Source organism: Flavobacterium sp. ov086, assembly GCF_900187965.1.
Taxonomy (GTDB): domain Bacteria; phylum Bacteroidota; class Bacteroidia; order Flavobacteriales; family Flavobacteriaceae; genus Flavobacterium.
The window spans coordinates 68,251-183,593 of record NZ_FZNL01000004.1; the positions used below are offsets into that span (position 1 = coordinate 68,251).

104 protein-coding genes (1 of these 104 running past the window's edge) are annotated in these 115,343 nt (G+C 33.1%); 73 read left to right on the plus strand and 31 right to left on the minus strand.

Annotated features, from left to right (window positions below; all coding sequences use genetic code 11):
- The 5 genes from CHB81_RS05805 to CHB81_RS05825 all read left to right on the plus strand — a co-directional run.
- Positions 1 to 1,681 (plus strand): gliding motility-associated C-terminal domain-containing protein (locus tag CHB81_RS05805; RefSeq protein ID WP_141130369.1); only part of this gene is annotated, 1,681 nt, incomplete at its 5' end.
- Positions 1,682 to 1,726: 45 nt separating this feature from the next.
- A complete protein-coding gene (locus tag CHB81_RS05810) occupies positions 1,727 to 2,659 on the plus strand; it encodes a type IX secretion system membrane protein PorP/SprF (RefSeq protein ID WP_089350949.1) in 933 nt (310 codons plus the stop codon).
- 11 nt (positions 2,660 to 2,670) lie between these two features.
- A complete protein-coding gene (locus tag CHB81_RS05815) occupies positions 2,671 to 4,605 on the plus strand; it encodes an OmpA family protein (RefSeq protein WP_089350950.1) in 1,935 nt (644 codons plus the stop codon).
- Between the two features lie 245 nt (positions 4,606 to 4,850).
- Positions 4,851 to 6,857, plus strand: a complete 2,007-nt coding sequence (ligA, locus tag CHB81_RS05820; RefSeq protein ID WP_089350951.1) for an NAD-dependent DNA ligase LigA — start codon at positions 4,851 to 4,853, stop codon at positions 6,855 to 6,857.
- Positions 6,844 to 7,539 carry a lysoplasmalogenase family protein gene (locus tag CHB81_RS05825; RefSeq protein ID WP_089350952.1) on the plus strand — a complete coding sequence of 232 codons (696 nt, stop codon included), beginning with the start codon at positions 6,844 to 6,846 and terminating at the stop codon, positions 7,537 to 7,539. Before ligA ends, CHB81_RS05825 begins: the two co-directional genes overlap by 14 nt.
- On the opposite strand, the gene CHB81_RS05830 is transcribed toward CHB81_RS05825, so the two are convergent.
- The gene (locus tag CHB81_RS05830) at positions 7,525 to 8,436 is read right to left on the minus strand and encodes a bifunctional UDP-sugar hydrolase/5'-nucleotidase (RefSeq protein ID WP_089350953.1); all 912 of its coding nucleotides are present in this window, start codon (positions 8,434 to 8,436) and stop codon (positions 7,525 to 7,527) included. The genes CHB81_RS05825 and CHB81_RS05830 overlap by 15 nt on opposite strands.
- A 129-nt stretch (positions 8,437 to 8,565) precedes the next feature.
- Positions 8,566 to 9,345, minus strand: a complete 780-nt coding sequence (locus CHB81_RS05835; RefSeq protein ID WP_089350954.1) for a 5'-nucleotidase C-terminal domain-containing protein — start codon at positions 9,343 to 9,345, stop codon at positions 8,566 to 8,568.
- 47 nt (positions 9,346 to 9,392) lie between these two features.
- On the opposite strand from CHB81_RS05835, the gene CHB81_RS05840 reads away from it, so the two are divergent.
- The 16 genes from CHB81_RS05840 (at position 9,393) to CHB81_RS05915 (ending at position 25,415) form a co-directional block, all read left to right on the plus strand.
- A complete protein-coding gene (locus CHB81_RS05840) occupies positions 9,393 to 9,905 on the plus strand; it encodes a hypothetical protein (RefSeq protein WP_089350955.1) in 513 nt (170 codons plus the stop codon).
- 15 nt (positions 9,906 to 9,920) lie between these two features.
- The gene (dapA, locus tag CHB81_RS05845; protein WP_089350956.1) at positions 9,921 to 10,802 is read left to right on the plus strand and encodes a 4-hydroxy-tetrahydrodipicolinate synthase; all 882 of its coding nucleotides are present in this window, start codon (positions 9,921 to 9,923) and stop codon (positions 10,800 to 10,802) included.
- A gap of 136 nt (positions 10,803 to 10,938) precedes the next feature.
- Positions 10,939 to 11,739 carry an outer membrane protein assembly factor BamD gene (locus CHB81_RS05850; protein WP_089350957.1) on the plus strand — a complete coding sequence of 267 codons (801 nt, stop codon included), beginning with the start codon at positions 10,939 to 10,941 and terminating at the stop codon, positions 11,737 to 11,739.
- Positions 11,740 to 11,743: 4 nt separating this feature from the next.
- Entirely contained in the window at positions 11,744 to 12,064 is a 321-nt protein-coding gene (locus CHB81_RS05855; RefSeq protein WP_089350958.1) for a DNA-directed RNA polymerase subunit omega, read from the plus strand.
- A gap of 18 nt (positions 12,065 to 12,082) precedes the next feature.
- Positions 12,083 to 13,297, plus strand: coding sequence for a bifunctional phosphopantothenoylcysteine decarboxylase/phosphopantothenate--cysteine ligase CoaBC (gene coaBC / locus CHB81_RS05860; protein ID WP_089350959.1), 1,215 nt, complete (start codon positions 12,083 to 12,085; stop codon positions 13,295 to 13,297).
- A gap of 67 nt (positions 13,298 to 13,364) precedes the next feature.
- A complete protein-coding gene (locus tag CHB81_RS05865) occupies positions 13,365 to 14,249 on the plus strand; it encodes a DUF4835 family protein (RefSeq protein WP_089350960.1) in 885 nt (294 codons plus the stop codon).
- A 50-nt stretch (positions 14,250 to 14,299) separates the two neighbouring features.
- A complete protein-coding gene (gene recN, locus CHB81_RS05870; RefSeq protein WP_089350961.1) occupies positions 14,300 to 15,952 on the plus strand; it encodes a DNA repair protein RecN in 1,653 nt (550 codons plus the stop codon).
- A gap of 108 nt (positions 15,953 to 16,060) precedes the next feature.
- Positions 16,061 to 17,251 carry an enoyl-ACP reductase FabV gene (fabV, locus tag CHB81_RS05875; RefSeq protein WP_089350962.1) on the plus strand — a complete coding sequence of 397 codons (1,191 nt, stop codon included), beginning with the start codon at positions 16,061 to 16,063 and terminating at the stop codon, positions 17,249 to 17,251.
- 126 nt (positions 17,252 to 17,377) lie between these two features.
- Positions 17,378 to 18,376: a glycosyltransferase family 2 protein gene (locus CHB81_RS05880; protein ID WP_089350963.1), complete on the plus strand. Its 999-nt coding sequence runs from the start codon at positions 17,378 to 17,380 to the stop codon at positions 18,374 to 18,376.
- Between the two features lie 2 nt (positions 18,377 to 18,378).
- A complete protein-coding gene (gene coaE / locus CHB81_RS05885; protein ID WP_089350964.1) occupies positions 18,379 to 18,975 on the plus strand; it encodes a dephospho-CoA kinase in 597 nt (198 codons plus the stop codon).
- Between the two features lie 59 nt (positions 18,976 to 19,034).
- Positions 19,035 to 20,621: a sensor histidine kinase KdpD gene (locus CHB81_RS05890; protein WP_089350965.1), complete on the plus strand. Its 1,587-nt coding sequence runs from the start codon at positions 19,035 to 19,037 to the stop codon at positions 20,619 to 20,621.
- 3 nt (positions 20,622 to 20,624) lie between these two features.
- Positions 20,625 to 21,341: a response regulator transcription factor gene (locus CHB81_RS05895; RefSeq protein ID WP_026985497.1), complete on the plus strand. Its 717-nt coding sequence runs from the start codon at positions 20,625 to 20,627 to the stop codon at positions 21,339 to 21,341.
- Positions 21,342 to 22,048: 707 nt separating this feature from the next.
- A complete protein-coding gene (locus CHB81_RS05900; RefSeq protein WP_089350966.1) occupies positions 22,049 to 22,795 on the plus strand; it encodes a hypothetical protein in 747 nt (248 codons plus the stop codon).
- Positions 22,796 to 22,798: 3 nt separating this feature from the next.
- Positions 22,799 to 24,190 (plus strand): RtcB family protein, encoded by a 1,392-nt coding sequence (locus CHB81_RS05905; protein WP_089350967.1) that lies wholly within the window; start codon positions 22,799 to 22,801, stop codon positions 24,188 to 24,190.
- Between the two features lie 12 nt (positions 24,191 to 24,202).
- Positions 24,203 to 24,892, plus strand: coding sequence for a peptide chain release factor H (prfH, locus tag CHB81_RS05910; protein ID WP_089350968.1), 690 nt, complete (start codon positions 24,203 to 24,205; stop codon positions 24,890 to 24,892).
- The gene (locus CHB81_RS05915; protein WP_089350969.1) at positions 24,879 to 25,415 is read left to right on the plus strand and encodes a hypothetical protein; all 537 of its coding nucleotides are present in this window, start codon (positions 24,879 to 24,881) and stop codon (positions 25,413 to 25,415) included. The genes prfH and CHB81_RS05915 overlap by 14 nt, the downstream gene beginning before the upstream one ends.
- Positions 25,416 to 25,644: 229 nt before the next feature.
- Here the strand turns inward: CHB81_RS05915 and CHB81_RS05920 are convergent, their stop codons facing one another.
- From CHB81_RS05920 to CHB81_RS05965, 10 genes are all read right to left on the minus strand, one after another.
- The gene (locus CHB81_RS05920; RefSeq protein WP_089350970.1) at positions 25,645 to 26,391 is read right to left on the minus strand and encodes an acyl-[acyl-carrier-protein] thioesterase; all 747 of its coding nucleotides are present in this window, start codon (positions 26,389 to 26,391) and stop codon (positions 25,645 to 25,647) included.
- Positions 26,392 to 26,495: 104 nt separating this feature from the next.
- Positions 26,496 to 27,896 carry a hypothetical protein gene (locus CHB81_RS05925; protein WP_089350971.1) on the minus strand — a complete coding sequence of 467 codons (1,401 nt, stop codon included), beginning with the start codon at positions 27,894 to 27,896 and terminating at the stop codon, positions 26,496 to 26,498.
- Positions 27,897 to 27,955: 59 nt separating this feature from the next.
- Complete coding sequence (gene miaA, locus CHB81_RS05930) at positions 27,956 to 28,873, minus strand: tRNA (adenosine(37)-N6)-dimethylallyltransferase MiaA (protein WP_089350972.1); 918 nt, start codon at positions 28,871 to 28,873, stop codon at positions 27,956 to 27,958.
- A 151-nt stretch (positions 28,874 to 29,024) separates the two neighbouring features.
- Positions 29,025 to 29,864: an ion transporter gene (locus tag CHB81_RS05935; RefSeq protein WP_089350973.1), complete on the minus strand. Its 840-nt coding sequence runs from the start codon at positions 29,862 to 29,864 to the stop codon at positions 29,025 to 29,027.
- 30 nt (positions 29,865 to 29,894) lie between these two features.
- Positions 29,895 to 31,256: an exonuclease domain-containing protein gene (locus CHB81_RS05940; protein WP_089350974.1), complete on the minus strand. Its 1,362-nt coding sequence runs from the start codon at positions 31,254 to 31,256 to the stop codon at positions 29,895 to 29,897.
- Positions 31,257 to 31,357: 101 nt separating this feature from the next.
- Entirely contained in the window at positions 31,358 to 31,705 is a 348-nt protein-coding gene (locus tag CHB81_RS05945) for a four helix bundle protein (protein WP_089350975.1), read from the minus strand.
- A 68-nt stretch (positions 31,706 to 31,773) separates the two neighbouring features.
- Positions 31,774 to 32,433 (minus strand): YggS family pyridoxal phosphate-dependent enzyme, encoded by a 660-nt coding sequence (locus CHB81_RS05950; protein WP_089350976.1) that lies wholly within the window; start codon positions 32,431 to 32,433, stop codon positions 31,774 to 31,776.
- Positions 32,424 to 32,945 (minus strand): hypothetical protein, encoded by a 522-nt coding sequence (locus CHB81_RS05955; protein WP_089350977.1) that lies wholly within the window; start codon positions 32,943 to 32,945, stop codon positions 32,424 to 32,426. Before CHB81_RS05955 ends, CHB81_RS05950 begins: the two co-directional genes overlap by 10 nt.
- Before the next feature lie 12 nt (positions 32,946 to 32,957).
- Positions 32,958 to 33,845, minus strand: a complete 888-nt coding sequence (locus tag CHB81_RS05960; protein ID WP_089350978.1) for a 3-hydroxyacyl-CoA dehydrogenase family protein — start codon at positions 33,843 to 33,845, stop codon at positions 32,958 to 32,960.
- Between the two features lie 92 nt (positions 33,846 to 33,937).
- Positions 33,938 to 34,903: a Gfo/Idh/MocA family protein gene (locus CHB81_RS05965; RefSeq protein WP_089350979.1), complete on the minus strand. Its 966-nt coding sequence runs from the start codon at positions 34,901 to 34,903 to the stop codon at positions 33,938 to 33,940.
- Positions 34,904 to 35,046: 143 nt separating this feature from the next.
- On the opposite strand from CHB81_RS05965, the gene CHB81_RS05970 reads away from it, so the two are divergent.
- Positions 35,047 to 35,688: a protein-L-isoaspartate(D-aspartate) O-methyltransferase gene (locus tag CHB81_RS05970; RefSeq protein WP_089350980.1), complete on the plus strand. Its 642-nt coding sequence runs from the start codon at positions 35,047 to 35,049 to the stop codon at positions 35,686 to 35,688.
- Between the two features lie 38 nt (positions 35,689 to 35,726).
- On the opposite strand, the gene CHB81_RS05975 is transcribed toward CHB81_RS05970, so the two are convergent.
- The 3 genes from CHB81_RS05975 to smpB all read right to left on the minus strand — a co-directional run bounded on the left by CHB81_RS05975 (position 35,727) and on the right by smpB (position 38,044).
- Positions 35,727 to 36,776, minus strand: a complete 1,050-nt coding sequence (locus CHB81_RS05975) for a Fic family protein (protein ID WP_089350981.1) — start codon at positions 36,774 to 36,776, stop codon at positions 35,727 to 35,729.
- A gap of 88 nt (positions 36,777 to 36,864) precedes the next feature.
- On the minus strand, positions 36,865 to 37,503 hold the full coding sequence (locus CHB81_RS05980; protein ID WP_089350982.1) for a hypothetical protein: 639 nt from the start codon (positions 37,501 to 37,503) through the stop codon (positions 36,865 to 36,867).
- Between the two features lie 85 nt (positions 37,504 to 37,588).
- A complete protein-coding gene (gene smpB, locus CHB81_RS05985; RefSeq protein WP_089350983.1) occupies positions 37,589 to 38,044 on the minus strand; it encodes an SsrA-binding protein SmpB in 456 nt (151 codons plus the stop codon).
- A 141-nt stretch (positions 38,045 to 38,185) separates the two neighbouring features.
- On the opposite strand from smpB, the gene CHB81_RS05990 reads away from it, so the two are divergent.
- Positions 38,186 to 38,812, plus strand: coding sequence for an outer membrane beta-barrel protein (locus CHB81_RS05990; RefSeq protein ID WP_089350984.1), 627 nt, complete (start codon positions 38,186 to 38,188; stop codon positions 38,810 to 38,812).
- Positions 38,813 to 38,914: 102 nt separating this feature from the next.
- On the plus strand, positions 38,915 to 39,142 hold the full coding sequence (locus tag CHB81_RS05995) for a VF530 family DNA-binding protein (RefSeq protein ID WP_089350985.1): 228 nt from the start codon (positions 38,915 to 38,917) through the stop codon (positions 39,140 to 39,142).
- On the opposite strand, the gene CHB81_RS06000 is transcribed toward CHB81_RS05995, so the two are convergent.
- From CHB81_RS06000 to CHB81_RS06010, 3 genes are all read right to left on the minus strand, one after another.
- Positions 39,143 to 39,697, minus strand: coding sequence for a DUF3575 domain-containing protein (locus CHB81_RS06000; protein WP_089350986.1), 555 nt, complete (start codon positions 39,695 to 39,697; stop codon positions 39,143 to 39,145).
- A 129-nt stretch (positions 39,698 to 39,826) separates the two neighbouring features.
- Positions 39,827 to 40,375 carry a GNAT family N-acetyltransferase gene (locus CHB81_RS06005; protein ID WP_089350987.1) on the minus strand — a complete coding sequence of 183 codons (549 nt, stop codon included), beginning with the start codon at positions 40,373 to 40,375 and terminating at the stop codon, positions 39,827 to 39,829.
- A gap of 11 nt (positions 40,376 to 40,386) precedes the next feature.
- Positions 40,387 to 41,238 (minus strand): aldose 1-epimerase family protein, encoded by an 852-nt coding sequence (locus CHB81_RS06010; RefSeq protein ID WP_089351199.1) that lies wholly within the window; start codon positions 41,236 to 41,238, stop codon positions 40,387 to 40,389.
- A 185-nt stretch (positions 41,239 to 41,423) separates the two neighbouring features.
- On the opposite strand from CHB81_RS06010, the gene CHB81_RS06015 reads away from it, so the two are divergent.
- The 15 genes from CHB81_RS06015 (at position 41,424) to CHB81_RS06085 (ending at position 58,675) form a co-directional block, all read left to right on the plus strand.
- Positions 41,424 to 43,694: a M1 family metallopeptidase gene (locus tag CHB81_RS06015; RefSeq protein ID WP_089350988.1), complete on the plus strand. Its 2,271-nt coding sequence runs from the start codon at positions 41,424 to 41,426 to the stop codon at positions 43,692 to 43,694.
- Positions 43,695 to 44,201: 507 nt separating this feature from the next.
- The gene (locus tag CHB81_RS06020; protein WP_089350989.1) at positions 44,202 to 44,843 is read left to right on the plus strand and encodes a GNAT family N-acetyltransferase; all 642 of its coding nucleotides are present in this window, start codon (positions 44,202 to 44,204) and stop codon (positions 44,841 to 44,843) included.
- A gap of 64 nt (positions 44,844 to 44,907) precedes the next feature.
- Positions 44,908 to 46,101, plus strand: coding sequence for an argininosuccinate synthase (locus tag CHB81_RS06025; RefSeq protein WP_089350990.1), 1,194 nt, complete (start codon positions 44,908 to 44,910; stop codon positions 46,099 to 46,101).
- A complete protein-coding gene (argC, locus tag CHB81_RS06030; protein ID WP_089350991.1) occupies positions 46,094 to 47,071 on the plus strand; it encodes an N-acetyl-gamma-glutamyl-phosphate reductase in 978 nt (325 codons plus the stop codon). The genes CHB81_RS06025 and argC overlap by 8 nt, the downstream gene beginning before the upstream one ends.
- 121 nt (positions 47,072 to 47,192) lie before the next feature.
- Entirely contained in the window at positions 47,193 to 48,332 is a 1,140-nt protein-coding gene (locus CHB81_RS06035) for an aspartate aminotransferase family protein (RefSeq protein WP_089350992.1), read from the plus strand.
- Between the two features lie 5 nt (positions 48,333 to 48,337).
- Complete coding sequence (locus CHB81_RS06040) at positions 48,338 to 48,943, plus strand: hypothetical protein (RefSeq protein WP_089350993.1); 606 nt, start codon at positions 48,338 to 48,340, stop codon at positions 48,941 to 48,943.
- Between the two features lie 33 nt (positions 48,944 to 48,976).
- Positions 48,977 to 50,170, plus strand: a complete 1,194-nt coding sequence (locus CHB81_RS06045) for a glutamate-5-semialdehyde dehydrogenase (RefSeq protein WP_089350994.1) — start codon at positions 48,977 to 48,979, stop codon at positions 50,168 to 50,170.
- A 147-nt stretch (positions 50,171 to 50,317) separates the two neighbouring features.
- Positions 50,318 to 51,079, plus strand: a complete 762-nt coding sequence (gene proB, locus CHB81_RS06050; RefSeq protein ID WP_089350995.1) for a glutamate 5-kinase — start codon at positions 50,318 to 50,320, stop codon at positions 51,077 to 51,079.
- Positions 51,080 to 51,184: 105 nt separating this feature from the next.
- Positions 51,185 to 51,574, plus strand: coding sequence for a GxxExxY protein (locus CHB81_RS06055; RefSeq protein ID WP_089350996.1), 390 nt, complete (start codon positions 51,185 to 51,187; stop codon positions 51,572 to 51,574).
- 86 nt (positions 51,575 to 51,660) lie between these two features.
- Positions 51,661 to 52,608, plus strand: coding sequence for an N-acetylornithine carbamoyltransferase (locus CHB81_RS06060; protein ID WP_089350997.1), 948 nt, complete (start codon positions 51,661 to 51,663; stop codon positions 52,606 to 52,608).
- 95 nt (positions 52,609 to 52,703) lie between these two features.
- Positions 52,704 to 53,480 (plus strand): acetylglutamate kinase, encoded by a 777-nt coding sequence (gene argB / locus CHB81_RS06065; protein WP_089350998.1) that lies wholly within the window; start codon positions 52,704 to 52,706, stop codon positions 53,478 to 53,480.
- Between the two features lie 216 nt (positions 53,481 to 53,696).
- Positions 53,697 to 54,767 (plus strand): M20 family metallo-hydrolase, encoded by a 1,071-nt coding sequence (locus tag CHB81_RS06070; RefSeq protein ID WP_089350999.1) that lies wholly within the window; start codon positions 53,697 to 53,699, stop codon positions 54,765 to 54,767.
- A gap of 165 nt (positions 54,768 to 54,932) precedes the next feature.
- Positions 54,933 to 56,213, plus strand: coding sequence for an argininosuccinate lyase (argH, locus tag CHB81_RS06075; protein WP_089351000.1), 1,281 nt, complete (start codon positions 54,933 to 54,935; stop codon positions 56,211 to 56,213).
- 300 nt (positions 56,214 to 56,513) lie between these two features.
- Positions 56,514 to 57,515, plus strand: a complete 1,002-nt coding sequence (locus CHB81_RS06080; RefSeq protein WP_089351001.1) for a DUF2157 domain-containing protein — start codon at positions 56,514 to 56,516, stop codon at positions 57,513 to 57,515.
- Complete coding sequence (locus CHB81_RS06085) at positions 57,512 to 58,675, plus strand: hypothetical protein (RefSeq protein ID WP_089351002.1); 1,164 nt, start codon at positions 57,512 to 57,514, stop codon at positions 58,673 to 58,675. The genes CHB81_RS06080 and CHB81_RS06085 overlap by 4 nt, the downstream gene beginning before the upstream one ends.
- A gap of 156 nt (positions 58,676 to 58,831) precedes the next feature.
- Here CHB81_RS06085 and ytxJ read toward each other — a convergent pair whose 3' ends face one another.
- Positions 58,832 to 59,221, minus strand: coding sequence for a bacillithiol system redox-active protein YtxJ (gene ytxJ, locus CHB81_RS06090; protein WP_089351003.1), 390 nt, complete (start codon positions 59,219 to 59,221; stop codon positions 58,832 to 58,834).
- A 207-nt stretch (positions 59,222 to 59,428) separates the two neighbouring features.
- Here ytxJ and clpB point away from each other — a divergent pair, with 207 nt between their 5' ends.
- The 4 genes from clpB (at position 59,429) to CHB81_RS06110 (ending at position 65,419) form a co-directional block, all read left to right on the plus strand.
- Positions 59,429 to 62,032 carry an ATP-dependent chaperone ClpB gene (gene clpB / locus CHB81_RS06095; RefSeq protein WP_089351004.1) on the plus strand — a complete coding sequence of 868 codons (2,604 nt, stop codon included), beginning with the start codon at positions 59,429 to 59,431 and terminating at the stop codon, positions 62,030 to 62,032.
- Between the two features lie 531 nt (positions 62,033 to 62,563).
- Positions 62,564 to 63,454 carry a DUF808 domain-containing protein gene (locus CHB81_RS06100; protein WP_089351005.1) on the plus strand — a complete coding sequence of 297 codons (891 nt, stop codon included), beginning with the start codon at positions 62,564 to 62,566 and terminating at the stop codon, positions 63,452 to 63,454.
- Between the two features lie 338 nt (positions 63,455 to 63,792).
- A complete protein-coding gene (locus CHB81_RS06105) occupies positions 63,793 to 64,206 on the plus strand; it encodes a hypothetical protein (RefSeq protein WP_089351006.1) in 414 nt (137 codons plus the stop codon).
- A 325-nt stretch (positions 64,207 to 64,531) separates the two neighbouring features.
- Positions 64,532 to 65,419 (plus strand): carbon-nitrogen hydrolase, encoded by an 888-nt coding sequence (locus CHB81_RS06110; RefSeq protein WP_089351007.1) that lies wholly within the window; start codon positions 64,532 to 64,534, stop codon positions 65,417 to 65,419.
- Positions 65,420 to 65,492: 73 nt separating this feature from the next.
- Here CHB81_RS06110 and CHB81_RS06115 read toward each other — a convergent pair whose 3' ends face one another.
- Positions 65,493 to 66,758, minus strand: a complete 1,266-nt coding sequence (locus CHB81_RS06115) for an OmpA family protein (protein WP_089351008.1) — start codon at positions 66,756 to 66,758, stop codon at positions 65,493 to 65,495.
- Between the two features lie 203 nt (positions 66,759 to 66,961).
- On the minus strand, positions 66,962 to 68,485 hold the full coding sequence (locus CHB81_RS06120) for a choice-of-anchor I family protein (protein ID WP_089351009.1): 1,524 nt from the start codon (positions 68,483 to 68,485) through the stop codon (positions 66,962 to 66,964).
- 185 nt (positions 68,486 to 68,670) lie between these two features.
- Here CHB81_RS06120 and CHB81_RS06125 point away from each other — a divergent pair, with 185 nt between their 5' ends.
- A complete protein-coding gene (locus CHB81_RS06125) occupies positions 68,671 to 69,711 on the plus strand; it encodes an agmatine/peptidylarginine deiminase (RefSeq protein WP_089351010.1) in 1,041 nt (346 codons plus the stop codon).
- 168 nt (positions 69,712 to 69,879) lie between these two features.
- Here the strand turns inward: CHB81_RS06125 and fahA are convergent, their stop codons facing one another.
- Positions 69,880 to 71,163 carry a fumarylacetoacetase gene (gene fahA / locus CHB81_RS06130; protein WP_089351011.1) on the minus strand — a complete coding sequence of 428 codons (1,284 nt, stop codon included), beginning with the start codon at positions 71,161 to 71,163 and terminating at the stop codon, positions 69,880 to 69,882.
- 108 nt (positions 71,164 to 71,271) lie between these two features.
- Here fahA and glyA point away from each other — a divergent pair, with 108 nt between their 5' ends.
- From glyA to CHB81_RS06150, 4 genes are all read left to right on the plus strand, one after another.
- On the plus strand, positions 71,272 to 72,546 hold the full coding sequence (gene glyA / locus CHB81_RS06135) for a serine hydroxymethyltransferase (protein WP_089351012.1): 1,275 nt from the start codon (positions 71,272 to 71,274) through the stop codon (positions 72,544 to 72,546).
- Between the two features lie 180 nt (positions 72,547 to 72,726).
- The gene (locus tag CHB81_RS06140; protein ID WP_089351013.1) at positions 72,727 to 73,320 is read left to right on the plus strand and encodes a tRNA-(ms[2]io[6]A)-hydroxylase; all 594 of its coding nucleotides are present in this window, start codon (positions 72,727 to 72,729) and stop codon (positions 73,318 to 73,320) included.
- 268 nt (positions 73,321 to 73,588) lie between these two features.
- Positions 73,589 to 74,629: a GMP reductase gene (locus CHB81_RS06145; RefSeq protein WP_089351014.1), complete on the plus strand. Its 1,041-nt coding sequence runs from the start codon at positions 73,589 to 73,591 to the stop codon at positions 74,627 to 74,629.
- Positions 74,630 to 74,650: 21 nt separating this feature from the next.
- Positions 74,651 to 75,148 (plus strand): GNAT family N-acetyltransferase, encoded by a 498-nt coding sequence (locus CHB81_RS06150; protein WP_089351015.1) that lies wholly within the window; start codon positions 74,651 to 74,653, stop codon positions 75,146 to 75,148.
- 120 nt (positions 75,149 to 75,268) lie between these two features.
- Here CHB81_RS06150 and CHB81_RS06155 read toward each other — a convergent pair whose 3' ends face one another.
- The gene (locus CHB81_RS06155) at positions 75,269 to 75,847 is read right to left on the minus strand and encodes a pentapeptide repeat-containing protein (RefSeq protein WP_089351016.1); all 579 of its coding nucleotides are present in this window, start codon (positions 75,845 to 75,847) and stop codon (positions 75,269 to 75,271) included.
- A gap of 299 nt (positions 75,848 to 76,146) precedes the next feature.
- Between CHB81_RS06155 and aspA the strand changes: the two genes are divergently transcribed.
- The 6 genes from aspA (at position 76,147) to CHB81_RS06185 (ending at position 82,993) form a co-directional block, all read left to right on the plus strand.
- The gene (gene aspA, locus CHB81_RS06160; protein WP_089351017.1) at positions 76,147 to 77,556 is read left to right on the plus strand and encodes an aspartate ammonia-lyase; all 1,410 of its coding nucleotides are present in this window, start codon (positions 76,147 to 76,149) and stop codon (positions 77,554 to 77,556) included.
- A gap of 232 nt (positions 77,557 to 77,788) precedes the next feature.
- The gene (locus CHB81_RS06165) at positions 77,789 to 78,985 is read left to right on the plus strand and encodes a BamA/TamA family outer membrane protein (protein ID WP_254920985.1); all 1,197 of its coding nucleotides are present in this window, start codon (positions 77,789 to 77,791) and stop codon (positions 78,983 to 78,985) included.
- Between the two features lie 134 nt (positions 78,986 to 79,119).
- The gene (locus CHB81_RS06170) at positions 79,120 to 79,794 is read left to right on the plus strand and encodes a response regulator transcription factor (RefSeq protein WP_089351019.1); all 675 of its coding nucleotides are present in this window, start codon (positions 79,120 to 79,122) and stop codon (positions 79,792 to 79,794) included.
- Position 79,795: 1 nt separating this feature from the next.
- Positions 79,796 to 81,199: a HAMP domain-containing sensor histidine kinase gene (locus CHB81_RS06175; RefSeq protein ID WP_089351020.1), complete on the plus strand. Its 1,404-nt coding sequence runs from the start codon at positions 79,796 to 79,798 to the stop codon at positions 81,197 to 81,199.
- 77 nt (positions 81,200 to 81,276) lie between these two features.
- Positions 81,277 to 81,999 carry a hypothetical protein gene (locus CHB81_RS06180; protein WP_089351021.1) on the plus strand — a complete coding sequence of 241 codons (723 nt, stop codon included), beginning with the start codon at positions 81,277 to 81,279 and terminating at the stop codon, positions 81,997 to 81,999.
- Between the two features lie 46 nt (positions 82,000 to 82,045).
- Positions 82,046 to 82,993, plus strand: a complete 948-nt coding sequence (locus CHB81_RS06185; RefSeq protein ID WP_089351022.1) for a bestrophin family protein — start codon at positions 82,046 to 82,048, stop codon at positions 82,991 to 82,993.
- Between the two features lie 395 nt (positions 82,994 to 83,388).
- On the opposite strand, the gene CHB81_RS06190 is transcribed toward CHB81_RS06185, so the two are convergent.
- Positions 83,389 to 84,807 (minus strand): PLP-dependent aminotransferase family protein, encoded by a 1,419-nt coding sequence (locus CHB81_RS06190; RefSeq protein WP_089351023.1) that lies wholly within the window; start codon positions 84,805 to 84,807, stop codon positions 83,389 to 83,391.
- 106 nt (positions 84,808 to 84,913) lie between these two features.
- Here CHB81_RS06190 and CHB81_RS06195 point away from each other — a divergent pair, with 106 nt between their 5' ends.
- The 5 genes from CHB81_RS06195 to CHB81_RS06215 all read left to right on the plus strand — a co-directional run bounded on the left by CHB81_RS06195 (position 84,914) and on the right by CHB81_RS06215 (position 92,965).
- The gene (locus tag CHB81_RS06195) at positions 84,914 to 85,831 is read left to right on the plus strand and encodes an EamA family transporter (RefSeq protein WP_089351024.1); all 918 of its coding nucleotides are present in this window, start codon (positions 84,914 to 84,916) and stop codon (positions 85,829 to 85,831) included.
- A 400-nt stretch (positions 85,832 to 86,231) separates the two neighbouring features.
- Entirely contained in the window at positions 86,232 to 86,804 is a 573-nt protein-coding gene (locus tag CHB81_RS06200) for a Crp/Fnr family transcriptional regulator (protein ID WP_089351025.1), read from the plus strand.
- 61 nt (positions 86,805 to 86,865) lie between these two features.
- Positions 86,866 to 87,663 carry an SDR family oxidoreductase gene (locus tag CHB81_RS06205; RefSeq protein ID WP_089351026.1) on the plus strand — a complete coding sequence of 266 codons (798 nt, stop codon included), beginning with the start codon at positions 86,866 to 86,868 and terminating at the stop codon, positions 87,661 to 87,663.
- 113 nt (positions 87,664 to 87,776) lie between these two features.
- Positions 87,777 to 90,038, plus strand: coding sequence for an acyl-CoA dehydrogenase (locus CHB81_RS06210; protein WP_089351027.1), 2,262 nt, complete (start codon positions 87,777 to 87,779; stop codon positions 90,036 to 90,038).
- 482 nt (positions 90,039 to 90,520) lie between these two features.
- Complete coding sequence (locus CHB81_RS06215; protein WP_089351028.1) at positions 90,521 to 92,965, plus strand: glycoside hydrolase family 3 N-terminal domain-containing protein; 2,445 nt, start codon at positions 90,521 to 90,523, stop codon at positions 92,963 to 92,965.
- Between the two features lie 151 nt (positions 92,966 to 93,116).
- Here the strand turns inward: CHB81_RS06215 and CHB81_RS06220 are convergent, their stop codons facing one another.
- A complete protein-coding gene (locus CHB81_RS06220; RefSeq protein WP_089351029.1) occupies positions 93,117 to 93,461 on the minus strand; it encodes a 5-carboxymethyl-2-hydroxymuconate Delta-isomerase in 345 nt (114 codons plus the stop codon).
- A 211-nt stretch (positions 93,462 to 93,672) separates the two neighbouring features.
- Here CHB81_RS06220 and CHB81_RS06225 point away from each other — a divergent pair, with 211 nt between their 5' ends.
- From CHB81_RS06225 to CHB81_RS06240, 4 genes are all read left to right on the plus strand, one after another.
- Positions 93,673 to 95,316, plus strand: a complete 1,644-nt coding sequence (locus CHB81_RS06225; protein ID WP_089351030.1) for a DUF6377 domain-containing protein — start codon at positions 93,673 to 93,675, stop codon at positions 95,314 to 95,316.
- Positions 95,317 to 95,523: 207 nt separating this feature from the next.
- Positions 95,524 to 97,740 (plus strand): glycoside hydrolase family 3 C-terminal domain-containing protein, encoded by a 2,217-nt coding sequence (locus tag CHB81_RS06230; RefSeq protein ID WP_089351031.1) that lies wholly within the window; start codon positions 95,524 to 95,526, stop codon positions 97,738 to 97,740.
- A 295-nt stretch (positions 97,741 to 98,035) separates the two neighbouring features.
- Entirely contained in the window at positions 98,036 to 98,686 is a 651-nt protein-coding gene (locus CHB81_RS06235; protein ID WP_089351200.1) for a DUF1349 domain-containing protein, read from the plus strand.
- Between the two features lie 108 nt (positions 98,687 to 98,794).
- Complete coding sequence (locus CHB81_RS06240; RefSeq protein ID WP_089351032.1) at positions 98,795 to 99,937, plus strand: acyltransferase; 1,143 nt, start codon at positions 98,795 to 98,797, stop codon at positions 99,935 to 99,937.
- Positions 99,938 to 100,303: 366 nt separating this feature from the next.
- On the opposite strand, the gene CHB81_RS06250 is transcribed toward CHB81_RS06240, so the two are convergent.
- Both CHB81_RS06250 and CHB81_RS06255 read right to left on the minus strand, forming a co-directional pair.
- Entirely contained in the window at positions 100,304 to 101,410 is a 1,107-nt protein-coding gene (locus CHB81_RS06250) for an NADH:flavin oxidoreductase (protein WP_089351034.1), read from the minus strand.
- Positions 101,411 to 101,416: 6 nt separating this feature from the next.
- Positions 101,417 to 101,719 carry a helix-turn-helix transcriptional regulator gene (locus CHB81_RS06255; RefSeq protein ID WP_041518777.1) on the minus strand — a complete coding sequence of 101 codons (303 nt, stop codon included), beginning with the start codon at positions 101,717 to 101,719 and terminating at the stop codon, positions 101,417 to 101,419.
- A gap of 277 nt (positions 101,720 to 101,996) precedes the next feature.
- On the opposite strand from CHB81_RS06255, the gene CHB81_RS06260 reads away from it, so the two are divergent.
- The 4 genes from CHB81_RS06260 to CHB81_RS06275 all read left to right on the plus strand — a co-directional run bounded on the left by CHB81_RS06260 (position 101,997) and on the right by CHB81_RS06275 (position 104,698).
- Positions 101,997 to 102,419, plus strand: coding sequence for a hypothetical protein (locus CHB81_RS06260; protein WP_132022306.1), 423 nt, complete (start codon positions 101,997 to 101,999; stop codon positions 102,417 to 102,419).
- A gap of 108 nt (positions 102,420 to 102,527) precedes the next feature.
- The gene (locus tag CHB81_RS06265) at positions 102,528 to 103,025 is read left to right on the plus strand and encodes a TlpA disulfide reductase family protein (protein WP_089351036.1); all 498 of its coding nucleotides are present in this window, start codon (positions 102,528 to 102,530) and stop codon (positions 103,023 to 103,025) included.
- 63 nt (positions 103,026 to 103,088) lie between these two features.
- Positions 103,089 to 104,183, plus strand: coding sequence for a DUF1499 domain-containing protein (locus tag CHB81_RS06270; protein ID WP_089351037.1), 1,095 nt, complete (start codon positions 103,089 to 103,091; stop codon positions 104,181 to 104,183).
- Positions 104,184 to 104,227: 44 nt separating this feature from the next.
- Complete coding sequence (locus tag CHB81_RS06275; protein ID WP_089351038.1) at positions 104,228 to 104,698, plus strand: hypothetical protein; 471 nt, start codon at positions 104,228 to 104,230, stop codon at positions 104,696 to 104,698.
- Here CHB81_RS06275 and CHB81_RS06280 read toward each other — a convergent pair.
- The 4 genes from CHB81_RS06280 to CHB81_RS06295 form a co-directional block, all read right to left on the minus strand.
- Positions 104,691 to 105,851: a chromate transporter gene (locus CHB81_RS06280; protein WP_089351039.1), complete on the minus strand. Its 1,161-nt coding sequence runs from the start codon at positions 105,849 to 105,851 to the stop codon at positions 104,691 to 104,693. The two genes, CHB81_RS06275 and CHB81_RS06280, sit on opposite strands and share 8 nt — an antisense overlap.
- 14 nt (positions 105,852 to 105,865) lie before the next feature.
- Positions 105,866 to 106,366, minus strand: coding sequence for a hypothetical protein (locus tag CHB81_RS06285; RefSeq protein WP_089351040.1), 501 nt, complete (start codon positions 106,364 to 106,366; stop codon positions 105,866 to 105,868).
- Positions 106,367 to 106,444: 78 nt separating this feature from the next.
- On the minus strand, positions 106,445 to 107,290 hold the full coding sequence (locus CHB81_RS06290; protein ID WP_089351041.1) for a chromate resistance protein ChrB domain-containing protein: 846 nt from the start codon (positions 107,288 to 107,290) through the stop codon (positions 106,445 to 106,447).
- 124 nt (positions 107,291 to 107,414) lie between these two features.
- Positions 107,415 to 107,798, minus strand: a complete 384-nt coding sequence (locus CHB81_RS06295; protein WP_089351042.1) for a hypothetical protein — start codon at positions 107,796 to 107,798, stop codon at positions 107,415 to 107,417.
- A gap of 210 nt (positions 107,799 to 108,008) precedes the next feature.
- Here CHB81_RS06295 and galA point away from each other — a divergent pair, with 210 nt between their 5' ends.
- The 6 genes from galA to CHB81_RS06325 form a co-directional block, all read left to right on the plus strand.
- Entirely contained in the window at positions 108,009 to 110,840 is a 2,832-nt protein-coding gene (galA, locus tag CHB81_RS06300) for a beta-galactosidase GalA (RefSeq protein WP_089351043.1), read from the plus strand.
- Between the two features lie 360 nt (positions 110,841 to 111,200).
- Positions 111,201 to 112,772: a Na+/H+ antiporter gene (locus CHB81_RS06305; protein ID WP_089351044.1), complete on the plus strand. Its 1,572-nt coding sequence runs from the start codon at positions 111,201 to 111,203 to the stop codon at positions 112,770 to 112,772.
- Positions 112,773 to 112,845: 73 nt separating this feature from the next.
- Complete coding sequence (locus CHB81_RS06310; protein WP_089351045.1) at positions 112,846 to 113,718, plus strand: AraC family transcriptional regulator; 873 nt, start codon at positions 112,846 to 112,848, stop codon at positions 113,716 to 113,718.
- 187 nt (positions 113,719 to 113,905) lie between these two features.
- Positions 113,906 to 114,391 (plus strand): cupin domain-containing protein, encoded by a 486-nt coding sequence (locus CHB81_RS06315; protein WP_089351046.1) that lies wholly within the window; start codon positions 113,906 to 113,908, stop codon positions 114,389 to 114,391.
- A 25-nt stretch (positions 114,392 to 114,416) separates the two neighbouring features.
- Complete coding sequence (locus CHB81_RS06320) at positions 114,417 to 114,833, plus strand: cupin domain-containing protein (protein WP_089351047.1); 417 nt, start codon at positions 114,417 to 114,419, stop codon at positions 114,831 to 114,833.
- A 301-nt stretch (positions 114,834 to 115,134) separates the two neighbouring features.
- Positions 115,135 to 115,343, plus strand: partial view of an NAD(P)-dependent alcohol dehydrogenase gene (locus CHB81_RS06325; RefSeq protein WP_089351048.1) — the 5' portion only. The gene runs 844 nt beyond the window's last position; the window shows 209 of its 1,053 coding nt (coding positions 1–209); it begins with the start codon at positions 115,135 to 115,137; its stop codon lies beyond the right edge, outside the window.

Below are 115,343 nucleotides of genomic sequence, written 5' to 3' on the forward strand. Positions count from 1 at the left end.
TGGAGCCATAAAAGATCCGGTAACGGGTTGTGAAAGTAACATTAGATTAAAAGTTACGACCACTATTGGAAACACAGTTAATCCAACAACAACAGATACAACGCAAGATTTCTGTTCAGTAGGTGCGCCAACAGTTGCAAGCATTCAGGTAAACGAAGCTAATGTAGTTTGGTATACCGCTTTAACAGGAGGAACAGTAATTCCAGCCACAACCGCTTTAACTAATGGTATTTATTACGGAAACATTACAGATCCGGTAACAGGTTGTGAGAGCAAAACTCGTTTGCAAGTTACGGTAACAGTTTCAGATCCGAGTCCAACGCCAACTACAACAGATGCTTCACAAGACTTTTGTTCAACAAATGCACCAAAAGTTTCTAACATTCAGGTAAATGAAGCAAATGTAATTTGGTATAGCGCTGCAACGGGAGGTACAGCAATTCCTGCCACAACAGCTTTAGTTAGCGGAACATACTACGGAGTTGTTTCAAGTACTTCAGGTTGTGAAAACTCTGTGAGATTAGCGGTTGTGGTGAAAGTAAATACACCAGGTATCGTTACTACACCAAGAACAACACAAACATTCTGTTTATCAGCACTGCCAACATTAGCTAATATAGTGGTAAACGAACCTAACGTAGTTTGGTACACATCTGCAACTGGCGGAACACCATTAGCAGCAAACACACCTTTAATTGCAGCTACCTATTATGCGAGTGCTTTAAATAACACAACAAATGGTTGTGAGAGCGCAACGAGATTAGGTATTGTAGTTAATTTTGAAAACGATGCTTTAGTACAGCTAACAACTACAGACGACACACCATGTGTTTTTAAAGGAGTTACTTATTCTATAGCAAACGGAAAATCAAATTATGTTTGGTCGATCACTAACGGAACAATAGTTTCCGGAGGAGGAACCGCAGATGGATCTGTAACAGTATCATGGTCTGATATTGGACCGGGTAAAGTTGAGGTAACGTACACAAATAACTGTGGAGATACTACAACAAAATCATTAAATGTTACAGTTGCTACATGTTCAGATTTGACAATTACCAACACAGTTAGCAACCCTACACCAAATTTTGGTGACCAGGTAACATTTACCATCACGGTAAACAATGTTGGAGAAGGTAGTTTTATAAATACAATAGTTAGTGATTTATTACCAAGTGGATATAATTTAGTAAGTTCTAATACAACAGTAGGTACATACGATCCAAACACACAGCTTTGGACAATTCCAACTTTGAATTCAGGACAAAGTGTTGTACTAACAGTTACTGCCGAAGTATTAACAAGCGGTAATTATACAAATGTTGCCACAATCGAAATTTCAACTCCATTGGATGTTGATGCAGCAAATAATTCGGCTTCCGCTTCTGTAGAGCCAATTTGTTTGACAGTTTATAATGAGTTCACTCCAAATAATGATGGATCAAATGACCTCTTTAGAATTGATTGTATCGAAACATATCCAAATAACGAGTTGAAAGTATTTAACAGATACGGTTCATTAGTATTTAGTAGACAGCATTATGAAAATGATTGGGACGGAACTGCCAATGTATCTGGAGTTGTTAATAGAGGAGATATGTTGCCAACAGGTACTTATTTTTATGTGATAACCATTGGAGATGGAACGGTTAAAAAAGGATGGTTATCTATTATGAGATAAACATGCTATTAATCATCTAATTAATTTAACTAAATAAGTATCGTTATGAAACTATATATAAAATCATTAGAAACGTATTTCATTTTAATATGTTCTTTTATTACATTTTGTGCCAGTGCACAACAGGATCCTGAATACACACAGTATATGTATAACACTATGGCGGTAAATCCAGCGTATGCTGGGTCTACCGGTAGTTTAGAAGCAACACTTTTGCACCGTTCACAATGGGTTGGAATTTCTGGAGCACCAGAAACACAATCGTTCTCTGTTCAATCACCGCTTCGAAACGAGAAAATTGGTTTAGGATTAAGTGTCGTTAACGACAAAATAGGTCCTTCAAACGAATTGTATCTGGACGGAAACTTCTCTTATTCAATACCACTTGGTTACGAAAAAAGATTAGCATTCGGGTTAAAAGCCGGTATGAGAATGTTGAATATAGATTGGTCAAAAGGGAGATATTATGATAATAATGATGTTTTGCTAAATCAAAATATTGACAATCAGGCAAAATTAGCAGTTGGAGCAGGAGTTTACTATTATACTGATAAATGGTATTTAGGATTTTCAATTCCAAGCTTTATTCAAAGTGATTATTATGACGACGTTCAGGAGTCTATAAATTACGATCGTCTACATTATTATTTAATGGGAGGTTATGTTTTTGATTTGAATCCAAATTTGAAATTTAAACCGGCATTTTTAGTAAAAGCAGTGAGTGGAGCACCACTTACTGCTGATATTTCGGCGAATTTTATGATTGCAGAAAAATTTGTAATTGGAGCTTCTTATAGAACAGATGATTCTATAAGTATTCTGGCAGGTTTTCAAATATCTAAAAGCTTCTATTTAGGATATGCTTTTGATTATACTGTAAGTCAATTGAACAAATACAATGATGGAACACATGAGTTCATCTTGAAATATCAGTTCAATAAAGGTGAAAGCAAAATTAAATCTCCTCGATTCTTCTAAAAATACAACCTATGAAAAAATTATATATCCTAAGTTTAGTATTGAGTTTTACATTTGGTTTTGCTCAGACAAATTTAAAAAAAGCAGATGCCTTGTTTAGAAATTATTCCTATGCCGACGCTTCGAAAGCATATGAAGAAATTTTGCAAAACATAAAAGATCCATCTACTCAAACGTTGAAAAATGCTGCCGACTCGTATTATTTTATTTCAGATGCCAAAAATGCATTAAAGTGGTATCGAAAATTATATGAGGCGCAAGGCAATAATTTGACTGATATTTATTATTTGCGTTATATCCAGACCATGAAAGCCGTTATGGATTATGATGAAGCAGATAAAATCACAAAAGAATATCTGAATAAAAAAGGAGATAAAAATGAGATCAATCATTATGTTGCCCAAAAAGCACGAATGGATAGTCTGGCAAAAACAAAATCTCTTTATAACATAAAAAATTTAGATATAAATACCAGTAAATCTGATTTTGGAGCCAGTTTCTATCAAGACAAAATAGTGTTCGCATCAGCCAGAGATACTACAAAATTCAGTCAGAAATTGTATACCTGGAACAATCAGCCATTTCTAAATTTGTATGTGGCAGAAAGAAACCCTGCAGATGGAAGCTTGTTTAATGAAACAGTATTTCTTCCAAATGTAATGACCAAGTATCACGAAGCAACTGCGAGTTTTGATGCCAGTGGAAAAACAATTTACTATTCTACAAATATTGTAAAGAAAAATAAACTGGTAATTGATCAGGAAAAGGTCAATAATTTTCAAATCATAAAAGGTGATATGACTGATGGGAAATTAGAAAACCCACAAAAAGTATTTTTTGACAGTAATGACTACTCAGTTGGTCATCCGTCTTTGAGTGACGATGGGCAATATCTTTTCTTTGCGTCAGATATGCCGGGAGGTTTTGGTGAAAGCGATTTGTATTATGTAAAAATTGCCAATGATGGTACAATGGGTTCCCCGATAAATCTGGGACCAAAGATTAACACCATCGGGAATGATGTCTTTCCTTTTTACCGTAACGGAGTACTCTATTTTTCTTCAGATGGACATTATGGATTGGGAGATTTAGATGTCTACGAAAGTAATTTTTTAGCTGATGGAACATTTACAATTCCAAAAAATCTGGGAGCTCCAATAAATAGCAACAAAGACGATTTTGCTTTTGTAATTGACAAAACAGACAGTTACGGTTATGTATCTTCCAACAGAGCCGAAGGTAAAGGAGATGATGATATCTACTCTTTTACAAAAGGGAAACCTGTCTGTAATCAAAACATTTCAGGTATAGCATTTGACAGAAAAACAAAATTACCGCTTACAGATGTTTCGGTTATGGCATACAACTCTTACAGTGAAATCCTTGCAGAAACTAAAACAAATTTTGACGGTAAATATGCAGTTGTCGTTCCCTGCGGAAAAGTGGTTAAAATGATTGCGGCAAAGCCAAATTACAGCAGTGACGAAAAAACTGTTGAAACTACAATGGAAAACGAGGGTGAAATCAAAGACGTTAATTTCGAGCTTAGTAATTACGATGATTTAGTAGTTAAGAAAAAAGGCGTTGAAAAAGTCGATGTTAATCCAATCTATTTTGACTATGATAAATATGATATTACGCCATTAGCAATTGAAGAATTGTCTAAAGTAGTTTTTATCATGAGAAAATTTCCAAACATCAGAATCAAAATCGAATCACACACAGATTCTCGTGGTAAAGACGCTTACAATCTGAAACTTTCTGATAACAGAGCCAAATCAACACGTGATTATATCGTTTCGCAGGATATAGATCCTTCAAGAATAGAAAGCGCGATTGGTTATGGCGAAAGCAGAATAATTAATAAATGTAAAAATGGTGTAAAATGCACCGAAGCCGAACATTTAGTTAACAGAAGATCAGACTTCATTATTATCCAGAAATAGTTTTATATTTGCGATCTAATAACTTGATTATCAGATTAAAAGTATAGAACGAAGAAACCATTTGGAAGTTGGTTTTTATTAATTCTTTTTTAAGAATGATGGACAAGAAGAAAATCAGGCTGCATCTTTTTGCAGCTTGATTTTTGATTTTATAAAACTTTTAGTTTTTACTGTTTTTGAACAAAAAAATCCTAATTTTGATATTCAATTATACTAAATTACAATCTGCATCATTTAATTATCATATGAATATTCAAGAAACAATCCAGACTTTACGAAACGAACTTAATCAACACAATTACAACTATTATGTGCTGGATAATGCCACAATTTCTGACTATGATTTTGATATTAAGCTAAAGGAGCTGCAAGATTTGGAGGATAAACATCCTGAGTTTTTTGACGAGAATTCGCCAACACAACGAGTAGGAGGAGCCGTGACAAAGAGTTTTAAAACCATTGCACATCAATACAGAATGTATTCGTTGGATAATTCTTATTCTAAAGAAGATTTATTAGACTGGGAAAATCGAATTCAGAAAGTATTAGGAAACGTGACCTTGCAATACACTTGCGAGTTAAAATATGACGGAGCTTCAATAAGTATTACCTATGAAAACGGAAAACTAGTTCAGGCACTAACACGCGGAGACGGTTTTCAGGGAGATGAAGTAACCAATAACATTAAAACTATAAAATCGATTCCTTTACAATTAAAAGGAAACTATCCAGATAAATTTGATATTCGAGGTGAAATTATTTTACCATTTGCAGGTTTTGAAAAAATGAATCAGGAGCTAATTGAAATTGGAGAAACACCCTATTCAAATCCGAGAAATACAGCATCAGGAAGTTTAAAATTACAAGACAGTGCTGAGGTTGCAAAACGCCCGTTAGAATGTTTGTTGTATTTTGTAACTGGAAATAGTTTGCCATTTTCATCTCAATATGAAGGATTAGAATCAGCCAGAAAATGGGGATTTAAAGTGCCAAACGAAGCAAAGTTGGTCAATAATATGCAGGAAGTTTTCGACTTCATTGATTATTGGGATGTGCATCGACATAAATTGCCATATGAAACCGATGGAGTTGTTATAAAAGTAAATAGCATTCAACATCAGGAAGAATTAGGTTATACAGCAAAATCGCCACGTTGGGCAATTGCGTATAAATTCAAATCAGAACAAGTTTCGACGCAATTAAAATCAATATCCTATCAAGTTGGCCGTACTGGAGCAATTACTCCTGTAGCAAATTTAGAACCGGTACAATTGGCAGGAACCATTGTAAAAAGAGCTTCTTTGCACAATGCAGATCAAATTGAGAAATTAGACATAAGAATAAATGATACCGTTTTTGTTGAAAAAGGAGGAGAAATTATTCCTAAAATTATAGCAGTAGATTTATCACAACGTCCTGAAAATTCAGAAACAACACAATACATTACACATTGTCCGGAATGTCAAACGGAATTGGTTAGGAACGAAGGCGAAGCCAATCATTATTGTCCAAATTTTTATGGATGTCCTCCGCAGATTATCGGACGAATCCAACATTATATTTCAAGAAAAGCAATGGATATTGAAGGACTTGGAGGTGAAACAGTGGCTTTATTGTTTAAGAATGATTTAGTGCATAACTATGCCGATTTGTATGAATTGAAAGTCGAAGATATTTTGCATTTAGAAAGAATGGCGCAAAAATCGGCTGAAAATCTGGTAAAAGGCGTTGAGAAATCAAAAGAAATTCCGTTCGAAAGTGTTTTGTTTGCACTCGGAATCCGTTTTGTTGGAGAAACCGTAGCCAAGAAATTAGCCAAACATTACAAAAATATAGACGCATTGAGCAAAGCTTCTTTAATGGATTTGATCTTGGTTGATGAAATTGGAGAACGAATTGCCAAAAGCGTTATTGAATTCTTTGAAAACGAAGAGAACAAAATAATAATTGAACGCCTGAAAAATCACGAAATTCAATTTGAAATTGTAGAGAAAATTAATCCAAATGCAACCGAGAAATTCATCGGGAAAACATTTGTAGTTTCTGGAGTTTTTAGTCAATTCTCAAGAGATGAATTAAAGAAAACCATCGAAGATAACGGTGGGAAAGTAGGAAGTTCAATTTCTGCTAAAACTGATTTTGTAGTCGCAGGTGATAATATGGGACCTGCAAAATTAGAAAAAGCTAATAAGTTAAACATTCCTATATTGTCAGAGCAAGACTTTATAAACAAACTAAATGAAAGCGAATAAACCATCGTTGATTTTATTCTTTATTGCTTTACTGTTTACAATCATTTTCGATTGGACAGGACAAGATTTCTTGGCAATTTATGCAAAAGCGATTGTACTTCCGGCGATTTTTATTTATTTCTTAATTAGCAGTGAATTAAAAATAGGAAAGACAGAAGGTTTAATCTTTTTATTTTGCTTTGTAGGTCAGGTATTTGATCTAATGGGTGTTGAAGTTTCAGAAATTGGCGGAGTACTTTGCTTCCTGGTAGTTTACCTTTTGATAGTAAAGCTTTTTATGCAGGAGCATGAAAAAATAAAATTGGCAAAAAAAGATATTTTGCCAATTTCTATTGTAGTAGTTTTTATAGTTTACTTACTGGTTTCAGTACTGAGTCTGCAATTAGACAGTATGAAAAAATTCAGTATACTTTATACTTTTTACGGAATCGTTCTTAGTGTTTTAAGTTGTTTTTCTTTTATAAGTTATATTACAAAAGGAACACATATTGCACTTTTAATGTCTTTAATGGCGATTAGTTATATCTTTTCAGATATCTTTTATATCTTCAATGAATACTTCTCTTATTCCGTTGTCTTAGTGTTAATTCGGGATGTAACACAAATTTTAGGCTACTTTTTTATGGTCGAATATTTTCTTGAAAAAGCTAAAATTCAGAAGAAAATATTATACAATAATTGATCTTCCCTGATTTGTGTGCGCTTTGTCTTTATCAAAGTAAAAATCTATTCTTCCTAAATTAATCCCATAGCAACCTACCTGATTAACCAAAACATCTTGTCCTGCTTTATTTTTTACGATAGTTGGTTTGTCTAAGAAAGTGTGCGTGTGACCGCCAATAATCAAGTCAATATCCTGAGTTTGTGCTGCAAATTTTAAATCAGAAATTTTAGATTCGTCGTCTTTGTATTTATAACCTAAATGCGAAAGACAAATTACCAAATCACATTTTTCTTCTTTTTTCAATAGTTTCGTCATATCCTGAGCAGCTTCGACAGGATCATTATAAACAGTTTCTTTATACATTTGTTTATCAACCAAACCTGCAAGTTCAATTCCTACACCAAAAACCCCTACTTTAATTCCGTTTTTATTAAAGATTTTATAAGGTTTTACAAGTCCGTTCATGACTGTGTTTTTAAAGTCATAATTAGAATTGATAAATTCAAAAGTAGCGTGTGGCATTTGAGCATATAAACCATCAAGGCCATTGTCAAAATCGTGATTTCCTATCGTTGAAGCATCATATTTCATCATGCTCATCAATTTAAATTCAAGTTCACCACCATAATAATTAAAGTATGGAGTTCCCTGAAAAATATCACCGGCATCCAATAAAAGAACATTTGGATTTTCATGACGAATAGTTTCAATAAGTGCTGCACGGCGGGATACACCGCCTTTATTTGGATTACGGGGATCATCAGCCGGAAAAGGGTCAATGTGGCTGTGAACATCATTAGTATGAAGAATCGTTAAGTGTTTTATATCGTTAGTTTCAAAACTGCTTAATGACAAACCTAAACTTAGTAAGGCAGTACTTGCGGCTGTTTTTTCGATAAATTCTCTTCTTTTCATTTTATATATTTTTTGAGGAAACGATATTGTAATTTGATGTTATTTTTTTTTGCTACGAATTCCACGAATTCACACTAATTGTTATTTCATTGAATTCGGGCTAATTCGTGGCAAGCTTTTTTTCTTAATTTATTCTTCGGTAATTCGGATGTCTTTGGGTACCGGAATCGTATCTACTTCTTTGAAATAATCAATCAATACATTTCGAAGTTTATAATTCAGGTCAAATTTCTGAACACCTTTAGCAAAGAAACTCATGCTGTCACCTCCATTTGCCAAATAATCATTTGTAGCTACATAATAGACTTTATTAATATCAAGAGGTTTTCCGTGAATCAAAATATTTTTAGCCGTATTGTCTTTTGCAATCGTAAAAGTCATTCCGGATAAAGGTTGCGGTTTTTTCTCCTTAATAATATAAGCTGCGATTTCTAGAATTTGTTGTCCTTTTAGGGCTACAACAACCAGATTGTTTTCAAAAGGCATAATCTCAAAAGCAGTTCTTGTTGTTACATTACCTTTAGGTAAAATGGCACGAATTCCTCCATGATTTAACAAACATAAATCAATTTCTTTTTTCTCACGAGCCTTAAAAACAAGATTACCTCTTTCTACACAAACATCTGCCAATAAACTTCCAATGGTAGTTTGCCATTTTCCGGTACTTTTATCAAGAGTTTCAGGACAATAAGCAAGTACGCTGTCCAGGTCTTTGTTGATATGATCGCGATATGGCTTTATAAATTTTTCAATTTCAGGAGTTTCTGCATCCTTTTCTGTAATTGGAAGCTGTTTTCCTTCTATCTTCGTTAAATTATAATTTTTCTGACTGCAGGAAAATATAAAAAAAAGTGTTAAGAATATAACAAAAAGTTTCAAAAATCCGTTATACTTTTTTAGTTTTACCATCTTAAATGCGACTTAAATAATTAATTTTGTAATCTTGTAAAAGTAGTATGTTTTTAAATTATATAAAGGAATTTTTTGTAAAAAAATCATTAAAAAATAACCTGCGTAATGTCAAAAACGAAGTCTTTACAAGCAACATACAAACAATTGGTTTATTGATAGATGAAAGTAATTTTCATTATTCAAAAGAGTTAATAAAAGAATTAACTCTACAAGGGATAGCACCTGAGGACATAAAAATTGTTGTGTATAGCGATAAATTTAAGCAGAAAGAAACCTATTCAATGCCTACTTTTGGTAAAAAACACATCAATTGGAGGGCAGAGATTACAGAAGACTTTCTGAAGGAATTTACAACCACAGAATTTGATCTTTTGATTAGTTATTATGATATCGAAAAAGCAATTTTGATGATGATAACCAGTAAATCAAAAGCTAAATTTAAAGTAGGATTTTCGTCAATCGATATAAGCTTAAACCGCTGGATGATGAATACTGCTTTTGAGGATTATAAACTTTTCGTAACAGAATTGTTTAAGTATTTAAAGAGTATAAAATAAAATATAAATTAGAATATGCAATCATTAATAGGAACTGGTGTTGCGCTTGTAACCCCATTTAAAAAGGACTTTTCAGTAGATATTGAAGCTTTACAGCGTGTCGTTAATTTTTCGATTGATGGCGGAGTTGAATATCTTGTAGTTATGGGGACAACAGCAGAAAACGCTACCTTAACTCATGCCGAAAAAGAATTGGTTATAAATACAGTAATCGATGTCAATAAAGGAAGATTGCCTTTAGTTCTTGGAGTTGGAGGAAATAATACAATGCAAATTGTAGAGGAATTAAAAACAAGAGATTTTTCAGCTTTTGAAGCTATTCTTTCTGTTTCTCCTTATTATAACAAGCCAACACAAGAAGGAATTTATCAACATTTTAAAGCAATCGCTGAAGCTTCGCCAATTCCTGTAATTTTATATAATGTTCCGGGAAGAACGTCAAGTAATATGTTGCCGGCGACAGTGGTGCGTTTGGCAAATGATTTTAGTAATATTGTAGCGATAAAAGAAGCTGCGGGCGATTTGGTTCAGGCTATGCAATTGATTAAAAATGCACCAAAAGATTTTCTTGTAATTTCAGGAGATGATATGATTGCGTTACCAATTGTTTTGGCTGGCGGAGCAGGAGTAATTTCTGTAATTGGGCAAGGTTTTCCGAAAGAATTTTCAGAAATGATCCGTTTAGGATTGAACAGAAAAGTAAATGAAGCATTTAAAACACAATACTTTTTGTCAGATTGTATTGATATGATTTTTGAGCAGGGAAATCCTGCCGGAATCAAACAGGTCTTTCAAGCCCTTGATATTGCTGAGAATGTTGTACGTTTGCCATTGGTAACTGTCGATGAATCTCTGGCAAACAGATTGAATGAATTTGTTAAAAACAGCATTAAATAACAGTAAGATTACCGGTATTTTAATATACCAAAAAATATTTTGTAGTAGCTAAATTAATAACTAAATTTGCCACCGGAACTTCGGTGTGATTTTGCTTTGGCATAATTGTCTAAGAAATCATAATAAAAGTAAGAAAATGAAAAAAATAGTATCTCTATTAATTGTTGTTGTCCTTTTTTGTTCTTGTAGTGATTACCAAAAAGCATTGAAAAATGAAGATGTTGCAGCAAAGTTTGATATAGCAACAAAGATGTATGATGCAGGAAAATATTCAAAAGCGATTCGTCTTTTCGAACAATTAGCACCTACATATAGAGGTAAGCCTCAGGCAGAGAAACTTTTTTATATGTTTTCTCAGTCTTATTATAAGACAAAACAATATTATTTAGCTGGTTACCAGTTCGAAAGCTTTGTTTCAGGATATCCTCGTAGTGAGAAAGTTCAGGAAGCAGCTTTTCTTGGAGCTTTTAGTTATTCAAAATTAGCACCTGTTTACAGTTTAGATCAAACAGATACAGTAAAAGCTTTAGAGAAATTACAAGCATTTATTGACAACTATCCAAACTCTGAATACATTGCTCAGGCAAATGAAGCCGTGAAAATTTTGAACGGTAAATTAGAGAAAAAAGCATACGAAAATGCAAAAGGATACAATACGATTTCAGATTACAAATCAGCATTAATTGCATTTGATAATTTTATCGCTGATTTTCCGGGAACACCATTCAAAGAAGATGCGTTGTTCTACAAATATGATTCGGCATACCAATTAGCAATAAATAGTGTTCCTTCAAAAATGGAAGAACGTTTAAATGTTGCAAAAGCGGCTTATAACAACTTAATTAAGTTCAACGGCGCTACAAAATACAAAGAGAAAGCAGAAGAAATGAATGCTAGAGTTGAAACTGATTTACAAAAATTTACTAAAATAAAATAAAGTCATGGATTTAAAAAAGACGAATGCTCCTGTAAATACAATAACTTACAATAAAACAGTTATTGAAGAGCCAACAGGAAATGTGTATGAAGCAATTACCATTATGGCTAAAAGAGCAAATCAAATTAATTCTGAAATCAAAAAAGAATTAACTGAAAAATTAGAAGAGTTTGCTACTTACAATGACAGTCTTGAAGAAGTTTTTGAAAATAAAGAGCAAATTGAAGTTTCTAAATTTTACGAAAAATTACCTAAACCACACGCTTTAGCTGTACAAGAATGGTTAGATGGTAAAACTTACCACAGAAGTTCAAACAACAAATAATAAAATAATATAGTATAAATGTCAGTTTTAAAAGGGAAGAAAATTTTACTGGGAGTTTCTGGTGGAATTGCAGCCTATAAAACAGCTTCATTAGTACGACTTTTTATAAAAGCAGGTGCACATGTCCAAGTGATAATGACACCTGCTTCTAAGGATTTTGTAACTCCACTTACGTTATCTACGTTATCAAAAAATCCTGTACATTCCAGTTTCTTCAATCAGGACGATGAAGATGCCGTTTGGAACAATCATGTTGAATTGGCACTTTGGGCTGATTTAATGTTAATTGCTCCCGCAACAGCCAATACATTGTCGAAAATGACAACCGGAAACTGTGATAATCTTTTAATTGCAACTTATTTATCGGCAAAATGTCCTGTTTATTTCGCTCCGGCAATGGACTTGGATATGTATAAACACCCATCAACTATATCTAGTTTTGTTGCTTTAAAGCAATTTGGAAATGTAATGATTCCAGCCGAAAATGGAGAATTAGCAAGTGGTTTATCAGGAGAAGGAAGAATGGCAGAACCTGAAAATATTATTGCTTTTCTGGAAGCTGATTTAGAAAGTAAATTGCCTCTAAGAGGAAAAAAAATACTAATTACTGCTGGACCAACATACGAAGCAATAGATCCTGTGCGTTTTATAGGAAATCATTCTTCAGGAAAAATGGGGTTTGATATTGCAAATGAAGCAGCTAATTTAGGTGCACAAGTGATTTTAGTAACAGGACCAACACATTATAAAGCTAAGAATAGTTTAGTAGAAGTGATTAATGTAGTCTCGGCGCAGGATATGTACGATGCTTGTCATTTATATTTTAATGATGTTGACGTAGCGGTTGCAGCTGCAGCTGTGGCAGATTACAGACCTAAAGTCGTTGCGTTGCAAAAGATTAAAAAAGCTGCCGATGATTTTACAATAGAATTAGAAAAGACCAAAGATATTTTAGCATCATTGGGTGCAATCAAAAAAAAACAATTCTTAATTGGGTTTGCTTTAGAGACTGAAAACGAAATTGAAAATGCTAAGTTGAAAATTCAGAAAAAAAACTTAGATTTGATTGTTTTAAATTCCTTACAAGATGAAGGCGCCGGTTTTAAAAAAGAAACCAATAAAGTTACTTTTATTGACAAAAATTTTAAGATTGAGCCAATGGAATTAAAATCAAAAGAATTTGTAGCTGTTGATATTTTAAGTAAAGTGATTTCGCATTTTGTGGAATCATAAAAGTTAAAATACGAATTAAAAGCAAGAATAGTATTACTTTTGTAATTGAATCCAAATTACCTTTCGTATGAATAAAATAGTTACACTTTTATTTTTCTTTATTTTTGGCTTTACGCAAGCACAACAGCTAAATTGTACTGTAACTATTAATACGGAAAGATTGCCAAATCCCAATCAACAGGTTTTTAAAACACTTCAGACTTCTTTATCTGAGTTTGTCAATAAAACAGATTGGACAGGATCAGTTTTAAAGCAAAATGAGCGTATTAATTGTTCAATGTATATTACGTTATCATCTAATAGTTCAGATCAGTTTAGTGGAACTATTCAGGTGCAATCGTCTCGTTTAATTTTTAATTCAACTTATTCGTCTCCGGTTTTAAATTATAACGATAAAGATTTTAATTTTAGATATACAGAGTACGAACCATTGCTGTTTAATCCTACAACATTCGATTCGAATTTAGTTTCTGTAATTTCTTTTTATAGTTATTTGATTTTGGGAATGGACGCCGATACTTTTCAAATGGGTGCCGGAAATCAATACCTTGAAACCGCTCAGAATATTGCAAATGTTGCTCAACAGGGAGGTTCTAAAGGATGGAGTCAGGCTGATGGAGTCCAGAATCGTTACTATTTAATAAACGATATGATTTCGCCAATGTATAGTGATTTACGTCAGGTAATGTATGCATATCATGCCGGATTAGACGGAATGAGTCAGGATTTGAAAGCGTCAAAAGAAAAAATAAAAGCATCACTCATGATTATTGGCCGATTTGCTACAGTCAAACCAAATGCATTTTTGACAAGAGTATTTTTTGATGCAAAATCAGACGAAATTGTTTCGATATTTTCGGGAGGTCCAAGTATTCCTGTTACAGATTTGACAGATGTTCTTAATAAAGTCTCGCCATTGAATTCTACTAAATGGTCGCAAATTAAATTTTAATTATTTAATTTCACACACTCTATTAACTTTTATATTTACAAAATTTCTCTATGATTACTTCGCTGTCAATTAAAAATTACGCTCTAATTGAAAAACTTTCTATAGACTTTTCAAAAGGTTTTTCTATAATTACAGGGGAAACAGGTGCAGGAAAGTCAATTATATTAGGCGCAATTGGACTTGTTTTAGGAAAAAGAGCCGATCTTACTTCGTTAAAAAATAAAGATGAAAAATGTGTTATTGAAGCGCATTTTGAAATTTCTAAATACAATCTGAAAGAATTTTTCGAAAATAATGATCTTGATTATGAAGACGAAACTATTATTAGACGCGAAATTTTACCTTCGGGAAAATCTCGTGCTTTTATAAATGATAGTCCGGTAAATCTTCAGGAATTACAGGATCTAAGTTTGTTTTTGATAGACATACATTCACAACAACAAACGCAAGAATTGTCAGATGAAAGTGTTCAGTTTAAAATTATTGATGCAATTGCAAATAATGCTGAAACAATTTTAGCGTACCAAAAATTGTTAAAAGAGTATAAAGCTGATAAAACGAAACTGAATGCTTTATTGAAAAAGCAAAGCGACTCGGGAAAAGAGCAGGAGTACAATACATTTTTATTAAACGAATTGGTTGTTGCTAAGTTAAAATCCGGAGAGCAGGAAGAATTAGAAGCTGATTATGAGAAGTTGAATAATGTTGAGATTATCAAAGAATCAATTGATAAATCTCTCGTTATTGCTAATGAAGAACAATTTGGTGTTTTTCATAATCTAAATGAAATTAAAATTTCGTTGCAAAAAATAGCAACATTTTCGTCAGAATATCAAAACTTATTCGAAAGAGTAACAAGTGTAGCAATTGAATTTGATGATGTTTCGAGAGAATTGCAAAATGCTTCCGAAAAATTACTAAACGATCCCGCGCAACTGGAATTAGTGAGTCAAAAGCTGCAGTTAATTTATAATTTACAGAAAAAACATCAGGTTAATACTGTGGACGAATTATTACAAATTCAGGCAGACTTAGAAAATAAAGTTCTTGAATTAGATAATATTGAAGAAGAAATAGCGATTTTATCCAAATCAATAGAACAAAAAACGACAGAATTAGATGCTTTTTCAGCAACAATTCATCAAAACAGATTAAATGCAATTCCTGTTTTATCGAATCAATTAGTTTCGATATTAGAAACTTTAGGAATGCCAAATGTTCGCTTCAATATGGAATTATTATCATCTGAAACGTATTTCCAAAATGGAAAAGACGAATTGCAATTTTTATTCTCTGCTAATAAAGGAACTGATTTTGGCCTATTGAAAAAAGTAGCTTCCGGAGGAGAAATGTCTCGTATTATGTTGGCGGTCAAAGCGATTTTGGCACAATACTCAAAATTACCAACCTTAATTTTTGATGAAATTGATACAGGAGTTTCCGGAGAAATTGCCATTAGAATGGGAGAGATAATGAAAGAGATGAGTACAAAAATGCAAATATTTGCGATTACACACTTACCACAAATAGCAGCAAAAGGAGATTCGCATTTTAAAGTTTCAAAATCTACGGTTAATGATGATACACAATCAGAGTTGAAGCTTTTGTCTCAGGAAGAAAGAATTGTCGAAATTGCTCAGATGTTGTCTGGAGCAGTCGTTTCAGATTCGGCTTTAAATCATGCTAAAGCCTTGTTGAACTAAAGAAATAATTTATATTTGTCATCTTAAAAGCTAATTAAACAAACGTAGGCAGGTTGATATTTTAAGAAGTAAAGAAGAATAACCCAATTACGAATAAACAGTAAAAACATGATTATAGAACCTAGAATGAGAGGATTTATTTGCTTGACATCTCACCCAAAAGGAGCCGAGCAAAATGTTAAAAATCAAATAGAATATATAAAATCAAAAGGTCCAATTGCTGGAGCAAAGAAAGTATTAGTTATCGGAGCTTCTACAGGATTTGGTTTAGCTTCAAGAATCACAAGCGCTTTTGGATCTGACGCTGCAACAATTGGAGTATTCTTTGAAAAACCACCAGTTGAGGGAAAAACAGCTTCACCAGGATGGTATAATTCTGCAGCTTTTGAAACTGAAGCTCATAAAGCAGGTCTATATGCAAAAAGTATCAACGGAGATGCTTTTTCAAACGAAATAAAAAGACAAACACTGGATTTAATTAAGGCTGATTTAGGACAAATCGACCTTGTAATTTATAGTTTGGCTTCGCCAGTGCGTCAACATCCGGTAACAGGAGTTTTGCACCGTTCGGTTTTAAAACCAATTGGACAAACTTTTACAAATAAAACAGTAGATTTTCATACAGGAAACGTAACAGAAGTTTCTATTGCTCCGGCAAACGATGAAGATATTACAAATACTGTAGCTGTAATGGGGGGTGAAGACTGGGCAATGTGGATAGATGCTCTAAAGGCAGAGAATTTATTAGCTGAAGGAGCTACAACAGTTGCTTATTCTTATATTGGACCATCATTGACAGAAGCAGTTTACCGTAAAGGAACAATTGGTCGTGCAAAAGATCATTTAGAAGCTACAGCTTTTTCTATCACTGATAGTTTAAAATCTATTGGAGGTCAAGCTTATGTTTCAGTAAACAAAGCATTAGTTACACAAGCGAGTTCAGCAATTCCGGTTATTCCGTTATATATTTCTCTTTTATATAAAATTATGAAAGAAGAGGGAATCCATGAAGGTTGTATCGAGCAAATTCAACGTTTGTTTCAAGACAGATTATACACTGGATCAGCTGTTCCTACAGATGATAAAGGAAGAATCAGAATTGACGACTGGGAAATGCGTGACGATGTTCAGGAAAAAGTGGCTAAACTTTGGTTAGAAGCTACAACAGAAACATTGCCGGCTATTGGAGATTTAGCAGGATATAGAAACGATTTCCTGAATCTTTTTGGATTTGAATTTGCAGGAGTAGATTATGCAGCTGAAGCAAATGAAGTTGTAAATATCGAAAGCATCAAATAAATAGAAAAAAATACTATTATATATGAAAACCATTCGCCACAGCGAATGGTTTTTTTATGAATATAACATATCTTTGTTAAAATTTTGAAATTTAAAATATTCCCACTTTAATACGCACATCCCATTATGATTTTTTCTTTAATTATACCCGTGTATAATCGCCCAGATGAAGTAGATGAACTGTTAGAAAGTCTCTCGAAATCTGATTATAATGAAGCTTTTGAAATTGTTCTAATCGAAGATGGATCATCAATTCCATGCAAAGACGTGGTAATGAATTATCAGGGAAAATTGAATATTTCGTATTATTTTAAGGAAAATTCAGGACCTGGAGATTCCAGAAACTTCGGGATGCAAAAGGCGAGAGGGGATTATTTTATAATATTTGATTCTGATTGTATTATTCCGTCTAACTATTTAACAGAAGTTAGAAAAGCTTTAGATCAGGAATATGTGGATTGTTTTGGTGGTCCTGATAAAGCATTAGACAGTTTTTCAAATGTTCAGAAAGCGATTAATTTTGCAATGACTTCCTTTTTAACAACAGGAGGGATTCGTGGAGGTTCTGAAAAAATTAATAAATTTCAGCCAAGAAGTTTCAATATGGGAATCTCTAAAAAGGCATTTGAAGCTTCAAAAGGCTTTGGGAATATTCATCCTGGAGAAGATCCTGACTTATCAATCCGTTTGTGGAACTTAGGTTTTGAGACGAGATTATTCTCAGAAGCATACGTTTATCATAAACGTAGAATTGATTGGGAGAAATTTTCAATTCAGGTACATAAGTTCGGAATCGCCAGGCCAATTTTAAACAGCTGGTATCCAGAACATAATAAGCTGACTTTTTTCTTTCCAACGTTTTTTATTCTTGGTTTATTATTAGCTTTTTTACTATTAATTTTCAATATTGATATTTTATTACAATTATATTTTGTATATTTCGTTATAATTTTTCTTACAGCAAGTATTCAAAATAAAAGCATCAAAATTGGTTATTTATCTGTTGTTGCAGTTTGGAAACAATTCTATGGTTATGGAACAGGATTTTTAGAATCATTCATTAAAATTATCCTTTTAAAGAAAAAACCACAAGAAGCATTTCCTCGTATGTTTTTTAAATTATAAGTATGGCAAAAGTTATTGGCTTAACAGGTGGAATAGGAAGTGGAAAAACAACTATTGCAAACTATTTTGCAGAAATGGGGGTTCCAGTTTATATTGCTGATGATGAAGCTAAAAAAGTAATGAAATCTGAAAATATTGTAAATGAAATAAAAGCAATATTTGGAGAAACACTTTTTGAGAATAATATTTTGAACAGAGTAAAACTGGCTGAAATTGTTTTTAATAATACAGATCAGTTAGCAAAATTAAATGCAATAGTACATCCTGCTGTAAAAGAGGATTTTGAAATTTGGTTATCAAAACATAAAAAATATCAATATGTGGTGTACGAAGCCGCAATTTTGTTTGAAAGTGGTCGTTATAAAGATTGCGATGTTATTGTAACAGTTACTGCCCCGGAAGAAATTAGAATTGAAAGAGTTCTAAAGCGAGATAATACCACACGCGAACAGGTTTTAAGCAGAATAAAAATGCAGTGGAATGATGAAAAACGAATTTCCTTAAGCAATTTTGTAATTAATAACAGTAATCTTAAAATTGCTAAAGAAGAAGTTGTTAAAATTCTTAAAATTTTAAATATAAAACAAAATCAGTCTTAAATGTTAATATTTGGTTAATGTATTATTTAGTATATTGTTAAAATATTAATTTTGTTTCGATGAATAAATTATTTTTTAGAATACTTGTTTTACTGATGAGTTTGTCCTTAATAGGGATTATTCTGGTTCAAGTATATTGGTTCAATTCTTCGTTCAAAAATAATGACGAGCAATTTAAATACCACGTTACCCAAGTAATCGGGAATGTTGCTGATAAACTTGAACAGCAGGAAGAGTATAGTTTTTATGATAAATGGAATCGTTTAAAAGATAGTACCGGTAAAATTCCTAAAAAAGAAGATTTGCTTGAAGTACTATATGTACAGAGAAATACAAAAACAAATAAAACGATCGTTTATTCTAACACGCTTACATCTGAAGATTACGATATAAGTGGTTCGCTTTTTAATAAAAAGTTTAGCAGCGAAAGATTTAAAAATTTTAGCTCTAAAAGAGTAACTGAAGTTTATAACAATAATAACAATATTGATAATACAACTTTAGGACAAAGTTTAATTCCTGATTTAAGAGTAGAAAAATCGGGTAGTTTAGATCTTTTGAATAAAGTTCAAATGGAAATTTCGATAAAGGATTTTGCTGATGCATTGCCAATTGATGAAAGAATTTCTAAAATAAAATTACAAAACCTTCTAAAAAAGGAATTGGAAGAATATGGTGTAAAAACCAAGTTTGAGTTTGGAGTTCTTAATAGTGGTTTATCGACAAAAATTAAATCCGATGGATTTCATTATGATAAAGATGCAAGTTATCATGTGCCAATATTCACAGATAATGAGGGAAGCAGTAGATATGAATTGTATATAACGTTTCCTCATAAAAAGAAATTTTTGCTTTCTGAGTTGTTGAGTATTACTGTTTTATCGATAATATTTACATTAATTATTATAGTAGCTTATACAAGTGCGTTGAATCAATTGTTGCGTCAAAAACATATTTCTGAAATCAAAACAGATTTTATTAATAATATGACGCATGAGTTTAAAACTCCAATTGCAACAATAAATTTAGCATTAGACGCGATTAGAAACCCTAAGATTATTGAAGATAAAGAGAAAGTCTTTCGCTATCTTCAAATGATTCGGGACGAAAATAAAAGAATGCATGCTCAGGTTGAAAATGTTCTTCGTATCTCTAAATTAGAAAAAAGAGAACTAGATATAACGAAAGAACCAACTGTAATTCATGATATAATTGATGATGCAATTGAGCACGTAAATTTAATTTTAGAAGACAGACAAGGTACAGTAGTAAAACACTTTAATGCAGCGAGAACAACGTGTTTGATAAACGAAGTGCATTTTACAAATGTATTGGTTAATATTTTAGAAAATGCCATAAAATATTCACCTGATGCTCCTGAAATTGAAATTTTTACAGAGAATGTCAAAGACATGATTCTGATAAAAGTAAAAGATAATGGTCTTGGTATGAGTAAGATAGCTCAAAAACGAGTTTTTGAAAAGTTTTATAGAGAACATACAGGAGATTTACATAACGTAAAAGGACACGGTTTGGGTCTTGCTTATGTAAAAAGAATAGTAGAAGATCATAATGGCCAAGTATATGTTGAAAGCGAAAAAGGAAAAGGTAGCACCTTTATAATAAAAATACCATTAATAAATTAAAATATGGAAAATAATAACAAAAGAATACTTTTAGTAGAAGATGACCTTAATTTTGGGGCAGTTCTTAAAGATTATCTAATGTTAAATGACTTTGAAGTTACTTTAGCTAAAAACGGTATGGAAGGTTTCGAGAAATTCAAGAAAGATGTATATGATTTATGTATTCTTGACGTAATGATGCCTTATAAAGATGGTTATACTTTAGCAAAAGAAATTAGAGAAAAGAACAGCGAAGTGCCAATTATCTTCTTGACTGCTAAGTCTATGAAAGAAGATGTATTAAAAGGATACAAAGCTGGAGCTGATGATTACTTGAATAAACCTTTTGATTCAGAAGTTTTATTGATGAAAATAAAAGCAATCATTCAAAGAAAATCTGCTGATACAAAAGCAGAACAAGTTCAATTTGAGTTTAATATAGGTAAATTTCACCTAAATTCTAAATTGAGATTCTTAACATTCGAAAATGATGAACCAATAAAATTATCTCCAAAAGAGAACGAATTACTTAAAATGTTGATTCTTCACGAAAATGATTTAATGCCAAGAGAATTAGCATTAACAAAAATTTGGAGAGATGACAATTACTTTACTTCAAGAAGTATGGACGTTTACATCGCTAAACTTAGAAAATACCTAAAAGCAGATGAAGATGTTGAAATCCTTAACATTCACGGAGAAGGATTTAGATTAGTTGTTAAAAGCAAAGTAACAGAATAACAAAAAGTTCACCAAACTAAAAAAAATATTAAAGCTCTGAGAAATCAGGGCTTTTTTTATGCTTATATTTTTCATCTGCAAAGTGCGCATTTTATCCTTGTCAAAGTTTTAAACTTTGACAAGGATTTCACAACGATAAGGTTTTTGTGTCCTTGTTTATCATAGAAATCGAAGTGACAAATATTGTGAAAATTGGAATTTAGAATTTAAAATATTGGAATTTTAAAGTTTTGGAGCTATTTCCTGCTATCCGTTACAATTTTTTGTGCCGATCACCGGCACAAAAAGATTTTCACTTCTATTAGGGCTATGGCTTTAGTTTTCAAGTAGATAATCATATTTTTTTAAGCCTTTAAAAACTGAAGAATATTTTTTACACGAATTTTCTCTATAATAATTTGGAAAATCAAAAAACTATTCTGAATATTTGCAGACGAAAAAATTAATAACCCTTTAATAACGAAGAAAAATGTTTGTACTTACATCATCATCTCAAAGCTTCACACCAAACGAATTTGGTGCAGCGCTTCTTCGTGGTTTATTTCAATCTTAGAAATTCATTTTTAGATATATAAAAAAGCCCGAAGACATTTAGTTTCGGGCTTTTTTTATTCTAGACACTTCAAATTTTCCCGAATAACAGTTCTATTATTTATCTCAAAAAAGGATAAAAGATTTAGCAATTTAATTTTAGTATACTTTTTCAAATGGAAAATTACACTGAAGATGACTATGTATTGTGTAGTCGTTTTAAAAGTGAAAAAAAGAAGAAAAGGTTAGTAAAAGAAGATTTCGAAAAAAAATTACGTCAAAGTTACAATCAAAGAAAGCAATTGTTTGATGCCGTTTGGAATTCACCACCCGTGCTATTAGACAAACCCTATCAAAAAGGCTGGGTTCGATTTTTTGTTTTGAGATCAGATGTATTAGTTGGTCCAAATTCAGGTTTTTTCATGAATTTGTTAGGGAAAATTAATACATATCACTATTCAAATGAAAAATCATTTACCAAACGCATAAGGAAATCTGGAAAGAAAATTTCTGTTCCGTCAGAACAGTTTTTGAAAATGATTTCCATTAGTGATTGGAATTGTAAAAAAATAGATTTGACTGAAAAAGAGAAATCCTACTTTACATTAACCAAAGAATGGTCAAATAATCTTGGGAGGGATATAATTTATTATCGATTTGATGAGCCTTGGAGATTTGTGCTGCGTGTGCGGCCGAATATTATAACGCATAAAAAACCTGTTGATTCAGATTTACAAAGCGAACTTCAGGTTTTAGAAAATTATATTACCAATTATAATTTAAACCATAAAATAAACAGATTAGTTATGGGATATGCTCGCTATTCAGGCTGGAAAGTTTTCCTGAATCCGAAAGAGCTAAACCCAATTAAAAATAAAAGTCGGTGTTTATTGTATCAACAATATGTCGATGAAATGATATAAATCATGGGAAATAAATTATCCGGAAAAGACCTGATTAAGTTAGGCTTTCCAAAAAACAATTCAATAAATATCGCCTTAGGGCAAATAAACAGATATAGAAAAAGAGAAAAAAAGGAATCCATTCTAATAGAAGCCAAAGAGGTTTTACTTCATCCTGAAAAGTTTGAAGGGCACGGAACCTGGGGAAAAGTGGCGGAAGGTTTGATAAACCCGGTTCACGTAAGAATGCATCAACTGAAAACAACTCGGGTTCCTTTTACCATTTTTGGCGAAAATGAGATCGATCAACAAGCAAAATTTCAGCTGTATGATTCTTTAAAATTACCAATTTCAGTTGCAGGAGCTTTAATGCCAGACGCACATTCAGGTTATGGATTACCAATTGGAGGTGTTCTAGCCACTGATAATGCAGTTATTCCGTATGGAGTGGGTGTTGATATTGGCTGCCGTATGAGTTTGTCAATATTTGATATACCGGCATCTTATTTTAAAGGGAAAGAACATCAATTACAAGCAATTTTAAAAGACAATACTAAATTTGGAATGAATGAAACACACGCTACAAAAGCGGATCATGAAGTTTTTTATAAAAGCGAATTTCAGGATATTCCATTATTGAAGAATCTTTTGCCTAAAGCTTATAAGCAATTAGGGAGTTCGGGAGGAGGAAATCATTTTGTAGAATTTGGTATCGCAAAAATTGACAATCCAGAGAATGAATGGAAACTTGGAACAGGAGAATATTTCGCAGTTTTATCGCACAGTGGTTCTCGTGGTTTGGGAGCAAATATTGCCAAACATTATACCTATCTGGCAACGAAACAATGCCCTTTACCAAAAAATGTTCAGCATTTGGCATGGTTAGATCTGAATACACATGATGGTCAGGAATACTGGCTGGCAATGAATTTGGCAGGAGAATATGCAAAAGCTTGCCACGATGATATTCATAGACGAATTGCCAAAGCAATAGGGAAAAGAGTAGTGGTTACAATTGAAAATCACCACAATTTTGCATGGAAAGAGATGGTAGATGGTAAAGAATGTATTGTGCACAGAAAAGGGGCAACTCCTGCTGCTGAAGGTCAATTGGGAATAATTCCGGGATCTATGACTGCTCCGGGATATATTGTAAAAGGCAAAGGAAATGCAGAAAGTTTAAATTCGGCATCGCATGGTGCTGGACGTTTATTTTCTCGTGCTAAATGTAAAAGCATGTTTACGCAAAGTGAAATTAAGAAGGTTTTAAAAACTAATGATGTCACTTTAATTGGCGGAAATATCGATGAAGCACCAATGGCGTACAAAGACATTACAAAGGTGATGGGAAATCAAACTGATTTAGTTGAAGTTCTAGGAACTTTTACGCCTAAAATCGTTAGAATGGACCGATAAAAGAAATTAAAAATGGAAAGAATTATACAGATAACTGCAGGTCGCGGACCTGCAGAATGTACTTGGGTGGTTGCCCAAGTGCTTAAAAAAGTTTTGGACGAAGCTCATGAACAACAATTAGAAACCACTTTATTGCAAAGAGAGGTTGGTCAGGAAAACGGTACAGTTGAAACTGCAACAATTTCTATAAAAGGAAAAAATGCAACAACATTTGCTAATTCCTGGATAGGAACAATTCAATGGATTGGTCAGAGTCAGTTTAGAAAAATGCATAAACGAAAAAACTGGTTTATTGGCATTTTTGAGATTGAAGCGCAAAAGAATGCATCAATTTCAGAAAATGATATTCAGTATCAGGCAATGCGAAGTTCCGGGGCTGGCGGACAACATGTAAATAAAGTCAGTTCGGCAATTAGAGCGACACATACTCCAACAGGAATAGCAGTTGTTTCTATGGACAGTCGTTCACAACACCAAAACAAAAAACTGGCAACAGAAAGATTATTAAAAAAACTAGAAGACGAAACTTTGCAACAACTCAAAAATCATGTGGGGAAACAATGGGAAAACCAGTTGAATATTCAACGTGGAAACCCTGTTAGGGTTTTTTCCGGAACTGATTTTAAGAAGAATAAAGTGGAGAAAAGTTATAAAGGAACTCGTCAGAAACTAAAAACAGATTTACGAAATGAAAACAATTGATAAATATCTTTTTCAGGCTTTAGATAATTACCCATATTCGCTTGAGGAAACGATTGAATCTCTGGATTACGCTTTTTCTTATGATGCCAAAAATACAATGGTTTTGTGTTTGTACGGAAGAATCCAAGCAGAACAATTGTGGAATTATGAAGAGGCAAAACACTATTTTCAAGAAGCTTTGGCTATTAATATTCATGCACTTGAGGTTTATCCACATTATTTACATACTTTGATTTTAAACGAAGATTATGTAGAGGCGCAAAAGTTAATTGATTTTGCTTTAACTGTAAAAGGAATAAATAAGTCGGAAATATTGGTTAAGAAAGCTATTCTTCTTGAAGCGCAGCAACAATTTAAAGAAGCTCTAAGAGAGATCAAAAAGGCTAAACTTTGTACTTTGCAGTTTACTTTTGAGTCTGATATTACTGAAGTAGAGAAACGAATTAAAGGAAAAATTGATTTGTTAGAAAAGAAAAAGAAGTCTAAAAAATCAAAGAAAGATTCGAAAAAGAAATCAAATTAATTTTGATTAAACTAAAAACGATGCAATTCAAATTTTGAATTACATCGTTTTTTTAACAGATGTCCCTACGGGACATTTTTCTTACTTGCCTATGTGTTTTGTTACCGATCTGTAACTCCTAAATGGAGTTTTTTTATTTTATAATGGTTGTATATGTTACAAAATATTCTTCAGGAATATAATAAAAATCTGTGATAATCCGTTAAATCTGTTTAATCTGTGGGCTATCTTATTTCCAATGTAATTCTAAAGCAAAACAGGTTTTATCACCTTTCGTAATGCTAAATTTTGCATTGGTATGACTATCATCTTCACTTTCATGGATTACTACTTTGTCTTTTAAAGATAGCTCTTTCATGAAATTCATCTCAAAACTTTTTACTTCTTGTTTCAGGATTCGTTTTTCATCAACATGATCCAGACACCATTCTAAATATTTCACATTATTTACGTGATTTACAATGTCTAAATCTGATAAATAAACCGTTTTTTCAAAAATGGCTTCTTTTTCATGATTGATGTTTATCTTGGAAAAACCGTCGTTTGTTGCTCTGTTGTCAGGAAACAATTCAAAATGTTCATAAGGTAAAGCCAAAGCTTCAGGACGGCGTAATTGAGTGTTAAAAACAGCCCAGTAGGTTTCGCAGCCTACTATTTTTTTACCATTTACATACATTTCAAGTGCACGAACGGAACGCGAATTTTCTAAACTATTGATCCATGTTTTTACCGTAACAATATCCTGCCATTTTGGTAAAGCTGTAATTTCAACACGCATTCTGCTTAAAACCCAAGCTTGATGGAATTCTTGCATATCAAAGAAACTGATACCTCCAACTTCTGAATGTGCAGCGGCGGTAAGTTGTAAAATATTACATAAATCTGTATATTTCAGGAAGCCATTTGGCGTACATTGTGTAAAATTTATTTCCCAGTCTTTACTTAAAACCGATGTGAAATTAGGAGATATTGGCATTTTTGTATGATAAATAATTTATAACTAATTTTATATGAGTGAACATTAAAAAATGAGGTAATAATAAGTTTTCTTCGTAAAACTACAATTATTAAATTTATAATTTAATCTCCACCGCAGCCTCCGCAGGAACTCCCGCATGAGCTTCCACAGGAACTACCTGAAGAAGAATCAGAAGAACCACAAGAACTACCGGAGGAGCTTTCTGAAGAAGAAGAGCTTTCGAAGCTATTATTTCTGTTTACTTCTTTTATTAACGGTATAAATGCAGGAGTTATTACAGCTGTACTAAATAGAAAATAATTCCATTGCCAGTTACTTTCGGTTTGTCGGCCGGGTAAAATTTCTGTTTTATATAAATTTGTTATTGTATCGATAAAAATCAGTCTTGTTAATCTGTGTAGAAAAAAAATCACAGTAATAATAAAAACAATAAGAATAAATATAAGGAATCCTAATGGCTTGTTTCTGGTAAAGCCTGTTACTAGTCTTATATAGCCCGCCATTGAAAGGAGCGCAAGAATAACAAAGTTTAAATAAAATAAATGATGGAATTTTTTTGATTTAGTAAAATATTTTTCAAATGCATCCATGCAATGTGATATGTTTATGAAAACAGGTTTTCTTGTCATACGCATTACTAATGTTGGGTAAACGCTTTTTCCAAATTCTTTCAATGATCTTGTTACCTGAATTTGTTCATCAGTTAAATTGGCTTTATTTTCAACAAGGTTGATAATATTATAAGGTTGTATTTCAGCTGTTTTGTTCTCAATTAATTCGTTTACAACTCCGTTAATTACATTAGAGATTTTTTGAGTTTTAAGATAAACTAATTCATAAGGCTGAAGGTTGTAAATAAATGAATCCTTATCAAATTCACGAACAATTTCTCGAAGCCTTACTTTGTTGTATAAATCTAGTATTTTAAATGATATGATAGACAAGATAATGAAACCGATGAGAAAATAGGGATTGTCAATTTTAATATAAATTGGTTTTAGAATGTAGTAGAATGGGAATGTCAATACGAAAAATAGTATCAGGGCATTACTGATAAATGTTCTTAGTTTTATTCTTGCTTTATCTAAATTTAAACTTTCATACATTCCTTCAAATTCCCAAATATCTTTTGGTTGACTTCCAAAAGTCGATTCATACAATTTATTAGTTTGCTCTTTCGCTTTTTTAAATTTTTGAAAATCTTCTTTATTATGAGTAGATGGAATATGCTGAATTTGTTTACCAATTAATTTGCAAAATTCTTGATATGATTGGGTGAAAATTAAATGCAGATGCCAAACGGTATCAACAGTTTCGGATGGTGAAATCATTGATTCTGAAATGGATACCAAATACATGAATTTTTTATATTCTAAAATGGCTTTTTGAGTAAAGTTTTTTGCCCAAAAGTTTTCTTTTGCAAGTCTTGTTGAAAAACTAAATTCACTTGGAGGGTCATCAAAATCAAATTGCAAAATTTTATTCCAGAGTACATTATCCATATTTTATCTTACTAACATTGTAAATTTCTAAATTTATTTTCAATCAATTTAAATACATGTTAAAATGATTCTTCTATATATTCTATAATTTCTTTTCTATTGGTTGAATAATCAAACCATTTCGTTACTTCATTTCTTTTAAACCAGGTGAGCTGTCTTTTTGAGAAACGTCTGGTGTTTTTTTTGATTTCTTCGATGGCAAAAGGCAAAGAGAAATCCCCGTCAAAATAACTAAATAATTCTCTGTAACCAACGGTTTGAAGTGCATTTAGAGCTTTATTAGGATACAATGTTTTAGCTTCTTCGAGTAAACCTTCATTCATCATAATATCAACACGCTGATTGATTCGGTTATAAATTACTTGTCTGTCAGCTTCCAGACCTATTAAAATAGGAGTGAAGTTTCTATTGTTTTTCTTCTGGTTTAAAAAAGAAGAATATGGTTTTTGAGTTCCGATACAGACTTCTACAAAGCGCATCATTCGCTGTGGATTTTGTAGCGTTTGCGGATTCTGAATCGTTATTTTTTGATAATAATCTGGATCTAAAAGTTGTAATTGTTCTTGTAAATAATTGATTCCGAGTTTCTCATAATTCGAATTTACCTCAGAACGTATTTGTGGATCGATTTCAGGGAATTCATCAAAACCTTTTAAAATCGCATCTACATATAATCCTGATCCTCCTATTAGTATAGCAAAATCATTATTTTGGAATAGTTCTTCTAATTTAAGAAGTGCTTCTTTTTCGTAATCACCAACGGTATAATTTTCGAAAATAGATTTATTCTGAATGAAATGATGTGTTGCTGATTCTAATTCTTCCTGATTTGGAACTGCTGTACCAATTGTCATTTCTTTGAAAAATTGACGACTGTCGCAAGAAATTATTTCGCATTTAAAATGTTGTGCCAAAGCAATACTCAAGGCTGTTTTGCCTATGGCTGTTGGTCCGACAATGGTTATTAAGTACTTCATATTTTTTAGCCTGGATGGGATTGGAAACCCCGGACTTATATTTGTTAGTTTTTTGGGGATAAAAGAGCGACTTTAGAAGCTCCTTTTATGCTTTAAAAAAACAACAAAGATAAGGAGGAGTTGCAATGTACAGCTGGAATAGCTTCTTAAATTAATTATTTGTCAATTCGGTTCCGCATTCGTGACAGTATTTTGCACTATCAAAATGTACTTCGGAATTGCATTTTTTACATTTTTTTTTACTGCTAACAACACTGTTTTTGAGACTGCTTTTTGCAAATTCAGCTGTTACGATTCCGGTTGGCACGGCAATGACGCCGTAACCCATAATCATTACCATTGAAGCTAAAAATTGACCTAAAGGTGTCGCTGGCGAAATATCTCCATAACCAACTGTTGTTAAGGTAACAATAGACCAATAAATACCAATAGGAATGCTGGTAAAGCCACTTTCTTTGCCTTCTACAACATACATTAGTGAACCAATAATTACTGCAGTAATTACTATAAAGTAGATAAATACCAAAATCTTTTCTTTGCTGGCTTCCATGGCCTCCCGAAGTTGTTTGGATTGTTGTGAAATTTGCGGGATATGCAGGATTTTAAACAATCGGAAGAAACGTAAGACTCTTACTATGGTTAAAACATTTGTTGCAGGGAAAAAAATCGATAAAAACATAGGCAATATTGCCATTAAATCAATTATTCCGTAAAAGCTAAAAACATATTTAAGAGGTTTTTGTATCGAAATAATTCGTAAGATAAACTCGATGGTGAAGAAAACGGTGATAATCCATTCACAAATAAGAAGTTGTGAGTGATATTTTTGGTTAATACCTTCGACTGTGTCCATCATGACCAAAAGGACACTCAGTAAAATTAACCCTAAAAGTATCAAATCGAACAGACGTCCTGAAAAGGTGTTACTGCCGTAAATGATAATTTGGGTTTTTTGCCTGAAAATATCGTATTTTGATTTTATTTTTTTCATATCAGCAAAGATAATGAAAGTATTTGTTTGTTAAAAATGAAGAATTTTAAGCGATTTTGTTTTCCGAATGTGGCTTTGAATAATGTTTTTTACATCTCGATTGTGCTGCATTGGAATTAGGATGTTTTTTAGAATCTCAATATTGGTGATTTGATAATTAAGGTCATAATAAGCGTAACCTTTATAAATTCCATTTTCGATTAATACAGCGCTTCTTTCATTCACATTTCGGCCTCTGTCAAGCAGAATCATGCTTTTGTTTTCAAAACTATTTTCAGATATAAATTGTTGAACTCTTGCATTGTATTCTTCCGGGCTTACTTCGCCAATACAAGCACCATCACATTCTTTTATTTTATATTGAAAACACTCTTTTTTTGTTTGATATAATCCGGTTAGTTTCTGGCACAAATGATATTTTGATGTAAATCTAAAAAGAGCATTTTTACCTTCTTGTAAACTGGAGTATGAGGTAATTTCTCTTTTGCGTCCGTCTGCTTTTTCAAGTTTGAGATTTATATAACCATTTGCGTCTTTTTCGGCATATAAAGCATACTGAAAAATAGTTTTTCGCTGTGAACGATTATATCTTGGGCGATGTATTTTTATTTCTTCACTTTCTTTTAAAAGCGCAATTAATTCGCTTCCGGTTTCATCATAAGTTATGGTGAAAACTTCGGCTTGAATTTTTTTACTTTTTGTGGTGATTCCGGTAAAATGCTGGTTGATTCTCTTTTTGATATTTTGGCTTTTGCCAATGTAAATCAAAGTTCCACCTTCATTGTATATGTAGTAAATACCAGTTTTTGCCGGTATTTGAGCTAAAAGATCCAACAATTTTGGCGCAATTCCCTTTTCGACTTCTAGTTTTATAAAATCTTTTACGATTGTTTTTTCCAGGTCTTTTTCAAGAAGCATTTTGAACAATTTGGTGGTTGCCATTGCATCTCCGCTTGCACGATGTCTGTCTGCCATTGGGATTCCAAGTGCACGAACTAATTTCCCTAAACTATAAGAGGGTTGATCTGGAATCAATTTTTTAGCAAGCTCCACAGTACAAAGCGTTCTGGCTTCGAAATCGTAGCCTAAACGTCTGAATTCGGTGCGTAAAATTCGATAATCAAATGAAGCATTATGCGCGACAATGATACAATCTGAAGTGATTTCTATAATCCTTTTTGCAACCTCAAAAAACTTTGGTGCTGAACGCAACATAGCATTATTGATTCCGGTTAATTTTACCACAAAAGGCTGAATCGGAATTTCAGGATTAACAAGGCTAATGAATTGGTCAACTACTTCATGACCATCAAATTTATATATGGCGATTTCGGTAATTCCTTCTTCATTAAACTGGCCTCCAGTGGTTTCTATGTCTAGTATTGCGTACATTTTAAATGTCAATTTCAAAAATCAATGGCAATATCAATTTTAAAAATCAATTTCAATTTTTGAAAATTGTTATTGTAATTGCTATTGTCATTGGAATTGAATTATTTTTTATTTATTATCATTTTTGATGAAATTGCAATAAGTTGTTCTACTTCAATTAGAAGCTTACTTCTTTTATCGCTATCACCTTCTTTAATATAATCTAGAATCTTTAATGAGTTTCTGGATTCTTTTAATTCTTTTACAACTAATGAAACTTTAAAAATAAAATCTTTATCAGTTATGGTGCCTTGTGCTTCTCCAAAATTTAAGGAAGCGCTTCCAGATGATCTAATTAATTGATTTTTATAATATTCATTTTCAAATAATCTCTCTAATTGTCTTGTAAAGAAAATACATTCTCCAGCAAATCGAACTAATCGATCTTCAAAATTGAATATTTTTTCCATTTAAATTATTGATTTATACTTTTAAAATTGAACTTTGATTTTTGCAATTGCAATTGATATTAAAAAAATCAACGGCCTCCAAAAATGCTGCTTCCAATGCGAACCATTGTGCTGCCGCATTCTATGGCAAGTAGGTAATCTCCAGACATTCCCATTGATATTGTATTCAATTTTAAATTTTCATTTTCGATTGATTGAATTGAATCAAAAATAGTTTTTAAATGTATAAATTCTTTTTTAATCTGGTTTTGATCTTCTGTAAATGTTGCCATTCCCATTAATCCTAAGATACGAATGTTTTTCATTTCTTTGAATTCTGAAGAAGATAAAAGTTCATTTAATTCATTTTCATCCAAACCAAATTTAGTTTCTTCTTCGGCAATATGTATCTGAAGCAAACAGTCGATAATTCTATTGTTTTTTAAAGCTTGTTTGTTGATTTCCTGCAATAATTTCAAACTGTCAACTCCATGGATCAAATTCACAAATGGTGCCATAAATTTGACTTTATTCGATTGTACATGACCAATCATGTGCCATTGAATGTCTTTTGGCATTTCTTGGTACTTATCAACCATTTCTTGGATTTTATTTTCTCCAAATATGCGTTGACCAGCTTCATAAGCTTGCATTAAATCAGAAACAGGTTTGGTTTTAGAAACCGCAACTAATGTTACATGTTCTGGTAAACTTGTTTTGATTGTATTTAAATTTGACGCTATTGACATTTTTCTATTTTTTCTTGAATTTGCAATATAACCAGCCTTTCGTCTATGATTATTTTTTCGTCTTTGAATTTCTTAAATTCATTGAAAATCTGCATTATTCCTTCGTCAGAGTATGTTTCAAATGAATTTATGATGTAATTATCTTTTTTGGTTTTTATTTTTAAGTAAAAAGTCGCTCTGCATATTCCTTTTCGAGAAGCATTAATTTGTATCTGAATATTAGTTTCTTTAATATTTAGTGATTTTATCCATTGCACATTAAACGTTTCACCATGTAATATAATACTATTTTCTTCAAAAGTTATTATATCAATATTGCTTTTGCTTCTGTTTATGATTATAAAAACACAAATAATCAAAAGAAACGCTTCAATTATAATTGTATATAAAATTGAAAGGTTGAAAACGAGAATTATTGGTGAAAGAAGAGTAAACTCAATAAAAAAAGCTAGATTATTTAAATTGAAAAAACGCCGATTAAAATTTTTATATTCACTCTCAAATGTTATCATATTTAAAAAATCTTAAACAAACTGCTTAGAGATTTTCTCTGCTTTTTTACTTTCACTATAATCATAAAAACCTTCACCAGATTTCACACCTAATTTTCCGGCTCTTACCATATTTACCAATAATGGGCAAGGAGCATATTTAGGGTTTTTGAAACCTTCGTACATTACATTTAAGATTGCAAGACAAACGTCAAGTCCAATAAAATCAGCTAATTGAAGTGGTCCCATTGGGTGTCCCATTCCTAATTTCATTACGGTATCAATTTCATAAACACCTGCAACTTTATTATATAACGTTTCGATTGCTTCGTTTAGCATTGGCATCAAAATTCTGTTTGCTACGAATCCTGGATAATCGTTTACTTCAACAGGAGTTTTACCCAATTTTACAGATAAATCCATGATGATTTTAGTCACTTCATCACTTGTATTATATCCACGAATGATTTCAACTAATTTCATGATTGGCACCGGATTCATAAAATGCATTCCAATAACGCGTTCTGGATGTGCTACAACAGCTCCGATTTGCGTAATCGAAATTGAAGAAGTATTAGTTGCTAAAATGGTATTGTGTGAACAAGCTTCATTTAATTGCTTGAAAATGTTCAATTTTAACTCTACATTTTCAGTAGCAGCTTCAACTACTAAATCTACACCAACAACACCGTCTTTAATATCTGTATACGTAATAATATTGGTGATAGTTTTTGCAACTTCTTCCTGAGTGATTGTACCTTTAGAAAGCATTCGATCTAAGTTGGCAGCAATAGTTGCCATTCCTTTATCCAGTGATTTCTCAGAAACATCAATAAGTTTTACGGTAAAACCACTTTGTGCAAATGTATGAGCAATTCCGTTACCCATTGTTCCTGCACCAATTACAGCTATAGTTTTCATTTATTTTTTGATATTATATTTATGATTTTAGCCACGAATTCACTAATTAAGTTGTGCATTCGTGGCTAATTTTATTTTTAAAATTGTTTCATTTATTTATCGAAGCAATCAATAATCTGATACGCTACTCTTAGTGCATCTGTTGCTTGTTCAAGGGTTACAACTGGCGTAGTATCCGTTTTTATTGCATTTGCAAATGACTCTAATTCATCCAGAATTGCATTGTTTTGTTCTACATCCGGATTAGTGAAATAGATTTGTTTTTTTACACCTTCAGCATTTTGCAGAATCATATCAAAATCTCCGGGAACTTCTGGAGCGTCTTTCATACGAACTACTTCGCATCTTTTCTCTAGAAAGTCAACAGAAATATAAGCGTCTTTTTGAAAAAAACGTGTTTTACGCATGTTTTTCATTGAAATTCTGCTTGCCGTTAAATTCGCAACACAGCCATTTTCGAATTCAATTCGGGCATTTGCAATATCAGGAGTATCACTGATTACTGAAACTCCGCTAGCATGAATATCTTTTACTTTTGAATGAACAACACTCAAAATTGCATCAATATCGTGAATCATTAAATCGAGAACTACAGGAACGTCTGTACCACGCGGATTAAACTCGGCTAAACGATGTGTTTCGATAAACATTGGATTTTCGATCATGTTTTTTGTAGCAATAAACGCTGGATTAAAACGTTCAACATGACCAACCTGACCTTTTACATTGTATTCTTTGGCTAAAGCAATAATTTCTTCAGCTTCATCTACAGTATTGGCAATTGGTTTTTCTATAAAGATATGTTTTCCTGATTTGATGGCTACTTTTGCACATTTATAGTGAGAAAGTGTTGGGGTTACAATATCGATTACATCCACAGCGTGGATTAATTTTGCGATAGTACTGAAGTTTTTATAACCGAATTCTTTTGAAATTCTTTCGGCATTTTCTTGATTTTCGTCGTAAAATCCAACTAATTCGTATTTGTCAGATTGTTGTAATAAGCGTAAATGTATTTTACCAAGATGACCAGCACCTAAAACTCCTACTTTTAACATGAGAATGTATTTTAAACAAAAATATAATTTATTTGTCGAAAGTAAAAGTGAATGCAATAAAGATTTAGCGATTTAATAATTAAAAATCAATATTTGATTTACTGTTTTGTTTCTTATTTTTGCCAAAATAAAACCTACCCATTTTGAAAGATACTGCCAAACATCAAGGACTTCGCAATCAATTAGTAAGCACTTTAGAACAAAAAGGAATTACTGATAGAGCAGTCTTGGATGCGATAAAAAAAATCCCAAGACACCTTTTTTTAAATTCAAGTTTTGAAGATTACGCTTATCAGGATAAGGCTTTTCCTATAGGAGCGGGGCAAACTATTTCGCAACCTTACACTGTCGCTTTTCAATCGCAATTATTAGAAGTTAAAAAAGAACATAAAATTTTGGAAATTGGTACTGGTTCCGGTTATCAAACTGCTGTTTTGTGTATGTTGGGTGCCAAAGTCTTTAGTATTGAAAGACAGAATGAGTTGTTTAAAACCACTTCAAATTTGTTTCCTAAATTAAATATTCGTCCTAAACATTTGTCTTTTGGTGATGGTTATAAAGGTTTACCTGGTTATGCACCTTTTGATAGTATTATTGTTACTGCAGGAGCTCCATTTATTCCGCAGCCATTAATGGCACAGCTTAAAATAGGAGGGAGATTAGTAATTCCGTTAGGAGAAGATGTTCAGATTATGACTTTGTTGATTCGGAAAAATGAAACACAATTCGAAAAACATGAGTTTGGAGAATTTAGATTTGTACCTTTATTAGAAGATAAGAATTAAAAGAAAAGCCCAATTTGAAATAATTGGGCTTTTTTATTTTATTGGCCAATAATGTTTATGTAGCGTTCCAGACTCTCTTTTTCATTTTGTGCTATGAAAAGTAAAAAATCTTCTTTGTCTTTTTTGGTTTGCGCTTTTTCCAATGATTGATAATATTGCATTCGGGTTTCGTAATCTCCTTTTATGTTAGCGATTAAATAACCTTTTTGCATTAAAATTAAATTCATTATCAAACGTGAAGTTCTTCCGTTTCCATCAATAAATGGGTGAATTGTAACTAGTCTTTCGTGCATTTCGGCAGCTAGAATAACAGGATGCAATTTGTTTTTATTGATTTCATACCAAATAAAATACTCTTCCATTTCTTTAGTAACCATAAAAGGTTGTGGAGGCATATGTGTACTTCCTTGAATCATGACTTGTACTTTTCTATAACGACCGGCATCTTCTGGAATTATACCTCTTAAAATCAAGTTATGGATAGATAAAAGATCACGTTCATTTAATGAATTGTTTTTATTCATTAAATCTTTGATGAAACCAATTGCTTCCTGATGGTTTATAGCTTCAAGATGTTCTCTCATACTTTTTCCTGAAATTGTTAAACCTTCATTTATCACTAAATCGGTTTCACGAAGTGTCATTGTATTTCCTTCAATTCGATTGCTTTCAAAAGTATATTCGAGTTCAAGAGCCTGAGTGATTTTATAGCTATCAAATTGTCTATAAGTGTCTAGTTTTTCTTTTAAGACATCAATTTCTTTTAATATTTTTTCTAAAGTAGTTGATAATTTTAATTTTGAAACTGTCTTATTGTATTTGATTTCCTTCTCGGCAACTTCAAGTGCTTTTAATGCAAATTCATCATCACCAATTTCGTATAAGATTTTTTCTTTTAACCAGGCAACCATTAAGGTTTCATAATCAATTTCTAAAAGCTGTGACAGCTTAACAATTTGATCTTTGGTTGGTTTTCGTGAACCACTTTCAAATTTGCTTATCAAAGCCTGATCGATGCCAAGCAATTGTGCAACTTCGCGGGTTTTTAATCCTTTTTGTTCTCTGGCATTTTTAAGAAGTGATTTCATTTTTGACGAACTATAAATTGTCTTGACAAAATTAGTCATATTTTTTTAGAATAAAAAAGCAATATCAAATACTGCTTTTTTAATTATTTTATTTTGGAGGAAGTGATCCGTCTTTTCTCATTTCTTTTACAACTGCCTGCATAATTGCGTCAACCGTTTGACCTAAGTCAGTTACATAATCAGATTTTGTAGTTCCGGTCCAGATTAGTTTATTTTCTTTTAAGGAGAAAATATTTGTTTCTACCATATAAGAAGTTGTTTCCTGATAATATCCCGGATCATAGAAATTTGGGGAGTACATTCCGTACCAGTTTCCAAAACCATAACCATACATTCCGGTGTACATACCATCAAATCCACCATAATACATTCCTGTATAAGTTCCTGGAACATAATTGGTTTCTTTATCAGTGCTCACTAATCTCATGGAAATAACTCCGTCAAAATTTTCATCTTGAAGAATTTTTAATTTTTGTTCCTTAGTAAGCTGCGAACTAGCGTCTAAATATTGATATGAAGTTTTAAAAATTTCATTACTGGCAGCAATTCTATTTTCGGCAACTCTTCTTGAAGCTTCATCTTTTACTAATACAACAACTAAAACCTTTTTAAAATGTTCCTGAGCTACGGTTATTTTCGGATCTCTCCAACTATTAACAATAGAGGTATTACTACCACAACTTGTAAGTGCCAACACGGCAATTAACAAAATTAAATATTTTTTCATATTTTAAGGTTGAATTATTTGTAGTAAAAATAACAATAAAATATTTATAAACACTTGTTTAAAAGAAAATTAAAAAGATATTTTTTTAGTTGTAAGCTTTTTTAATTCGGTCTAAATCACGTTTAGTATCTTGTTCTTTAAGAGATTCACGTTTGTCGTAATTTTTCTTTCCTTTACAAAGACCAATTTGCAATTTTGCTAATCCTTTTTCGTTTGTAAATAATTTTAACGGAACAATTGTGAGTCCTTTTGCCTGAACATTTTTGTGAAGGGTTTTTAATTCCTTTTTATTCAAAAGCAATTTTCTCTCACTTCTGGATTTATGATTGAATTGATTCCCAAAAGTATATTCTTCGATATAAGTGTTAATAGCAAAAAGCTCGAGATTGCTAAATTCACAAAAACTTTCAGTGATATTGGCTTTGCCTAATCGTATTGATTTAATCTCAGTTCCGGATAAAACAATTCCGGCAGTATACGTATCGATTATCTCATAATCAAAACGTGCTCTTTTATTAAGGATATTGACTGTTTTTAACATAATGGCAAATGTAAAACAAAAATGAAAAACTTTAATGAGTTCTAAGATAATTAAAAGTTTTTTTTAATCTATGACTTTAATCAGTTCTAAGGAAAAAGCTTACGCATAAGTTTGTTAAATAATTTAAAACAAACTTACAAGATGAAAAAAATTTTAACACTAGTTAGTATCGCATTTATTGGTTTAACTGCAAAAGCTCAGGATTCTAATCAAGGTTTAAAAGGGGCTTGGTTTGCAACGTCTCAATTTGGATACCAACAAACAAAAACAGCTGATGTAAAGCATACAAATTTATCAGTAATACCAATTGTAGGAACCTTTATAACTCCAACTATAGCTGTTGGTGCAGGATTGGGTTATATCAATTTGAAATCGGATTTAAACTCAAATGAATCTACAAAAACAGATTTAATTGTAATTCAGCCATTAGCAAGAAAATATTGGAATGTTGCAGGTTCTCTTTATTTCTTTGGACAAGCAGCTTTGCCGGTTATTACAGGTAAAGAAAAAGAACATAACACAAAAATAAATCAATTTGGTTTGTCTGTATCAGGAGGATTTGATTATTTCGTAACAAAGAACTTTTCTGTTGAGTTCTCTTACGACTTGGTGAATTTTACATCAACTACAATTGATCCTGAAAAAGGTCCTAAAACTACCGTTACTAATTTTGGATTGGCACATATGGCAAATGTTGATTCCGCTTATTTAGCAGGAGGTTCAAGTTTAACAACTCCGCTTTCTGTTGGATTTAAATTTATATTCTAATTTATAGTAGATTGATTTAGATTTCAATTTGCTAATTTTGTAAAAAAGAAAAGACCGTAGTTTTTAAGCACGGTCTTTTTATTATTATTTAAAAAGTATAAAATGCAGAATCAATCTAAAGATCCTTTACACGGAATTACACTTCAAAAAATCCTAGAATCATTAGTTGATTATTATGGCTTTGATACTTTAGGAGAATTAATCCCTATTAAATGTTTTCTATCAAATCCTAGCATCAAATCAAGTTTAACTTTTTTAAGAAAAACGGATTGGGCTCGTAAAAAAGTAGAAGATTTGTATCTAAAATCGCTTCCTAAGTTTACAGAATAATTACAATTTATAAGAAATCATAACGCCGCCACGGTACGGAAGCCATTCGCCACTTTTATTCCAATTTGGTGCTTTTTCGTATCTCCCGGGAGTTCCATCATTGTAATATCCATGATAGAAACCTTGATGCCAGCCGCCGCCTGCAAAAATATCTAATAAAAATTTATCACTTAATTTGATATTGTAGCCAACTGTTGCTCCTAAACGATAACCGAATCCATGTTCGTATTTGTTAGTATCCCAGTAATTCCATTTTTGTATTTGATAAAAATCAGGACCAGCATGAATACCAGCATAAAAACCATTATACTTTTCTTTGAAATGATAACGAACTTCAGGAGTGAAAGTATAAAATTCCATTGGATTGTGACCATTAAATGATTTCCAAAAAGACGCCATTACATCAAAACTAAGAGTAGTTTTTTCTCCAATACTGGTTTCTATGCCAACATTTGGTATTGCTAATAAAGCTGTTGCGGCATTAAATTTAATAAAGGTTTGACTTTGTGATTGTATTGAAAAGAAAAGGACAAGTAGAATTAATAATTTTTTCATGTGGTATTTATAAAGAAATGGAGATTGCACTGATTATTTCGAGTGCAAATATAACGTATAAGAATACGTACTATTGTTTGCAGTATTCTTTTTTGGCAAAATTTTTTTATAAGAAACAAATGAGAAAAATTACTTTTCTAATAATGAGTAAATTACTTTATCTCGAAAACGTCCTCCATAATAATCAGATTCTTTAAAATGAGCTTCTTTTATAAAACCGCATTTTTGCAGTACTTTTTCAGAAGCAAAGTTCTCGGGGTCGATAATAGCTTCTATTGAGTGTAATTTTAAATCTTCAAAACCATATTTGATTAATCGATTTAAAGCTTCAGAAACTATTCCTTTTCCATGAAATTCGGGTAACAGAATATATCCAATTTCAGAACGATAATTTTCCGGCTGTGTTCTGTAATAGCCAATAATACCAAGTAATTTAGGATTGTCTTTTAGAGTAATTGCCCAATTGATGCCAATATTTGTTTCTATTTTGCTATCAATCTCAGCAATAAGTTCAAGTGCTTCTTCAGTATTTTTTAATAAAGGTCGTGGGATAAATTTCATAGATTCAGGATTCGAGCGTAATTCGAAAACTGCATTTGCATCATCATTTGTAACTCTTCTTAATAGCAAACGATCCGTTTCTATAACTGGAAATGGATTAAAATTAAGTTCTAACATTTCTTTACTTTTTATAATATTTGTATACTAAATTTTGATTGGAAAGTTTGATGAGCTTCCAAAACTAAAATTCCTTCTTTTTTAAATAAATCACCAGAGTTTTCAGCGGTATCTGAATATCCTAACCAAGGTTCAATACATATAAAGGGTGCATTTTCTTTTGTCCAAATTCCTAAACTAGGAAAATCTTTAAAGTCAATTTTTATATAAGGATCTGAATTTTCAAGGATTGTAAGCGATTTAGACTCTAATGTTTTGAAAATTAAAGCATCATTTTTAAACAAATTATAATTCAAAGGAACTAGATTATCAGTAGTTTCTAAAACTTTAGTTTTGTTGGATATTAAATCATTTTCTAAAAGATAATATTCTAAAGTTTCTTTCTTTTCAAATTCAAAAGCATAATTTTCAAAAGCTTCAGGCAAAGCAATTGCAGGATGTGCTCCTACAGAGAAAGGCATTTTAGTTTCCCCTTTATTGATTACTTTATACTCGAGATCTAATGTTGCTTCGTTTAAAGTGTAAATAAGTTGTAGTTCAAATTGAAAAGGGTATTTTTTTAAAGTCTCCTCATTATATTTTAATGAAAAAATGGCACTATTATCTGTTTTTTGAATCAATTGAAATTCCATATCACGTGCAAAACCGTGACGTGGTAATTGATATTCAACGCCATTTATAGTATAAGTATTGTTTTTTAAAGTTCCGACAATCGGGAATAAGACAGGAGAGTGTTTTCCCCAGAAATCAGGATTGCCTTCCCAGATAAATTCTTTATTGTGACTATTTTTTAACGAAAACAATTCAGCTCCGGAATGTTTTATAGAGGCACTTATCTTTGAATTTGAAATAGTTGTGTTCAATTTTTTGTAGTTGAAATATATTAATTTAATAGAGATGTAAATGTATTTTATAAATTTTAGTTTTCTAAGAAAAAGCTTCAAAATATTTTTTTGATAAATTTTTGCTAAAATTAAATTTATCTTTTAGGTTTTCTCTATAAATAGCTTTTTTTTTCATTAATTTGCTACATAAACAGCTAAAAAATATGAAAAAGCATTCCCTTAAAGGCCTTTTAACCATGGCTTTCTTTGTTGGAATTTCTTCTGTTTGGGCGCAACAAACGCCACCAGCAACAGCAGTAAATCCAGTTAACAATTACAATTACCACGATGCATTTGCACCACATTTTTACACTAAAAACGGTACATCTACTCGTTCTGCTAGTGGTCAGCCGGGAGTTGAATATTGGCAGAATAGGGCGGATTATCAACTAACGGTAAAATTAAACGGAACAACAAATGAAATTGTTGGTACTGATGAGATCACTTATACTAATAATAGTCCGGATAAAATGTCATTTGTCTGGATGTATTTAGATCAGAATTTATTTAAAGAGGACTCTAGGGGAAATGCCGTTGTCCCTTTGACAGGAAGCCGTAATGGAGCTCAAGGTCAGGTTTTTGACGGTGGAAACAAGATAAAATCGGTAAAAGTTATTTCTGTTGGAAAGAAAAAAACAGAAGTTGATGCAAAATATGTAATTACGGACACGAGAATGCAAATTTTTCTTCCTGAAGAATTGGCTTCAAAAGGTGCTTCTGTAAAAATTAAAATCGAATTCTCTTTCATTGCTCCTTTCGAGGGTTCTGACAGAATGGGAGTTTTACAGACTAAAAACGGTAAAATCTTCACTATTGCACAATGGTACCCACGTATGTGTGTGTATGATGACGTAAGAGGTTGGAATACGGCTCCTTATTTAGGTGCTTCTGAGTTTTACTTGGAGTATGGAGATTTTGATGTAAAAATTACAACTCCTGCAAATCATTATGTAGTTGGTTCCGGAGAATTATTAAATGGAGCAGAAGTGTTGCCTGCTGAGCAATTTAAACGTTACAAAGAAGCGTCTCAAAGTGATAAAACAGTTATGATTCGCTCTGCTGAAGAAGTAGCTGCAACCGCAAATTCAAATGCAACAGGAGAAAAGACCTGGCATTATCAAATAAAAAATGCTCGTGATTTTTCTTGGGCATCTTCTCCGGCTTTTATATTAGATGGAGCTAAAATTAACTTGCCAAGTGGTAAAAAAGCGTTGGCTTTATCTGCTTATCCAGTAGAAAGTGCTGGTCAAGATGCTTACAGCCGCTCGACTGAATATGTAAAAGCTTCGATTGAAAATTACTCTAAAAGATGGTTTGAATATCCTTATCCGGCAGCAACAAACGTAGCAGGAAATGAAGGTGGAATGGAATATCCGGGAATTGTTTTTTGCGGATGGGAATCTAAAGGACAGGATTTATGGGGAGTTACAGATCATGAATTTGGACACATCTGGTTTCCTATGATTGTGGGGTCAAATGAGCGTTTATTTGCTTGGATGGATGAAGGTTTTAATACATTTATCAACTCATTAAGTACAGCTGAATTTAATAATGGTGAGTACAAAGAAGAGCCAACAGATTTACATAAAAACGCAGAGCCTTTTACAAGACCTGATCTTGAAACTATAATGAGCTCTCCTGATAATATGAAGGAAGCTAATATTGGTATGTTGTGTTATTTTAAGCCAAGTTCTGGTTTAATAATTCTAAGAGAACAAATATTAGGAAAAGAGCGTTTTGACAATGCTTTCCGTACTTATATTGAGCGTTGGGCTTACAAACACCCGCAACCGGATGATTTTTTCAGATCTATGGAAAATGTTGCAGGCGAAGATTTAAGCTGGTTCTGGAGAAGTTGGTACGTTAACAACTGGCGTTTTGACCAAGGTATAAATTCAATTAAATATGTTAAAAACGATCCGTCAAAAGGAGTAGTAATTACAGTTGAAAATTTTGATAAAATGCCAATGCCAATCGTTCTTGATGTTAAAACAAAAAAGGGTAAAGTTTCAAGAGTTACTGTTCCTGTAGAAGTTTGGCAACGTAATAATACATGGTCTTTCAAATATAATTCAACGGAAGAAATTGATACCATAACACTTGATCCTGATCATGTCTTTCCAGACCATAATGAAGCAAATAATGTTTGGTCAGCCGGAAAAGGCACTGTAGAGAAAGACGTAATTTTAGATGGTTATTTAGGAACTTATTCAACTTCCAAAGCACCTTTAAAAATTGAATTCACAGAAAAAAACAGTACTTTGAATGTTGAAATTACAAATTTCCCTAAGTTCACGATAGTTCCTGTAGAGAATGAAAAAGATACTTTCGAATCAACAAGTGCCGGATTAAAATTTAAGTTTAATGAAGCAAAAACAAGTTTTGATATGACAGTTTTGGGTAACGGACAAGTGATTCCGTTTACTAAGAACTAGAAATATAAAAGATTAAAATGGTTTAAACCCGATAGTTATTCTGTAACTATCGGGTTTTTTGTTTCACAAGCTAACCTTAGTGACTTAGCAACTTAGCGTCTAAAAAAAAATAACATTACATTAAAAAAATGTTAGAATTTTATTTTTTTGTTTTGCGAATAAAAAAATAATGTACTTTTGCACCAATGAATAAAATAAGTTTACATATAACTTCTTTGTCACGGACAAACTCACCTGTAACTTCTCCCGAAGTACGGATACTATCTCTATAGTATTCACAGAGTTTTTCGCCGCGTATTTATTTATATTCATTTTTCATTTTGAAATCACATAATTTGTCCATTGGACAAACATATCCTAAAAGTATATATTATTTTCTGAATTTTCTAAATCAATGTTTTGATTTTGAGAATGTTACTGCTTTTTTGTCTATTTTTATTGGATTGATTTCTGGATTTCAAACTAAACAATACGTTTTAATTTTTAACTCTAACTTCAACTATTGAAATGAAAATCTCTATTGTTGTTACTCAGGAAGAACACTTCAAATTCGCACAGGAAATTTGCGATACAATAGAATCATCTGCCTTATTAAGAGGTACAGGGATTGCTAAAAGAACTCCTGAATACATTCAGAAAAAAATGTCGAGCGGTGATGCGATGATTGCTTTAGCAGATGGAAAATTTGCAGGTTTTTGTTATATCGAAAGTTGGCAGCACGGAAAATTCGTAGCACACTCCGGCTTAATCGTTCATCCGGATTATAGAAGTTTAGGTTTGGCAAAAAAGATCAAATCAAAAGTCTTCGATTATTCCCTAAAAAGATATCCAGATGCTAAAATTTTTGGAATTACAACCGGCTTGGCTGTAATGAAAATCAACTCTGATTTGGGATACAAACCTGTGCCATTCTCTGAACTTACTACAGATCCAAGTTTTTGGTCAGGCTGTAAAACCTGTACTAATTATGAAATTCTAAAAAGCAAAGAAAACAAAATGTGTCTTTGTACCGGAATGTTGTATGACCCAAAAGAAAAACAAAAAGATCCGCCAAGACACCCTTTCAACGAGGCTGTTTTAAGCAGATTAAAGAAAATAAAACAAGCCTTATTCTTAAATAAACTATTGTCGTTTATTTTTTTAACCTAAGAATAAATTAAAAAAGAAATCTCAAACTTGCTAAATACGAAAGTATTAGCCTAAATTATAAAAAATGAAAAAAGTTGTATTAGCTTATAGTGGAGGATTGGATACCTCGTATTGTTTGAAATATTTAAAAAATGAAAAAGGATACGAAGTTCACACCGTACTTGTAGATACAGGAGGATTTGACGAAGAAGAATTAGCTGCAATTGAAGAAAGAGCTTACGAATTAGGAAGCGCACAACACGCAAACCTTACAATCGTAGATAAATATTATGATAAAGCTATAAAATATTTGATTTTCGGAAACGTATTAAAAAATAATACTTATCCGTTATCAGTGAGTGCAGAGCGTGTTTTTCAGGCAATTGAAGCCATAAAATATGCTAAAAAAGTAGGAGCAAGCGCAATTGCACACGGAAGTACAGGTGCAGGAAATGATCAGATTCGTTTTGATTTGATTTTCCAGACAATCGCTCCGGAAATTGAAATCATCACACCAATTAGAGATTTAAAACTTTCAAGACAAGAAGAAGTGGATTATTTGGCTCAAAACGGAGTTCATTATTCTTGGGAAAAAGCACAATACTCGATCAATAAAGGACTTTGGGGAACAAGTGTTGGAGGAAAAGAAACCTTAACTTCAAGCCAGCCATTGCCAAGTGAAGCTTATCCTTCGCAATTACAAAAAGAAGGCGAAGAAAAAGTGACTTTACATTTTGAACAAGGAGAATTAGTTGCCTTAAATGGTAAAAAAGATGTTCCGGAAAAGAATATTGTAAAGCTTGAAAAATTAGCAAATGCTTATGCAATTGGTAGAGATATTCACGTAGGTGATACAATTATAGGAATCAAAGGAAGAGTTGGTTTTGAAGCTGCTGCACCTTTAATTATCATTAAAGCGCACCATTTATTAGAGAAACATACACTTGGTAAATGGCAACAATACTGGAAAGAACAATTAGGAAACTGGTACGGAATGTTGTTTCACGAAGGTCAGTTTTTAGATCCTGTAATGCGTAACATCGAGACATTTTTGCAAGACACGCAAAAAACGGTTAACGGAACTGTAACGGTTTCATTGAAACCATATCATTTTTCGCTTGACGGAATCGAATCTAAAAATGATTTGATGAACACAGGTTTCGGTCAATACGGAGAAATGAACAATGCCTGGACATCTGACGATGCAAAAGGATTTATTAAGATTTTAGGAAATGCACAAAACATATTTTCATCTGTAAACCACTTAGATTATGATTAATATCGGAATAATTGGTGGTTCGGGCTACACAGCCGGAGAACTTATCAGAATATTAATGTATCACCCCAATGTAAACATCGATTTTGTTTACAGCACAACCAATTCTGGAAAGCCGCTTTCTGTGGCGCACCACGATTTGATGGGAGATATTGAAATGAATTTTACTGATGTTGTAAATCCAAATGTAAATGTTGTTTTCTTGTGTTTAGGTCACGGAAAATCGATTTCATTTTTGCAGGAAAATCAATTTGCAAGTCATACCAAAATCATCGACTTAGGAAATGATTTCAGATTGAACAAAGATGCTCATTTTGAAGGAAAAGATTTTATTTACGGTTTACCCGAATTGAATAAAGCAGATATTAAAAAAGCCAATTATATTGCAAATCCGGGTTGTTTTGCTACAGCGATTCAATTGGCTTTGTTGCCATTAGCGAAACATGATTTATTGAATAATGATGTTCATATTAATGCCACAACCGGAAGTACTGGTGCAGGAGTTGGACTTTCAGAAACCTCTCATTTTAGCTGGAGAAACAACAATATGTCACATTATAAAGCTTTTGAACATCAGCATTTAGGAGAAATCGGTGAAAGTCTGGTTCAATTGCAAGAGGATTTTGAAAGTGAATTGCTTTTTATTCCAAATAGAGGAGATTTTCCAAGAGGAATTTTTGCAACCTTATATACAATTTCAGATGAAAGCCTGGAACAAACCGTTGCAAAATACCAAGAGTTCTATAAAAACGAACCGTTTGTAACTGTTACAACGACAAATATCAATATGAAGCAAGTCGTTCAAACCAACAAATGTATCATCAGTTTAATGAAAAAAGGAAACCGGATTTTGATTACCTCAATCATTGACAACTTAACCAAAGGTGCTTCAGGACAAGCAATTCAAAACATGAATTTAATGTTTGGATTAGAAGAAACCACCGGTTTACATTTGAAACCCAGCGGATTTTAGGAAAAATTTGTTTCAGGTTTAAAACTCAAATCAGTTTCAAGTTTCAAGTTCCAAGTTTCACGTTCTGTACAAACTTGAAACATGAAACTTGAAACTTGAAACAAAATAAACAAAAGAAAAAATGAATTTATTCAACGTATACCCACTTTACGATATAACACCTGTAAAAGCAGTAGATTGCACAATTACAGACAATAACGGAGTAGAATATTTAGATTTATATAGCGGACATGGTGTAATTTCGATTGGCCATACGCAACCTGATTATGTAGCCAAATTAAAAAATCAACTAGATCATTTAGGATTTTATTCGAATGCAATTCAGAATCCTTTGCAGGTAGAATTAGCTCAGAAATTAGGGAAACTTTCAGGACTGGAAGATTATGAATTGTTTTTATGCAGTTCCGGAGCTGAAGCCAATGAAAATGCTTTGAAATTAGCTTCTTTTCATAACGGAAAATCAAGAGTTGTAGCTTTTGATAATTCTTTCCACGGAAGAACTTCCGCAGCAGTTGCTGTTACAGACAATAAAAAAATTGTTGCACCAATAAATGCACAACAAGTAGTTACTTTTTTACCTCTAAATCAAATTGAATTGGTAGAAGCAGAACTGGTAAAAGGAGATGTTACTGCTGTAATTATCGAAGGAATTCAAGGAGTTGGAGGTTTAGACCAAGGAACAACAGAATTTTTTCAGGCTTTAGAAAAAGCATGTAAAAAACACGATGTAGTTTTGATTTTAGACGAAGTACAATCAGGATATGGAAGAAGTGGAAAATTTTTCGCTTTTCAACATCACGGAATCAATGCTGATATTATTTCAGTAGCAAAAGGAATGGGGAATGGATTTCCGGTTGGAGCCATTTTAATTTCTCCAAAATTTGAAGCAAGTTTCGGATTATTAGGAACTACTTTCGGCGGAAGCCATTTGTCTTGTGCAGCAGGAATTGCGGTTCTTGATGTAATCGAAAAACTGAAATTACAAGATAATGTAAACGAAGTTTCGGCTTATTTCGCAGAACAAATCAAACAAGTTCCGGGAATCAAACAAGTAAAAGGGAAAGGTTTAATGCTTGGAATTGAATTTGATTTTGATGTTTCGGCTTTAAGAAAAAAGTTAATTATTGAAAAACACATTTTTACAGGAAGCGCAAATAACAAAAATCTATTAAGAATTTTGCCGCCATTGACTGTGAAAAAATCAGATATTGATACCTTTATTGTAGCTTTAAAAGAAAGTTTAGAAGAGCTTCAAAACTAATATTTATGAAAGTAAAGTTGTTTATCAGTACTTTAACACTCTGGATAGTAAATGTTTTAGTTTACTATTTATTTAATTATCCAGAGTGTTTTACTTTGACTGATATTCTAACTCAACATGTTGAATGGAAGCAACTTTTATTGATTTATGTCGGATTATTTTTAGCAGCTATTTTTTTCAGTCTGATCTTTTATAAGAAAATAAGTTTTTCGCGAAAATTAATTCGTTCAATGATTCTTATTAATGTTTTGTGTACATTTTTAATGTTAGCAAATGGTTTGTATAGATTTTATAACAATAGACAAGAATTAAAAGAATCTATTTTGTCTTTTCAGAATGAAGCAAGAGAAGATATTAAAAAGGATCAAATAATAGAATTTGGTGGCGGTTTAGCACTTCCTCCCAGAAATAAAACGGAATATATAAAGTTTATAAAAGTAGATTCTATTACAAAGAGTTACGGTTTAAAACGAGTAAATTATTGTACAGTTTCTGAGAGTATGAAGATTTCGAAAGAAGAGTATAGAAAAATTACCGAACCATATCTCGAAAAAAGAAATGGAAAACATTGGCGAGAAAAGATGCAACATGAAATTGATGCTATAAAGTAAACAACCAAAAAAACAACCAACTAACTATAAAAAATGAACCCATTATCAATTGAAAAACGAAATCTAGTTTTGCGGACTATGGCAAAACTGGTCGAGCAGGAGCGGAATCAAATAATTCTAACGAATCAGGAAGATTTACTTGCTTATGACGGTTCAGATCTTGCGATGGAAGAACGCTTGAAAGTAGATGATAAAAAAGTCGATGAGATGATTTTATCCTTAAACCAGTTGGCTTCGCAAGAAGATCCGGTTGGAGTAGAGCGTTTTCATTTTGTTCATGATAATGGAATCAAAGTCGTTAATAAAACAGCAGCTTTCGGAACGATATTAATTATTTACGAATCACGTCCGGACGTTACCATAGAAGCAGGAGGAATTGCCTTTAAATCCGGAAATAAGATTTTATTAAAAGGAGGAAAAGAATCCTTAAAATCAAATTTAAAAATTGTTGATTTATGGCATCAGGCTTTAGAACAAAATGAAGTTTCAAAAGATTGGGTTGAATATTTAAATTTTAATCGCGCAGAAACTCAGGCTTTTTTAGAAAAACCAACTCAAAAAGTCGATTTAATTGTTCCAAGAGGCGGAGAAAAATTAATTGAATTTGTCAAACAACACGCCACTTGCCCGGTAATTGTTAGTGGACGTGGAAATAATTTTGTGTATGTTCATCAAAATGCTGATACAGATTTAGCTTTAAAAGTAATTTTAAATGCTAAAACTTCTAAAATCTCAGCTTGCAATGCTTTAGATAAAGTTTTAATCGATTCGAGACTACCCAATTTTGAAGGTTTTACAGCTATTTTAATTGAAACTTTAATTGAAAATAAAGTAGAAGTTATTGTAGACGAATCGCTAAAAAGCTTTGAAGACACAGAAACGCTTCAAAACGAAGATATTTGGTATGAAGAATTTTTAGATTACAAAATCGTAATCGGAACAATTGATTCAGAGGAGCATGCAATCGAAAAAATCAATAAATATTGTGGCGGACATTCGGCAGCAATAATTACAAAAGACGATAAAACAGCACAAAAGTTCATGGAATCAATTGATGCAGCAGCAGTTTATCACAATGCATCAACCCGTTTCACAGACGGCGGACAATTTGGTCTTGGCGGAGAATTAGCCATAAGTACTGATAAACTGCATCAAAGAGGACCAATTGGACTTCAACATCTCGTAACCAATAAATGGTACGTGTACGGAGAAGGACAAATTAGATAATTGAGATAATTTGACAATTAGATAATTTCAGATTATTGGAATTTATTTATTGACAAAGCTTTGCGAACTTAGTGTTTGTAAACACAAACAATATAAAAAAACCTTGCGCACTTTGCGGTTAAAAAAACTGCGGTTAAAACAATAACAATGGGGAAAAAGAGGATTTTATTAAAAATAGGAAGTAATACTTTAACCAAAGAAACCAATCATATTTCGCGGGGAAAAATTGAAGACCTCGGAATGCAGATTGCAGCCTTAAACAAAGATTACGAATTTGTAATCGTAAGTTCAGGAGCAATCGCAGCCGCCAAACAGTTTGTGAAATTGGAGAGTAAAGGTAAAGAAATTGCATTGAAACAAGCCTTAGCTTCGATTGGACAGCCTCATTTAATGCGGATTTTCCATGAGAATTTCAGCGATTTAGGATTATTGACATCACAATGTTTATTGTCTTATTCAGATTTTGAAAAAGATCAGTCGAAAGTCAATATTGTCAATACAATAAATGTTTTGGTAGAGAATAATTATATTCCGATTATTAATGAAAACGATACCGTTGCCACAGATGAGATTCGGTTTGGAGATAATGATAAATTAGCCGCTTTAACAGCAGTGCTGCTTAATGTTGATATTCTGATTATTGCGACAAATACAAACGGAATTTACACGAAAGATTCTATCCATGATGAAAATCCTGAAACGATAAAATTGGTAAACGATCTGAAAGTATTAGAAAAAGAAATCGGAGAATCAAAATCATCACACGGAACAGGTGGAATGCAATCAAAAATAGAAGCAGCTGGAATTGCAAAAGCAGCTAATATCGAAACCTGGATCGTCAACGGATTAAATGATAATTTTATTTTGAAGGCTTTAAAGAATGAGATTCCGTTTACTAAGATTGTGTGATTATAACGCTGATGATACGGATTCGCTAAAGCGAAAACGCGGATAAAAACGGATTTTATATTTTATTTTGACTATTATGTAGTGTATTTCATTCAAAACAAAAAAATGAAATTATTGCATGAAGAATTGACCGACGTCATTATTAAAACTTTTTATGAAGTTTACAATGAATTAGGATATGGGTTTTTAGAAAGAGTTTATTTAAATTCTCTGTACTTGGAATTAAAAAGTAAAGGTTTAAATATTGAAGCTCAAAGAAAAATACAAGTTTATTATAAAGGAACCGAAGTTGGAGAATATTATGCCGATTTGATCGTAGAAGATTTAATAATATTAGAATTAAAAGCAGCAGATTGTATTGTGGAAGCCTTTGAGAATCAAATTTTGAATTATTTAAAAGGAACAAATTGCGAAGTAGGTTTACTTTTAAATTTTGGAGCAAAACCAGAATTTAGACGGAAAATATTTGAAAATGATAGAAAATTAAGAATATAAAAAATCCGTTTTAATCTGCGTCTTCGCGAAGCGAATCAGTAAAATCAGCGTCTAATTTTAGGCAACAAATAAAAAACAAAAAACAAATGAACTATATTTCAATAAAAGACATCAACTCATTATCAAAATGGGTGAAAAGTGCGTTGAAAATCAAAAAGAACCCACTTAAAAATCAAGACCTAGGGAAAAATAAAACTCTGGGAATGTTATTCTTCAATCCAAGTTTAAGAACGCGTTTGAGTACTCAAAAAGCAGCTATAAACTTAGGAATGAATGTTATGGTAATGAATTTTACCAACGAAGGCTGGACATTAGAATTCGAAGACGGAGCCATTATGGATTCCGGTGCTTCAGAGCATATTAAAGAAGCTGCAGAAGTAGTTTCTCAATATTGTGATATTATTGCAATCCGTGCTTTTGCAGGTTTGGTTGACAAAGAAAAAGACTATGCCGAAACGGTAATTTCAGGATTCTTGAAACATGCAACTGTGCCAATAGTGAATATGGAAAGTGCTGTTCGTCATCCAATGCAGTCTTTGGCAGACGCTATTACGATGGAAGAATACAAAACGAAACACAAACCAAAAGTGGTTTTATCTTGGGCACCACATCCAAAAGCTTTACCACAAGCAGTTGCAAATTCATTCGTAGAAATGATGCAAATGCAAAAAGATATGGATTTTGTAATCACACATCCCGAAGGGTATGAACTGAGTCCTGAAATTACAAAAGATTGTAAAATCGAATACGATCAAAACAAAGCTTTCGAAAATGCCGATTTTGTGTATGTAAAAAACTGGAGTAACTTCAACGATTACGGAAAAGTTACCAATATAGATCCAAATTGGACAGTTACAGCCGAAAAAATGGCGTTAACCAACAACGGAAAATTTATGCATTGCCTTCCGGTTCGTCGTAATGTAATTGTAAGCGATGAAGTTATTGACAGCGAAAATTCAATCGTAATTCAACAAGCAAATAACAGAACGTATTCAGCACAGTTAGTTTTACAAAAGATTCTTAAGAAGTTATAAATAAAGGTGCAAAGGTACAAAGTTGCAAAGGTTCAGAGGTTTTTACAAACTGAATCTAAACTTTGTTCCTTTATTCCTCTGAACCTTTGTCCCTCATGAAAAAAGTTAAAGTAATAAAAATTGGTGGAAACATAATCGATAATCCAACAGAATTAGAACAATTCTTAACCGACTTTTCTAAGATTGAAGGTTATAAAGTTTTGGTTCACGGTGGTGGAAAATCGGCTACAAAAATGGCTCAGAGTATTGGTTTAGTTCCTCAAATGATTGAAGGACGCCGAATTACAGATGCTCCAATGCTTGACGTTGTGGTGATGATTTACGCCGGACAAATCAATAAAGATATTGTGGCACAATTGCAGGCAAAAAATAACAATGCAATGGGATTTTCCGGAGCTGATGGAAATTTGATTCAATCAACAAAACGAAATCACGCAACAATAGATTACGGTTTTGTGGGCGATGTAAAACAAGTTAATACATCATTATTAAAAACTTTGCTTGAAGCTGGAATTGTTCCTGTTTTTTGCGCCATTACGCACGACAAAAACGGACAACTTTTAAATACAAATGCCGATACCATTGCAAGTGAATTATCAATTGCATTGTCTGAAGTTTTTGATGTTACACTAACATATTGTTTTGAAAAACAAGGCGTTTTGCAAGATTCAGAAGATGATTCATCTGTAATTACTCAAATAAACGAAGAGTTGTACAACAAACTAAAAGCCGAAAAAGTAATCCATTCCGGAATGATTCCGAAATTGGATAATTGTTTTAATAGTTTATCTCGCGGTGTTCAAAAAATCAAAATCGGACATCACAAAATGTTGCAGAACCCAGACGTTTTACATACAACGATTACATTATAAAAATATATACCACGAATTACACAAATTTTTACGAATTAAAATTTAAAAAAATTAGCAAAAATTTGTGTAATTCGTGGCAAAAAAAGATAACTGCGGAAGTTATTTTAAATATTAATTTAAGAAATTTGCGCAAATTAGAATTGTCACAAAATTGAGTAATAGAATTCATTAGAAAACTTTGTGACTTTGAGCCTTCGTGGCAGAGAACCTACACCTATGAAAAATATAGAAACGCTTACCCAGGAAGCAATTAGTTTATTAAAGAATTTGATTGAAACACCTTCATTTTCAAGTGAAGAAGATCAAACGGCACTTTTAATAGAAAATTGGTTCAATCAAAACGAGATTCCTTTTAAAAGAGAAAACAATAATGTGTGGGCTTTCAATAAGTATTTCGACGAAAATAAACCGACACTTTTACTAAATTCACACCACGATACTGTAAAACCAAATCAAGCCTATACAAACGATCCGTTTAAAGCCATTGAAAAAGATAGCAAATTATTCGGATTAGGAAGCAATGATGCCGGAGGATGTTTAGTTTCGTTATTGGCGACGTTTGTTCATTTTTATGAGAATCAAAACCTGTCTCATAATATTGTAATTGTGGCTTCCGCCGAAGAAGAAAGCAGCGGAAAAAACGGTTTAAACAGTGTTTTACAACATCTACCGGAGTTAGATTGTGCGATTGTTGGCGAACCAACTTTAATGCAATTGGCTGTGGCTGAGAAGGGTTTGTTAGTTCTTGACGTAAAAGTAAAAGGAACTGCAAGTCACGCCGCACATCAAAACGATGATAATTCATTGTACAAATCAATTCCGGTAATGGAATGGTTTAAAAACTATAAATTCGATAAAATCTCAGATGTTTTAGGTCCCGTAAAAATGACCGTAACACAAATCAGTGCCGGAAAACAGCATAATGTTGTGCCGTCAGAATGTGATTTAGTTGTAGATATTCGTGTAACAGATCGTTATTCAAATACAGAGATTCTTGAAGTCGTAAAAGCAAATGTAAATGCCGAAGTAACACCAAGATCAATGCATTTAAATGCATCGTCTATTCCGGTTGCGCACGGTTTAGTACAAGCCGGAATCGCTTTAGGAAGAACAACTTATGGCTCGCCAACACTTTCAGATCAATCTGTTTTGAGTTGTCAGTCTTTAAAATTAGGACCAGGAGAAACGCTGCGGTCACATTCAGCAGATGAATTTATTTTTATTAACGAAATCGAAGAGGGAGTCGACTTGTATATCAAAATACTAACAGATTTCTTTAAATTATAAGGAAAGAAAAACTGCCACGAATTCACGAATTTGTATTTTCAAAGATTATCAAAAATAATTCGTGAATTCGTGGCGAAATTAAACGTAAAGATTGGAAAGATCTAAAGATCCAAAAATCTAAGAAGTCTAAAAATCTAAAATCTAAGAAGTCTAAAAATATCACCTATGAAACTTTGGGAAAAAGGAATTGCAACAGACAAACAAATCGAACATTTCACCGTTGGAAACGATCGTGAACTAGATTTGGTTCTGGCAAAATATGATGCTTTAGGTTCAATCGCACATGCCAAAATGCTTGGGCAAATTGGTTTATTGACTCCGGAAGAAACAACTTCTTTAGTGGATGCATTAAACGAAATTATTGCAGATGTTGTAATAGGAAATTTCGAAATCGAAGACAGTTTTGAAGACGTACATTCCAAAATAGAATATTTATTGACCGTAAAACTTGGCGATGCCGGAAAGAAAATCCACACAGCACGTTCTCGTAACGATCAGGTTTTAGTAGATGTTCACTTATATTTAAAAGACGAATTAAAAGCGATAAAAGAACAAGTGAAAACATTGTTCGACTTGTTAATGGAATCGGCAGAAAAGCACCAAAATGTTTTATTGCCGGGTTATACACATTTACAAATCGCCATGCCATCGTCATTCGGGATGTGGTTTTCAGCTTACGCCGAAAGCTTAATTGATGATATTACGATGTTAAATGCAGCTTTAAAGATTGTGGATCAAAATCCGTTAGGATCTGCGGCAGGTTACGGAAGTTCTTTTCCAATCAATAGAACATTTACCACTCAGGAATTAGGTTTTGAAACTTTAAAATTCAATGCCGTTGCAGCACAAATGAGCCGTGGAAAAGCGGAGAAAACAGTAGCATTTGCCATGAGCAGCGTTGCAGCAACGTTATCAAAGTTTGCAATGGATGTTTGTTTGTATATGAGTCAAAACTTTGATTTTATCAGTTTGCCGGCACATCTTACAACAGGTTCGAGTATTATGCCACACAAGAAAAACCCTGATGTATTTGAATTAATTAGAGGAAAATGCAACAAGATTCAGGCGCTTCCATACGAAATCACTTTGATCACTAATAATTTACCAAGCGGTTATCACAGAGACTTACAGCTTTTAAAAGAAGGTTTGTTTCCTGCACTTCAAAACTTAAAAGCATGTCTGGATATTGCGATTTTCTCTGTAAAAGATATTACAGTAAAAGACAATATTTTAAAAGATAAAAAATACGATTATCTGTTTACCGTAGATACTTTAAACGAAATGGTTGTTGCCGGAATGCCATTTAGAGATGCATACAAAGCCGTTGCGGAACAATTGGAAGCAGGAACGTATCAATCTCCAAAAGAAACAAAACACACACACGAAGGCAGTATCAATAATTTATGTCTAAATGCAATCAAAGAGAAGATGAAAGAAGCTTATTAATTTGTGAAAAGTGAAAATTGAGATGTTAATTGTGAAATGAAAAACGATTACTATTCATAAAAAAAAACAAAATCCCGAATCAAAGATTCGGGATTTTGTTTTTTTAAGTAAAATCTAAAATCTAAAATCTAAAATCTAAAATCTAAAATCTAAAATCTAAAATCTAAAATCTAAAATCTAAAATCTAAAATCTAAAATCTAAAATCTAAAATCTAGCATTTTACAATAATCATCTTACAAATAAAATTAGATTAGTTAATCAAAAACACTATTTTTGATTTGAACTTTTATTAAGTAACTATGAATAAGTTTGATGACCAAGCCACTAAAGCGCTTCTGGATAAAAACCTGATAACCGAAAATCAGTATCAGGAAATCAGTTCCTATCGTAATCTGAATATCTTCTCGCTAAATGCAGAATTGAAATTATTTCTCTATTTATCGGTTTTGTTGTTTACATCCGGAATCGGAATTTTGATTTACAAAAACATTGACAGTATTGGCCATATTGCGATCCTTTCGTTATTATTGATCGTTATTGGAGTTTGTTTTTATTATTGCTTTAAAAATGCAAAAGGTTTCCAAAAATCGGAAACTACTTTTGAACATCCAGTTTTAGAATATTTAGTTTTGGCGGCCAATATTCTAACCTGTATTTTCATAGGTTATCTGCAATTTCAATACAAACCCTTTGGAACACATTACGGATTGGCAACTTTAATTCCAACATTGGTCAGTTTCTTTTGCGCTTATTATTTCGATAATAAAAGTGTTCTAACGATTGCTATTACTGGTTTGGCAGCGTATGTTGGGCTTTCGGTAACACCTCAGGATTTACTAAATAATAGTAATTTTTATGCAGACCAAACTTTAAGTTATTCTGCAATAATGCTTGGAGTTTTACTTATTCTATGGACAGTTTACAGCACCAGAATTCAGTTAAAAACGCACTTTACTATTATTTATCTAACATTTGCTTTGCACATTATAAGCATTGCATCGATCAGTAGTCTGGTTGATTATTATAGTGATAGTATTTGGGTGATTTTTGCTTTTGTTCTGGCAGGTTCGTCTTATTATTTTTATCAAGTTAGTCATAATCTCAAGGCGATTTCGCTATATGTTTTTATGATTGTCTATGCTTATATTGGTTTTAATATATTCTTGTTTAGAGTTTTTGAACATATTGACTTTGGTGATGTCTGGATGTTATTTATTATTATGTTACCTGTCTATTTTATAGGCTCAATAGTATTATTTATTAAACTTATTAAAAACTTCAATAAAGAAATTGCCAAATGATAGTACACAATAAACAATTTTTAGATGATTTGGCTTTACTGGATGAAGCAAATTCTTTGCAAAGCGCAGGTTTTATAAGCAAAGAACAAAAAGATTTAATTAAAAAACAATTGTCTGATTTTAAAGGGAGCAGTAATATTTTGGTACGATTAGGATTCTTTTTATTGGGATCATTTTTGTATTTATCAATATGCGGTGCAATTTCGTTATTTGGTTTAAGTGGTGAGAATTTTTTCTTTAAAATTTGCTGTTACATCTTTGCTGCAGTTGGTTTTACAGGAGCCGAATTATTAGCCAATCAAAAATATCATAGTCACGGTTTAGATGATGCCTTTTGTTTGGGAGCACTTTTGAATTTAGGAATTGCCATCGGAATTTCTACAGATGGGTATGAATTAGTCATCGCCGTTTTCGTAGCAATAGCTTCGTTTGTATTGTATAGAAGATATTTGCACTTACTTTCGCTGCTGGTTTTCTGTTTAGCTTCTACAGCCATTTTATTTTACGGATTGTTTGAGTTTGGCGCTATCGGAAAAACTATTTTGCCATTTGTAGCCATGATATTTGCTGCGGTATTTTACTTTTTTACTAAAAAAACGATTAATAATCTTAAGGAAAGTTATTACTACAATGGGCTTTTGTTGTCGAATAGTTTCTGCTTGATATTGTTTTATCTTTCCTGTAATTATTTGGTTGTTAGAGAACTTTCAGTAGAGCTTTTAGGAAATGAAGTACTTCCTGGACAAGATATTCCGTTTGCGATTTTCTTTTATGCTTTTACGCTAATTGTTCCGATTGTTTATTTGGTTCAAGCCTTAAAAACGAAGGATAGAATTATGCTTTGGATAAGCTTTTTAGCCATCGGATTTTCTATCTATACCATTCGATTCTATTACTCGGTTTTACCAATAGAAGTTGCCTTAACACTAGGCGGATTAGTTTTATTCGTAATAGCGTATTTTTCAATTAAAAGACTAAAAGACAACGAAATCGGATTGACTTTTAAACCAGATAGAATCAATAATTCGAATTCTATTTTAAATGCCGAAGCTTTAATTGTTGCTTCAACATTTGGTTTAAAACCAGAAGTAAAATCAGAATCTCCAATGGATTTTGGAGGAGGAGGATTTAGTGGAGGAGGTTCAGAAGGGACTTTCTAGTGAATTGTTAATTGTTAATGATTGATTATTAATTATAAAAATAGAAAAGTGAGATGTAAATTAAATATTTAAATCTCACTTTTTATATTAAAAGCATTTAGAATTAAGAGCTTAACTTAATCTTTCTTAATATCTTAATGGTAAAAACTTTAATGTTTAAACTTTTTCTTTTAAAGCTACAGCATCAATATCGCTGTGAGAAACATCGTAAATAGCTTTTCCGTTTTTGATTAAAATAAGTTGTGGTGACTCGTGATAAACGCTGAATTTATTTGCAATTTCATTTGAAACTTCTCTATTTGCAATTAAATCTAAAAAATAAGCATCAACAGTTTCGTTCAAATCGTATTCACGTTCAAATTGTTTCAAAGCCATACGGCTAATACTACATCTTGTGCTGTGTTTAAAAATGACAACCGGTTTTGCATTTGAGATAGCTTCAATTTCCATTAATTGTGCTATATCGGTTAATTCTATCCAATTTACATTACTTTTTGGAGCATCTGCATTCTCTGAATTTCCGAAGATTGAATTAAAAAAACTCATATTTTGGCGTATTTTATGACTTTTTGACGTTGAAAATTGGTTAAAAACCGATTTTAAGCGCCATTTTGTCTGTGTTTTTAGTGTGGAATATAATTTGAAAGATCTGATGCAAAGTTATATCATTTAAAGTTAAAAATTTAATTCAATAAATTGTAATTTTAAGGGTACCGAAATTTATAAGTAAAATCAATCATAAATCACAGACATATGAACATAAATAAATTTACAATTAAGTCGCAGGAAGCCATTCAGCTATCACAGCAATTGGCCCAACGCAACGGACAACAACAAATAGAAAACGAACACATTTTTAAGGCTATTTTTGAAGTAGACGAAAATGTTGCGCCGTTTATTTTGAAAAAACTAAATGTAAATGTTCCGTTGTTTTTACAAATATTAGACAGCACAATTCAGAGTTTTCCAAAAGTTTCAGGAGGAGAGATATTACTTTCAAGAGAAGCAAATAAAACACTGAATGAAGCAGAGATTATTGCTCAAAAAATGAATGATGAATATGTTTCTATCGAACATTTAATTTTGGCAATTTTTGATTCAAAAAGCAAAGTTTCACAAATTTTAAAAGATCAGGGAGTTACCGGAAAAGGGCTTAAAGCCGCTATTGAAGAACTTAGAAAAGGAGAAAGAGTAACATCAGCTTCAGCTGAAGAAACTTATAATTCACTAAATAAATACGCTAAAAATCTAAATGAATTAGCACGTACAGGAAAACTCGATCCGGTTATTGGCCGTGACGAAGAAATCCGTCGTGTGTTGCAGATTTTGACCCGTAGAACCAAGAATAACCCAATGTTAGTAGGAGAACCGGGAGTTGGTAAAACAGCAATTGCCGAAGGTTTAGCACATAGAATTGTTGATGGTGACGTGCCTGAAAACTTAAAAGATAAAATCGTTTTCTCATTGGATATGGGAGCACTTATTGCGGGTGCAAAGTATAAAGGAGAATTTGAAGAACGTTTAAAATCGGTGGTAAAAGAGGTTACAGCTGCCGAGGGTGATATCGTTTTGTTTATCGATGAGATTCATACACTTGTAGGCGCTGGTGGAGGAGAAGGTGCAATGGATGCGGCTAATATTTTAAAACCTGCTTTGGCTCGTGGTGAGTTGAGAGCTATTGGAGCAACGACTTTAGATGAATATCAAAAATATTTTGAGAAGGATAAAGCCTTAGAACGTCGTTTCCAAAAGGTATTAATTGATGAACCGGACACCGAAAGTGCGATTTCGATTTTACGTGGAATCAAGGAGAAATACGAAACACATCATAAAGTTCAAATTAAAGATGAAGCAATTATTGCAGCAGTCGAACTTTCGCAACGTTATATTACGAATCGTTTTTTACCGGATAAAGCCATTGATTTAATGGACGAAGCTGCTTCTAAACTGCGCATGGAAATCAATTCAAAACCAGAAGAGTTAGATGTTTTGGATCGTAAAATCATGCAGCTGGAAATTGAGATAGAAGCCATTAAACGTGAAAAAGAAGAAAGTAAGCTGAAAATTTTGGGCATGGATTTGGCGAATCTGAAAGAAGAACGCAACGTAATTTATGTAAAATGGAAATCTGAAAAAGATATTGTTGACGGAATTCAGTCCGTAAAACAAGAAATTGAAGATTTTAAATACGAGGCAGAGCGTGCAGAACGTGATGGTGATTACGGAAAAGTAGCCGAAATACGTTACGGAAAAATCAAAGAAGCGCAAGAACGTCTGGATGTTTTGCAAAAGCAATTGCAAGAATTTCAATCAGGTCATTCTTTGATTAAAGAAGAAGTAACACGCGAAGATATTGCTGAAGTGGTTGCAAAATGGACAGGAATTCCTGTGATGAAAATGCTTCAGACCGAAAGAGAAAAACTGCTACATCTTGAAGACGAATTGCACAAACGTGTTGTAGGTCAGGAAGAAGCGATTGAGGCTGTGAGTGATGCCGTTCGCAGAAGCCGCGCCGGTTTGCAGGATATGAAAAAACCAGTTGGGACCTTCTTATTTTTAGGAACAACCGGAGTTGGTAAAACAGAGTTGGCAAAAGCCCTGGCAGAATATCTTTTTGATGATGAAAACGCCATGACGCGTATCGATATGAGTGAGTACCAGGAACGTCACAGTGTGAGCCGTTTGGTTGGTGCGCCTCCGGGATATGTGGGTTATGACGAAGGTGGTCAATTGACAGAAGCCGTTCGTAGAAAACCGTATTCTGTAATTCTGTTAGACGAGATCGAAAAAGCGCATCCGGATACTTTCAATATTTTATTGCAAGTGCTTGATGAAGGTCGTTTGACAGATAACAAAGGACGTTTGGCTGATTTTAAAAACACAATTATTATCATGACATCCAATATGGGAAGTCAGATTATACAAGAGAAATTCGAGAACTTAAAAGGAGGTATAGAAGCTGCTACTGAGGCTGCAAAAGTTGAAGTTTTAGGATTGCTGAAACAAACCGTTCGTCCGGAATTTATAAACCGTATTGATGAGATTGTGATGTTTACGCCTTTAACAGTCAATAATATCTCTAGAATTGTGAGTTTACAGCTTAAGAGCGTTACAAAAATGTTGGCATTACAAGGCATTACAATGGATGCTACGCCAGAAGCTATTAAGTATTTATCAGACAAAGGTTATGATCCGCAATTTGGAGCAAGACCAGTAAAACGTGTGATTCAAAGAGAAGTATTGAATCAATTGTCGAAAGAAATTTTGGCAGGAAACATCACAACTGACAGCATTATTTTAATAGATGCTTTTGACGGGCAATTGGTTTTTAGAAATCAAACCCATATCGAAAAATAATTTACGTAGAGATGCACAGCAGTGCGTCTTAGTCTAAGATACAAAGGTTCTGAGGGACAGAGGTTCAAAGGTTTTAACGTAGAGATGCACAGCAGTATATTTTTAACATTTTAATAAGACACCATTCGCAGCGGCGAGTGGTGTTTTTTGTTTAGAATGAAAATTAAAATTTGAAAATAATATAAGTTTTTTCGAAAGTAATATAAAATAATTCCGAACAAAGTTTTGATCTTTACAATAATGATTTAAAATTCAATTCAAAAGAAAAATAATCTAAATCAAAATAAGATGAACAATATTTTTAGAGGATTAATAGCGGGTTACGGTGCTAAAAAATTAGGCGGCGGATGTTTTAGTACCATTTTAGTTTTTATAATTATATGGGTACTTCTAGGCCAATGTCACTAAATTTTAACTAGAAAAATCAACAAAAAAGTCTTAGATTAGCACCAATAAACAACCAGACTTGTGGATTAAATTGGGTTCTCAAAACCAGTGAAGTACATAGTTTTTAAAAATAAAAAGAGTATAATGGCATCAGGTTTTTTCGTACTATTAGACGATATCGCAGCAATTATGGATGATGTTGCAGTAATGAGTAAAGTTGCAGCAAAAAAAACAGCAGGTATTTTAGGAGATGATTTAGCAGTAAATGCTGAGAAAGCTTCAGGATTTGCTTCATCAAGAGAATTACCGGTATTATGGGCAATCAGCAAAGGTTCACTTCTTAACAAAGTAATCATTTTACCGATCGCTTTTTTATTAAGTGCATTTTTTCCTATTGCTATTATCGTAGTTTTAGTTTTGGGAGGATTGTTTTTGGCCTACGAGGGAGCTGAAAAAATATACGAGTTTGTATTTCCTCATTCTCATGAAGAATCAGAAGGAATAACCGAAGAAAACTTTACTGAAGAACAAATTCTTGAAATGGAAAAAGGAAAAATAAAATCAGCCATAGTAACCGATTTTATTCTTTCTGTTGAAATCGTAATCATCGCTTTGAGTACCGTAGTTGGTAAACCTATTTCACAGCAAATTATAGTAGTTTCTATTATTGCAGTCATCGCAACTATTGGTGTTTACGGTATTGTAGCATTAATTGTTCGTATGGACGAAGCAGGTTATAAACTTATTAAGTTTAGTAAAAAGGAGAAAAGTATAGCGAAATTTATTGGTAATATTTTGGTAAAAGCACTTCCGCTAATTATAAAAAGTTTGACCGTAATTGGTACAATAGCTTTACTATTAGTTGCCGGAGGTATTTTTGTGCATCATATTCCATTTTTCCATCATTTATCACTTAAAATTAATCTCCCAGATATTATAAAAGAATTTGTAGTTGGTTTAGCCTTAGGACTTGTGGTTTTGGTTATAGTAAATTTAATAAAAAAAATAATTCCCAAAAAAGCTGTTAAAGCATAAATCTAAACGATATTAAAAATGTAAAACACCATTCGCCGCGGCGAATGGTGTTTTTTTTTTGGAGCAAAATAATCATTTTCAAAAGACCTACAGTCCCATTATCCACCATATTTTTTTTCGCAAAAGCTCAAAAAAAAGATGCCGTTTCTACCCGGGGCCATGCCAGAAATTTTAGTTTTTTATAAGAAATAACGGTGGTTGCGTAATTTTTTTTAATTGATTAAAATATTGATTTATAGTTGATTAATGCTTTTGGTGAGTTTTTTAACATTTGTGTGAAGCAACCAAAGCAACACATTTGCATCTTCATAGTAATTAACAATTAATTATAATTTTATATGAAAAATTTTAAACTTAAATCAGTTTTAGTAGTATTATTTTTAGGAACAGTATTAATTTCATGCAGTAATGACGATGATAAACCGACTCCTCCGGTTACGAATACAAAAATTTCTTTTGCATCGGCAGTTACAGGACCAGCAACAGGAAAAGTAAATGATGAATTAAGTTATGAAGTAACTTATACTCCTGATACTGCTTGTGGCGTATTCAGTAAATTTGCAGAAGTATCAATTGGAGCTGCAAAAGGATTTGGAGTAGAAGTAAAATATCCATCAGACGTTTGTACACTACAAACACCACAACCTCAAAAAGCAGTTTACAAATATAAAGCTACTGCAAAAGGAACTTTCGAATTTAAATTCCAAAAATCAGCAACTGAATTCATAATTCAGAAAGTGGTTATTGATTAAATTCTAAGTTGATAATTTAGGATAGGAACCATTTTATAAATGTTTGATTCTGGTATAAAGGAATGAAATATTTGTAAAATGGTTTTCTTTTTTAGTTTTAGAGTTTTTAATAAAAAAAACAGGAAGAGTAACAAGATAATCTCCCAATCCCTATAGCTATCGGGAGTAAGAGTGCAACGTTTTATTTTTTTTGCGACTTCGAGACTTTGCGGGCATATTTCGTAAGAGTAAAAAAAGTCCAAGGTTTTTGCGCTTAATGACAAGTAATTTCTGGCCTTTGTCATTCCTTTAAAAATTACTATTTTTGCACTCTAAATTTTATGTCATGCCGAAAAGAAAATATAAAATCGCCGTTATTCAGTTAAATCTAAATGATGTTGCCGAAAATAATCTTAAAAAATGTACTAGTTGGGTAAAAGACGCTGCCAATAAAGGGGCTGAAGTTATCTTACTTCCTGAATTATATAGCAGTCATTATTTTTGTCAAAGTGAAGATGTGGATAATTTTGCATTAGCAGAACCACTTTACAGTACTTCGTTTATTGCTTTTAGCGCTTTGGCAAAAGAATTAGGAGTAGTAATTATTGTTCCTTTCTTCGAGAAAAGAATGGCAGGAATCTACCATAATAGTGCTTATATTATTGATACTGACGGAACAGAAGCTGGTTTATACCGTAAAATGCATATTCCGGACGATCCACATTTCTATGAGAAATTCTATTTTACTCCGGGAGATTTAGGTTTTCAGGCAATTGAAACTAAAAAAGGAAAAATTGGAACACTTATTTGTTGGGATCAATGGTATCCGGAAGCAGCTCGTATCACCGCTTTAAAAGGTGCTGAAGTATTGTTTTACCCAACAGCAATTGGTTGGCATCCAAAAGAAAAAGAGCAATATGGTGAAAACCAATACGGCGCATGGATGAACGTTATGAAAGGTCACGCTGTAGCAAATGGAGTTTTTGTTGCTGCTGCAAACAGAATTGGTTTAGAAAAATATATTGAAGGAACAGAGGGAATTCAGTTTTGGGGAGCTTCGTTTATCGCGGGACCACAAGGTGAAATATTAGCTCAGGCTTCACATGATCAGGAAGAAATTTTAATTGCCGAAGTTGATTTGGATTTACAGGAAAATGTACGTCAGAACTGGCCATTTTTCAGAGACAGAAGAATTGATGCTTTTGGAGATATTACAAAAAGAGCAATAGACTAATTTCTGATTAGAATAAAAATAAAAAGGCTGCTTCAATTATTTGAAGCAGCCTTTTTTAATAGTATGGTATTATTTACTTTACTTGGAAAGTAACTCTTCTCACGATTTGACGAGCTTCTTTAGATTTTTTATTCACAGAAGTGTCTTCACCATTAGCAATTACATTCAATCTCGAAGCATCAATTCCGGCATTAGTTGCAACTTTTTTCACAGCCTCAGCTCTTTTTCTTGATAATTCGGTATTATAACTAGAATTTCCAATTTCGTCAGCATAACCTATGATATCTGCAGATTTACCAGGATTGTTTTTCAAGTATTTCACTAAGAAGTCAACACCGGATAACGAAGCATTTGTTGGTTTTGAAGAGTTAAAATCGAAGTAAACGTTTACATATCCACCGTTAATCAATTCTTCTACAGTATTATTTGTTGCGGTTTCGCTGCCTTTTTTAGAATAAGTTTTATCTAAATAACTTTCTAATTCATCCGGTACACCATTTTGATTGTTATCAATAGATTGACCTTTTGTATTAACAGCAACTCCTGAAACTGTATTTGGCTCTAAATCATATAGATCAGCAACACCGTCTTTATCAGTATCAATAAGATTAGTTTCAATTGTAGTAACTCTGTCTTTCAATTTATTTAATCTTTCATTATCCTCAGAATACCAGTCAGCGTGTTTCTCATTTTTACCTAAGTAGAAAGTCAAACCAACAGAAGCATTTACTAATACTCCTTCTAAAGAGCTATAGGCAGGAGTTCCATGTCCATCAAAGTTATGGTTTTGTCTTCCGTTAATAATTCCCGTTAAATCTCCGGTTAAAGCAACTCTATTGCTTAGTCTTACTTGCCCTGTTAGTCCCATGATTCCATGAGCCATATAATCTTTTCCGTCAAAACCATCATCATTGCTTAATTGCGAAACTCCAAATCCACCATGCGCTAATAAACCGAAAGTGTTTGTCCATGTCTCAAAGTTCAAAGCTCTTCCAAGGTTAACAACCCCTTGCAAACTTGCTCTGTAATATTTGCTGTCGAAGTTAGGAGTATCACTACGTTCCTGAAGTTGATCGTAACCAACATCCAGTTTCAATCCAAATTTAGGGTTAAACATATATCTCACACCTAAGTCTGTGTGAAAAAGGCCAAGGGTTTCTGATGAATAACCCGGGGTCATTGCTCGCACTGGTTTATTTACACCACCATTTAATTCAACAGACCATTTATTATAAGCAGGTTGATCAACTGAAGGTTGATTTGTAGTTGTAGCCATATTTTGTGCATTTGCTGCAAATGCTAGTAGTACAAGAGATACGGAAGCTAATTTCTTTTTCATGATATCAAAAATTTAAGTTGGTTTTTATTTTAAACTCATGACAAAATTATGAGACACGTTTTAGATTGTGTTCTATTTGCTCTTACATAATTCCCATCTTTTGGCTTTTAATTATGTAAATTAGTTAAAATAAGGCTGGTAAATGATAAAAAAAAAGGGTAAAACTTATGTTTTACCCTTTTTTGAATTTATGAATGTGAAAATTATTTTAAATCCGGTTGATAGATTTTTATAGTTCCGTCGCCTTCGCTGCTTACAACTAATAAGCTTCTTTTTGTTGGACTTTTAGAAGCTGGGATAAAAAGAACGCCTTCTGGAGCATCACCTGTTTTTACAGTTTGAAGATATTGCGGAGAAGCGGGATTAGTTACGTCATAAGTCATAAAAGCATCAGATCTTTCTAAACCAACAAACAAAATATTTTGAGTTCCCATTTTAACAGCAACCACAGCTTCAGGCTCAGAACCCTTATCATCACTGCGTTTGTCATCATAAGTTCCTAATTCTTGTGTTTTTTTATCTACATCATTTTTACTGTCGTAAACGATTTTTCCAGTGTTTCCATTCCAGATAGAAAAAGAACGAGCGCCAAAAGCTACCATCTCGTCCAGGTCTCCATCACCGTCAGTATCTCCCATATCAGTAACAAGATTTAGTCTTCCTAAGTTTGGTTCTAATTTTAAAGTTGCAGCATTAGGAAAAACTGTTGCATCCAGCGTCATGTCTTTCATTCTTTTTATATCTGAGTAAGCTGCATATTCTCTTGCATCACCTTCATTTGCAGTAACAAAATAAGGAATACTATTTGCAGTAAAATGACTAATGCCGTCAGGCATAAACATTCCTTTTACTTTCCATGGATTAAAAGCAATTTTATCATCTTTATCACTTACATCAATTGCATTGTCTGCCGTATTGAAATCTTTAAAACCTAAAGGATAAATTGCAGTAATAGTTTTAGAAGTCAAATCTACTTTTGCAACACCATTATTTTCCTGCAAAGTAACCCAAGCAGTTTTAGAATCATCAGAGATTGTTACATATTCAGGCTCAATGTCCTGAGCAAAGCTTTTTGCAAATTTCGAAATTCTAAAGCCTTCTTTTTGCAAAGCAACAGCCTGACCGCTAAGAGAAGCAAAATTTAAAGTAGTAACCGCATAATTATTTGTTATCTCTATAATAGAAATAGTTCCTTCCGGATCTTGCGAGTAATCCGTATTTGGTTCCCCTTCGTTAGCTGTCATAATGTATTTTCCGTCAGGCGAAAAAGTTATCATATCTGGCAATGCCCCAACGGTAATTTGTTTAATTAAGCTTAAATCAGAAGTATTAAAAACAACTACTTTTCCATTTCCTTGTTTGTTAACCGTTGATTCTAATGCCACGGCAAGTTTTCCGTCAAAAACAGAAACACTATTTGAAGCACCTTCATATGACGTCAAATCTATTTTACCAATTTTAGTTGGTTTTGTAGGATCAGTCAAATCAATTACATCGATTTGGTTTGTCCCACTATTATTTACTGTAAAAAGTTTTTTTGTTTTTTCGTCATAAGCCGAAATTTCTGCTGCGCCTTCACCACCAATTGTTATGGAGCCAATTTCTTTAAAAGTTGCAGGATTTTCATTTATAGCAACTTCAGGAGTTTCGGGTTTTGCATTTTCATCGTTATTACAGCTCGTCATGATAATTGCAGCTGTTAATAATGAGATACTTAGTTTTTTCATTTTAGTTTTTTTAGTTTTGCCAAATTTAATTCGCAGAACTTCGCTGTATATTAAGCTTTCATTATTTAATCTTTAACTTAATTTTTATCAGAAATTTTAGCTTAATTCCAATTTGATTTCATTGTACTATTTTATAATCCTTTCGAATGATTATCTTTGCATACTTTCAAATTTAGAACCTCTTTATGTCAACAAATAATAGAAGATTTCCAGCAGAATGGGAAAAACAACAAGGAATTGTATTGTGTTTTCCGCATAATGGTAATGACTGGCCAGGAAAATATGAGGCTGTTCAATGGGCTTTTGTAGAATTTATTAAAAAAGTAGCCACTTTTGAAACTGTTTTTTTGGTCGTAGCCGATGAAAAAATGAAAGAAAAAGTAGCCGAAATGTTGGAAAGAGCACGTGTAAACCTTGCCAATGTTTCTTTTATTATTCATAAAACAAACAGAAGCTGGATGCGCGATTCAGGACCAATTATTGTAAAAAATGGTTCAAAAAGAGAAGCGCTAAACTTCAATTTTAACGGTTGGGCAAAGTACAAAAATTATCAGTTAGATAAATTTGTTCCAGGCAAAATAGCCGATTTTATTGATGTTCCTTTAACACAAGTAATGTACAAAGGAAAACCAGTAATTGTAGAAGGAGGCGCAATTGATGTAAACGGAAGAGGGACTTTATTGACTTCTGAAGAATGTTTAATGCACCCAACAATTCAGGTTCGAAATAAAAACTTCACTAAAGAAGATTACGAAGCAGTTTTTAAAGAATATTTAGGAGTTACAAACGTAATCTGGCTTGGAGACGGAATAGAAGGCGACGATACTCACGGACATATCGATGATTTATGCCGATTTGTAAATGAAGATACGATTGTGACGATTGTAGAAACAGATAAAAACGATTCAAATTACAAACCATTGCAGGATAATTTAAAACGTTTACAAAACGCAAAACTAGAAGATGGAAAATCTCCAACAATTGTTGCATTGCCAATGCCAAAACGTGTAGATTTTGAAGATTTAAGATTACCGGCAAGTTATGCTAACTTCTTAATCTTGAACAAATGTGTTTTAGTACCAACTTTTAATGACAGTAACGATAGAGTAGCACTGAATATATTATCTGAATGTTTCCCTGATAGAGAAGTAATCGGAATTAGTTGTATCGATTTTATCTGGGGATTTGGAACTTTACATTGTTTGAGCCAACAGATTCCGGCTTAGTTTAATAATAATCTCGCAAAGACGCGAAGCCGCAAAGTTTAAAGTATAAAAACTTAAAAAACAAGCTTTGCGACTTCGCGTCTTTGCGAGATTCAAACATAAAAAAACCTTGTTAGCCAACTAACAAGGTTTTTTCATTTATATATCTTCTGATATTTTAGTATCTCTTCATGGTCTGATAAAAGGAGGTAATAATTGGCTGGAAACCTCTCCAAAACCAAGACGAACTTCTGCATTTTCACAGAAACCTCTGATGATTACCGTATCATTATCTTCGATAAATTTACGTTCGCTACCATCTTTTAATTTAATTGGATTTTTCCCACCCCAAGTTAATTCTAACATAGAACCAAAACTATCAGGAGTTGGACCAGAAATTGTTCCTGACCCCATCATGTCACCAGAATTCACACGACATCCGTTTGAAGTATGATGTGCTAATTGCTGTGCCATTGACCAATATAAATATTTGAAATTTGATTGAGAAACGATTGTTTCTTCTTGATTTTCAGGTTGAATTGAAACTTCTAAATGAATATCAAACGCTTTTTTACCTTTTGTTTGTAAATAAGGAAGCGGAGACGGATCTTGTTTAGGGCCTTTAGTTCTAAAAGGTTCCAAAGCATCCATAGTCACAATCCAAGGAGAAATTGACGTTGCGAAGTTTTTGGCTAAGAATGGTCCAAGAGGCACATATTCCCATTTCTGAATATCACGCGCGCTCCAATCATTCAATAAAACCATCCCGAAAATATAATCTTCGGCTTCGTAAGTTGGGATATTTTCTCCCATTACATTTACATCAGTAGTAATGAAAGCTGTTTCAAGTTCAAAATCTACTAAACGAGAAGCACCAAAAACGGGTAGTTTTTCACCATTTGGCAAAGTTTGTCCCATTGGTCTGTGAACCGGAATCCCAGACGGAACAATAGTTGAGCTTCTTCCGTGATATCCTACCGGAATATGTAACCAGTTTGGTAATAAAGCATTTTCCGGATCACGAAACATCTTTCCTACGTTTGTTGCGTGCTCTTTACTAGAGTAAAAATCAGTGTAATCACCAATTAAAACAGGCAATTGCATCTCAACATCGTCAATTTTAAAAATAACAATATCGCGATCTTTTGTTGAATCTCTAAGTTGTGGATTGTTCTCGTCGAAAATCTCGGCAATGCGATTTCGAACTAAGCGCCATGTTTTTTTTCCGTCAGAAATAAAATCATTTAGCGTGTCTTGCATGAACATATCATCTGTTAAATCTATTCCTTCAAAATAGTTTAACTGTTGTAAAGCTCCTAAATCTATGGCATGATCGCCAATTCGCGTTCCTACTGTAACGACATTTTCTTTAGTAAGAAATACACCGAAAGGAATATTTTGAATAGGGAAGTCACTATTTTCTGGTACTTCTAACCATGATTTTCTTTTGGTATCGTTGGCGGTTATTGGCATGTGAGTGTTAATTATTTGTTGAAAAATTCTATGTCAAATATATCATAATCTAACAGTTTGGCAAACGTTTTTTTGTATTTTTGCAGGAAATTAACGAAAAACGAAAAAATGCAACGCGACGAACAAATTTTTGACCTTATACTAGAGGAACAAGACAGACAAATTCACGGATTAGAACTTATCGCTTCAGAGAATTTTGTAAGTGATGAAGTAATGGAAGCAGCTGGTTCTGTTTTAACTAATAAATATGCTGAGGGATATCCTGGCAAAAGATACTATGGCGGTTGCGAAGTAGTAGACGTTATTGAGCAAATTGCAATTGACAGAGCCAAAGAATTATTTGGTGCTGAATATGCAAACGTGCAGCCACACTCAGGATCTCAGGCTAATACATCAGTTTACCATGCATGTTTAAACCCTGGTGATACTATATTAGGTTTCGATTTATCTCATGGTGGTCACTTAACTCACGGTTCTCCAGTGAACTTTTCAGGCCGTTTATACCGTCCGGTTTTTTACGGTGTAGATGCTGAAACAGGTCGTTTAGACTATGATAAAATTCAGGAAATTGCAACAAAAGAGCAACCAAAATTAATTATCGCAGGAGCTTCGGCTTATTCTCGTGATATGGATTTTGCACGTTTCAGACAAATTGCAGATAGTGTAGGAGCAATCTTATTTGCTGATATTTCTCACCCTGCAGGTCTTATTGCAAAAGGATTGATGAATGACCCAATTCCACATTGTCATATTGTTTCTACAACAACACACAAAACATTACGTGGACCACGTGGAGGTTTGATCTTGATGGGGAAAGATTTTGAAAATCCACAAGGATTAAAAACTCCAAAAGGAGAAATCAGAATGATGTCTTCATTATTAGATCTTGCTGTTTTCCCAGGAAACCAAGGAGGACCTTTAATGCATATTATCGCTGCTAAAGCTGTAGCTTTTGGTGAAGCTCTTAAAGATGAGTTCTTTACTTATGCTATGCAATTGCAAAAAAATGCAAACGCTATGGCTGATGCTTTTGTAAAAAGAGGATACAACATTATTTCTGGCGGAACTGATAACCACATGATGCTTATTGACTTAAGAAATAAAAATATTTCTGGTAAAGAAGCTGAAAATGCATTAGTAAAAGCTGAAATTACAGTAAATAAAAACATGGTTCCATTTGATGACAAATCACCATTTGTAACTTCTGGAATTCGTATAGGAACAGCTGCAATCACAACTCGTGGTTTAGTTGAAGAAGATATGGAAACAATCGTAGCTTTAATCGATAAAGTACTTACTGATCATACAAATGAAGCAGTTATCGAAGAAGTAGCAAACGAAGTAAACGAAATGATGAGCGAAAGACCAATTTTCGTATTCTAATTATAAAATTTGAAACTTAATTGTTTCAAGTTTCAGGTTTCAAGTTTAAAGTTTTGTAATGCGGAGAAAAACGTAGAACAGAACTTTAAACTTTTTTCGTTTTAGTATTTCCGAGACTAAAGTCGAGGCGGCGAAGCAACTTGAAACAAAGAAAACCTGAAACAAAATAAACAAAAAAATATGGGCGTATTAAGATTACAATTGCCAACAGATCCAAGATGGGTAAATATTGTAGAAAAAAATATTGAAGAAATCTTGACAGATCACGCTTGGTGTGAGCAAAAAGCAGCAACAAACGCGATAACAATTATCACCAATAACTCAGAACATCAGGATTTGGTGAAAGATTTATTAGCTTTAGCCAAAGAAGAAATTGATCATTTTGAGCAAGTTCACAATATAATCATCAAAAGAGGATTAAAACTAGGACGCGAACGCAAAGACGATTACGTAAACGAACTTTATTTATATATGAAGAAAAGCGGTGACGGAAGTCGTGTTTCAGGTTTAGTTGAAAGATTATTATTTTCAGCAATGATTGAAGCAAGAAGTTGCGAACGTTTTAAAGTTTTATCTGAAAATATTCAAGACGAAGAATTGGCAATTTTTTACAGAGATTTAATGGAAAGCGAAGCTGGGCATTACGTTACATTCATCACATATGCCCGTAAATATGGAGTAGGAATCGACGTTGAAAAACGCTGGAGAGAGTGGCTTGCCTATGAAGAATCAATTATCACAAACTACGGAAAAGGCGAAACGATTCACGGGTAGAAAAAAATGTTTCAGGTTTAAAAAAGTTTAAAATTTCAGGTTACCGTTTGTCACGTTGAGCGATCCCGATAGCTATCGGGAGAAACGCGTTCCAATTAGAAAGTTTTCAGGCTCCAATCTAAATAAAATCCGTTTTAATCAGCGTTTTCGCTTTAGCGAATCCGTGTCATCCGCGTACCAAAAATTAACCACAAAGTTTTAACAATCTAAAATCCACATTCTAAAATCTAAAATTTCTATCTTTGAAAGTAACAGAAAATTTAAAGTAATGAGAATAGAAACTGATTTGAAATTAGGATTTAAAGATGTAATGATTCGCCCAAAAAGATCAACGCTTAAAAGCAGATCGGAAGTTTCCTTGGAACGAAATTTTAAATTTTTACACAGTACCGCAATCTGGACAGGAATTCCAATTATGGCCGCCAATATGGATACGGTCGGTACTTTTGAAATGGCTGAAGTTCTTGCCAAAGAAAAGCTTTTTACAGCCATTCACAAACATTATTCATTAGAAGAATGGAATGATTTCTTAAAGAAAGTAACACCGGATTTCTACAATTATATTGCCATTAGTACCGGAACCGGAAAAGAAGATTTCGCAAAAATTGGACAAATCATAACAGCAAATCCGTTGCTTAAATTTATTTGTATAGATGTTGCCAATGGATATTCAGAGCATTTTGTACAGTTCTTAAAACAAACCCGAAAACAATATCCTGACAAAGTTATCATTGCAGGAAATGTTGTTACAGGCGAAATGGTCGAAGAGCTTTTATTGGCTGGTGCCGATATTGTAAAAGTCGGAATTGGGCCAGGTTCGGTTTGTACGACACGAGTAAAGACGGGTGTAGGTTATCCGCAACTTTCGGCGATTATAGAATGTGCCGATGCTGCTCACGGTTTAGGCGGACACATTATCAGTGATGGCGGTTGCAGTACTCCGGGCGATGTTGCAAAAGCTTTTGGTGCAGGTTCAGATTTTGTAATGTTGGGCGGAATGCTCGCCGGACATACAGAAAGTGGAGGAGAACTAATCGAAGTTAACGGTGAAAAATTCAAGCAATTCTACGGAATGAGTTCAACAACCGCGATGGACAAACATGTTGGAGGCGTTGCAGAATACAGAGCAAGCGAAGGAAAGACAGTTCAGGTTCCTTTTAAAGGAAATGTCATTAATACCGTATTGGATATTTTAGGAGGTATAAGAAGTACTTGTACTTATGTAGGCGCTTCAAGATTGAAGGAATTAACCAAACGAACTACCTTTATAAGAGTGAGTGAACAGGAAAATCAAATTTTTACTAAATAATAAAAGCATTTTAAATATAATATGATCACGATTTCAGAAGCTGCTATCAGCGATATTAAACAAATTCAGAATATAGTAAATATTACTTGGCCAATTACTTACGGTGAGATTTTATCAAAAGAGCAATTAGACTATATGTTGGGGCTTTTTTATTCTGATGAAGCTTTAACCGAGCAATACAATGGAAAAGTACAGTTATTTTATATGATTTATGAAGAGGAAACTAATATAGGTTTCATCGGGATAGAGCATAATTATAACAAAGAAGCAATAACCAAAATTCATAAAATCTATCTTTTGCCGGAAACCCAAGGAAAAGGAATCGGTAAAAAAGTTATTGATGAAATCGGAAAATTAGCTTCAGAAAACAATTCAGCCGCTTTATTATTAAACGTAAACAGATTTAATTCGGCTTTAGGTTTTTATAAAAAAATAGGCTTTGAAGTTATTGATGAAGTGAACATCGAAATTGGAAACGGTTATTTGATGGAAGATTATGTAATGGAGAAGAAGTTGTAAACACGAATTTCACGAATTGACACGAATTTTAAAGCTTAAAACTTAGTTTGTGAAATTAATTTCGCAAACTAATTCGTGTCAATTCGTGTCAATTCGTGAAATTCGTGTTCAATTTTGGCTTCAACTCACAATCACATCATGCTTAAATAGCAGCCCTTTCACTTCTTTCAAAGCAAAAATAGCTTTCTTTAATTTAGTTTTTGATGGATCAATGGTGTAATTATAACTCGTTTTAAAATCGGCTTTATTGGCGATAGCTTTGTCAAATTCAGATCGATATAGATCACAATTGTCAAATAAAACACTTGTAAGATCTGTTGCCATAAAATCTACCGCAATTAAACTACAATTGTTGAATGTGGTTCCTTTTATTTTTAAGGTATAAAACTTCGAAAAATCCAGAATACAATCGTAAAAATGAACTTCAAAAATGAGTTTGTCGCACATGGCAAAATTGACTTCTTTGATTTCGCAACGGTTAAAAGTTGCCGTTCTAAAAGCGACATAATTGATTTTGGCTTCATTAAATATACAGTCATTAAAAACGCAATCAATAAAAGTAACGGCTAAAAAAGTGCATTCCGAAAAATTACAATTATTAAAAATACAACATTCAAAATCCTTAAAATTAAGATCGTCTCTACCATAAGTTTTGGTATTGTATTCTTTATCAAGGAAATATTCAGACTCTTTTTTCAATGTTGCTTTTAATGGTTGTTTGAGAGTGAAAAGATAATAATTAAAAGCATTATTTAGGCGGGCTTTTATAAAAATAGCAGCAAAAAATAATTCAGTATTTTTCAGAGTGTTGTATTTGTCTATTAATGATATTCTTAAGGATTTAGGTTTTTGAGATCCTTTGGGTATTGCTTTTTTAAATATTTAATTAAATTATTGAAAATTCTATGATTTTTTTAAGATTCTATATTTTATTATAGTTCTAATTTGATGTAGCTTTACAGTGATTTTTAAAGTAAAAACGTAACAATTTATATGATATGGGATCAACAAGAAAAGAGCATGATTTTTTAGGAGAATTAGACATTCCGAATCAGCTGTATTATGGTATTCAAACTTTTAGAGCTGTAGAGAATTTTAATATTACAGGAATTCCAATTTCAAAAGAACCATTATTTATCAAAGCTTTAGGTTATGTAAAAAAAGCCGCAGCTTTGGCCAATAAAGATTGTGGTGCACTTGATCCTAAAATTGCGGAAGCAATCTGTTACGGAAGCGATCAGGTCATTGCAGGTAAATTCGATCAGGAATTTGTAAGCGATTTAATTCAGGGCGGAGCCGGAACATCGGTAAATATGAATGCAAACGAGGTAATCGCAAACATTGGTTTAGAGTATCTTGGACATAAAAAAGGAGAATATAATTTTCTGCATCCCAACAATCATGTAAACTGTTCGCAATCTACAAACGATGCCTATCCATCGGCTTTTAGAATTGCCCTTTATCTGAAAATGGAAAGCTTTATCAAAACATTAGAAGGTTTAGAAGTAGCTTTTGCAGCAAAAGGCGAGGAGTTTAAAAGTGTTTTGAAAATGGGAAGAACACAATTGCAAGACGCAGTTCCGATGACTTTAGGGCAAGAATTCAAGTCTTACGCTACCACAATAGGTGAAGACGTTCGAAGATTAAAAGATGCTCAAAGTTTGGTTTTAGAAATCAATATGGGAGCAACAGCAATTGGAACAAGAGTAAACGCACCAGAAGGATATCCGGAAATTTGTGTGAGTTATTTAGCCAAAGAAGTAGGTATTCCGTTAACGCTTTCACCAGATTTAATTGAAGCTACTGTAGACACAGGAGCTTATGTTCAGATTATGGGAACGTTGAAAAGAACTGCGGTAAAAATCTCTAAAATCTGCAATGATTTAAGATTATTGAGTTCAGGGCCAAGAACAGGTTTTAACGAAATTAATTTGCCAGCGCGTCAGCCGGGATCTTCAATAATGCCGGGTAAAGTAAATCCGGTAATTCCGGAAGTGGTAAACCAGACTTGTTTTTATGTAATAGGGCAGGATTTAACCGTTACAATGGCAGCTGAAGCTGGGCAATTACAGTTAAATGTAATGGAACCGGTTATTGCTTTTGCCATGTTTACATCATTAGATTATCTTAATAATGCAATTCAGACTTTAATCGATAAATGTATCGTAGGAATTACTGCTAATGTTGATCACTGTTACAATATGGTGATGAACAGCATAGGAATCGTTACACAATTAAACCCAATTTTAGGTTACGAAGAAAGTGCAAGTATTGCCGGAGAAGCTTTAAAATTGAACAAAAGTGTGCATCAAATTGCAGTTATCGAAAGAAAACTAATCACACAGGAAAAATGGGACGAAATTTATTCTCTAGACAATTTAATCCATCCTAAGTTTATTACGAAATAAGAGATTCGTATAAAATATTTTTTAAAGTCGCCAGTTTTTATTGGCGACTTTTTTGTTACCTATAATACTGTTATTTATAAGAATTGTTTGCTAAAATATTGAAAATTAGCTCTATATTTTCATTAAGGTTGAATGTTATTTCAAAAAAATAAAACTACGAATGGTCAATTTTTTTTAAAATAATTACTTTCAATGTAAATGTGCAATCTTCGGATTTCTCTTTTTTCTTCCATTGAGTCTGATTGCACAAACAGAACTTAGTAATCCTGACGAATGTCCGCCCAAAACAATACTGGAAATCTTCAAAAAGAAAGATTCCGTTTATGTCGTTAAGCCCACAAAAAACAATTTTTTCTTGGTTATTCCCGCTATTGGTTCTCAGCCGGCAACGGGATTCTTTTTTGGAGGAGTTGCGCAATATACTTTTAAAGGAAAACAAAAAACAGATAAATATTCTATCGCCAATCTTGGCATAACGTATACAACCAAAAAGCAATGGTTGGTAAATGTCAAGAATAATATACTGCTTAAAAACAACAGGATTTTTTTAAGTGGTGATTATAGAATGTATATTTTTTCGCAGCCCAATTACGGGTTAGGAACTGATATTATTCCGCATCATAGTAAAAAAGAAGGATTTAGTATTGACTCTCTTGCACAGCCAATGGATTATAATTATTTCAAATTTCACCAAACCGTTTCTTTTGAGGTGGCTGAAAATTTTTATGTTGGCGGAGGAATAAATCTCGATTGGTATTCGAGCATAAAAGATAAAGATTTGGATGTAGAAAACGGACAATTCACGTACCATTATAATTACAGTCAAAAATATGGATTTAATAATTTGGAGTATTTTTTGAGTGGCATGAGTCTTAATTTAGTACACGATTCAAGAGATAATCAGGTAAATGCGACACGTGGATGGTTTGCAAACATAAACTATCGTTTTAATCCGGTATTGTTTAATAATCAGAGGTATAGTAATGTTTTGTATACAGAATATCGAGGCTTTTTTCCGCTTTCGAGCAAAAACAAAAACTACATTCTGGCAGTTTGGACTTATGGACAGTTTGTAACCAGAGGAAAACTTCCGTATTTGAGTTTACCCGCAATTGGCTGGGATCAGCGAAGCCGAAGCGGAGAGGGATATACCCAAGGATTGTTTAGAGGAGAGAATTTGATTTATCTTTCGACAGAATTGCGATTTCCAATTACCTGCAACCACATGCTTAGCGGAACCGTATTTACAAACTTTGTAACCGCAAGCAATACCGAAACCCAAACGCATCTTTTTAGCTCGATTCAGCCCGCAGCAGGCGTTGGTTTGCGAATCTTAATAGATAAAAAAACCAGAACTAATCTAATTGTTGATTATGCCTGGGGTAATAATTCTAAAGGATTTTACCTGAATGCCGGAGAAACTTTTTAAGTTGTAAACTATTGTTGACTTCTTTTTTTTAAAGCAAAAAGTTACACGCTTCACAATTAAATCATAATTATTAAAATATTCTGAGTCTTATTTTAAACTCAATCCTTATTTTTGTTAACCATACACAAATTAAGATGAAATTACTTATAGTCGAAGACGAACCAAATCTTTTATCGATTTTACGAAAGGGTTTTGCCGAAAACAATAACGAAGTAAGCGTTGCTCTTGATGGTAAAACGGCTCTCGAAATGATTCATAATTATGATTTTGATGTTGTAATCTTAGACGTAATGTTACCGGATATTAATGGAATCGAAATTTGCAGAAGATTGCGTGCTGCCAAGAATTTTGTCCCGGTTTTGCTTTTGACAGCGCTTGGAACTTCAGAGAATATTGTAACGGGATTGAATGCCGGAGCTGATGATTATTTGGTAAAACCATTTAAATTTGGAGAACTCGATGCCAGAGTAAACGCCTTAAATCGAAGAGCAAATCTGGATACCGAAAAAGTTGACACTATAGTAATTAGCGATTTAGAAATAAACGGAAAAGCCAAATCTGTAAAAAGAGATGGAGAATCGATTATTTTGACCGCAAAAGAGTTCAAATTACTCTATTATTTGGCTAAAAACACGGGTAGAATCGTGTCTCGTGATCAGATTTTAGACAATGTTTGGGATATTAATTTTGATATGAACACCAATGTTGTCGATGTTTATATCACGTATTTACGAAAAAAAATAGATAAACCTTTTAAGACTAAACTTATTCACACCATGAAAGGTTTAGGTTATATTTTAAAGCCATAAAATGGATGTAAGAAAAAAAATAACTTTTACTTATGTAGCACTTTCTTCCTTTAGTACACTATTATTGTGTATTATCGTTTTTGTATTGTTTCGCGAAAATAATCGCTATCATTTCTTAAAACGACTAGAAGACAGAGCTAAAATTGTGGCTTCAATTCATTTTCAAAAAGATCCTGAAAAGATAAAATATTACAGTAATCTGAAGAAAAACGGACTGGAAGAACTTATTGAAGAAGAAGAATTTGTGCTGAAAATAAACAGCGCCGATAGTTTTGATTATAATACAAAATTAAATCTTCCGAATGAGTTTTATACCAATATTCTAAAAACGGGTAAAGATTACTTTGAAGTAGATAATAAGTATTATTTAGGACAAATTTTTACAGAAAACAATCAGAAATATATTGTAATTGTTGGTGCACGTGATCGAAAAGGTCCCACAACGACAATTTATATCGTAAAAATCATGCTTTTTGGCGGTATAGGATTTATATTCCTTGCTTTCTTTTTAGGACGTTTTCTTGCCAAACGTGTTATTAATCCTGTAGCAAGAATTACTAAGGAAGTAAACCGAATTAGCGCTTCAAACCTGCATAACAGATTGCCGGCGGTTAAAAACTCAGACGAGATTTCAGATCTTACCGAGACTTTTAATGATATGTTGGATCGTTTGGAAACCTCTTTTGAAATTCAGGCTAATTTTATTAATAATGCTTCTCACGAATTAAAAACACCAATAACAACCATTATTGCCGAGTCTGAAATTATGCTTCTTAAAGAACGAGAAGTTTCGGAATACATTCAATCATTAGAGAATATTTACAGTCAGGCTTCGAGATTAGGAAACTTAACTGAAAGTTTGCTGAAATTGACACAAACAGGCTACGACGGAAAGAAACAAGTATTAGACATTGCCAGAATTGACGAGTTATTGATGGATGTAAAATCTGATTTGGATAAAATTTATCCAGATAACCGAGTGAGCATTAAACTTAATTTTGCGCCAAAAGATTCTAATTTGCTTTTAATTCCTTGCAACAAACCGCTTCTGGAGTTGGCAATAAACAACATTATTACAAACGGAGTTAAATATTCTGATAATAACGAAGTTTTCGTAACGCTTTCTGCCAATCAGGATTGGATTAAAATATCTATCAATGATATCGGAATCGGGATTCCGCCAGAGGATATTCCGCATTTGTATGAACCTTTCTTTAGAGGGAAAATTGCAGCCAAGTATATTGGTTATGGTTTAGGGCTTCCTTTGGCCTCAAAAATTATCCGTATGCACGATGGCGAAATCCAGGTACAATCAGAACAAAATAAAGGAACGATTGTGACTCTTGTTTTTAATAAATCAAAGAGCAAGAAAAGCAACATTAAAAATTCTAATGTTGAATCTTAGGAAATTCTAATTTTAGATTAAGACCCTTCTAATTTACGCGGAGTTATTTTGTATGTATAAACTAAACGATTATACTTATGAAAAATTTCCTTATACCTACTACTTTAAAAGATGATACTATTTGCGCTGTAAAATCAGCAATTAACCAAGCAAAAGAATCAAATTGTGAAATCATTTTAATGATGGTTTCTGATACTCCGGATGTTTTCTCTTCGTCGCATTTTTTACGCGAAATGAGAACCGGACTTACAGCAAGTCAGGAAGAAGTTCTGGAAACGTGCCGATACATGATCGAACACACGCCAAACTGCAAAATAAAAGTACAGAATCAATACGGACTTTCATCGCCAATTTTTAAACGCATTATTGATGTTTTCTCTATAAAATTGGTAATTCTGACACATTCTTATAAACAAGAAACAAAACGTATTCATCAATATTTAATTCAATTAGCCGGAAACCAAAAATGTCCCATTTTACATTTAGGACTTGAGCAGGCTAAAAATGATTTTAATAAAGCACTTTATATAGAAAACGGCAATGCAAATATGCATGTTAAGGATGTTCAGCAATTTTTGAACGAAAATTTCTCTTATGAAATTGTAAGCCAAACAGCCAATTTTGATGATAATTACGAAAATTTTGCACCTTATTTATCTGAAGCAATTTCAAAATACGACATCGATTTGCTAGTAGAAACACGTAAAGGAGAGAAAATAAAATTCAAGAAAACAAAAAAACAAAATATAAACGAGAAACTCGGACTTCCGGTGCTCTCGCTGTATGAAGAGTTGGTTTAAAACCAAAACTTCTGAGAAAATATAGTTTTAATTAAAAACGAAAAATATGTTATTAAAGAAAAGAATACCAATGCGATATGTTATCGGAAAAATCAAAGTTGAATTAGGGTTGGTTATGGCTTACACTATTTTATTCGAAATTTTTCACCATTATTTCATCAACGTAGCGGTCGAAATACCAATCGCGATTCCAACAATGGTAGGTACAATTATATCTTTATTATTGGCTTTCAAATCAAATCAGGCTTACGACAGATGGTGGGAAGCGAGAATTATTTGGGGATCAATCGTAAATGAGTCCAGAACTTTGGTTAGGCAAATGCTGACTTTTTATAAAGACCCGGATTTCTCTGTAGAAGCAAATGAGTTTAAAGAAAACTTCACCAAAAGACAAATTGCGTGGTGTTATAGTTTAGGTCAGGCTTTGCGAAATAAAGATGCCATAAAACCGATCAAAGATTTGATTAGCGAAGAAGAACTGAATTTTATAAAAAATCATCAGAATATTCCAAATGCGATATTGCTGCTTCACGCCAGAGATTTAAGAATTGCCAAAAAAGATAAACGTCTTAATCGTTATCAACAAGTAGAAATTGACGGTACTTTGACAAGATTATGTGATGCAATGGGAAAATGTGAGCGTATTAAAAATACCATTTTTCCAACAACCTATAGTATGTATATCAGAATGACCTTGTGTTTATTTATCCTGTTATTGCCTTTTGGTTTGATTAGTTTGTTGAGCTGGTTTGCAGTTCCGTTGATTACAATTATTGGAGGAACCTTCTTTTTGATCGAAAAAATGGCAATTCACCTGCAAGATCCTTTCGAAAACAGACCAACAGATACACCTGTTACAATGATATCTATGACAATTGAAAAGAACCTGATGCAAATGCTAAACGAGTTTCAAAGCGAATTTGATATTATCAAAGAATTTGACCTAAAGCCTGAGCCTAAAAAAGCGCAAAGCGACGCTTACTTCGTTTTATAAATTAATATTGGTTTTAATTTATTCGCAAAACAACACCTTAATTGGTGTTGTTTTTTGTTTTTAGAACAATCTGTAAATTGTTTTAACACATAGAAATACAGATTAAAAAAATAGCCACTCCCGATAGCTATCGGGATAAAGAATTAAAAAGATTTTTGTTTCACGCTGATTTTGCAGATTATAGCAGATTTAATTCCAGATAATCATCTGCGTAAATCTACTTAAATCTTTTTAAAATCTGCGAGAAAAATTAGCATAGAATATAGTTTACAAGCTTAGAAAAGGCGTTTCACTTATTTGAAACACACAAAGTTGGCTATGTGCGAAGAAATATATTTCTTTTTGTGTTTTTTTTAATATATAAAATCTATGTTTCTATGGGTGTCAATTAAATTTTACTTCCCCGCCAATCTTCCCAGTGTTTGTATTGATTGACGCAATTCATTCGTCCACGGTAAACCAAAACTCAATCGCATACAATTAGAAAACTGATCCTGCAAAGAGAAAATTCTTCCCGGCGCAATACTAATATTATGTTTCATCGCCAAATGATAAAAAGCCGCCGTATCAAAGTTTTTATCCAGTTCAAGCCAAAGAAAAAATCCCCCTTGAGGCTGACTTACTTTCGTTCCCGTTGGAAAAGATTCCAGAACAGTATTGATATAATTATTACAATTCTGATTCAGGATTTGGCGTATTTTTCGAAGATGATTTTCATAACGACCGTTTTTCAAAAAATCCCCAACAACCTGATGCGTAATAGTAGGAGAGGAGAGCGTATGATAAATTTTATTCCTTAAAATTTCCTTTTTAAATTTCCCCGGCGAAACCCAACCCACACGATATCCCGGAGCCAGAGTTTTAGAAACTGAACTGCAGCAAAGCACAATTCCGCTTTCGTCATAAGTTTTACAATTTGTTGGTCGGCTGGCGCCAAAGTACAAATCACCGTGAATATCATCTTCGATTAACGGAATATTATAAAATTCCATTAATCTCACTACTTCTTGTTTATGTTCATTTGGCATCATACTTCCGGATGGATTGCTAAAATTACTCATCAACAAACAAAGCTTCACTTTCTTGGACGAAAGCGCTTTTTTCAAAGCCTCAAGTTCAATTCCGGTGGTCATATTTGTGGGTAATTCCATAATATACAATCCCAGTGATTTAGCCAATTGCAAGATTCCAAAATACGCCGGACTTTCAGTAATAATAGTGTCTCCCGGTTTAGTCAGCGTCATCAGACAATGTGATATGGCACTTGTACAGCCCGGCATTGTAATAATATCTTCCTCCGTTAGTGATCCGCCCCAGGTAAAAGACCATCTTGCAATTTCCCGTCTTAAATTAGGATTCCCTTTAACTTGCTCGTAACTCGTCCCGCTATTAGGCAGTTGACGCATTGCCTGAACCATACCTTTGTTTAATTTGGCAATTGGCAGAAGTTCATTAGACGGAAAACCCAGCGAAAGCATCGTAATACTCTCATCCATCATATTACCGTAAACCTGATCGATTAAATCTTGTCTGTCAACGTTTTCACACCTTAAAATCGGGCTGCTTGGCGATGGTTCATCAATTATTCTGGCCGAAGTATTACTTACATAATAACCCGATTGTGGTCTTGATTCGATCAAAGAACGGCTTTCGACTTCATAATAAGCCTTACTAACTGTACTCATGCTGTAACCGGTTTCGGCGCAGACTTCACGGATTGACGGCAGTTTATCACCAACATTTAAGAGACCCGATTTTATCTGTTTTTCGATTCTGTCAGCAAACTGAAGATATAAGTAATTAGAATTTTTCATACAAAAATAAAAACTGTTATGGTGCAATTTACAAAAACTGTATCTGTATTGCTGTTTTATTTTTTAGAAATTTGTTAAATCAGAAAATTATTTAAAAAAGCTTTCCGTGAAAACAACAAAATACTACATAGCTGCGATTACCTGTTTTGTAATCTGGGGATTTTTTAGTTTGGTTTTAAAACCAATACATGACTATGCCTCTTTAGATATTTTATTCTACCGTGTTTTTAGTTGTAGTATTCTAATGTTATTGATTTCTGCTACATTCAGACGAAAAAAAGTAAAAGAAGCGATAGAAACTTTTAAAGGATTTTCGAAAGCCGAGAAGAAAAAGACGGTCTTATTAAATATCGGCGGAAGCGTTTTTCTAATGGCAAATTGGTTCACATTCATTTATGTAATGAATCATGTTAGCGTAAAAGCCACTTCTTTGGCCTATTTGGTTTGTCCAATTTTGACCACTTTACTGGCCTATTTTATTTTGCATGAAAAACTAAGCAAAACACAATGGATGGCGGTTGGACTAAGTATTTCCGGCTGTGTGCTTTTGTCTTATGCCAATATCATGGACATGTTTTTTAGCATCATTATTGGTTTTACATACGCATCTTATTTGGTAAGTCAGCGTATCAACAAAGGTTTTGATAAATTTATAGTGCTAACGTTCCATATTACAATGGCTGCCTTGTTTTTATTGCCATTTTATCCGGCTTATAGCGGCCCGATTCCAACAGAATTTAAGTTTTATTTCTGTATCGAAACCATCGCAATTTTGTTTACAATCTTTCCGTTGTTCCTTAATTTATATGCCCTTTCGGGAATTAATTCATCAACAGTTGGGATGCTTTTAAATATAAACCCAATGATAGCTTTTCTATTGGCGATGTTTTTATACAAAGAAAAATTCGGACCAATACAAATTCTGGCATACGGAATCGTTTTTCTTGCAGTATTGGTTTTTAATTCACATCATATTTTTGCCATTAAGCAAAGACTATTACAATATCCAAAGGTTCTAAAATAACGAAAGGTTGTTTATATTTTTTATTGGTTTAGAAGTTAAATTACCGGAACCTTCAGGATATTCAAAACAGGAATGATTAGTTTCATTCCTGTTTTTTTATGAAGTTTTTTTGAGAGGTTTTTTGCCACGAATTTCACGAATGAGTACGAATTTTTTCTTTGCGTAAGTTTAAAAAATATAATTAGTGAAAATTAGTGAAATTTGTGGCAAACTTTTTTCATTTTTCCGTTACGAATTCACGAATTGATTTTAAATTTTGTATTAGAAACTGAAGAAAAAATCCTTTAAATCTGTGGCAAACTTTTTTCATTTTTTACCAACCTGAATTAAAAATATTCAATTACTTTTATTTAGCGTAATCTGCCAGAAAATAAAAGAATTTAAACTAGATAAAATTAGAATGTATAATAAGCTACTTAAACTTGTAACAGAGATCATAGAGATTGATAAATCAGATGCAATATTGGTTGAAAGTCTTTTTGAAACTATAGATTGCAGCAAAGGAGAAATTCTGGAAGTTGAAAACAAAGTTGCGAAGTATTTGTATTTTATTAATTCTGGTTTTATAAGAGTTTATTACAATCAAAATGGCGATCAGATTACAACACATATCAATTGCCCATCCGGGTTTATTACTTCTTTTAGTAGTTTTATAAACGGAACTATTGCGTTGGATAATATTGAATGCATTACGTCATGTGAAGTATTACGTATTACAAAAGATAACTTTGATATTTTATGTAAAACGAGTCAAAAATGGGCAGATTTCGCCAGAATTATTTATGAAAAATCGATAATTTATAATGAGCAACGAACAAAAGACATTATTGATTTATCGGCTGAAAAAAGGTATCTGAAAATACTAAAAGATACCCCTTCAATGATTCAAAACGTTCCTCTTCAATATATTGCTTCATTTATTGGAATTAAACCAGAAAGCTTAAGCAGAATTAGAAGACAGCTAATTACCTAACATAGGTCAAGTAGATTGATTTAGTTATTTATGATTTTTGCATCAGAAAATAACTAAAAAAATGAAAACAGTAAAAAACAAAACGGTACTTATTACCGGAGCATCATCCGGAATTGGCGAAGCATTTGCTTACGAACTGGCAAAAAAAGGCGCAAATCTTATTATTACCGCCCGATCAGAAGACAAGCTAAAAGTCCTGGCCAGCAAAATTTCGAAAAAATATAATGTTGAGGTTAATGTCTTTACGGGTGATCTCTTAAAAAAAGATACTCCCGTAAAATTATACAATCAAATAAAACAAGCCGGACTCTCAGTAGATTTATTGATAAATAATGCGGGATTTGGTAAATGGGTCAATTTTTTGGATGAAAGTATTGACGGATACGAAGAAATGATTGAGATCAATATTAATGCACTTGTAAAATTGTGCTATCTGGTATTGCCTGAAATGCTTGAAAAAGGAGATTGCGGAATCATTAACGTTGCCTCTACAGGAGCATTGCAGCCGTGTCCGTATGTTGCGACCTATTGTGCAAGTAAATCATTTGTATTGAATTTTTCAGAAGCATTATATGGCGAATATTACAAAAAAGGTGTAACTATAACTGCTCTTTGTCCGGGTAATACAACAACAGGATTTCAGGCTATAGCCAAAGCAAATACAAAAGGTATGAGTGCTGATAGTTCAGAGACAGTTGCTAAAGAAGCAATTTCGGCATTATTAAAAAATAAAAGCTTTAAAATAGTAGGTACAATGAATTATTTGCAATCTTTTTTACCGAGATTATTACCGAGAAAATCAGTTATTAATATTGTTCAAAAAATGATGAATGATAAGGTAAATGGTTTAAAAAAGTAAATATTCAGTTTTCAATTCGCAAGTGTAATAACTTGCGGATTAATTATGAGAATCTTAACGTATTTTGATTCATAAATTTCTTTAATTTAACAAAAGCTAAATTTAGATTCTTTATGAAAAATACCAAGCTCCAAGCCTTTACTCCGTTGTTTTATTTAGTATGGTCTGATGATTTGCTGACTCAAAAAGAGTTTACCACAATTCAGAAATTCATTAATGATTTGACTTGGCTTTCGCCCGAAGAAAAACAGCAGCTTCTTTCTAAAGTAGACATTTCAAATCCGCCTTCGCGAAATGAACTCTCGCAATGGAAACTGGATATTGAAAAAAACATTCAGAATAAAACAGACATAAAATCGATTTTTGATATTGCAGTAGCCCTTTCAGAAAAAGATTTGGATATTTCGGCACTGAAATCCAATTTTATAAAGCTGGAGAATGATCTGGGAGTTTTAGGAGAAGAAGTAATTCAGAATTTCAAAACTAAAGCAAGTTCTTTTACTGCAAATTCTCAAACCAACAGTGATTTTGATATTCAGAAAATAACAGAACTTCTGGACGGAAAAGAAGCTGCAATTATCAAAAAAGTAAAATCGATTATTTCAAAACCAGAGTTTGCTTACGAAACTTCGACAGATATAAATGTGTATCGTCAAACAGTTTATAATTGGTGCAAAATCCTCGCAGATGAAAATTTGGGAAATATGGCGTATCCAAAACAATATGGAGGAGGAGAAAACATAGCTGATTATTTTGCGATCATGGAAACCTTAAGTTACCACGATTTAAGTTTAGTGATAAAATTTGGCGTTCAGTTTGGACTTTGGGGAATGAGCGTTCAGTCGTTAGGGACAGAGAAACATTATGCCAAATACCTAAAAGATATTGGTACATTAAAAATTCCGGGTTGTTTTGCAATGACCGAAACGCATCATGGATCAAATGTAAAAGGACTTGAAACAACAGCAACTTACAATCATAACGATCAGACATTTGTAATTCATACGCCAAACAAATATGCCCAAAAAGAATATATTGGCAACGCCGCAGTTCACGGACAAATGGCAACTGTTTTTGCAAAACTAATTATTGATGATCACGATTATGGTGTGAATGCTTTTGTAGTTCCACTTCGGGATACAAACGGAAATACTTTAAAAGGCGTTACAATTGGTGATTGTGGTCATAAAATGGGATTAAACGGCGTAGATAACGGAACGATAAGTTTTGATAACGTTGTGATTCCGAAAGAAAATATGCTCGATCGTTTTGCTTCTGTAAATGATAAAGGAGAATTTGAAAGTCCAATCCCGAGTGATAATAGGCGTTTTTTTACCATGTTAGGCACTTTAGTTGGAGGGCGAATCGGGATTCCGCGTTCGGCTTTGGCTGCAGCCAAATCAGGATTAACAATTGCTATTCGATACGGCGATCAACGCAGACAATTTGGTCCCGAAGGCGGATCAGAAGTTCCAATTTTAAATTACAGAATGCATCAACGAAGATTGATTCCGTCATTGGCAAAAACGTACGCGGTACACTTTGGTTTACAATATCTTACAACCCGTTTTCTGAACAGAACCGAAGCCGAAATGCAGGAAATTGAAGCTTTGGCAGCCGGAATGAAATCTTATTCGACCTGGAGCACAAGAGATATTTTGCAAGAATGTCGCGAAGCCTGCGGTGGAAAAGGATATTTATCTGAAAACCGAATCAACGCTTTAAAAAATGATACCGAAATTTACACCACATTCGAAGGTGATAATACAGTCTTGATGCAATTGGTGGCTAAAAACCGTTTATCTGAGTTTAGAAAATCGTTTGGTGAAATGGGTTCTTTAGGAATCATCAATTATGTATACGAAAATGCAAAAACAGCAATTACAGAGAAAAATCCAATTGCAACCCGAAGAACAGATGACGAACACTTGCTTGATGGCGAGTTTCATTTACAAGCTTTTATTCATCGAGAAAAGGCAATACTAGCATCGGCTGCAAGACGTATCAAAAAACTAGTTGACGGAGGTTTAGAACCTTATGATGCTTTTAATGTAGTTCAGCATCAAATGATCGATGTAGCTCAGGCTTATTTGGAAAGAGTAGTTCTGGAACAATTTCAACTGGCAATAAAAACAGTAGGAGATCAAAAGACAAAAGAGATATTGACAAAACTAAGTCATTTATATGCACTTTCGCAATTTGAAAAAAACAAAGCGTGGTATCTTGAAGACGGTTATATGGAAGCCGTAAAAACCAAAGCAATTCGTAAAATGGTCAATCAGCTTTGTTGGGATATTCGACCAGATGCGGTTTCATTAGTAAACGCCTTCAATATTCCGGAGAGTTGTCTGGCGGCGCCAATTGCGGCTTTATAATATTTTTTTTCGCCACGAATTCACGAATATTTTCAAATTATTGTTTGGAGAAAATTCGTGAATTCGTGGCTATTTTTTATTCGTAATCAAAACCCAATCTTGTCATCCCAAGGAACGAGGGATCTCCGCAAGTACCTCGACAATTCGGGAAAATACTTAATAACGAGAGCTTTGTCGAAGTTTAAAACTTTGACAAAGCTTTTTTGCTATTATCAATTCATTTAAAATCCTAGAAATTCTATTTATTCTCTTTAAAAATCAGTGATTTTAAAGGTTTTTTAGTAATGTGTAATTATTGAAATATTCTGAACCATGTTAATAATATTACATGTTTGTGTGTTTAATATTATGATAAGTGAAATTTTATATTGTTTTATTTGGTGATATGGAAAAAAGTATTTAATATTGCTTCTATGTGAAGCAATGAAATATTTTAGGTTTTATAGTTTCCACATTTACCAACACCACTAAAATTTCCAACTATGAAAAAAACAATTATAAAAACAGCGCGAGTTTCTCTTTTGACCGCGTTGGTACTTTCTAATTTATCATGGAATAGTATTTCTAATGATGAAAATAATCCGCCAATTCTAACTATTAAAGGATTTACTTTTAAGGATTTGAATAAAAACGGAAAATTGGATATTTATGAAGATACACGTCTTTCAATCAAAGAACGCGCTAAAGATCTTGTCAATAAAATGACTGATGAGGAGAAAGCGAATTTACTTATGGGAACCGGAATGCCAGGTTTCGACGGGTTAAAACCTGTAGTTGGTGCTATTGAAGGTCGTGTTCCCGGAGCTGCAGGAGGAACTTACGAAATTAAACGTTTAGGAATTCCGGCTATTATTGTAGCTGACGGACCCGCGGGACTGCGCATAAAACCAATTCGGGAGAATGATAAAAACACTTATTATTGTACCGCGTTTCCGGTTGGAACAGCTTTGGCTTCGACTTGGAATGAGGCGTTGATTGAAAGTGTGGGAAAAGCAATGGGAAATGAGGTTAAAGAATATGGCGTTGATGTTTTATTGGCTCCGGCTTTGAATATTCATAGAAATCCGTTGTGTGGAAGAAATTTCGAGTATTATTCAGAAGATCCTTTAGTGGCTGGAAAAATAGCTTCGGCAATGGTAAAAGGAATTCAGTCGAATGGAGTAGGAACTTCTATCAAGCATTTTGCAGCCAATAATCAGGAAACGAATCGCCTTTCTATAAACGAGCATATCAGCGAAAGAGCAATGCGAGAAATTTACCTTAAAGGTTTTGAAATCACGGTTAAAGAGTCGAATCCATGGACGGTAATGTCTTCTTATAATTTAATTAACGGAACTTATACTTCGGCAAGAAAAGATTTATTGACTGATATTCTTCGTAACGAATGGGGTTTTAAAGGAATTGTAATGACGGATTGGTTTGGTGGTTTTGCCGGATTTCAATCGATAAGTGAAGGAAGCAGTAATGTAACACAACAATTAGATTCAGGAAATGATTTATTGATGCCGGGAATTCCAGCTCAAAAAACAGCAATTGTTGAGAGCATGAAAAGTGGAAAACTTTCTAAAGAAGTTGTAGACAGAAATGTTGAACGAATTGTAGAGTTGGTTTTGAAATCTCCCATTATGGAAAATTACAAATACTCTGATAAACCCAACTTAAAAGAGCACGCGCAAATTACAAGACAAGCGGCTTCTGAAGGAATGATTTTATTGAAAAATGATCAAAACGTTTTGCCTTTTACCAATAAAAAAGGAAAAGTAGCTGTTTTTGGAGTAACTTCTTATGATTTTATTTCGGGAGGAACAGGAAGCGGAGATGTAAATGAAGCTTATACTGTTTCGTTAATTGAAGGTCTGAATAATGCAGGTTTTTCACTTAACGAAGAAATTAAAACAACTTATACGCCATTTGTAGCTAAAGTTAAAGCTACAGAAATGGAAAGCCGCAAGAAAGAAGGTTTCCTGGCTTTGCCAAAACGATTACCGGAATTAAAACTGGAGAAAGACTTTCTAGAAAAACAAGCTTCATCATCTGAATTGGCAATTATTACCATAGGAAGAAATTCAGGTGAAGGCGGAGATCGTAAGGTTGACGATGATTTTAATTTGGCAAATGATGAAGTAGAATTAATCAATAATGTTTCAGAAGCTTTTCATGCAAAAGGAAAAAAAGTAGTTGTAATTATGAATGTTGGCGGTGTTATTGAAACGGCAAGCTGGAAAAATAAAGCAGATGCAATTTTATTGTCTTGGCAACCGGGACAAGAAGGAGGAAATTCTGTTGCTGATGTTTTTTCAGGAAAAATAAATCCGTCCGGAAAACTTACAATGACTTTTCCAATGAAATATGAAGATACACCATCGGCTAAAAACTGGTTGGGAACTCCTGCTGATAATCCGATAAATGTAACTTATGAAGAAGGTGTTTATGTTGGATATCGTTATTATAACACTTTTAACGTAAAACCATCTTATGAATTTGGTTTTGGAAATTCGTATACAACTTTCGATTTTTCGGATGTAAAACTAAGTTCACCAACTTTTAATTCAGCATTGACAGTTTCGGTTACAGTAAAAAACACAGGGAAAGTTTCGGGTAAAGAAGTGGTTCAGCTTTATTTATCAGCACCTTCAAAATCAATTGATAAACCAAAAGAAGAACTAAAAGCTTTTGGTAAAACCAAAGAATTAAAACCGGGTGAAAGTGAAACTCTAAAATTGACTTTATTGCCTAAAGATTTAGCTTCATTTCTGGAGAATAAAAATGCCTGGATTGCCGAAGCAGGAACTTATAAAGTTTTGGTTGGCGCTTCTTCTTTAGATATTAAGAAAACATTGGAATTTTTGGTTCCGAATGAACTTACAGTCGAAAAAGTAAAGAAAGCTTTTGATTTAGAAACCAAATTTACTGAGCTTAAGCCTTAGTTTCAAAGGGAAAAATATTTTATAGAAACCCGAAATCGTATTAAATAATTTCACTAAAGATTCAATCTGAGTATTTAGTGAAATTATTTTATTTATAAGATAAACGTTATTGAAATATGATTATTTATATCATCTATTAAAAGAATCGTTTCTAAACCATTGTTTTATTGCAATAACTAGCCTTTTCAAAATCTTTAATGTTAATCGAAATAACCGGAACTTCAGGAAGTGTAGCATTCAGTTTAGATACAATTGCTTTTGATAATTGAGCTTTTTGATCCGTATCTCGACCTTCCAAAATATATCCGAAAACATGAATAAAATCGTTCAGAGAATTTCCGTTATTATAATACGAAAATGGATTAATACGAACCTTAATTTCAGAAGGAATAAAAAGTTCTGTTGATAAAGCCGCATTAAAAACTTCCTGCATTATATCATCTGCAGATTTCAATCGGATTACGTTTTCAGAGCAATCAATAACAAAGTGTGGCATGAGTGTTTATGTTTAGATTATTGAAAAATTTAGTTTAACCAAAATTATGAAAACATTCTCATGATTGCTTTAAAATAGCCTTTTTATAAAGATTATTATTTCAAAAATTTGTTATGATTTTTAATATTCAGTAAAATGAGCAGACTTCATAAATAATTCAAATTTATAGCACGACTTTCTTATATTTGTAGGTCTTATATCTTTACTCAGCTTGAAAAAATATTTGTCATTCCTGTTAATTGTTCTTGTCAATCTGCCTGTTTATTCATTGGATAGTACAGATGCTATTTTAGCACAGTTAGACAATGCTTTAAAAAACAAGGAGCGATATGTTCAGTTAAAAGAAGAGCGTATTTTGAACTTCAAAAAAATCAAATCTGATAATTTAACGAAAGAGCAGGAGTACAATTTCAACAAGACTTTATATACAGAATATCTAAAATTCAATTCAGATTCGGCTATTCATTATGTCAAGAAAAATCTGAAACTTGCAGATGAACTTCAAAATAAAGATCTCAAAGATCTCGCAAATCTTGAATTAGTGACACTTTATTCTTCTTCGGGAAAATATCGCGAATCAGAAGCTATTTTAAAAGCGATCAACAAAAATCAATTGTCAAAAGAATTGCTTCCGGAGTATTACGAAGCCTATCGGGAATTTTACGAGCATTATGTAGCCAACAGTTACGACCCAAAGTACATCAAACAAATTGCAATGTACCGTGATTCGTTATTGACAGTATTAAATCCTGAAACGTTGAAATATAAAATCAATGTGATTCAGCGAAATATTCATCACAAACAATTTGGTATTGCCCAGAAAAAATTGATGCGTTTATTAGGGACAGCAAATCAGGACGATACACAATATGCAATGATTGGATATCTTTTAGGAAGTATTTATGAAACCACACATCAATTAGAATTAAGAAAAAAATATTACGCACTTTCTGCTTTATCGGATATTAAACATTCCATAAAAGACAATGCTTCTTTGCAGGAACTGGCTTTGGTTTTTTATGAAATTGGTGATGTAGATATGGCGTATAGATTAACACAATCTGCTATTGCAGATGCTCTGTTCTGTAATGTACAGTTTCGAACTTTGCAAATGTCTGAAGTATATTCGATTATTAACACGGCATATTTAGAAAGAGAAGCCAAAAGAAAAATGCAGTTGCAAATGTATCTTTTGTGCATCAGTATTTTGACAGCATTTTTGATTGTGGCGGTTATTTATGTGTATAAGCAAATGAAAAAAGTATCCCGAATTCGTGGAGAGCTTTTTATAACAAGTCAAAAGTTAGCCGAATTAAATAAAGATATTACGGAAACTAACAGTCAATTGCAGGAACGTAATGCGCAATTATCAGAATCGAATCATATTAAGGAAGAGTATATTGCGCATTTCTTTAATTTGTGTTCGACGTATATCAATAAACTGGAAAACTATCGCATTATTTTAAACAAGAAAGCGACGGCGAAACAGTTCGACGAAATTTATAAAATTTTAAAATCAACTACTTTAGTTGATAATGAACTCGAGGAATTGTACAAGAATTTTGATATTATCTTCCTGAATTTATATCCCACTTTTGTAAAAGACTTTAACGCTTTACTGATTACCGAAGAACAAATTGTTTTAAAACAAGGAGAATTGCTAAATACAGAGCTTCGTATTTTTGCTTTAATCCGTCTTGGAATTACAGACAGCGTAAAAATTGCAGCATTTTTGAGATACTCTTTAAGCACAATTTACAATTATCGCACAAGAGCAAGAAATAAAGCGGCAGTTTCCCGAAATGATTTTGAAGAAATGGTCATGAAAATTGGCTTAATTACCTTAAAAATCTAATTATTTTTTTTAAAACCACTACTTTTTTTGATAATTATTTTTTGTTAAAATATTGATAATGAATAATTTGATTTTTTATTTCACTACTTTTTTTCGTTTAAAAATTCAACACGAACTATAACGTTTTAGCTTTACAATATTATTAAAGGTGTTTTCGAGAACAGCAACCTTTAATAATAATCAAATGCTTTAATAAATTAATTAGTTATGTTTAAAAACGTTAAAACAATTGTTGTTTTACTTTTGTTAGGCTCTTTTGCTGTGAACGCACAGAATAAAGTTCCGGTTTATCTAGATGATAAAAAGTCAATTAATGAGCGTGTAGAAGATGCACTTTCAAGAATGACAACCGATGAAAAAATTGCAATGATTCATGCGCAATCAAAATTTAGTTCGCCAGGTGTACCGCGCTTAGGAATTCCGGAAAACTGGATGACCGACGGACCACACGGAATTCGTACTGAAGTTAAATGGGATGAATGGGATCAGGCAGGTTGGACAAATGATTCTTGTATTGCATTTCCGGCTTTAACGGCACTTTCTGCAACATGGAACAAAGAATTGTCTTCTTTATATGGAAAATCAATTGGTGAAGAAGCAAGATATCGTAATAAAAATGTATTGTTAGGACCTGGGGTTAACATCTACAGAAGCCCATTAAACGGTCGTAACTTCGAATATATGGGAGAGGATCCTTTCCTGACTTCAAAAATGGTAGTTCCTTATATCAAAGGTGTACAATCAAACGGAGTTGCAGCTTGTGTGAAACATTTCGCTTTAAATAATCAGGAAACAGGTCGTAATTCAGTAAACGTAATTGTTGATGATCGTGCTTTATACGAGATTTATTTACCGGCTTTTAAAGCTGCTGTTCAGGAAGGTGATGCTTGGGCAATTATGGGATCATACAATAGATATAAAGGACAACATTGTTGTCATAATGAGTATTTATTAAACGACATTCTTCGTGGAGAATGGGGTTTCAAAGGTGTTGTAGTTTCAGATTGGGGAGGTGTTCATGACACAAAACAAGCAATTCATAATGGTTTAGACATGGAATTTGGTTCTTGGACCAACGGACTTTCATGGGGAACAAGCAATGCTTATGACAATTATTATTTAGCAAAACCATATTCGACTATGATTGCTAAAGGCGAAATTGGAACTAAAGAACTGGACGAAAAAGTACGTCGTATTTTACGTTTATCTTTCTTAACAACAATGGATAGAAATAGACCTTTTGGATCATTTGGAACAGCTGAACATGCTCAGGCAGGTTTAAAAATTGCGGAAGAAGGAATTGTATTGCTTCAAAACAAAAACAATATTTTGCCAATTGATCTTTCTAAAACTAAGAAAATTGCAGTTATTGGAGAAAATGCTATTAAAATGATGACTGTTGGTGGAGGAAGTTCTTCGCTTAAAGCAAGATATGAAATCACACCGCTTGAAGGTTTAAAGAAAAGAATTGGCAATCAGGCAGAGATTGTTTACGCTCGTGGTTATGTGGGAGATCCAACAAGTAATTACAATGGAGTAGTGGCAAAAGTGAGTTTAGAAGACAAACGTTCTCCTGCTGAATTGACTGCTGAAGCTGTAAAAGTAGCTAAAGATGCTGATATTGTTCTTTTTATTGGAGGAACAAACAAAAGCGACAAACAAGATGCTGAAGGATTTGATCGTCAGGAATTAGGACTTTCATACGGTCAGGATCAATTAATTGCTGAATTAGTTAAAGTAAATAAAAACATCGTTTTTGTAAATATCTCAGGAAATGCTGTGGCTATGCCGTGGGTAAAAGAAGTTCCGGGAATTGTACAAGGTTGGTTTTTAGGTACAGAAGCAGGAACTGCTTTGGCGGCAGTTTTGGTTGGAGATGTTAACCCTTCAGGAAAATTATCTTTTACTTTCCCAGTAAAATTAACTGATAACGGAGCTCATGCATTAGGAGAGTTTCCTGGTGGAGATGACGTAACCTACAAAGAAAGCATTTTTGTTGGATACCGTTGGGCCGACAAACAAAAAGCAAAACCATTATTCTCTTTTGGACACGGTTTAAGCTACACGACTTTTGAATACGGAAAAGTAACGGCAGACAAAAAACAAATGTCAGCCGGAGATCAGATTACATTTTCTGTTAAAATCAAAAACACAGGAAAACGTGAAGGTTCAGAAGCCGTTCAGCTTTATATCAGTGATTTGAAATCATCATTGCCACGTCCGATAAAAGAGTTAAAAGGTTTTGAGAAAATTTCGCTTAAAGCGGGAGAAGAAAAAACAGTAACATTTACAGTAGATAAAACAGCTTTAAGCTTTTTTGATGATAAAAAACACGAATGGGTTGCTGAACCAGGAGACTTTGAAGCAATCATTGGTGCATCATCTACAGACATAAAATCTAAAGTGGGCTTCTCACTTAAATAGTTTTTATCATTTCTAAATTGGTTGGTTGTAAAGCTGCAATTGTAAAAGGTTGCAGCTTTATTTTTAAATTATTTTACCATTAAGAGATTGAGAAATAAGCTTAAAAATATTTTACCATTAAGATATTAAGTTGATTAAGCTTTGTGTTTAACTAAACTTGAAAAAGGTTTTTACCATTAAGATATTAAGTTAATAAAGCTTTGTGTTTACTGTGCGTAAAAAAAGCATTAAGAAAATTAAGCATTACGACTTAATGAAGCTTAATATCTTAATGGTTCAAAATAGAAAAAATAACATGAGAAAAATTGTACTAAGTGCTTTGGTTTTATTTTTAGCACAGAACCTTTCGGCGCAGACCTTAAATAAAATGCAATGGTTTAATGAACCTGAAAAATGGGAAATTAAAAACAATGCTTTGATTATGAATGTTACTGCCAATAGTGATTACTGGCGTATTTCGCATTACGGATTCACGGTCGACGACGCACCATTTTATTATGCAACTTATGGTGGAGAATTTGAAGCCAAAGTAAAATTAACCGGTAATTATATCGCTCGTTTTGACCAAATGGGATTAATGCTTCGTATTGACGAGAAAAATTACATTAAAACCGGAGTTGAATTTGTTGACGGAAAATTTAATATCAGTACTGTTGTAACGCACGATAAAAGCGACTGGAGTGTGACAACTCTGGATAAAGCACCACCATTTGTATGGATAAAAGTGGTAAGAAGATTAGATGCTGTTGAGGTTTTCTTTTCGTATGATGATAAAAATTATATTCTAACCAGAAACGCACCATTGCAAGACAACACGCCGGTTATGGTAGGTTTAATGGCTGCATCGCCAGACGGAAAAGGCTTTGAAGCCAAATTTGAAAATTTCAAAGTAACACACTTACCGGATCAACGCAGATTAGAGTGGCTTAAAAATCATCAGGAATAATAATTAATTATCAATTATTAATTATAAATTGTTGATTATGGAAACTACGAAAATCTGAATTAACAATTAACCATTTATAATTAACCATTAAAAACTAACCATTTTTTTATGACGGATATTAAACCAAAAAAACATTACGAAATTCTTGATGGCTTGCGTGGAGTAGCCGCAATTTTAGTAGTTATCTTTCACATTTTTGAAACCTTTAATGAGGGAAGCCGTTTTAAGCAAATAATGAATCACGGTTATCTTGCCGTTGATTTCTTTTTTCTTTTATCAGGATTTGTTGTAGCATATGCCTATGACGATCGTTGGGGTAAAATGGGTCAGTGGGAATTTTACAAACGACGTTTAATCCGTTTGCAGCCTATGGTAATTATGGGAATGATCATTGGAGCTATATTCTATTATTTTCAGGCTTCAGATACTGTGTTTCCACAAATTGCTGGAATGGAAGCTTGGAAAGTGATTTTAACGATGGTAATTGGATTTACGTTACTGCCAATTCCACCTTCTTTAGAAATAAGAGGCTGGGGTGAAATGCATCCGTTAAACGGACCGGCATGGTCGCTTTTCTTTGAATATATTGCTAATATTATGTATGCATTATTCTTCCGTAAATTCTCTAATAAAGTTCTGGGAATCTTTGTTTTAATCTTCGCAGGAATGCTGATTAATTATACCGTTTTTGGACCAAAAGGAGATGTTATTGGCGGTTGGTCATTAAATCTGGAACAAATGAATGTTGGGTTTACCCGTTTATTGTATCCGTTTTTTGCCGGAGTTTTACTTTCTCGTTTAGGAAAATTAATTCACATAAAAGGAGCTTTCTGGATTTGCAGTATTATGATTTTTGTAATATTCAGTATTCCAAGAATTGGAGACGAAAACAGTTTATGGATGAATGGTTTATATGAATCATTCTGTATTATTCTAATGTTTCCATTAATTGTTTCCATTGGAGCAGGAGGAGAGATAAAAAATGCGGTTTCGCTGAAAATATGCAAAGCTTTAGGAAATATTTCATATCCAATTTACATCATACATTATCCATTGATTTATTGGTACACAGCGTGGGTGGTTGATAATAAAGTTCCTTTAAAAGACGGTTACGTTTTAGGAATCGGTGTTTTAGTTTCCAGTATAGTAATTGCTTACTTATGTTTGAAATTCTATGATGAACCGGTTCGTAATTGGCTTCAGGGGAAATTTCAAAAAAGAAAAAAGGTAATTGTAGAAATCACCGAATAACGAATTGAATTTCTAAATTTTGTTAGTTATAGATATTCAAAAAAGGGATGAAATTTCATGTTTTCATCCCTTTTGTATTTTTTGAAAAAGATACAAAGGTGCAAAGTGACAAAGGTTCAAAGATAAATGGGGCAAATATTGATTTATCGCAATTTTCCCGTAGAGATGCACAGCAGTGCATCTCTTGTTTTTTTGTCACTCCCGATAGCTATCGGGATACAAGATTAAAATGATTTAAAAAAAATCAGCAAAAATCCGTAAAAACCGTTCAATCCGCGGGCAATATTACAGCTAAAAAAACTAAAAGGCTCAAAGGGAAACTTTGTCCCTTTGAACCTTTGTAACTATGTACCTTTTAAAAAAAAATTATTCTAAAACTAATGCTCCCAAAGCTTCTTTACTGAAACCTTTCAATTGATCTGTTTTTCCTGCTTTGATTTTCGCAACCCAGCTTGGATCAGATAAAAGAGGTCTTCCAACAGCAACCAAATCAAAGTCGCCTCTGTCGAAACGTCTGTTTAATTCTTCTAGTGAAGTTGGCTCAGAACTTTCTCCTGCAAAAGCACCAAAGAAATCGCTTGAAAGTCCAACAGAACCAACAGTAATTGTTGGCGTTCCGGTTACTTTTTTAGCCCAACCGGCAAAGTTCAGGTCAGATTCTTCAAATTCAGGTTCCCAGAAACGACGTTGAGAACAGTGTAAAATATCTACTCCGGCATCAACAAGAGGAGTAAGCCAAGCTTCTAATTCCTGTGGATTTTTAGCCAGTTTATAGTTGTAATCAGAAGGTTTAAATTGAGAAAAACGCATAATAACAGCAAAGTCGTTACCTACTTGTTTTCTAACTTCTTTTACAACTTCAATAGCAAAACGATTACGTTCCGGTAAAGTTTTTCCACCATAAATATCCGTACGTAAATTAGTTTCGGCTCTAAAGAACTGGTCAATTAAATAACCGTGTGCACCGTGAATTTCGATGGTATCAAAGCCTAATCTTTTAGCATCAGCGGCAGCTTTTCCAAAAGCGATAATAGTATCTTCAATATCTTTTTCAGTCATTGTTACACCATTTCTGAAATCTGGTCGGTTTAAACCTGACGGACCTTCAAAAGGAACTGGCGGAACCCATCCTGAATGGTGGTTGTCCATAATTCCCATGTGCCAGATTTGTGGTCCCATTTGACCTCCGGCAGCATGAACTCCATCTATCACTTTTTTCCATCCTTTTAGAGCTTCATCTCCATAAAAGTGGGGTACATTGGCATCGTTTGACGAAGAAGCTCTGTCGATTACAGTTCCTTCAGATAATATTAAACCAACTTCGCCTTCAGCTCTTTTTTCATAGTAAGAAGCAACTTGGTCAGTTGGAACTCCGTTTGGAGAAAATGAGCGCGTCATTGGCGCCATTACGATTCGGTTTTTAAGATTTAACGTTTTTAAGTTAAATGGCGAAAACAGGTTGTTTGTACTCATAGTAATTTACAAATTAGATTGAATTAATTTACTGAGTGCTTCAAAGGCACCTTCGTTACGTTTATAATAGGTCCATTGTCCAACGCGTTTGGATTCTATAAATCCTGCACGTTGCAAAATAGACAAGTATTCAGAAACTGTTGATTGCGTCAAACCGGCTTTGGCTTGGATCTGCCCAACACAAACTCCGTGTTCAAATCCTGCATGCTGAAGCTGATCCGGAAAGTTTATTTCGGGTTCTTTTAACCATTCCAGCATTTGCAATCTGGACTTATTAGATAATGCTTTAAAGATTTCTATATTTTCCATGGTGCAAATATATCGACTTTTCCCGATATACCAATTAAGGAAAAAATATTTAGCATAATTTTAAGATGGAAGCAGTAAAATCGTGCAGGATTTAATAAAGAAAAATTATATTTGCTTGTCTAATAATCTCGCAAAGTCGCGATCCTGAGGTTTCGGGGCAAAGTTTTGTTTTGAATTGCCTCCTGCTTTAGCTGGAGTTCTAAAATTGAAAATAAAAATTGGCTTTAGCCAAATGTGCGTTCGGCCAAAGCCATTCATAATACTTAAGATAATAAAAATGAAGTATACTATTTCGAAAGAAAAAAAAGTTATAGAAATTAAAAAAAATAGAAATTTTATGTTTCTCTATTATGGAGGTGGGATTCTAATTTCTGTAACTGCTATTTTGTTAAAATTCAAGTCATTGCCTGTTGTGAATTTATTGTTTTTCTTCGGGATAATTTTACTCAGTCCCTTTGCTTTTTTCTATTTTGATCGTAATTTTAAGCGAAAGCTAAACTTTGAATATGAATTTTTAGGGAATAAATTAGTAATTACAGAAAGTGAAAAAAATGTGATTAAAGAACTAGAATCCATTATTTCATTGAGTAAAATTCACCAAGGACATAAAATAGTATCTAATAAAGGAACCTTTTACATTTTAGATTGGGTTGAAAATAAAGAAGATTTGATCAAAGAAATAGAGCAAAAAATCTTGTAATATCGTGTCGCAATATTTGCATGACATTTTAACTCCATGTCTTTTAGAAAGAGAAAATAAAAAAATAGCTGGATAGCCCCAATTTATCTAAATAAACTTAATCAAACTATGAAAAAAACTTTACTTATTTTAGGATTCTTATGTTGCGTAATAACCAGCTCAAAAGCTCAGGTTGTTGGAGTTGAAGTAGGAGATATTGCGCCTGAAATTGATCTTCCGGATACAAAAGGAAACAATGTTGTACTTTCGTCTTTTAGAGGAGAATTAGTTTTAATTGATTTTTGGGCTTCCTGGTGCGGACCATGTACTAAAGAACACCCGGAATTAATAAAACTGTACAATGCTTATCCTGATAAATTTGGTATTTACAGCGTTTCTATGGATACTAAAAAGCCGTTATGGTTAGGTGCAATTGCAAAACAAAAACTTCCGTGGACACAAGTAAGTGATTTAAAATATTGGAAATCTCCGGTAGTTAATGATTATATGCTTCAATCGGTACCATTGAATTTCTTAATTGACAAAAACGGAATTATTCTAGCCAAAAATATTCACGGAAATGCTTTGAATGAAATGGTGAAGAGTTTGCTGACTCCACAGCAATAGAGGAAAACTACCTGATTTAAGATTTACAATTTGTATAAAATTATAAGAAATTAGAAAAATTTCATGGAAGAAAAATTTAAGATTTACGAAAAGTCAATTGATAAAAAGCATAGCTTTAGCTTTTCGCCAAAGTATATAGAAGAATTCCGTACCTTATTGAGTAAAACTGTTTTTATTCCTATTGTCGAAAAAACAATTGTAAAATTAGGATGGGATATTGTTTTTAAAAATGAAAATTCAATCGAAGCAAAAAGGAAAGACAAAGCATTAGGTTTTGAACAATGGACTGAAGCCATAACAATTACTTTTGATCATGGAAATGTAAAGGTAAAAAGTGAATCTTTAGGAAATGAAATTTGGGATAATGGAAGGAATTCCAAAAGAGTAAAATTGTTTATTCATGCTTTTAAAGAAACTGAAAGTGAATTCGATAGAGAAGCTCTAAACGAATTAGAGCAAGAAACACAAAAGAAAAATAATTGGGATGATTATATAATTCCTGAAAATCTGCCCCATCCTGTCGAGTCAAAAAAGAAAAATTTTTCGATACTCGTTTTAGGAGGATTGATTCTATCATTAATTCTTGGTTTTATTATTGCCGAAATTTCGATACACGGCATCTATTTTATTGGATTGTTTGAGGTTTTAGTCGGGATTTCAATTTCAATTGCATTAAAGTATTTAATAAAAATTTCAAATTTTACAGAGATACCAAAAATCGGATATTTGTTGATGGGAATAGTCTTTCTGATTTATTTTACAAACCAATATTTTCAGTATGAAATCATTTTAAGCGAAAACAATTTTGAAAGAATAGGTTTTTTAGAATTTATAAAAATCAGGTTTTCAGAAGGATTAACGATTAAAACTTTAAACACAGGCTGGATAGGTTTAATTATAAGCTGGATTCTTCAATTAGTATTGACTTATTATGTGGCCTATTTAAGACTATTATCTATAATAACTACTTATCAACTAGAAAGAGTTCCGGTTGAAGTTGTAGATTTCTGTAGTTATCATTTTATAAAAGGAAAATCAGAAGATGAAGTAAGAAAGGAGCTTTCTAAAAAAGGATGGACAACAAATGAAAATCAAGAAGAAGTTTTTGAAGCCATTGGAGCAATTTACGGTTCTATGGAGCTGAGTAGATTAAAGTAATTAGTTTATTAATTGCAATAAACAAGTTTATAATAAGAAGTAAAATGATCTCAAAACTCAGTTTATCTGAATTCCGAACAAGATTAAAAAACAACACAGAGATTGGTTCTCCAAAAGTAAAAATAGGTCCGTTTGGAATATTTGCTGCTTTTAGCGGAACAAAACCTTTTTACGGGCTTTTTGATGATAAAACTTTTCGTCTCACTATAAATTCGACTGTATCACCAACATTTTATATTGTAAAAGGCAAATATAAGTTGGTCAACAATGTTCTTAAAGTCGATTATATTGTTGAACCGGGTAATAAATTTCAGCCAATTTGGGCAAAATATTCCCCAATAGCCCTTATTCTGGTGATAAATATATTTTTTCTCTTTTTCGCAAGAGGACTTCGGAGAGCGTCAACAATTGTTAATTTGTTTCTGCTTTTTATGGCTTTCTATTCGAAATGGAAAGTAGAGAAAAACAGGAAAAAACTAGAGAAAATATTTGTTCGGATTTTTGAGCTTAAATAAGTTTTATTAATATTCCTAAAACGGCGGCAATTAGTATAACAACTGGTTCCTGAATTTTTTTGACATAAATTAAAGCAAAAATTGTAATAACAGCGATTAATAGTGTCGGGATGTCAATTATAGTTCTGGAAGCAATTACAAAAACAGAACCTACTAATGCTCCAACAACAGCTGCAGTAATACCATCAACAAATGCTTTAACTGATTTGTTTTCTGCAATTTTATGAAAATAAGGAGCCATTGCTATAGTAAATAAGTAACAAGGCAAAAAGGTCGCCAGAGCTGCAACCAAAGCACCTAAAAATCCGTTAACGAGATACCCAATAAAACCTACTGTAATTACAACAGGACCAGGAGTAATCATTGCCACTGCAACAGAATCGAGAAACTGTTGTTCTGTTAGCCAATGATTTTCGGTTACAACGCCCGAGTGTAAAAAAGGTACAATAGCTAGTCCGCTGCCAAATACGAATGTTCCGGCCTTAGCAAAGAAAATGGCGATTTTTGCCAGAGTTGAGCTTTCATAGTTCCAAAAAGAAATTTGCAAAAACAAAACCGAATTTATAGATCTAAAATTCAGCCACTTTGGTCGTGCTTTTATAATCATATATAAAAAACCTATTGCAATAAACAGCAAAACAGGTTCTTGCTGCGTTACAAAAGTTACACTTAATGTAGTAATAAAAAACAGCCATAACAGCCAATTGGTGCAGAAAGACTGAAAGCTAAATTTACCAATAGATTTCACCGTAAGTTTATAGGAGCTTATTGCGATAATGCCAATAACGGCGGCGCCTACACCATAAAAAACAGCTTGAATCCAGGATAATCCTTCATATAATTTATAGACAATTCCTAAGAGTACTACCATTATAAACGATGGCAATACAAATGCAAATCCAGCTAAAGTAGCTCCTGAAATTCGATAATGTACAAAACCAAGATATATTCCTAATTGCGCAGCTAGCGGGCCCGGAGCCAATTGTGCCAAAGCTAATCCTTGTTTATATTCATCTTCTGATATCCATTTTCGCTTTTCGACTAAATCTTTGTGCATATAACCTACAAGTGCAACCGGTCCGCCAAAACCAATGGTTCCTAATTTTAGAAAATATAAAGTTAATTCTCTTAATGTGTATTTTGGATTTGTCATAATTGAAGGTGTTTTTAAAAAGCAATTCCAAATTGAAAACCAACCGTAAAAGTTGCAGGATGATCATTGCCAAATCGTACCGGAAATGGAACAGCAACAAAATAACTGCAATTGTCGCTTTTTAGAACCGTTTTATTGATTACAGGCGTTACACCATATCTTCCGCTGCTTTCAAATGCTGCACGTCCGGCAAAAGTATAACCATTGCCTAAAGCCACTAAAACACCGGGATGAAATAATATATTAGTCACTTTATCATGACCGTCTTCGGCTTTTATATTGGGAACGATTTCAAAAGAGAAACCTATTTTAGAGCTTTTCCAGATGTTAATTCCCGTTGGGAAACCTATAGCATAATAGTCTCTGAAATTTAAAGTAGTTTGCTCATTACTAACAGTCATAATAGGGTGAAGAATGCCAAAATATCCTGTAATTTTAGGATAAGTGGTTTGAGCAAAAATTGGTGCGCTTAATAGGAATAATACAGGAATAATAAAATGTTTCAACGAGTTCATAATAGTTTGGTTTTACAAAACAAAACTATACAGACTTGAAAACTATAAATAGAATGCTATTTACCTTTTGTATCAGGATTACTTTTTCCGTGCATTTTTTCGGTATGAAGAAGGATTTTTGCCAGTATGTAATTTGAATATTCTTGTAAAGTGACTTTGGTCTGAAAAGCCCGTCATATAAGCAATTTCGGTAAGTGTATAAGTTGAATTCTGAATAAGATTTATAGCTTTTTCGATGCGTAATTTTCGAACATAATCTCCAAAATTTAAGTCTTCAAAATATTTAGAAAATTCGCGGGATAAATAGGAGGGATTAAGCTCTAAATCATTTGAGATTTTTTTAAGATCAAAAGTAAACTGAGCATCAATTTGATCCTGAATAATGGCTTTTAAATCCTTAACCCACGAAGGCGTTTTCTGGTTGGATTTTTTTTCGATTAAAAATTTATTATAAACTTCATGAAGTAAATTCTCAAAAGGACTGTTTTGCAAATGATTTTGTTTGTACAAATGCGTTGCCCAGCTATAGAGCGCATCATAAAGAATCATTCCGTTTTTTAGCAATTCAGCATCGTTTGTGATATTGTGCGAAAGCCCTGCCGAAATCGCCCAAAGTCCCGCCGATTCTTTTGCAATATCATGTCTGTCTGTATCTGCGCCACGAACAATTTTGGCCATAATTAAAACTGCAGGATCTTTAATTTGGTACTTCTTTATAATATAATCAAAAGTACATTCTTCGTTATAATGCGTAAACTCTACATTAGGAATGTCAAACGGAATTGCATTTAATTCTTCAGCTTTAACAATAACTTCGTCAAAAGGAACATAAATAAATTCAGCTTCGGGATCAACAAACTTTTGTATTAACCACGGACATGCAATCCGGTCAATTTTGGGTCTTTCTCTAGTAATCCATTTCATTGAAGTAAGTTGAATGTTTATTAGTTGTTTTGATCTAAAATCAAAAGTAGCCTTAATTTATGTTTTAATAAAATCTGGATAGTTTTTTAAATTAAAAAAGTCCGATTTGTTGAGATCGGACTTTTTAATGAGAATCGGTGTGAGGTTTCTTAACACCTCCATAATTTGTTTTGAGGATTTCCCTAATTTGGAGCTGGGTTTTATTTCTTGTACTGTTTTTCCATTCGTTAAAATCATAAATATGAATTTGATCAGCATATGGATTCGTTACAAAAAATAATCTTGAAATAGAATATTTATAATACTTTAATTCGTGTGAGATATGGCGATCCGGCACGACAATAAGAATCGTCTCCCAGCTTAGAAAATCCTTAGGAACATCCTCTCTTTCCGTCAATCCAAGGGATTCGAAAAAGGCAATTATCTTTTGATCGTTGATCTTCTCAATCTTCTGATCAATGCGTTTAATAGTGCTAAGAAGCTTATCTTCATCTTTAATAACACTCATGATATACTTGTTTTTGTTTGAATTTTAATATAAAATTACATCAAAAGAAAATCATTTAAGAAAGTATAGCCAATAGAATGATTCTAAATTTTAAATGCCCTTTTTTTGCTTGAAATTAAAAGAGAAATAGATCATGTTTTGATAAAATACTATTAACTTTTATAGCCTGAAAAAGCTATTTTTATCCTTACTAGCTAACCACATTTAATTATGAAAACCATTTTTCCAAAAGAAATTTTGCTGCATTTTATTTTTTTGATTTCCATTTGTTCTTTTGCCCAAAATAAATCAGACAGAGAATTGATTCTGATCGATAAAGAATGGCGTTTTTCATTGGGACATTCATACGATACACAAAAAGATTTCGGTCATGCCGAAGGTTATTTTTCCTACTTAGCCAAAACAGGTTTTGGTGATGGTCCCGCATCATTGCAATTTGACGATCGTGCCTGGAGAAAACTGGATTTACCACACGATTGGGCTGTAGAACAATCTTTTAGCGAAAGCGCCAGTTACAGCCATGGATTTAAAACTGCTGGAAAAGGTTTTCCTGAAAAAAGTATTGGGTGGTACCGAAAAAAAATCACAATTCCGCAAAGCGATCTGGGAAAAGTTATTTCCTTAAAATTTGATGGCGTTTTTAGAAATTCAAAAGTGTTTTTTAACGGACATTTCCTCGGAACAGAAGAAAGCGGTTACAACGGTTTTGAATATGATGTGACTTCTTATGTTAATTATGGAGGAGAAAATACAATCGTAGTTCGGGTTGATGCTTCGATGGAAGAAGGTTGGTTTTATGAAGGCGCGGGAATCTACAGACATGTTTATTTACAGAAAACAAATTCGTTGCATGTAGCGGAAAACGGAACTTATGTAACCTCAGAAATTCAAAATAATAATGCCGAAGTAACCGCTGAGGTTACAATTGAAAACAAAGGGAATTACAAAGGCACTGTCGAAATTGTCCAAACTATTCTGGATGCTTCAGGAAAGCAAGTTATCAGTACTTCTGAAAATGTATTAGCACCTGATTTTTATAAAACAGTCAAATATTCTTCAAAATTAAAGGTAAATAAACCATTGTTATGGGATATTGATGCGCCAAATTTATATCGTTTAGTAACTGAAATAAAACAGGAAGGTAAAACTATAGATCGTTATGAAACTAATTTCGGGATTAGAACAATGAAATTTGATCCTGAAAATGGTTTTTTCCTTAACGGAAAGCCTTTAAAATTAAAAGGAACAAACAATCATCAGGATCACGCCGGAATTGGAACTGCTTTGCCGGATGAATTGCAATATTACCGAATAAAAAAACTGAAAGAAATGGGTTCGAATGCTTATCGTTGTTCGCACCATCCGCCAACTCCGGAATTGCTTGATGCATGTGATAAATTAGGAATGCTGGTGATCGATGAAACCCGACTTATGGGAATTAACGATTATCACCTCAATGATTTAAAACGAATGATCGAGCGAGATCGCAATCATCCAAGTATATTTTGCTGGTCTGTAGGTAATGAAGAATGGAATATTGAAGGAAGTGTAATTGGCGAGCGTATTACAAATGTGATGCAGGGATTTGCAAAAGGACTAGATAGTACAAGACCCGTAACAGTGGGGATTAGCAGCGGTTTTAAAAGCGGAATCTCTTCTGTGGTCGAAATTATGGGTTACAATTATATGGGCAACGGCGATATTGATGCACACAGAAAAGAGTTTAAAAATCAACCCGGAATGGGAACGGAGGAAGGTTCAACTTTTGCAACACGAGGGATTTATTTTACAGATGATGCCAAACATTACCAAAGTGCTTATGACAAGAAACCTCGTGCAAGTTTTTACAGTATTGAAGAAGGTTGGAAATTTTATGCAACGCGTCCATATTTGGCAGGAATGTTTATCTGGACAGGATTTGATTATCGTGGCGAGCCAACGCCTTACGGTTGGCCATCAGTTACGTCTTATTTTGGAATGATGGATGTTTGCGGTTTCCCGAAAGACAATGTGTTTTATTTGAAATCGTGGTGGGGGAATGAGCCTGTGCTTCATATTATGCCACATTGGAATTGGAAAGGTATGGAGGGAAAAGAAATTGACGTTTGGGTATATTCTAATTGTGACGAAGTAGAACTTTTTCTAAACAAAAAGAGTCTTGGTAAAAAGAAAATGGAACAATACGGACATTTAGAATGGAAAGTAAAATATATTCCGGGAACTCTCGAAGCAATTGGTTATAAAGGCGGCAAAAAAATCCTCTCAGAGATTCAGAAAACCACAGAAAATTCGGAAGCCATAAAACTTTCTATAGACAAAGAAAATGACATTAATGCTAATGTTTCGGTACTTACGGTTGAAGTTACAGATAAAAACGGTCTGCATGTTCCAACTGCAAATGATGAGATAACTTTTGCTGTAAAAGGCGGCAAAATTTTAGGCATTGGCAACGGCAATCCAACTTCGCTGGAAAAAGATCAGTTTATTGATGATGTTTCATTAACGCCGATAACCAACTTTGAAGAGCAAAAGGGAACGACAAATGAATTGCCGAAAGAATTACCGTCGTATTCAGAAAAGGATTGGAAAACAGCTTTTAAAGATAGAGATTATAAAAAACAAGCGCCATCTTATGTTTATCGTGGACAATTTGAATTAAAAGATTATTCTGCATCAAAAAATGTAAACTTCTTTTATAAGAAAATAGGAGTAGAGACAGTAGTTTTTGTCAACGGAAATAAAGTAAGCCCAAGTGCCGAAGATTCTCAAAAATATGTACTTAATGCTAATATATTAAAGGACGGAAAAAACACAATCTATATTATCGCAACACCATTGCAAAAGATAAAAGATTGGGACGTTATGAATACAGATCCGGGAGTTATTCAAATTGTAACACCTTGTAAATATTGGAGTAGACAGCTTTTTAATGGTTACGCGCAAGTCATTGTTCAAAGAGAAAATAATAATAATCCGGTTGTTTTGTCCGCTTCTGCGAAAGGATTAAAGCCACATAGCATTACAATTTATAAAAAAGAATAAACTTTTTTACGATTATAAAAGGATTTCTGTCAATGATTTACGATTTAAGCTTTGGATGTATTTTGTATAAAAATATTTCCTAATATTGATATTGTTAAAATTTCATTTAACACATTATCCTGATGGGCAATGTCATTAAGTTAAGTTCTTTTTTAGCTAATTATGATTAATTATTTCGCGCAAAGTCGCAAAAGCGCAAAGTTTTTAGGCTTAAACTTGGCGGCTTAGCGACTTTGCGTGAGATTTATTCTGAATAGCATTCAAGAGTTTTTCTTAAATTAATTACATTACCTGAAGCGTCGGGACTTTGTGTTGAAATTAATTGTTCCAACTTGTTATTCTAAAAAAAAGTTATACCAAATGCTGCACGATTTTCCGTTTTATCTAACCATTGTCATCGTTATCCTTTTATTAATAATGCTGAGCAATAAAATCAAAGTTGCTTATCCTGTTTTATTGGTTTTAGGAGGATTGGCAATTAGTTTTATTCCTGGAATTCCGGTGCTGCGTATTGATCCGGAACTTATTTTCGTGATTTTTCTTCCACCATTATTGTATGAAGCAGCGTGGAATATTTCCTGGAAAGAATTATGGCGTTGGCGACGCATCATTTGCAGTTTTGCCTTTTTAGTGGTCTTTTTTACTGCATTTTCTGTGGCTTTGGTAGCCAATCATTTTATTCCCGGATTTTCATTAGCACTCGGGTTTTTGCTTGGCGGAATCATTTCTCCGCCAGATGCCGTTAGCGCAGGCGCGATTCTTAAATTTGTAAAAGTACCTCGTAGATTGTCCTCAATTTTAGAAGGCGAAAGTCTATTAAACGATGCCTCTTCACTTATTATCTTCAGATTTGCATTGATAGTTGTAGGAACAGGACAATTTATCTGGCAAGATGCCATTGCAAGTTTTGGTTGGATGTTAGTTGGCGGAATCGGTATTGGAGTTGCAATTGGTTTTATAGCCATGAAATTGCACAAATTTTTACCAACCGATGCAAATTCAGATATTGTACTTTCTCTCGTAACGCCTTATATAATATACATCGCTGCCGAAGAAGTGCACAGTTCCGGAGTTCTTGCCGTTGTGAGTGGCGGTTTATTATTATCACATTACAGACTTTCGTTTTTAAGCAGCAGTTCGCGTTTGCGAGGCGTTAATGTATGGGAAAGCTTCTGTTTTATCCTGAATGGCTTGATATTTATGTTTATCGGACTTGATTTACCCGAAATAGTTTCCGGACTTGGTGATGTGAGCGTTTATTCGGCAATTGGTTACGGATTATTAATTACAGCCGTGCTTATCGTGGGCAGAATTTTATGTGCTTTTAGTGCTGTTTTTGTCACATTGATTGCCAGAAACTTTATAAAAGTTGCCGATCCGAATCATCCCGGATTCAAAGGACCAATTTTAATAGGCTGGACTGGAATGCGTGGCGTAGTTTCTTTGGCGGCAGCCTTATCAATTCCGGTGCAAGTTGACGGAACACCTTTTCCGCAGCGAAATCTCATATTGTTTATCACATTTGTAGTAATCCTGACGACTTTGCTTTTGCAAGGATTGACATTGCCGTATTTAATCAGGAAGTTTCACATTAAGGATCCTGATTATACGATTCCGCACGAACAACTTTATAATCAGATAAAAAGAGAATTGGCAGACCATGCTTTAAATCATTTAAAAAGTACTTACGGCAATGAATTAGAAAAATATTCTGCTTTACAGCAAATTGCTTCTAAATGGGAGGATATTCATTTAAATACGAGCGATAACATTCTAATGTCTGCTGAGGCAAAAATCGTGTATCTAAATCTATTGAATCATCAACGGGATTGGCTTTTAGATCGAAATAAAGAAGAAATTCTGGACGAAGAAATTATCCGCAGACATTTACTTTATCTGGATTTAGAAGAAGAGAAATTGCAGTTTATATAATTGGCAGAAAGACATTTCTATTCTTTAACATTTTCAAAATCTTACTTTTGTTTGATTTTCATAACTTTGCGGCATGAGTAATGATGTGATTTCCAAAACAGCCGATTTTAATACTTCAGATTTAAAGCTAAAAGGTTTTAAAGTATATGAGGTAAGCAACGATGTAAGCGCAATACCAACGTATAACCGCAGAGATTTTTATAAAATTTGCATTAATACGAGTAAAAGTCTTATTCATTATGCAGATCGCGGAATTGAAACGGACGGAACTATATTATTCTTCGGAAATCCGCATATTCCATATTCATGGGAAATTATTTCACCCGCCTATAATGGTTATGCCTGTGTTTTTACCGAAGAATTTCTAAAGGCAAATGATCGCTCAGAAAGTCTGCATGAATCGCCTTTGTTTAAAATTGGCGGAACTCCTATATTTTCTTTATCATCTGAACAAGAAGTGTTTGTGGCTTCGTTATTTAAAAGAATGATCGAAGAACAAGAAACCGATTATGTTTTTAAAGACGATTTAATTCGCAACTACATTAACTTGATTATTCACGAATCGATGAAAATGCAGCCAACGGAAAACTTCTTTAAACACAAAAATGCTTCGTCCCGAATTACTTCTTTGTTTTTGGAATTATTAGAAAGACAATTTCCAATAGAGACAAAAAATGAACCATTGGCATTAAAAACGCCTCAGGATTATGCACAAAGCCTTGCGGTTCATGTGAATCATTTGAATCGTTCTGTAAAAGAAATTACCGGAAAACCAACCACAGCACACATTACCGAAAGAATTATCAGTGAAGCAAAAGCATTATTACATCACACAGATTGGAGTATTTCGGACATTGGATATTCCCTTGGATTTGAATATCCGAGTTATTTTAATAACTACTTTAAAAGACTTACAGGAACAATTCCAAAATCGTTAAGAATGTAAATTGTTTCATATTCTTAATTTTTTGTTTGAATATTGTTATTTCTAATTGTTGTTGTCAAAGTAATTTTGCCCTGAAATAATTAGTACTAACCCCTTATCGGTTTTTTGCTGACTAAATATAACTTCTATAAAGCGCATTCTAGCTTTCTGATTTAGTTCTCAGCACCGATATTAAAAACAAATAATTATGAAAGAACCAGAAAATCAATTAAATGAATCTATTTTCCCAAAAGGGGATTTAGCTTCAGCGGATTATTTTACAGGAAAAGCATGGGTGAAGATGTTAGTTCCAAATGATCCGGTTTTACATACAGCCGTTGGAAATGTAGTTTTCGAAGCAAAAGCAAGAAACAATTGGCATACACATCCAGGCGGACAAATTCTTATCGTTACCCAAGGAACAGGTTATTATCAGGAAGTTGGCAAACCAATTCAATTAATAAAAGAAGGTGATGTTGTAAACATTCAGCCCGAAATTAAGCATTGGCACGGAGCTTCTCCAGATGGCGAATTTACTCATATCGCAATCAGTACAAATACAGAAAAAGGTATTGTAGACTGGCTTGAACCGGTAACCGATGAACAATACAATAGCTTTAAACAATTAAAGAAAAAGTGTTGTTCGAGTCTGACAAATAAATTACAGGGTATTGTCAGATCATTTTTAAATTAAAAATCAATCTCAAAAAATCATTTTTATGTCAACACTTTATACCTCAGTTATTGAAGAAGGAAAAATCCCAAATACATTTATGACTGGCGATGTTTCCTATAAAAAACAAACCAGTAATATTCATCCCGATAATACCGTAATCAAAGAAGTTGCCTTTGAACCCGGCGCAAGATGCAAGTGGCACATCAATTCTAGTTTGCAAATGCTTATTGCAACAGACGGAATTGGTTATTTTCAGGAAAAAGGCAGCGCAATTCGATTACTACATAAAGACGAAGTTGTTACTATTTTACCAAATGTAGAACATTGGTATGGCGCAACACCTTTCAGTAAATTTTCGCACATTTCCATTATCACAGAAATTGACAAAGGAAAAGGAATATGGCTGGAAAGCGTTACAGATGAAGAGTATTATAGTTTTGGGAATAGCTCAATTAGATAATTAGAAAATCTGGCAATTTGATAATTCTGAAACTTGATTAATAATGAATTTCAATTTAATGATTTTAATTCAAAATTAGTCTGCTCATTTTTGTCATCCCGAACGAAGGATCTCCACAAGTAGCTCCGCAAAGATTTGATAACGTATTCCACAGAAAACCCAGACAACAGAACAGAAAAAATCTGCTCAATCTGCAAAATCTGCGAGAAACAGAAAAAAACTTAGCGTATTAGTGTTTTCGTGGCGAACTCAAACTTGAAACCTGAAACCTGAAACAAAAAAACTTAAAACAAACATTTTCATGGAAACAAAAAACATAAAAGCCTTTGGTACAGAAGCTGCAGAAGCCCCGTTACAAACATTAGACATCAAACGCAGAGGTGTATTAGCGCACGATGTAGAAATCGAAATTTTATATTGCGGAATCTGCCATTCAGATTTGCATTCTGCCAGAAACGAGTGGCACGGAACGGTTTATCCAATAGTTCCCGGACACGAAATTGTTGGTAG

Bases quoted from the DNA above. Each gene is read 5' to 3' on its own strand.
- CHB81_RS05810 (WP_089350949.1), top strand. From the start codon at position 1,727: ATGAAACTATATATAAAATCATTAGAAACGTATTTCATTTTAATATGT.
- CHB81_RS05815 (WP_089350950.1), top strand. From the start codon at position 2,671: ATGAAAAAATTATATATCCTAAGTTTAGTATTGAGTTTTACATTTGGT.
- ligA (WP_089350951.1), top strand. From the start codon at position 4,851: ATGAATATTCAAGAAACAATCCAGACTTTACGAAACGAACTTAATCAA.
- CHB81_RS05825 (WP_089350952.1), top strand. From the start codon at position 6,844: ATGAAAGCGAATAAACCATCGTTGATTTTATTCTTTATTGCTTTACTG.
- CHB81_RS05830 (WP_089350953.1), bottom strand. From the start codon at position 8,436: ATGAAAAGAAGAGAATTTATCGAAAAAACAGCCGCAAGTACTGCCTTA.
- CHB81_RS05835 (WP_089350954.1), bottom strand. From the start codon at position 9,345: ATGGTAAAACTAAAAAAGTATAACGGATTTTTGAAACTTTTTGTTATA.
- CHB81_RS05840 (WP_089350955.1), top strand. From the start codon at position 9,393: ATGTTTTTAAATTATATAAAGGAATTTTTTGTAAAAAAATCATTAAAA.
- dapA (WP_089350956.1), top strand. From the start codon at position 9,921: ATGCAATCATTAATAGGAACTGGTGTTGCGCTTGTAACCCCATTTAAA.
- CHB81_RS05850 (WP_089350957.1), top strand. From the start codon at position 10,939: ATGAAAAAAATAGTATCTCTATTAATTGTTGTTGTCCTTTTTTGTTCT.
- CHB81_RS05855 (WP_089350958.1), top strand. From the start codon at position 11,744: ATGGATTTAAAAAAGACGAATGCTCCTGTAAATACAATAACTTACAAT.
- coaBC (WP_089350959.1), top strand. From the start codon at position 12,083: ATGTCAGTTTTAAAAGGGAAGAAAATTTTACTGGGAGTTTCTGGTGGA.
- CHB81_RS05865 (WP_089350960.1), top strand. From the start codon at position 13,365: ATGAATAAAATAGTTACACTTTTATTTTTCTTTATTTTTGGCTTTACG.
- recN (WP_089350961.1), top strand. From the start codon at position 14,300: ATGATTACTTCGCTGTCAATTAAAAATTACGCTCTAATTGAAAAACTT.
- fabV (WP_089350962.1), top strand. From the start codon at position 16,061: ATGATTATAGAACCTAGAATGAGAGGATTTATTTGCTTGACATCTCAC.
- CHB81_RS05880 (WP_089350963.1), top strand. From the start codon at position 17,378: ATGATTTTTTCTTTAATTATACCCGTGTATAATCGCCCAGATGAAGTA.
- coaE (WP_089350964.1), top strand. From the start codon at position 18,379: ATGGCAAAAGTTATTGGCTTAACAGGTGGAATAGGAAGTGGAAAAACA.
- CHB81_RS05890 (WP_089350965.1), top strand. From the start codon at position 19,035: ATGAATAAATTATTTTTTAGAATACTTGTTTTACTGATGAGTTTGTCC.
- CHB81_RS05895 (WP_026985497.1), top strand. From the start codon at position 20,625: ATGGAAAATAATAACAAAAGAATACTTTTAGTAGAAGATGACCTTAAT.
- CHB81_RS05900 (WP_089350966.1), top strand. From the start codon at position 22,049: ATGGAAAATTACACTGAAGATGACTATGTATTGTGTAGTCGTTTTAAA.
- CHB81_RS05905 (WP_089350967.1), top strand. From the start codon at position 22,799: ATGGGAAATAAATTATCCGGAAAAGACCTGATTAAGTTAGGCTTTCCA.
- prfH (WP_089350968.1), top strand. From the start codon at position 24,203: ATGGAAAGAATTATACAGATAACTGCAGGTCGCGGACCTGCAGAATGT.
- CHB81_RS05915 (WP_089350969.1), top strand. From the start codon at position 24,879: ATGAAAACAATTGATAAATATCTTTTTCAGGCTTTAGATAATTACCCA.
- CHB81_RS05920 (WP_089350970.1), bottom strand. From the start codon at position 26,391: ATGCCAATATCTCCTAATTTCACATCGGTTTTAAGTAAAGACTGGGAA.
- CHB81_RS05925 (WP_089350971.1), bottom strand. From the start codon at position 27,896: ATGGATAATGTACTCTGGAATAAAATTTTGCAATTTGATTTTGATGAC.
- miaA (WP_089350972.1), bottom strand. From the start codon at position 28,873: ATGAAGTACTTAATAACCATTGTCGGACCAACAGCCATAGGCAAAACA.
- CHB81_RS05935 (WP_089350973.1), bottom strand. From the start codon at position 29,864: ATGAAAAAAATAAAATCAAAATACGATATTTTCAGGCAAAAAACCCAA.
- CHB81_RS05940 (WP_089350974.1), bottom strand. From the start codon at position 31,256: ATGTACGCAATACTAGACATAGAAACCACTGGAGGCCAGTTTAATGAA.
- CHB81_RS05945 (WP_089350975.1), bottom strand. From the start codon at position 31,705: ATGGAAAAAATATTCAATTTTGAAGATCGATTAGTTCGATTTGCTGGA.
- CHB81_RS05950 (WP_089350976.1), bottom strand. From the start codon at position 32,433: ATGTCAATAGCGTCAAATTTAAATACAATCAAAACAAGTTTACCAGAA.
- CHB81_RS05955 (WP_089350977.1), bottom strand. From the start codon at position 32,945: ATGATAACATTTGAGAGTGAATATAAAAATTTTAATCGGCGTTTTTTC.
- CHB81_RS05960 (WP_089350978.1), bottom strand. From the start codon at position 33,845: ATGAAAACTATAGCTGTAATTGGTGCAGGAACAATGGGTAACGGAATT.
- CHB81_RS05965 (WP_089350979.1), bottom strand. From the start codon at position 34,903: ATGTTAAAAGTAGGAGTTTTAGGTGCTGGTCATCTTGGTAAAATACAT.
- CHB81_RS05975 (WP_089350981.1), bottom strand. From the start codon at position 36,776: ATGAAATCACTTCTTAAAAATGCCAGAGAACAAAAAGGATTAAAAACC.
- CHB81_RS05980 (WP_089350982.1), bottom strand. From the start codon at position 37,503: ATGAAAAAATATTTAATTTTGTTAATTGCCGTGTTGGCACTTACAAGT.
- smpB (WP_089350983.1), bottom strand. From the start codon at position 38,044: ATGTTAAAAACAGTCAATATCCTTAATAAAAGAGCACGTTTTGATTAT.
- CHB81_RS05990 (WP_089350984.1), top strand. From the start codon at position 38,186: ATGAAAAAAATTTTAACACTAGTTAGTATCGCATTTATTGGTTTAACT.
- CHB81_RS05995 (WP_089350985.1), top strand. From the start codon at position 38,915: ATGCAGAATCAATCTAAAGATCCTTTACACGGAATTACACTTCAAAAA.
- CHB81_RS06000 (WP_089350986.1), bottom strand. From the start codon at position 39,697: ATGAAAAAATTATTAATTCTACTTGTCCTTTTCTTTTCAATACAATCA.
- CHB81_RS06005 (WP_089350987.1), bottom strand. From the start codon at position 40,375: ATGTTAGAACTTAATTTTAATCCATTTCCAGTTATAGAAACGGATCGT.
- CHB81_RS06015 (WP_089350988.1), top strand. From the start codon at position 41,424: ATGAAAAAGCATTCCCTTAAAGGCCTTTTAACCATGGCTTTCTTTGTT.
- CHB81_RS06020 (WP_089350989.1), top strand. From the start codon at position 44,202: ATGAAAATCTCTATTGTTGTTACTCAGGAAGAACACTTCAAATTCGCA.
- CHB81_RS06025 (WP_089350990.1), top strand. From the start codon at position 44,908: ATGAAAAAAGTTGTATTAGCTTATAGTGGAGGATTGGATACCTCGTAT.
- argC (WP_089350991.1), top strand. From the start codon at position 46,094: ATGATTAATATCGGAATAATTGGTGGTTCGGGCTACACAGCCGGAGAA.
- CHB81_RS06035 (WP_089350992.1), top strand. From the start codon at position 47,193: ATGAATTTATTCAACGTATACCCACTTTACGATATAACACCTGTAAAA.
- CHB81_RS06040 (WP_089350993.1), top strand. From the start codon at position 48,338: ATGAAAGTAAAGTTGTTTATCAGTACTTTAACACTCTGGATAGTAAAT.
- CHB81_RS06045 (WP_089350994.1), top strand. From the start codon at position 48,977: ATGAACCCATTATCAATTGAAAAACGAAATCTAGTTTTGCGGACTATG.
- proB (WP_089350995.1), top strand. From the start codon at position 50,318: ATGGGGAAAAAGAGGATTTTATTAAAAATAGGAAGTAATACTTTAACC.
- CHB81_RS06055 (WP_089350996.1), top strand. From the start codon at position 51,185: ATGAAATTATTGCATGAAGAATTGACCGACGTCATTATTAAAACTTTT.
- CHB81_RS06060 (WP_089350997.1), top strand. From the start codon at position 51,661: ATGAACTATATTTCAATAAAAGACATCAACTCATTATCAAAATGGGTG.
- argB (WP_089350998.1), top strand. From the start codon at position 52,704: ATGAAAAAAGTTAAAGTAATAAAAATTGGTGGAAACATAATCGATAAT.
- CHB81_RS06070 (WP_089350999.1), top strand. From the start codon at position 53,697: ATGAAAAATATAGAAACGCTTACCCAGGAAGCAATTAGTTTATTAAAG.
- argH (WP_089351000.1), top strand. From the start codon at position 54,933: ATGAAACTTTGGGAAAAAGGAATTGCAACAGACAAACAAATCGAACAT.
- CHB81_RS06080 (WP_089351001.1), top strand. From the start codon at position 56,514: ATGAATAAGTTTGATGACCAAGCCACTAAAGCGCTTCTGGATAAAAAC.
- CHB81_RS06085 (WP_089351002.1), top strand. From the start codon at position 57,512: ATGATAGTACACAATAAACAATTTTTAGATGATTTGGCTTTACTGGAT.
- ytxJ (WP_089351003.1), bottom strand. From the start codon at position 59,221: ATGAGTTTTTTTAATTCAATCTTCGGAAATTCAGAGAATGCAGATGCT.
- clpB (WP_089351004.1), top strand. From the start codon at position 59,429: ATGAACATAAATAAATTTACAATTAAGTCGCAGGAAGCCATTCAGCTA.
- CHB81_RS06100 (WP_089351005.1), top strand. From the start codon at position 62,564: ATGGCATCAGGTTTTTTCGTACTATTAGACGATATCGCAGCAATTATG.
- CHB81_RS06105 (WP_089351006.1), top strand. From the start codon at position 63,793: ATGAAAAATTTTAAACTTAAATCAGTTTTAGTAGTATTATTTTTAGGA.
- CHB81_RS06110 (WP_089351007.1), top strand. From the start codon at position 64,532: ATGCCGAAAAGAAAATATAAAATCGCCGTTATTCAGTTAAATCTAAAT.
- CHB81_RS06115 (WP_089351008.1), bottom strand. From the start codon at position 66,758: ATGAAAAAGAAATTAGCTTCCGTATCTCTTGTACTACTAGCATTTGCA.
- CHB81_RS06120 (WP_089351009.1), bottom strand. From the start codon at position 68,485: ATGAAAAAACTAAGTATCTCATTATTAACAGCTGCAATTATCATGACG.
- CHB81_RS06125 (WP_089351010.1), top strand. From the start codon at position 68,671: ATGTCAACAAATAATAGAAGATTTCCAGCAGAATGGGAAAAACAACAA.
- fahA (WP_089351011.1), bottom strand. From the start codon at position 71,163: ATGCCAATAACCGCCAACGATACCAAAAGAAAATCATGGTTAGAAGTA.
- glyA (WP_089351012.1), top strand. From the start codon at position 71,272: ATGCAACGCGACGAACAAATTTTTGACCTTATACTAGAGGAACAAGAC.
- CHB81_RS06140 (WP_089351013.1), top strand. From the start codon at position 72,727: ATGGGCGTATTAAGATTACAATTGCCAACAGATCCAAGATGGGTAAAT.
- CHB81_RS06145 (WP_089351014.1), top strand. From the start codon at position 73,589: ATGAGAATAGAAACTGATTTGAAATTAGGATTTAAAGATGTAATGATT.
- CHB81_RS06150 (WP_089351015.1), top strand. From the start codon at position 74,651: ATGATCACGATTTCAGAAGCTGCTATCAGCGATATTAAACAAATTCAG.
- aspA (WP_089351017.1), top strand. From the start codon at position 76,147: ATGGGATCAACAAGAAAAGAGCATGATTTTTTAGGAGAATTAGACATT.
- CHB81_RS06170 (WP_089351019.1), top strand. From the start codon at position 79,120: ATGAAATTACTTATAGTCGAAGACGAACCAAATCTTTTATCGATTTTA.
- CHB81_RS06175 (WP_089351020.1), top strand. From the start codon at position 79,796: ATGGATGTAAGAAAAAAAATAACTTTTACTTATGTAGCACTTTCTTCC.
- CHB81_RS06180 (WP_089351021.1), top strand. From the start codon at position 81,277: ATGAAAAATTTCCTTATACCTACTACTTTAAAAGATGATACTATTTGC.
- CHB81_RS06185 (WP_089351022.1), top strand. From the start codon at position 82,046: ATGTTATTAAAGAAAAGAATACCAATGCGATATGTTATCGGAAAAATC.
- CHB81_RS06190 (WP_089351023.1), bottom strand. From the start codon at position 84,807: ATGAAAAATTCTAATTACTTATATCTTCAGTTTGCTGACAGAATCGAA.
- CHB81_RS06200 (WP_089351025.1), top strand. From the start codon at position 86,232: ATGTATAATAAGCTACTTAAACTTGTAACAGAGATCATAGAGATTGAT.
- CHB81_RS06205 (WP_089351026.1), top strand. From the start codon at position 86,866: ATGAAAACAGTAAAAAACAAAACGGTACTTATTACCGGAGCATCATCC.
- CHB81_RS06210 (WP_089351027.1), top strand. From the start codon at position 87,777: ATGAAAAATACCAAGCTCCAAGCCTTTACTCCGTTGTTTTATTTAGTA.
- CHB81_RS06215 (WP_089351028.1), top strand. From the start codon at position 90,521: ATGAAAAAAACAATTATAAAAACAGCGCGAGTTTCTCTTTTGACCGCG.
- CHB81_RS06220 (WP_089351029.1), bottom strand. From the start codon at position 93,461: ATGCCACACTTTGTTATTGATTGCTCTGAAAACGTAATCCGATTGAAA.
- CHB81_RS06230 (WP_089351031.1), top strand. From the start codon at position 95,524: ATGTTTAAAAACGTTAAAACAATTGTTGTTTTACTTTTGTTAGGCTCT.
- CHB81_RS06235 (WP_089351200.1), top strand. From the start codon at position 98,036: ATGAGAAAAATTGTACTAAGTGCTTTGGTTTTATTTTTAGCACAGAAC.
- CHB81_RS06240 (WP_089351032.1), top strand. From the start codon at position 98,795: ATGACGGATATTAAACCAAAAAAACATTACGAAATTCTTGATGGCTTG.
- CHB81_RS06250 (WP_089351034.1), bottom strand. From the start codon at position 101,410: ATGAGTACAAACAACCTGTTTTCGCCATTTAACTTAAAAACGTTAAAT.
- CHB81_RS06255 (WP_041518777.1), bottom strand. From the start codon at position 101,719: ATGGAAAATATAGAAATCTTTAAAGCATTATCTAATAAGTCCAGATTG.
- CHB81_RS06260 (WP_132022306.1), top strand. From the start codon at position 101,997: ATGAAGTATACTATTTCGAAAGAAAAAAAAGTTATAGAAATTAAAAAA.
- CHB81_RS06265 (WP_089351036.1), top strand. From the start codon at position 102,528: ATGAAAAAAACTTTACTTATTTTAGGATTCTTATGTTGCGTAATAACC.
- CHB81_RS06270 (WP_089351037.1), top strand. From the start codon at position 103,089: ATGGAAGAAAAATTTAAGATTTACGAAAAGTCAATTGATAAAAAGCAT.
- CHB81_RS06275 (WP_089351038.1), top strand. From the start codon at position 104,228: ATGATCTCAAAACTCAGTTTATCTGAATTCCGAACAAGATTAAAAAAC.
- CHB81_RS06280 (WP_089351039.1), bottom strand. From the start codon at position 105,851: ATGACAAATCCAAAATACACATTAAGAGAATTAACTTTATATTTTCTA.
- CHB81_RS06285 (WP_089351040.1), bottom strand. From the start codon at position 106,366: ATGAACTCGTTGAAACATTTTATTATTCCTGTATTATTCCTATTAAGC.
- CHB81_RS06290 (WP_089351041.1), bottom strand. From the start codon at position 107,290: ATGAAATGGATTACTAGAGAAAGACCCAAAATTGACCGGATTGCATGT.
- CHB81_RS06295 (WP_089351042.1), bottom strand. From the start codon at position 107,798: ATGAGTGTTATTAAAGATGAAGATAAGCTTCTTAGCACTATTAAACGC.
- galA (WP_089351043.1), top strand. From the start codon at position 108,009: ATGAAAACCATTTTTCCAAAAGAAATTTTGCTGCATTTTATTTTTTTG.
- CHB81_RS06305 (WP_089351044.1), top strand. From the start codon at position 111,201: ATGCTGCACGATTTTCCGTTTTATCTAACCATTGTCATCGTTATCCTT.
- CHB81_RS06310 (WP_089351045.1), top strand. From the start codon at position 112,846: ATGAGTAATGATGTGATTTCCAAAACAGCCGATTTTAATACTTCAGAT.
- CHB81_RS06315 (WP_089351046.1), top strand. From the start codon at position 113,906: ATGAAAGAACCAGAAAATCAATTAAATGAATCTATTTTCCCAAAAGGG.
- CHB81_RS06320 (WP_089351047.1), top strand. From the start codon at position 114,417: ATGTCAACACTTTATACCTCAGTTATTGAAGAAGGAAAAATCCCAAAT.